At 38.8% G+C, this 110,933-nt stretch carries 133 protein-coding genes, 5 pseudogenes and 1 riboswitch (1 of these 139 only partly in view); of the genes and pseudogenes, 50 read left to right on the top strand and 88 right to left on the bottom strand.

The features are described from left to right. Positions 1-32 precede the first annotated feature (32 nt). A complete protein-coding gene (locus POF52_RS05690) occupies positions 33-191 on the top strand; it encodes a hypothetical protein (RefSeq protein WP_013084443.1) in 159 nt (52 codons plus the stop codon). 218 nt (positions 192-409) lie between these two features. Here POF52_RS05690 and POF52_RS05685 read toward each other — a convergent pair whose 3' ends face one another. Next, entirely contained in the window at positions 410-1,042 is a 633-nt protein-coding gene (locus POF52_RS05685) for an esterase/lipase family protein (protein WP_016765089.1), read from the bottom strand. A 181-nt stretch (positions 1,043-1,223) separates the two neighbouring features. Between POF52_RS05685 and POF52_RS05680 the strand changes: the two genes are divergently transcribed. Together POF52_RS05680 and POF52_RS05675 are read left to right on the top strand one after the other, a co-directional pair. Further along, the gene (locus tag POF52_RS05680) at positions 1,224-1,586 is read left to right on the top strand and encodes a DMT family transporter (RefSeq protein WP_016765090.1); all 363 of its coding nucleotides are present in this window, start codon (positions 1,224-1,226) and stop codon (positions 1,584-1,586) included. Between the two features lie 9 nt (positions 1,587-1,595). Further along, positions 1,596-1,766 carry a DUF5360 family protein gene (locus tag POF52_RS05675; RefSeq protein WP_416433811.1) on the top strand — a complete coding sequence of 57 codons (171 nt, stop codon included), beginning with the start codon at positions 1,596-1,598 and terminating at the stop codon, positions 1,764-1,766. 140 nt (positions 1,767-1,906) lie between these two features. Here POF52_RS05675 and POF52_RS05670 read toward each other — a convergent pair whose 3' ends face one another. The 3 genes from POF52_RS05670 to POF52_RS05660 form a co-directional block, all read right to left on the bottom strand. Then, positions 1,907-3,415 carry a glycoside hydrolase family 32 protein gene (locus POF52_RS05670; RefSeq protein ID WP_271990586.1) on the bottom strand — a complete coding sequence of 503 codons (1,509 nt, stop codon included), beginning with the start codon at positions 3,413-3,415 and terminating at the stop codon, positions 1,907-1,909. Between the two features lie 54 nt (positions 3,416-3,469). Beyond that, positions 3,470-5,179 carry an alpha-glucosidase gene (locus tag POF52_RS05665; protein ID WP_271990584.1) on the bottom strand — a complete coding sequence of 570 codons (1,710 nt, stop codon included), beginning with the start codon at positions 5,177-5,179 and terminating at the stop codon, positions 3,470-3,472. Between the two features lie 239 nt (positions 5,180-5,418). Beyond that, the gene (locus POF52_RS05660; protein ID WP_271990582.1) at positions 5,419-6,411 is read right to left on the bottom strand and encodes a LacI family DNA-binding transcriptional regulator; all 993 of its coding nucleotides are present in this window, start codon (positions 6,409-6,411) and stop codon (positions 5,419-5,421) included. Positions 6,412-6,803: 392 nt separating this feature from the next. Here POF52_RS05660 and POF52_RS05655 point away from each other — a divergent pair, with 392 nt between their 5' ends. Continuing rightward, positions 6,804-8,033 carry an MFS transporter gene (locus POF52_RS05655; protein ID WP_271990580.1) on the top strand — a complete coding sequence of 410 codons (1,230 nt, stop codon included), beginning with the start codon at positions 6,804-6,806 and terminating at the stop codon, positions 8,031-8,033. A 292-nt stretch (positions 8,034-8,325) separates the two neighbouring features. On the opposite strand, the pseudogene POF52_RS05650 reads toward POF52_RS05655, so the two are convergent. The 3 genes and pseudogenes from POF52_RS05650 to POF52_RS05640 all read right to left on the bottom strand — a co-directional run. Then, a pseudogene (locus POF52_RS05650) lies at positions 8,326-8,742 on the bottom strand (DUF3231 family protein); the annotation flags it as partial. 18 nt (positions 8,743-8,760) lie between these two features. Then, positions 8,761-9,321, bottom strand: a complete 561-nt coding sequence (locus tag POF52_RS05645) for a DUF3231 family protein (protein WP_271990578.1) — start codon at positions 9,319-9,321, stop codon at positions 8,761-8,763. A 218-nt stretch (positions 9,322-9,539) separates the two neighbouring features. Beyond that, the gene (locus POF52_RS05640; RefSeq protein WP_271990576.1) at positions 9,540-10,031 is read right to left on the bottom strand and encodes a general stress protein; all 492 of its coding nucleotides are present in this window, start codon (positions 10,029-10,031) and stop codon (positions 9,540-9,542) included. A 211-nt stretch (positions 10,032-10,242) separates the two neighbouring features. Between POF52_RS05640 and POF52_RS05635 the strand changes: the two genes are divergently transcribed. Continuing rightward, positions 10,243-10,470 carry a hypothetical protein gene (locus POF52_RS05635; protein WP_271990574.1) on the top strand — a complete coding sequence of 76 codons (228 nt, stop codon included), beginning with the start codon at positions 10,243-10,245 and terminating at the stop codon, positions 10,468-10,470. Between the two features lie 12 nt (positions 10,471-10,482). Here the strand turns inward: POF52_RS05635 and POF52_RS05630 are convergent, their stop codons facing one another. Next, positions 10,483-10,869 carry a hypothetical protein gene (locus POF52_RS05630; RefSeq protein WP_271990572.1) on the bottom strand — a complete coding sequence of 129 codons (387 nt, stop codon included), beginning with the start codon at positions 10,867-10,869 and terminating at the stop codon, positions 10,483-10,485. Between the two features lie 18 nt (positions 10,870-10,887). Beyond that, on the bottom strand, positions 10,888-11,151 hold the full coding sequence (locus POF52_RS05625) for a DUF1292 domain-containing protein (protein ID WP_013084453.1): 264 nt from the start codon (positions 11,149-11,151) through the stop codon (positions 10,888-10,890). 585 nt (positions 11,152-11,736) lie between these two features. On the opposite strand from POF52_RS05625, the gene POF52_RS05620 reads away from it, so the two are divergent. The 6 genes and pseudogenes from POF52_RS05620 to POF52_RS05600 all read left to right on the top strand — a co-directional run bounded on the left by POF52_RS05620 (position 11,737) and on the right by POF52_RS05600 (position 15,168). Continuing rightward, positions 11,737-11,946: an alpha/beta-type small acid-soluble spore protein gene (locus POF52_RS05620; protein WP_013058446.1), complete on the top strand. Its 210-nt coding sequence runs from the start codon at positions 11,737-11,739 to the stop codon at positions 11,944-11,946. A gap of 332 nt (positions 11,947-12,278) precedes the next feature. Then, positions 12,279-12,791, top strand: a complete 513-nt coding sequence (locus POF52_RS05615) for a DUF3231 family protein (RefSeq protein ID WP_013058453.1) — start codon at positions 12,279-12,281, stop codon at positions 12,789-12,791. A 516-nt stretch (positions 12,792-13,307) separates the two neighbouring features. After that, positions 13,308-13,661, top strand: a complete 354-nt coding sequence (locus POF52_RS31105; protein ID WP_334314397.1) for a CBO0543 family protein — start codon at positions 13,308-13,310, stop codon at positions 13,659-13,661. A gap of 244 nt (positions 13,662-13,905) precedes the next feature. Beyond that, positions 13,906-14,085, top strand: coding sequence for a hypothetical protein (locus POF52_RS05610; RefSeq protein WP_271990563.1), 180 nt, complete (start codon positions 13,906-13,908; stop codon positions 14,083-14,085). 9 nt (positions 14,086-14,094) lie between these two features. Beyond that, a pseudogene (locus POF52_RS05605) lies at positions 14,095-14,693 on the top strand (hypothetical protein). 4 nt (positions 14,694-14,697) lie between these two features. Beyond that, on the top strand, positions 14,698-15,168 hold the full coding sequence (locus POF52_RS05600; protein ID WP_271990560.1) for a hypothetical protein: 471 nt from the start codon (positions 14,698-14,700) through the stop codon (positions 15,166-15,168). A gap of 208 nt (positions 15,169-15,376) precedes the next feature. Here the strand turns inward: POF52_RS05600 and POF52_RS05595 are convergent, their stop codons facing one another. From POF52_RS05595 to POF52_RS05560, 8 genes and pseudogenes are all read right to left on the bottom strand, one after another. Beyond that, positions 15,377-15,895 carry a YfiT family bacillithiol transferase gene (locus POF52_RS05595; RefSeq protein WP_271990556.1) on the bottom strand — a complete coding sequence of 173 codons (519 nt, stop codon included), beginning with the start codon at positions 15,893-15,895 and terminating at the stop codon, positions 15,377-15,379. A 535-nt stretch (positions 15,896-16,430) separates the two neighbouring features. After that, positions 16,431-16,598, bottom strand: a complete 168-nt coding sequence (locus tag POF52_RS05590; protein WP_178390240.1) for a hypothetical protein — start codon at positions 16,596-16,598, stop codon at positions 16,431-16,433. A gap of 80 nt (positions 16,599-16,678) precedes the next feature. Beyond that, on the bottom strand, positions 16,679-16,960 hold the full coding sequence (locus tag POF52_RS05585) for a DNA-binding protein (protein WP_271990549.1): 282 nt from the start codon (positions 16,958-16,960) through the stop codon (positions 16,679-16,681). Positions 16,961-17,019: 59 nt separating this feature from the next. Further along, on the bottom strand, positions 17,020-17,205 hold the full coding sequence (locus tag POF52_RS05580) for a hypothetical protein (RefSeq protein WP_098621041.1): 186 nt from the start codon (positions 17,203-17,205) through the stop codon (positions 17,020-17,022). A 647-nt stretch (positions 17,206-17,852) separates the two neighbouring features. Beyond that, a pseudogene (locus POF52_RS05575) lies at positions 17,853-17,984 on the bottom strand (DUF3267 domain-containing protein); the annotation flags it as partial. Between the two features lie 59 nt (positions 17,985-18,043). Continuing rightward, entirely contained in the window at positions 18,044-18,541 is a 498-nt protein-coding gene (locus POF52_RS05570; RefSeq protein WP_271990543.1) for an ankyrin repeat domain-containing protein, read from the bottom strand. 266 nt (positions 18,542-18,807) lie between these two features. Then, the gene (locus POF52_RS05565; protein ID WP_271990542.1) at positions 18,808-19,377 is read right to left on the bottom strand and encodes an MEDS domain-containing protein; all 570 of its coding nucleotides are present in this window, start codon (positions 19,375-19,377) and stop codon (positions 18,808-18,810) included. 431 nt (positions 19,378-19,808) lie between these two features. Then, positions 19,809-20,390, bottom strand: a complete 582-nt coding sequence (locus tag POF52_RS05560; RefSeq protein WP_176583189.1) for a manganese efflux pump — start codon at positions 20,388-20,390, stop codon at positions 19,809-19,811. 119 nt (positions 20,391-20,509) lie between these two features. Here POF52_RS05560 and POF52_RS05555 point away from each other — a divergent pair, with 119 nt between their 5' ends. After that, positions 20,510-21,151 carry a DUF1232 domain-containing protein gene (locus tag POF52_RS05555; protein WP_271990539.1) on the top strand — a complete coding sequence of 214 codons (642 nt, stop codon included), beginning with the start codon at positions 20,510-20,512 and terminating at the stop codon, positions 21,149-21,151. A 47-nt stretch (positions 21,152-21,198) separates the two neighbouring features. Here POF52_RS05555 and POF52_RS05550 read toward each other — a convergent pair whose 3' ends face one another. Both POF52_RS05550 and POF52_RS05545 read right to left on the bottom strand, forming a co-directional pair. Beyond that, on the bottom strand, positions 21,199-21,471 hold the full coding sequence (locus POF52_RS05550; protein ID WP_176583191.1) for a DUF3973 domain-containing protein: 273 nt from the start codon (positions 21,469-21,471) through the stop codon (positions 21,199-21,201). 486 nt (positions 21,472-21,957) lie between these two features. Further along, positions 21,958-22,530, bottom strand: coding sequence for an NAD(P)H-dependent oxidoreductase (locus POF52_RS05545; RefSeq protein WP_271990534.1), 573 nt, complete (start codon positions 22,528-22,530; stop codon positions 21,958-21,960). 119 nt (positions 22,531-22,649) lie between these two features. On the opposite strand from POF52_RS05545, the gene POF52_RS05540 reads away from it, so the two are divergent. Beyond that, positions 22,650-23,027 carry a winged helix-turn-helix transcriptional regulator gene (locus POF52_RS05540; RefSeq protein ID WP_176583193.1) on the top strand — a complete coding sequence of 126 codons (378 nt, stop codon included), beginning with the start codon at positions 22,650-22,652 and terminating at the stop codon, positions 23,025-23,027. A gap of 451 nt (positions 23,028-23,478) precedes the next feature. Beyond that, entirely contained in the window at positions 23,479-23,619 is a 141-nt protein-coding gene (locus POF52_RS05535; protein WP_334314400.1) for a YvrJ family protein, read from the top strand. A 15-nt stretch (positions 23,620-23,634) separates the two neighbouring features. On the opposite strand, the gene POF52_RS05530 is transcribed toward POF52_RS05535, so the two are convergent. Beyond that, the gene (locus tag POF52_RS05530) at positions 23,635-24,900 is read right to left on the bottom strand and encodes a molybdopterin molybdotransferase MoeA (RefSeq protein WP_271990530.1); all 1,266 of its coding nucleotides are present in this window, start codon (positions 24,898-24,900) and stop codon (positions 23,635-23,637) included. Between the two features lie 114 nt (positions 24,901-25,014). Between POF52_RS05530 and moaC the strand changes: the two genes are divergently transcribed. Further along, a complete protein-coding gene (gene moaC, locus POF52_RS05525; RefSeq protein ID WP_045293624.1) occupies positions 25,015-25,503 on the top strand; it encodes a cyclic pyranopterin monophosphate synthase MoaC in 489 nt (162 codons plus the stop codon). A gap of 12 nt (positions 25,504-25,515) precedes the next feature. Beyond that, entirely contained in the window at positions 25,516-26,028 is a 513-nt protein-coding gene (locus POF52_RS05520) for a MogA/MoaB family molybdenum cofactor biosynthesis protein (RefSeq protein WP_271990524.1), read from the top strand. A 33-nt stretch (positions 26,029-26,061) separates the two neighbouring features. Here the strand turns inward: POF52_RS05520 and POF52_RS05515 are convergent. After that, a pseudogene (locus tag POF52_RS05515) lies at positions 26,062-26,724 on the bottom strand (sulfite oxidase-like oxidoreductase). A 75-nt stretch (positions 26,725-26,799) separates the two neighbouring features. Further along, positions 26,800-26,906, bottom strand: a riboswitch (SAM riboswitch). A gap of 144 nt (positions 26,907-27,050) precedes the next feature. Further along, complete coding sequence (locus tag POF52_RS05510) at positions 27,051-27,419, bottom strand: hypothetical protein (RefSeq protein WP_271990521.1); 369 nt, start codon at positions 27,417-27,419, stop codon at positions 27,051-27,053. Positions 27,420-27,901: 482 nt separating this feature from the next. On the opposite strand from POF52_RS05510, the gene POF52_RS05505 reads away from it, so the two are divergent. After that, complete coding sequence (locus POF52_RS05505; RefSeq protein WP_271990897.1) at positions 27,902-28,480, top strand: YjgB family protein; 579 nt, start codon at positions 27,902-27,904, stop codon at positions 28,478-28,480. Between the two features lie 27 nt (positions 28,481-28,507). Here POF52_RS05505 and POF52_RS05500 read toward each other — a convergent pair whose 3' ends face one another. The 3 genes from POF52_RS05500 to POF52_RS05490 all read right to left on the bottom strand — a co-directional run bounded on the left by POF52_RS05500 (position 28,508) and on the right by POF52_RS05490 (position 31,233). Continuing rightward, positions 28,508-29,350, bottom strand: a complete 843-nt coding sequence (locus POF52_RS05500) for a GNAT family N-acetyltransferase (RefSeq protein ID WP_271990519.1) — start codon at positions 29,348-29,350, stop codon at positions 28,508-28,510. Next, positions 29,347-30,012, bottom strand: coding sequence for a cyclase family protein (locus POF52_RS05495; protein ID WP_271990517.1), 666 nt, complete (start codon positions 30,010-30,012; stop codon positions 29,347-29,349). Before POF52_RS05495 ends, POF52_RS05500 begins: the two co-directional genes overlap by 4 nt. A 93-nt stretch (positions 30,013-30,105) precedes the next feature. Then, on the bottom strand, positions 30,106-31,233 hold the full coding sequence (locus POF52_RS05490) for a 2-methylaconitate cis-trans isomerase PrpF family protein (protein ID WP_271990894.1): 1,128 nt from the start codon (positions 31,231-31,233) through the stop codon (positions 30,106-30,108). A gap of 184 nt (positions 31,234-31,417) precedes the next feature. Here POF52_RS05490 and POF52_RS05485 point away from each other — a divergent pair, with 184 nt between their 5' ends. The 3 genes from POF52_RS05485 (at position 31,418) to POF52_RS05475 (ending at position 34,120) form a co-directional block, all read left to right on the top strand. After that, positions 31,418-32,278 carry a LysR family transcriptional regulator gene (locus tag POF52_RS05485; RefSeq protein WP_014458763.1) on the top strand — a complete coding sequence of 287 codons (861 nt, stop codon included), beginning with the start codon at positions 31,418-31,420 and terminating at the stop codon, positions 32,276-32,278. A 296-nt stretch (positions 32,279-32,574) separates the two neighbouring features. Further along, positions 32,575-33,891 (top strand): CitMHS family transporter, encoded by a 1,317-nt coding sequence (locus POF52_RS05480; RefSeq protein ID WP_013084478.1) that lies wholly within the window; start codon positions 32,575-32,577, stop codon positions 33,889-33,891. A gap of 67 nt (positions 33,892-33,958) precedes the next feature. Continuing rightward, positions 33,959-34,120, top strand: coding sequence for a hypothetical protein (locus POF52_RS05475; protein ID WP_016765121.1), 162 nt, complete (start codon positions 33,959-33,961; stop codon positions 34,118-34,120). Positions 34,121-34,224: 104 nt separating this feature from the next. Here the strand turns inward: POF52_RS05475 and POF52_RS05470 are convergent, their stop codons facing one another. After that, positions 34,225-34,902, bottom strand: coding sequence for a hypothetical protein (locus POF52_RS05470; RefSeq protein WP_271990511.1), 678 nt, complete (start codon positions 34,900-34,902; stop codon positions 34,225-34,227). Between the two features lie 157 nt (positions 34,903-35,059). On the opposite strand from POF52_RS05470, the gene POF52_RS05465 reads away from it, so the two are divergent. Next, positions 35,060-35,302 carry a hypothetical protein gene (locus POF52_RS05465; RefSeq protein WP_176583200.1) on the top strand — a complete coding sequence of 81 codons (243 nt, stop codon included), beginning with the start codon at positions 35,060-35,062 and terminating at the stop codon, positions 35,300-35,302. A 40-nt stretch (positions 35,303-35,342) separates the two neighbouring features. Here the strand turns inward: POF52_RS05465 and POF52_RS05460 are convergent, their stop codons facing one another. From POF52_RS05460 to POF52_RS05435, 6 genes are all read right to left on the bottom strand, one after another. Beyond that, positions 35,343-35,987, bottom strand: a complete 645-nt coding sequence (locus POF52_RS05460) for a Bax inhibitor-1/YccA family protein (protein ID WP_016765124.1) — start codon at positions 35,985-35,987, stop codon at positions 35,343-35,345. 144 nt (positions 35,988-36,131) lie between these two features. Further along, complete coding sequence (gene clpP / locus POF52_RS05455; protein WP_013084484.1) at positions 36,132-36,713, bottom strand: ATP-dependent Clp endopeptidase proteolytic subunit ClpP; 582 nt, start codon at positions 36,711-36,713, stop codon at positions 36,132-36,134. Between the two features lie 29 nt (positions 36,714-36,742). Continuing rightward, positions 36,743-37,408 (bottom strand): sigma-70 family RNA polymerase sigma factor, encoded by a 666-nt coding sequence (locus tag POF52_RS05450; protein ID WP_271990503.1) that lies wholly within the window; start codon positions 37,406-37,408, stop codon positions 36,743-36,745. Between the two features lie 413 nt (positions 37,409-37,821). Further along, positions 37,822-39,072, bottom strand: coding sequence for a C40 family peptidase (locus POF52_RS05445; protein WP_271990500.1), 1,251 nt, complete (start codon positions 39,070-39,072; stop codon positions 37,822-37,824). 179 nt (positions 39,073-39,251) lie between these two features. Further along, entirely contained in the window at positions 39,252-40,451 is a 1,200-nt protein-coding gene (locus POF52_RS05440; RefSeq protein ID WP_271990497.1) for an MFS transporter, read from the bottom strand. Continuing rightward, positions 40,420-40,872 carry a MarR family winged helix-turn-helix transcriptional regulator gene (locus POF52_RS05435; RefSeq protein ID WP_271990494.1) on the bottom strand — a complete coding sequence of 151 codons (453 nt, stop codon included), beginning with the start codon at positions 40,870-40,872 and terminating at the stop codon, positions 40,420-40,422. Before POF52_RS05435 ends, POF52_RS05440 begins: the two co-directional genes overlap by 32 nt. A gap of 253 nt (positions 40,873-41,125) precedes the next feature. Here POF52_RS05435 and POF52_RS05430 point away from each other — a divergent pair, with 253 nt between their 5' ends. Continuing rightward, entirely contained in the window at positions 41,126-41,554 is a 429-nt protein-coding gene (locus POF52_RS05430; protein WP_034649688.1) for a hypothetical protein, read from the top strand. 21 nt (positions 41,555-41,575) lie between these two features. Here POF52_RS05430 and sigH read toward each other — a convergent pair whose 3' ends face one another. The 4 genes from sigH to POF52_RS05410 all read right to left on the bottom strand — a co-directional run bounded on the left by sigH (position 41,576) and on the right by POF52_RS05410 (position 43,931). Then, positions 41,576-42,226: an RNA polymerase sporulation sigma factor SigH gene (sigH, locus tag POF52_RS05425; protein WP_013058500.1), complete on the bottom strand. Its 651-nt coding sequence runs from the start codon at positions 42,224-42,226 to the stop codon at positions 41,576-41,578. Positions 42,227-42,610: 384 nt separating this feature from the next. Beyond that, positions 42,611-42,766: a DUF3934 family protein gene (locus tag POF52_RS05420; RefSeq protein ID WP_162837669.1), complete on the bottom strand. Its 156-nt coding sequence runs from the start codon at positions 42,764-42,766 to the stop codon at positions 42,611-42,613. A gap of 77 nt (positions 42,767-42,843) precedes the next feature. Then, positions 42,844-43,044 carry a cold-shock protein gene (locus tag POF52_RS05415; protein WP_013058502.1) on the bottom strand — a complete coding sequence of 67 codons (201 nt, stop codon included), beginning with the start codon at positions 43,042-43,044 and terminating at the stop codon, positions 42,844-42,846. Positions 43,045-43,370: 326 nt separating this feature from the next. Continuing rightward, positions 43,371-43,931, bottom strand: coding sequence for a histidine phosphatase family protein (locus POF52_RS05410; protein ID WP_016765131.1), 561 nt, complete (start codon positions 43,929-43,931; stop codon positions 43,371-43,373). 97 nt (positions 43,932-44,028) lie between these two features. Here POF52_RS05410 and POF52_RS05405 point away from each other — a divergent pair, with 97 nt between their 5' ends. Beyond that, positions 44,029-44,703 (top strand): hypothetical protein, encoded by a 675-nt coding sequence (locus POF52_RS05405; protein ID WP_271990484.1) that lies wholly within the window; start codon positions 44,029-44,031, stop codon positions 44,701-44,703. A 40-nt stretch (positions 44,704-44,743) separates the two neighbouring features. On the opposite strand, the gene POF52_RS05400 is transcribed toward POF52_RS05405, so the two are convergent. The 3 genes from POF52_RS05400 to POF52_RS05390 form a co-directional block, all read right to left on the bottom strand. Beyond that, on the bottom strand, positions 44,744-44,857 hold the full coding sequence (locus POF52_RS05400; protein WP_013058504.1) for a YjcZ family sporulation protein: 114 nt from the start codon (positions 44,855-44,857) through the stop codon (positions 44,744-44,746). A 357-nt stretch (positions 44,858-45,214) separates the two neighbouring features. After that, positions 45,215-46,603: an amino acid permease gene (locus POF52_RS05395; protein ID WP_042991972.1), complete on the bottom strand. Its 1,389-nt coding sequence runs from the start codon at positions 46,601-46,603 to the stop codon at positions 45,215-45,217. A 40-nt stretch (positions 46,604-46,643) separates the two neighbouring features. Further along, positions 46,644-48,038 carry an amino acid permease gene (locus POF52_RS05390; RefSeq protein ID WP_013084495.1) on the bottom strand — a complete coding sequence of 465 codons (1,395 nt, stop codon included), beginning with the start codon at positions 48,036-48,038 and terminating at the stop codon, positions 46,644-46,646. 533 nt (positions 48,039-48,571) lie between these two features. Here POF52_RS05390 and pruA point away from each other — a divergent pair. The 3 genes from pruA (at position 48,572) to POF52_RS05375 (ending at position 52,103) form a co-directional block, all read left to right on the top strand. Beyond that, positions 48,572-50,140 (top strand): L-glutamate gamma-semialdehyde dehydrogenase, encoded by a 1,569-nt coding sequence (gene pruA, locus POF52_RS05385; RefSeq protein ID WP_013084496.1) that lies wholly within the window; start codon positions 48,572-48,574, stop codon positions 50,138-50,140. A 72-nt stretch (positions 50,141-50,212) separates the two neighbouring features. Continuing rightward, entirely contained in the window at positions 50,213-51,127 is a 915-nt protein-coding gene (locus POF52_RS05380; protein ID WP_016765136.1) for a proline dehydrogenase family protein, read from the top strand. Between the two features lie 172 nt (positions 51,128-51,299). After that, positions 51,300-52,103: a YwqG family protein gene (locus tag POF52_RS05375; protein WP_271990467.1), complete on the top strand. Its 804-nt coding sequence runs from the start codon at positions 51,300-51,302 to the stop codon at positions 52,101-52,103. A 62-nt stretch (positions 52,104-52,165) separates the two neighbouring features. On the opposite strand, the gene POF52_RS05370 is transcribed toward POF52_RS05375, so the two are convergent. Then, on the bottom strand, positions 52,166-52,693 hold the full coding sequence (locus POF52_RS05370; protein WP_176583208.1) for a YcxB family protein: 528 nt from the start codon (positions 52,691-52,693) through the stop codon (positions 52,166-52,168). Positions 52,694-52,865: 172 nt separating this feature from the next. On the opposite strand from POF52_RS05370, the gene POF52_RS05365 reads away from it, so the two are divergent. Continuing rightward, entirely contained in the window at positions 52,866-53,252 is a 387-nt protein-coding gene (locus POF52_RS05365; protein ID WP_271990463.1) for a glyoxalase, read from the top strand. Positions 53,253-53,278: 26 nt separating this feature from the next. Here POF52_RS05365 and POF52_RS05360 read toward each other — a convergent pair whose 3' ends face one another. Further along, positions 53,279-53,431, bottom strand: coding sequence for a hypothetical protein (locus POF52_RS05360; RefSeq protein WP_271990461.1), 153 nt, complete (start codon positions 53,429-53,431; stop codon positions 53,279-53,281). A gap of 190 nt (positions 53,432-53,621) precedes the next feature. Between POF52_RS05360 and spoIIP the strand changes: the two genes are divergently transcribed. Then, a complete protein-coding gene (gene spoIIP / locus POF52_RS05355) occupies positions 53,622-54,806 on the top strand; it encodes a stage II sporulation protein P (protein ID WP_176583211.1) in 1,185 nt (394 codons plus the stop codon). Positions 54,807-54,830: 24 nt separating this feature from the next. Here spoIIP and POF52_RS05350 read toward each other — a convergent pair whose 3' ends face one another. From POF52_RS05350 to pgaC, 5 genes are all read right to left on the bottom strand, one after another. Continuing rightward, the gene (locus tag POF52_RS05350) at positions 54,831-54,980 is read right to left on the bottom strand and encodes a hypothetical protein (protein ID WP_016765142.1); all 150 of its coding nucleotides are present in this window, start codon (positions 54,978-54,980) and stop codon (positions 54,831-54,833) included. A gap of 82 nt (positions 54,981-55,062) precedes the next feature. After that, positions 55,063-56,778 (bottom strand): sensor domain-containing protein, encoded by a 1,716-nt coding sequence (locus tag POF52_RS05345; RefSeq protein ID WP_271990457.1) that lies wholly within the window; start codon positions 56,776-56,778, stop codon positions 55,063-55,065. A 379-nt stretch (positions 56,779-57,157) separates the two neighbouring features. Continuing rightward, entirely contained in the window at positions 57,158-58,024 is an 867-nt protein-coding gene (locus tag POF52_RS05340) for a polysaccharide deacetylase family protein (protein WP_271990454.1), read from the bottom strand. Next, a complete protein-coding gene (gene pgaD, locus POF52_RS05335) occupies positions 58,021-58,482 on the bottom strand; it encodes a poly-beta-1,6-N-acetyl-D-glucosamine biosynthesis protein PgaD (protein WP_034649662.1) in 462 nt (153 codons plus the stop codon). The genes POF52_RS05340 and pgaD overlap by 4 nt, the downstream gene beginning before the upstream one ends. Then, on the bottom strand, positions 58,440-59,696 hold the full coding sequence (gene pgaC / locus POF52_RS05330; protein WP_271990449.1) for a poly-beta-1,6-N-acetyl-D-glucosamine synthase: 1,257 nt from the start codon (positions 59,694-59,696) through the stop codon (positions 58,440-58,442). Before pgaC ends, pgaD begins: the two co-directional genes overlap by 43 nt. A 281-nt stretch (positions 59,697-59,977) precedes the next feature. On the opposite strand from pgaC, the gene POF52_RS05325 reads away from it, so the two are divergent. From POF52_RS05325 to POF52_RS05305, 5 genes are all read left to right on the top strand, one after another. Next, on the top strand, positions 59,978-60,496 hold the full coding sequence (locus POF52_RS05325) for a ferritin (protein ID WP_271990446.1): 519 nt from the start codon (positions 59,978-59,980) through the stop codon (positions 60,494-60,496). A 22-nt stretch (positions 60,497-60,518) separates the two neighbouring features. Then, positions 60,519-60,719, top strand: coding sequence for a hypothetical protein (locus POF52_RS05320; RefSeq protein WP_271990443.1), 201 nt, complete (start codon positions 60,519-60,521; stop codon positions 60,717-60,719). 145 nt (positions 60,720-60,864) lie between these two features. Further along, positions 60,865-61,020 carry a hypothetical protein gene (locus POF52_RS05315; RefSeq protein ID WP_014458731.1) on the top strand — a complete coding sequence of 52 codons (156 nt, stop codon included), beginning with the start codon at positions 60,865-60,867 and terminating at the stop codon, positions 61,018-61,020. A 468-nt stretch (positions 61,021-61,488) separates the two neighbouring features. After that, complete coding sequence (locus POF52_RS05310) at positions 61,489-62,214, top strand: AbrB/MazE/SpoVT family DNA-binding domain-containing protein (RefSeq protein WP_271990439.1); 726 nt, start codon at positions 61,489-61,491, stop codon at positions 62,212-62,214. A gap of 250 nt (positions 62,215-62,464) precedes the next feature. Continuing rightward, positions 62,465-63,199, top strand: coding sequence for a class I SAM-dependent DNA methyltransferase (locus POF52_RS05305; protein ID WP_271990436.1), 735 nt, complete (start codon positions 62,465-62,467; stop codon positions 63,197-63,199). Between the two features lie 149 nt (positions 63,200-63,348). Here POF52_RS05305 and POF52_RS05300 read toward each other — a convergent pair whose 3' ends face one another. From POF52_RS05300 to POF52_RS05290, 3 genes are all read right to left on the bottom strand, one after another. After that, positions 63,349-63,702, bottom strand: a complete 354-nt coding sequence (locus POF52_RS05300) for a DUF2294 domain-containing protein (RefSeq protein WP_047930640.1) — start codon at positions 63,700-63,702, stop codon at positions 63,349-63,351. 2 nt (positions 63,703-63,704) lie between these two features. After that, positions 63,705-64,127 carry a phosphate-starvation-inducible protein PsiE gene (locus POF52_RS05295; protein ID WP_013084516.1) on the bottom strand — a complete coding sequence of 141 codons (423 nt, stop codon included), beginning with the start codon at positions 64,125-64,127 and terminating at the stop codon, positions 63,705-63,707. 386 nt (positions 64,128-64,513) lie between these two features. Beyond that, complete coding sequence (locus POF52_RS05290; protein ID WP_271990430.1) at positions 64,514-65,524, bottom strand: aldo/keto reductase; 1,011 nt, start codon at positions 65,522-65,524, stop codon at positions 64,514-64,516. Between the two features lie 306 nt (positions 65,525-65,830). Here POF52_RS05290 and POF52_RS05285 point away from each other — a divergent pair, with 306 nt between their 5' ends. Both POF52_RS05285 and POF52_RS05280 read left to right on the top strand, forming a co-directional pair. Continuing rightward, complete coding sequence (locus POF52_RS05285; RefSeq protein ID WP_013084518.1) at positions 65,831-66,076, top strand: hypothetical protein; 246 nt, start codon at positions 65,831-65,833, stop codon at positions 66,074-66,076. Between the two features lie 125 nt (positions 66,077-66,201). Beyond that, positions 66,202-66,843, top strand: a complete 642-nt coding sequence (locus POF52_RS05280) for a pyridoxamine 5'-phosphate oxidase family protein (protein WP_271990426.1) — start codon at positions 66,202-66,204, stop codon at positions 66,841-66,843. A gap of 11 nt (positions 66,844-66,854) precedes the next feature. Here the strand turns inward: POF52_RS05280 and POF52_RS05275 are convergent, their stop codons facing one another. The 7 genes from POF52_RS05275 to POF52_RS05245 all read right to left on the bottom strand — a co-directional run bounded on the left by POF52_RS05275 (position 66,855) and on the right by POF52_RS05245 (position 69,427). Further along, positions 66,855-67,022 (bottom strand): hypothetical protein, encoded by a 168-nt coding sequence (locus POF52_RS05275; protein ID WP_176583221.1) that lies wholly within the window; start codon positions 67,020-67,022, stop codon positions 66,855-66,857. Beyond that, positions 67,006-67,494 carry a DinB family protein gene (locus POF52_RS05270; RefSeq protein WP_271990422.1) on the bottom strand — a complete coding sequence of 163 codons (489 nt, stop codon included), beginning with the start codon at positions 67,492-67,494 and terminating at the stop codon, positions 67,006-67,008. The genes POF52_RS05275 and POF52_RS05270 overlap by 17 nt, the downstream gene beginning before the upstream one ends. A gap of 20 nt (positions 67,495-67,514) precedes the next feature. Beyond that, positions 67,515-68,009 (bottom strand): GNAT family N-acetyltransferase, encoded by a 495-nt coding sequence (locus tag POF52_RS05265; RefSeq protein WP_013084522.1) that lies wholly within the window; start codon positions 68,007-68,009, stop codon positions 67,515-67,517. Between the two features lie 63 nt (positions 68,010-68,072). Beyond that, a complete protein-coding gene (locus POF52_RS05260; protein ID WP_271990419.1) occupies positions 68,073-68,594 on the bottom strand; it encodes a hypothetical protein in 522 nt (173 codons plus the stop codon). Positions 68,595-68,751: 157 nt separating this feature from the next. Beyond that, positions 68,752-68,886, bottom strand: a complete 135-nt coding sequence (locus POF52_RS05255; protein WP_016765157.1) for a hypothetical protein — start codon at positions 68,884-68,886, stop codon at positions 68,752-68,754. A gap of 149 nt (positions 68,887-69,035) precedes the next feature. After that, positions 69,036-69,194 (bottom strand): hypothetical protein, encoded by a 159-nt coding sequence (locus POF52_RS05250; RefSeq protein WP_162013567.1) that lies wholly within the window; start codon positions 69,192-69,194, stop codon positions 69,036-69,038. Between the two features lie 62 nt (positions 69,195-69,256). Continuing rightward, a complete protein-coding gene (locus tag POF52_RS05245) occupies positions 69,257-69,427 on the bottom strand; it encodes a hypothetical protein (RefSeq protein ID WP_162871439.1) in 171 nt (56 codons plus the stop codon). Positions 69,428-69,612: 185 nt separating this feature from the next. On the opposite strand from POF52_RS05245, the gene POF52_RS05240 reads away from it, so the two are divergent. Beyond that, the gene (locus tag POF52_RS05240; RefSeq protein ID WP_013084526.1) at positions 69,613-69,999 is read left to right on the top strand and encodes a MerR family transcriptional regulator; all 387 of its coding nucleotides are present in this window, start codon (positions 69,613-69,615) and stop codon (positions 69,997-69,999) included. Between the two features lie 35 nt (positions 70,000-70,034). On the opposite strand, the gene POF52_RS05235 is transcribed toward POF52_RS05240, so the two are convergent. Both POF52_RS05235 and POF52_RS05230 read right to left on the bottom strand, forming a co-directional pair. Further along, complete coding sequence (locus POF52_RS05235; RefSeq protein WP_271990408.1) at positions 70,035-70,997, bottom strand: aldo/keto reductase; 963 nt, start codon at positions 70,995-70,997, stop codon at positions 70,035-70,037. A 227-nt stretch (positions 70,998-71,224) separates the two neighbouring features. Then, positions 71,225-71,905 carry a CPBP family intramembrane glutamic endopeptidase gene (locus POF52_RS05230; protein ID WP_271990405.1) on the bottom strand — a complete coding sequence of 227 codons (681 nt, stop codon included), beginning with the start codon at positions 71,903-71,905 and terminating at the stop codon, positions 71,225-71,227. Positions 71,906-71,974: 69 nt separating this feature from the next. On the opposite strand from POF52_RS05230, the gene POF52_RS05225 reads away from it, so the two are divergent. Continuing rightward, positions 71,975-72,733: a MerR family transcriptional regulator gene (locus tag POF52_RS05225; RefSeq protein ID WP_271990401.1), complete on the top strand. Its 759-nt coding sequence runs from the start codon at positions 71,975-71,977 to the stop codon at positions 72,731-72,733. After that, entirely contained in the window at positions 72,730-73,974 is a 1,245-nt protein-coding gene (locus tag POF52_RS05220; RefSeq protein WP_271990398.1) for an MFS transporter, read from the top strand. Before POF52_RS05225 ends, POF52_RS05220 begins: the two co-directional genes overlap by 4 nt. A gap of 49 nt (positions 73,975-74,023) precedes the next feature. On the opposite strand, the gene POF52_RS05215 is transcribed toward POF52_RS05220, so the two are convergent. Continuing rightward, on the bottom strand, positions 74,024-74,314 hold the full coding sequence (locus POF52_RS05215) for a hypothetical protein (RefSeq protein WP_271990395.1): 291 nt from the start codon (positions 74,312-74,314) through the stop codon (positions 74,024-74,026). A gap of 122 nt (positions 74,315-74,436) precedes the next feature. Between POF52_RS05215 and POF52_RS05210 the strand changes: the two genes are divergently transcribed. Continuing rightward, the gene (locus POF52_RS05210; protein ID WP_013058545.1) at positions 74,437-74,625 is read left to right on the top strand and encodes a hypothetical protein; all 189 of its coding nucleotides are present in this window, start codon (positions 74,437-74,439) and stop codon (positions 74,623-74,625) included. Between the two features lie 86 nt (positions 74,626-74,711). Next, positions 74,712-74,993, top strand: a complete 282-nt coding sequence (locus POF52_RS05205) for a hypothetical protein (protein WP_013058546.1) — start codon at positions 74,712-74,714, stop codon at positions 74,991-74,993. 45 nt (positions 74,994-75,038) lie between these two features. On the opposite strand, the gene POF52_RS05200 is transcribed toward POF52_RS05205, so the two are convergent. Next, entirely contained in the window at positions 75,039-76,517 is a 1,479-nt protein-coding gene (locus POF52_RS05200; RefSeq protein ID WP_271990390.1) for a glycoside hydrolase family 32 protein, read from the bottom strand. A gap of 327 nt (positions 76,518-76,844) precedes the next feature. Here POF52_RS05200 and POF52_RS05195 point away from each other — a divergent pair, with 327 nt between their 5' ends. Beyond that, entirely contained in the window at positions 76,845-77,318 is a 474-nt protein-coding gene (locus tag POF52_RS05195; protein WP_013058548.1) for a YtxH domain-containing protein, read from the top strand. A 43-nt stretch (positions 77,319-77,361) separates the two neighbouring features. Here the strand turns inward: POF52_RS05195 and POF52_RS05190 are convergent, their stop codons facing one another. The 3 genes from POF52_RS05190 to POF52_RS05180 form a co-directional block, all read right to left on the bottom strand. Next, the gene (locus POF52_RS05190) at positions 77,362-77,700 is read right to left on the bottom strand and encodes a hypothetical protein (RefSeq protein WP_013058549.1); all 339 of its coding nucleotides are present in this window, start codon (positions 77,698-77,700) and stop codon (positions 77,362-77,364) included. A 294-nt stretch (positions 77,701-77,994) separates the two neighbouring features. Beyond that, on the bottom strand, positions 77,995-78,255 hold the full coding sequence (locus POF52_RS05185; protein WP_016765166.1) for a hypothetical protein: 261 nt from the start codon (positions 78,253-78,255) through the stop codon (positions 77,995-77,997). A 136-nt stretch (positions 78,256-78,391) separates the two neighbouring features. Continuing rightward, a complete protein-coding gene (locus POF52_RS05180; RefSeq protein ID WP_271990382.1) occupies positions 78,392-79,000 on the bottom strand; it encodes a hypothetical protein in 609 nt (202 codons plus the stop codon). 174 nt (positions 79,001-79,174) lie between these two features. On the opposite strand from POF52_RS05180, the gene POF52_RS05175 reads away from it, so the two are divergent. Beyond that, on the top strand, positions 79,175-79,540 hold the full coding sequence (locus tag POF52_RS05175; protein ID WP_034649615.1) for a DUF3221 domain-containing protein: 366 nt from the start codon (positions 79,175-79,177) through the stop codon (positions 79,538-79,540). Between the two features lie 11 nt (positions 79,541-79,551). Here POF52_RS05175 and POF52_RS05170 read toward each other — a convergent pair whose 3' ends face one another. The 6 genes from POF52_RS05170 to POF52_RS05145 all read right to left on the bottom strand — a co-directional run bounded on the left by POF52_RS05170 (position 79,552) and on the right by POF52_RS05145 (position 85,424). Then, positions 79,552-80,484, bottom strand: coding sequence for a patatin-like phospholipase family protein (locus tag POF52_RS05170; RefSeq protein ID WP_128819944.1), 933 nt, complete (start codon positions 80,482-80,484; stop codon positions 79,552-79,554). Positions 80,485-80,611: 127 nt separating this feature from the next. Next, positions 80,612-82,522 (bottom strand): ABC transporter permease, encoded by a 1,911-nt coding sequence (locus tag POF52_RS05165; RefSeq protein WP_271990377.1) that lies wholly within the window; start codon positions 82,520-82,522, stop codon positions 80,612-80,614. Beyond that, entirely contained in the window at positions 82,509-83,276 is a 768-nt protein-coding gene (locus POF52_RS05160; RefSeq protein WP_271990374.1) for an ABC transporter ATP-binding protein, read from the bottom strand. Before POF52_RS05160 ends, POF52_RS05165 begins: the two co-directional genes overlap by 14 nt. Further along, positions 83,273-83,629, bottom strand: coding sequence for a DUF1093 domain-containing protein (locus tag POF52_RS05155; protein ID WP_271990372.1), 357 nt, complete (start codon positions 83,627-83,629; stop codon positions 83,273-83,275). The genes POF52_RS05160 and POF52_RS05155 overlap by 4 nt, the downstream gene beginning before the upstream one ends. An 87-nt stretch (positions 83,630-83,716) precedes the next feature. Next, positions 83,717-84,751, bottom strand: coding sequence for a sensor histidine kinase (locus POF52_RS05150; protein ID WP_271990369.1), 1,035 nt, complete (start codon positions 84,749-84,751; stop codon positions 83,717-83,719). Position 84,752: 1 nt separating this feature from the next. Beyond that, on the bottom strand, positions 84,753-85,424 hold the full coding sequence (locus POF52_RS05145) for a response regulator transcription factor (protein WP_271990366.1): 672 nt from the start codon (positions 85,422-85,424) through the stop codon (positions 84,753-84,755). A gap of 325 nt (positions 85,425-85,749) precedes the next feature. On the opposite strand from POF52_RS05145, the gene POF52_RS05140 reads away from it, so the two are divergent. Next, positions 85,750-86,568, top strand: coding sequence for a squalene/phytoene synthase family protein (locus POF52_RS05140; RefSeq protein ID WP_013058559.1), 819 nt, complete (start codon positions 85,750-85,752; stop codon positions 86,566-86,568). Positions 86,569-86,603: 35 nt separating this feature from the next. Here the strand turns inward: POF52_RS05140 and POF52_RS05135 are convergent, their stop codons facing one another. Both POF52_RS05135 and POF52_RS05130 read right to left on the bottom strand, forming a co-directional pair. Next, positions 86,604-88,553: an FUSC family protein gene (locus POF52_RS05135; RefSeq protein ID WP_271990360.1), complete on the bottom strand. Its 1,950-nt coding sequence runs from the start codon at positions 88,551-88,553 to the stop codon at positions 86,604-86,606. Between the two features lie 155 nt (positions 88,554-88,708). Next, entirely contained in the window at positions 88,709-88,969 is a 261-nt protein-coding gene (locus tag POF52_RS05130) for a metal-sensitive transcriptional regulator (RefSeq protein ID WP_013058561.1), read from the bottom strand. Positions 88,970-89,258: 289 nt separating this feature from the next. On the opposite strand from POF52_RS05130, the gene POF52_RS05125 reads away from it, so the two are divergent. After that, complete coding sequence (locus tag POF52_RS05125; protein WP_234943548.1) at positions 89,259-89,633, top strand: NucA/NucB deoxyribonuclease domain-containing protein; 375 nt, start codon at positions 89,259-89,261, stop codon at positions 89,631-89,633. Positions 89,634-89,668: 35 nt separating this feature from the next. After that, on the top strand, positions 89,669-90,076 hold the full coding sequence (gene comJ, locus POF52_RS05120; RefSeq protein ID WP_271990355.1) for a competence protein ComJ: 408 nt from the start codon (positions 89,669-89,671) through the stop codon (positions 90,074-90,076). A 28-nt stretch (positions 90,077-90,104) separates the two neighbouring features. On the opposite strand, the gene helD is transcribed toward comJ, so the two are convergent. From helD to POF52_RS05105, 3 genes are all read right to left on the bottom strand, one after another. Beyond that, complete coding sequence (gene helD, locus POF52_RS05115) at positions 90,105-92,423, bottom strand: RNA polymerase recycling motor HelD (RefSeq protein WP_271990353.1); 2,319 nt, start codon at positions 92,421-92,423, stop codon at positions 90,105-90,107. A gap of 244 nt (positions 92,424-92,667) precedes the next feature. Continuing rightward, positions 92,668-92,793, bottom strand: coding sequence for a hypothetical protein (locus POF52_RS05110; protein ID WP_016765178.1), 126 nt, complete (start codon positions 92,791-92,793; stop codon positions 92,668-92,670). A gap of 139 nt (positions 92,794-92,932) precedes the next feature. Beyond that, positions 92,933-93,448 carry an enoyl-CoA hydratase/isomerase family protein gene (locus POF52_RS05105; protein WP_176583236.1) on the bottom strand — a complete coding sequence of 172 codons (516 nt, stop codon included), beginning with the start codon at positions 93,446-93,448 and terminating at the stop codon, positions 92,933-92,935. 242 nt (positions 93,449-93,690) lie between these two features. Here POF52_RS05105 and POF52_RS05100 point away from each other — a divergent pair, with 242 nt between their 5' ends. Beyond that, positions 93,691-94,059: a winged helix-turn-helix transcriptional regulator gene (locus tag POF52_RS05100; RefSeq protein WP_013084552.1), complete on the top strand. Its 369-nt coding sequence runs from the start codon at positions 93,691-93,693 to the stop codon at positions 94,057-94,059. Between the two features lie 23 nt (positions 94,060-94,082). Here POF52_RS05100 and POF52_RS05095 read toward each other — a convergent pair whose 3' ends face one another. The 8 genes from POF52_RS05095 to POF52_RS05060 form a co-directional block, all read right to left on the bottom strand. Beyond that, on the bottom strand, positions 94,083-95,297 hold the full coding sequence (locus tag POF52_RS05095; protein WP_043978453.1) for a cytochrome P450: 1,215 nt from the start codon (positions 95,295-95,297) through the stop codon (positions 94,083-94,085). A 169-nt stretch (positions 95,298-95,466) separates the two neighbouring features. Beyond that, complete coding sequence (locus POF52_RS05090; RefSeq protein ID WP_098526152.1) at positions 95,467-95,862, bottom strand: DoxX family protein; 396 nt, start codon at positions 95,860-95,862, stop codon at positions 95,467-95,469. A gap of 160 nt (positions 95,863-96,022) precedes the next feature. Further along, on the bottom strand, positions 96,023-97,444 hold the full coding sequence (locus tag POF52_RS05085) for a glycosyltransferase family 2 protein (RefSeq protein WP_271990340.1): 1,422 nt from the start codon (positions 97,442-97,444) through the stop codon (positions 96,023-96,025). Positions 97,445-97,488: 44 nt separating this feature from the next. Further along, positions 97,489-98,712 (bottom strand): nucleotide sugar dehydrogenase, encoded by a 1,224-nt coding sequence (locus POF52_RS05080; protein ID WP_271990337.1) that lies wholly within the window; start codon positions 98,710-98,712, stop codon positions 97,489-97,491. Further along, positions 98,705-100,231: a glycosyltransferase family 2 protein gene (locus tag POF52_RS05075; protein WP_442956636.1), complete on the bottom strand. Its 1,527-nt coding sequence runs from the start codon at positions 100,229-100,231 to the stop codon at positions 98,705-98,707. Before POF52_RS05075 ends, POF52_RS05080 begins: the two co-directional genes overlap by 8 nt. A 2-nt stretch (positions 100,232-100,233) precedes the next feature. After that, a complete protein-coding gene (locus tag POF52_RS05070; protein WP_029323776.1) occupies positions 100,234-100,434 on the bottom strand; it encodes a hypothetical protein in 201 nt (66 codons plus the stop codon). A 19-nt stretch (positions 100,435-100,453) separates the two neighbouring features. Continuing rightward, positions 100,454-100,801: a DUF2642 domain-containing protein gene (locus tag POF52_RS05065; RefSeq protein ID WP_043978439.1), complete on the bottom strand. Its 348-nt coding sequence runs from the start codon at positions 100,799-100,801 to the stop codon at positions 100,454-100,456. Positions 100,802-101,059: 258 nt separating this feature from the next. Next, entirely contained in the window at positions 101,060-101,734 is a 675-nt protein-coding gene (locus POF52_RS05060) for a C40 family peptidase (RefSeq protein ID WP_043978437.1), read from the bottom strand. 185 nt (positions 101,735-101,919) lie between these two features. Here POF52_RS05060 and POF52_RS05055 point away from each other — a divergent pair, with 185 nt between their 5' ends. Next, a complete protein-coding gene (locus tag POF52_RS05055; protein WP_016765189.1) occupies positions 101,920-103,209 on the top strand; it encodes a globin-coupled sensor protein in 1,290 nt (429 codons plus the stop codon). Between the two features lie 40 nt (positions 103,210-103,249). Here POF52_RS05055 and POF52_RS05050 read toward each other — a convergent pair whose 3' ends face one another. The 3 genes from POF52_RS05050 to POF52_RS05040 form a co-directional block, all read right to left on the bottom strand. Then, entirely contained in the window at positions 103,250-103,783 is a 534-nt protein-coding gene (locus POF52_RS05050; protein ID WP_013084563.1) for an HTH-type transcriptional regulator Hpr, read from the bottom strand. Positions 103,784-103,979: 196 nt separating this feature from the next. Further along, positions 103,980-104,843, bottom strand: a complete 864-nt coding sequence (locus tag POF52_RS05045) for a DUF3298 domain-containing protein (protein ID WP_271990317.1) — start codon at positions 104,841-104,843, stop codon at positions 103,980-103,982. Then, the gene (locus POF52_RS05040; RefSeq protein WP_271990314.1) at positions 104,840-105,340 is read right to left on the bottom strand and encodes an RNA polymerase sigma factor; all 501 of its coding nucleotides are present in this window, start codon (positions 105,338-105,340) and stop codon (positions 104,840-104,842) included. The genes POF52_RS05045 and POF52_RS05040 overlap by 4 nt, the downstream gene beginning before the upstream one ends. Before the next feature lie 157 nt (positions 105,341-105,497). Here POF52_RS05040 and POF52_RS05035 point away from each other — a divergent pair, with 157 nt between their 5' ends. Continuing rightward, positions 105,498-106,907, top strand: a complete 1,410-nt coding sequence (locus tag POF52_RS05035; RefSeq protein ID WP_271990312.1) for a polysaccharide deacetylase family protein — start codon at positions 105,498-105,500, stop codon at positions 106,905-106,907. A 28-nt stretch (positions 106,908-106,935) separates the two neighbouring features. On the opposite strand, the pseudogene POF52_RS05030 reads toward POF52_RS05035, so the two are convergent. Next, positions 106,936-107,262, bottom strand: a pseudogene (locus POF52_RS05030) (GerAB/ArcD/ProY family transporter); the annotation flags it as partial. A gap of 301 nt (positions 107,263-107,563) precedes the next feature. On the opposite strand from POF52_RS05030, the gene POF52_RS05025 reads away from it, so the two are divergent. Both POF52_RS05025 and POF52_RS05020 read left to right on the top strand, forming a co-directional pair. Then, positions 107,564-107,797, top strand: a complete 234-nt coding sequence (locus POF52_RS05025) for a hypothetical protein (protein ID WP_074893117.1) — start codon at positions 107,564-107,566, stop codon at positions 107,795-107,797. Between the two features lie 167 nt (positions 107,798-107,964). Then, complete coding sequence (locus POF52_RS05020) at positions 107,965-109,137, top strand: hypothetical protein (RefSeq protein WP_271990308.1); 1,173 nt, start codon at positions 107,965-107,967, stop codon at positions 109,135-109,137. 50 nt (positions 109,138-109,187) lie between these two features. Here POF52_RS05020 and POF52_RS05015 read toward each other — a convergent pair whose 3' ends face one another. Together POF52_RS05015 and rocF are read right to left on the bottom strand one after the other, a co-directional pair. Continuing rightward, positions 109,188-110,621, bottom strand: a complete 1,434-nt coding sequence (locus POF52_RS05015; protein WP_192996509.1) for an amino acid permease — start codon at positions 110,619-110,621, stop codon at positions 109,188-109,190. Between the two features lie 231 nt (positions 110,622-110,852). Next, a protein-coding gene (gene rocF, locus POF52_RS05010; protein WP_098476256.1) for an arginase crosses the window boundary here: on the bottom strand, positions 110,853-110,933 show its final stretch. The gene runs 819 nt beyond the window's last position; only the last 81 of its 900 coding nucleotides appear in the window; its start codon lies beyond the right edge, outside the window — the gene reads right to left on this strand; the stop codon is at positions 110,853-110,855.

The raw sequence follows: 110,933 nt of genomic DNA, 5'->3' as shown, positions 1-110,933 counted from the left end.
TTTGTACGAATAAAAAAGTAAGGAGAGAGTATATGCAGCAACATCAATCAGCTAAAGAAAATGCGGGTTTTACTGAGAAACCAGCAGCTTCTGCAACAAATGCACAAAAAGTAAAACAAGAAATCCAAAGAGATGTAAATGAAGGACAAGGCGCAATGACTTCTCGAGAAGCAGGCGCAATGCGCGATTAAAAATCAATTTGAGAGCTTTTTAATCATCGATTCTTTGTACAAAAACCTAAAAAAGTACCTCGATTAACTGAGGTACTTTTAGCACTCTATTCTATTTCGGCGCGGGAGCTGCTTTGACTTCGATTGTTTCATCGGGTACATGCTCGTGAAACACAAAGGCAAACATTCTAATTCTAAATATATAAAAGCCGATCCTGCCTTGTTCACCTGAAAAATAATTAGTTTGTATTTTGTCCCCCGCCATTCAGCCCTTCTTTTATGTACGCGTTAACCTGACTATTTGAAAGCAATCCAATATGTCCAATGCCATAAAGTTGAATGTTTCTTGCTCCTTGCAGCCTAGAGAGACTATTAGCAACAATTTGATCATTTATGCTGTAGATCGACGTATAAAGAATTTTTTGATTGAGATCTGTACCTGGGAGTGCTGTCGAAGAAACTAAACCATTCGCTCCTCCTAACGTCACGACATTTTCAATCTTATTCCCTCCCCCTAGATATTTAATATAATACAGCGTGTTTGCTCCGCCCATACTATGAGCAACAATATCTACCTTCTTAGCTCCCGTCTCTTTCAACACTTGATCAATGTATCGAGCAAGCTGAGGTCCATTATTCAAATTGTTGCCTGTCTTATCTACAAAATCAATAGCATAAAGATCATTGCGATCCCAACCTTGAGCAATTAAATAGTTTTTGATAGCAATAAAGTTATAGGACGCACCGCTGATTCCATGAACAAGAACAACCGGATTGTGATTTGATTCAGCTTTAGCATTCGAAGGCTGAATTCCTAATGCAGATACAACCAGGGATAAAGCAAGAATTAATGCGACAAACGTTTTCTTCATTTCTTTTCTCCTCCTCAAAATATATAAGTAACAACATCTATAGATTATATATAAAAATCCTAATATGGTAAACTTATACTTATAAGGTATTTAAAGTTATATTTATTTGTTATCTATGAGTATTTTTATGACAAAAATCATCACCTAAGCTTTTCTGTAAAAAATAAGGAGGCGAAGAAAGTTGTATTGGATTTATCTATGTTTAGCTATTCTTTTTGAAGTTGCTGGAACTACGACCATGAAATTATCAGAAGGTTTTACCAAAGTTATACCAAGTGTATTGCTTATACTTTTTTACATTTGTAGTTTATACTTTTTGACATTAACGTTAAAAAGTATAGAAGTTTCAATTGCTTACGCTATTTGGTCAGGTATGGGGATTATAATTATTACGCTAATTGGATTTATGTACTTCAATGAAAGTGTAAGTCTGCTAAAGATCGTTGCTATAGCTCTCATCATTATCGGTGTAGTGACATTAAATATGACTGGGGAAAAAGAAGCTAATGCTAGTAAATCCACTTTAGAAGAACACATTAGATAAAAAGATGAAATATTTAAAACCTTTTTATCAGGGCTACAAGCCATTGCGTATTGGGCATTTATTAAGGATTTCGATTTAACATGGTGGGCTTTTAGTTTATACTTGATGATTTACCCTCTATTCTTTATAAAACTATTTATAAAAGATAGCAGTAATCAAAAAAAGCACTTTTCCATGTAATAAAGATATTAATGTACATATAAAAAGAACAGATCCCCTTAAGGGGATCTGTTCTTCAAGTTAATCTAGTTGCATAAATTGTTGTAATTTCTTTCTTATACGTTGCTTGGCTACTATCTTTATCCAATTCCTATTAGCCTTTAAAAAATCAGTGGAGAAACGCCCTTGCTCAAGTTCCATTTATTTAAGGTAATCAATTCAATTTCTTGATCTGCAAAGAAACAAATACCTTTTGCATTGTCTGCAGGATAGATTCTGCTCGTCATCACTTTCTCGCCTTCATTAATAAAAACTTCGATGGAAGATTTATCAACAAACAGATGAAGATGCAAGTGATTATCATTTAATCCAACAGGTGCTTTTCTTATTCCCCCATCACCTTCACCTGATTTATCACGATTAAAGATAAACAAACTTTCTAGCCTATCATAAGTTAAGAGCGTTTCCTGGTGAGTGTCATTATCTGTTCTCACTTTTATTCCGAACTGTGAAGCAGCTTTTGCGTTAATTTTCACTTCAAGTTCGTAACAATCACCTGAAATACCTGCAAGTTCTTGTTCTCCGTTAACCGTGATATTTTTATACTGCACGTGATGTTGACGAAGCTGCTTAAGCTCTGGAATTGGTTTACTAATTATATTCCCTTGTTTAGTAGAAAGCTCACGCGGAATAGTCATTGCGCCTGCCCAATTGTGTTTTTGTTCAGGCATGCTGCTTTTCCACATAGCCATCCACGCTATCATAATGCGTCTGCCATGTTCATCTTCTGCCGTCTGAGGAGCATAAAAGTCAAACCCGTAGTCCAAAAGCTGAAAGTCTTCGTGTTGAAGCAGCCCTGTTTTATAGTCCAATTTCCCTTTTACATATCCAGCTTGATGTAAGTTATGGTAGAGATCCCCTTCTGATTTCATTCCTTGAGGTGACATGACAAGCACGTCTTGTCCATCAAGACTAAAAAGATCTGGACACTCCCACATAAAACCAAGATTTCCTTGGCTTTTGGCCATTACATTCATAAACTCCCAATTCAACAGATCTCTCGAACAATACAAAAGAACTTGCCCTTCATGATCCTTTGTACGTGATCCAAGAACACAATAATAATAGTCGTCTTTCTTCCATGCTTTTGGATCTCTAAAATGATAAAGGTGAATATCTCCTTCAGGCGCTGAATCAATAACTGGATTTTGAGGTACTTTATTAAAATGAACGCCGTCTTCGCTTACAGCAAGACACTGAACCTGTCGTAAGTCCGTATCATAGTTATCCCCTGTCCACACATTCCCTGTGTACATTGCATAAAGCTTCCCGTCTTTTTCAATTGCACCTCCTGAAAAACATCCATCCCTATCGTATTCTTCACTCGGAGCAAGAGCGATAGGAAGATGTTCCCAGTAAGTAAGATCCTTACTTTTTATATGCCCCCAATACATTGGCCCCCACTCGGGAGAGTAAGGATGATGTTGATAAAACAAATGATACTCACCTTTATAAAAGCTGAATCCGTTTGGGTCATTCATCCAGAATGCTGGTGTAGACACATGGTATTGTAGTCGCCAATGATTCTGATCAACAGACTCCTGCTCGTTTAACACAGATTCTATTGCCTTTGAGATTTTTTCTTGATGTTGATTTCTTAATGTTTTCAAAAGATTTCACCCTGCCTTTCTATACGTGAATCAGTCAATTGTGATAAAAACAGATTAAAATGATAAATCGACTTCACAAACAATGGACTCGTAAGGTCGTAATTTTATCTGATTTAGGTGTAATTCTAAATAATCATAGTTGGATAAAATAACATTTTTTATATTAAAATCTAAGTTTAGAGTCAACTCTTTATTATCAAAGTTAGCAATCACCGCTATTTTTTTATCGTTCAACTCTCTCGTGTAGGCCATGATTTGCAGGCTATCTTTAAACATGTCTTCGTATTTACCAAAAGCAATAACATCTGAGTATGGACTGCTTTTTCTTAGACTAATTAACTTTTTATAGAAATAAAATAAAGAATTACGATCTTTTAAAGCATTCTCGACGTTAATAGAAGAATAATTAGAATTTATCTCTAGCCACGGTGTACCTTGGCTAAATCCTGCATATTCAGAATGATTCCACTGCATAGGTGTTCGAGAATTATCACGACTGCGTCTCCAAATCGCTGCTAATGCTTCCTCTTTTGAGAAGCCTTCTTTCAGCGCAGAGTAATATTGATCGATTGAAGCCAAGTCATTATAATGCTCAATTGATGGATACTGTACATTTGTCATTCCAATTTCTTGCCCTTGATAGATAAATGGCGTTCCTTTTAAGAAGAAATAGACGGTAGCTAACATTTTAGCTGGAATAGGTCCTATATCTTCTGGTTTAATAAATTTGTTTAAAGAACGAGGCTGGTCATGGTTTTCTAAATAAAGCGCTCCCCACCCTGTGTTGTTATAGAACGTTTGACTGTCAGAAATGGCTTTTTTGAAATCAAGTAGATTCCAATTATACGTTTCATACCATTTTCCTTCTTTTCCTACATCTAAATCGACATGATCGAACTCAAAAAGCATACTAAAATGCCCGTCTTCCCCCGCATAAATAGGCAATTCTTTGTATGATACCCCAGGTGCTTCTGCCACGGTTAAGATATCATGTGAAGTAAAAGCTTCTTTACTTAGTTCACTTAAAAATTCATGAATGCCTTGTTGGTTGGTTTCAATTACATTAATTCCATCATGCGAATCAGCAAAGTCCTGTCGTTTTTTTATAAATGTAATGGCGTCTACTCTAAAGCCGCTAATTCCTTTATCTAACCACCATCTGACCATTTTATAAACGGCATTTCGAAGATCAGGGTTTTCCCAATTAAGATCAGGCTGTTTTTTAGAAAATGCATGAAGATAATACTGTCCGGTTTGCTCATCATACTCCCAGCACGAACCGCCAAAAATAGATTTCCAATTGTTAGGCGGAACCCCGTCTTTTCTTCCGTTTCTCCAAATATACCAATCTCTTTTAGGATGATTTACATCACTTTTTGATTCTATGAACCATTCATGTTCATCCGAAGTATGATTAACTACTAAGTCCATAATAATCTTTATATTTCTTTTTTTAGCTTCATCGATTAATAGATCCATATCTTCCATAGAGCCAAATTCCTCTGCAATTGCTTGATAATCAGAGATGTCATATCCGTTATCGTCCATTGGTGATTGATAAACTGGGCTTAACCAAATAACGTCGATACCTAACCCTTTTAAGTAATCTAATTTTTGAATAACTCCTTTTAAGTCACCAATTCCGTCACCATTAGAGTCATAAAAACTTTTCGGATAAATTTGATATACAACTGCTTCCTTCCACCATTGTCTATTCTTTATTGTAGCGCTTTCTTCATTCATTCTTTCACTTAGTTGAACCATTTCTATCAGCTCCCGTATTTTTATATTAAAATTATGTACTTATTCTTCGTTTATATGGTATCGGTACCATATATGGTTAAAAAAAATTATGCTATTAAAAAGTCTGATATACCCCTTCTCATTTAAGATAAATTCATTGTATTACACCATGGGAACGGTTTCAATAACTTTTCTGAAAATTTTTCAAAAAAAGGTGAGAACGAATAAATCCGGCTCTCACCTTCATCTGATATCTCCTATTACGTTGAACTTCGAACAACCAGCTCGATTGGAAGTTCAAAAGTTTCCACTTTCACTCCAGAATCATTCAACATATCAATAAGAGTTTCCATTGCTTTAATCCCCATCTGATCAATAGGTTGTCGTATAGTTGTTAGCTTTGGATCTAACATTTGCGCAAGAGGTTGATCATCAAAGCCAATAATAGCCAAATCATTAGGTATTTTTAGACCGCACTCTTTGGCTTCAATCATCATTCCCCCGGCAATTTCATCACTTCCTGTAAATATAGCCGTTGGACGATCCTTCATTGACAGGATTTTTTTAACTACTTGTTTTCCATCTTCAATACTGTGTTGATTAACAAAGATCCATTTTGGATCCGGCTCGATTCCTGCCTCTTGAAGTGCTTTTTGATAACCTTGATTACGGTCCTTGTCCTTGCCTTCCTCTACAAACAATCCACCTGTACAGTACCCAATTTTCCGGTGGCCTTTTTCAAGTAAATGCTTTACGCCTATATACGCACCCTTGTATTGATCTAATCGAACAATTGGAACATTTGCGTTGTTTACATATTCATTGCATAACAAAATAGGACCAGATTCAGTAAACGGTTCTATGATACTCCAGTCATTTTCAAGAGAGGTCATAATAATTCCGTCAACTTGCTTTGTTTTTAGTAAATTTAAAAAGGCCAATTCTTTCTCTTTATCTTCATTACTTTGAAAGATTAATACGTGATAGCCGTTTTTATAAGCAACTTGTTCAATTGAATCGACTAAATAAGAGAAAAATGGATTTACGATTCTTGGTACAATGACACCAATTGTAGTTGTTACCTGTCCTCTTAACTTTCTTGCCGAAGGATTCGGGGTATAGTTAAGCTCTTTCATTGCTTTTAGCACCAGATTTTTTTTCTCTTCTGAAACATATGAATGATTGTTTATAACACGGGAAACGGTTGTTTTTGATAACCCCGATAATTTTGCTACGTCATATATGGTAGGCATTTATTTATCACTCCATCACTAACTGAAATCAGTTTCATACTTATTTTACGTTAAGAAAGAGCCAAAATGCAATGAATGAATTCGTTTGCATCTCTATATCGTGTGTTCAATAAGAATATCAGTAAAATCGCTGTGACTGTTTAAAACGGAACCTTTTTATATAAAATGTTTCATGATTAATAAACCAGCATACTTAAAAAGATTTATTTTATAAGTAAGAAACCAGTACCACACTCGAAAAACACATTATACTTAAAAAAACCTTTTTTAAAGGGCGTTTTGTTAATTAATTTCTTATTGACATATGAAATCGGTACCATATATAATACAATCAAATCGAAAACGCTTTCTAAATAAAATTTAGCTACATAAACAGCAAAGGGGATTTAAATATGCAAAACAATAAACTTTACTGGAAGCTAAGCAGTTTCTTTTTCTTGTTCTTCTTATCTATTGCCTCTATTTTCACTTTTTTTTCTATCTGGTTGGGACAAAGCCTTAACCTTTCCGGAGCACAAACGGGTATTGTTTTTTCTGTAAACGCTGTCTTCACTATGCTTTTCCAACCGCTTTATGGATATATCTCTGACAAATTGGGGTTACGAAAGAATTTATTATACTTCATTTCAATTTTAGTTATTTTATCTGGACCATTTCTCATTTTCATCTATCAACCTCTTTTAAACTGGAATTTTTGGATAGGAGCCCTGACAGGCGGGTCTTATCTTGCCATCACTTTTTTAGCTGGTATCTCAGCTATCGAGTCATATATCGAAAAAATTGGCAGAAAGTATGAGTTTGAATTCGGTCGTGCAAGACTTTGGGGATCAATAGGGGCCGCCGTGGCAGCTGCTATTGGGGGACGAATGCTTAGCATTAACCCTGATATCAACTTTTGGATTGCATCGGGATCAGGCATTCTCTTATTACTTGTTATTTTCCTTACAAAAGTAGAAGTATCCACTATTGAAGAAAAGAAGGCAAAGTCCCTTTCTGTGCAAGATTTGGGCAGTTTATTTAAACGAAAAGATTTCTGGATTTTTATGATTTTTATGCTCGGGACGGGCTGTATTTATAATGTCTTTGACCAGCAATTTCCTGTATATTATGCCTCTCTGTTTCCAACAGAACAATTAGGAAACCAAATATTTGGTTACTTAAATGCATGTCAGGTCTTTTTAGAGTCGGGTATGTTATTAGTTGCTCCATTTATTGTCCGTAAAGTAGGTCCTAAAGGAGGTTTAATTTTAGCGGGAATTATTATGATTTTGCGCGTAATAGGTTCAGGTCTAGTATCAGATCCATACAGCATTTCATTTATTAAGCTTCTTAACGCACCAGAGTTTGCCATTATCATCGTTTCTGTGTTTAAATATCTGGCTACACATTTTGATACAAAATTCTCTTCAATTTTATATTTGGTTGGCTACCAATTCGCGATGCAGCTAGGAGCTGTTATACTCTCTCCTATTGTAGGAAATCTATACGATTCAATTGGTTTTCGTCAAACATACTTAATCATGGGGGTTATTGTCACTATCTTTACTCTATTTGGTGCATTTCTTTTAAGAAACCAGAATCAAGCATCTAAAGATAGGAACGATTCAAAACTTACTGCTTAGAATCAGGAAAATATAATAAATAGGCTTAAAACTTCAAAAATGTCTTTTAAGGTGTTCCTATTAATTGTGATTCTCATAATTTTGAAAGCCTTTGCTAATTATAGCAAAGGCTTCTTTTTGGTGAGTTTCTTCTGGTTAACGTTATATATGCTAACTAGAAGTGTATAGTAGATACATCCAAAAAAACTACCGCTCCTGAACAGCAGCTCTTTCTCTTTATACGTAAATATTTTTACAATATCTGTAGTAGCATGCTCGGAGGATTAAACATTAATTTATTAAGAACGTTTTTCTAATCATCTAACCTTTTACGGTCGTCTGCTTGGGGAGGCTGTTCCATCCACTGATTATCAATCATATCTTTCCCAATACGGCTATAAATCCACAAGCTATCTAAGGCCGCCTTTTCACAGTGTGCTGAAATATCAGCTCTCATACTTGCAATAAGAGCTGCGTTATAATAAGTAACTGCTACAGCAAAAAAGAAACCCGTTTGAAGAAGCATAAGCCGGTCTGAAAAAGGAGAAATATTGGAATTTGTAACCTCTGTTTCGCATGATTGAGGTAGATGAAGATTGTCTTTGGTTAATAGGGATGAAAATATGTCAATGTGCTTGTTTTTTACTTGCAGGCTTTTTTCTAATAATGCTCGTACGTTTTGATTTTTTGAAACTTGTGAAAAGCCGAGGATCATCGCTTTCGCAATAAATGTTTTGTTTAAATTAAATTAAGCATGCCCACTTTCAATTGTATTTATCGGTCTCTGTTTACCGAATACATCCGTTACATAGTTGTAGTGTTCAATCATTTCCACCTTATTAGGTGTTATGTAAGTAGGTGGTTGCTGATAAAGTTGTTTTGAAACAAGAAGGTCCTTAGCTTTTTTATAAATCTCCATCGCATCAAGGTTGCATTGATAATAAAAATCTACAATGTCTGGGCGTAAGGAAGTCGTAAATGATAAACTCATTTCATTATGTCCGTGTGTGCTCATCATATAAAGGGATTTAAGACATAAAACGTCCGTAAATAGAGGAGGAGCTTCTAAGTTTACGTCTTCTTCTGTAAATCCTTCAGGAATAGGAAACTTCTCTTTCTTAAATAATGCTTTTAAAGCATCTATGTGTTTAAGTGAATAGTGAAGAGCCGTTTGAAAAAGGCTATGTATCTCAGGATCTTGAATCGTGTGAAGCATATATTTATTTACACATACAGATAAAGTTTCACGGATATAGTGTATCCATAAATTTACAATTTCAGGAGATGTTAATCGATTCTTTTTTTGCAATTTTCCGTTCCTCCGTATCAACGCTCATTTTTTCTTAGCTTCCCCTCCTTTTAAGCTTTCATACAAGTTAGCTTTTCTTTTAATATTTCCGATAAAAAAAAAGAAAAAGCTGCTCAAATGAGCAGCTTTTAAAAAACACATACTTAATGAAAGATGAGGAATTGGGGTTCCTATGTTCTTAGTTTGCCCACAAACTCGAATTTTATTCTTCTTCCTACCTATTCATGCTTACGATGTTCTCCGTATAATGATTTATCATAAACGGAGTCACCCTTTGCAAAAGGAGAATCTTCTCTACTTCCTAAGAACTGATTTGTTTTTTTCTCTCTATTAGCTTTTACTAGCAATAATACTTTTCCTTTTTGCAGATCATCTGCATAAGGTCCTGCTTCTGTAAGAGGGACACCTAAGTTAATTAAACGCTTTTCTACTCTTGCTTTATCACTACGAATCTCTTTAGGGTGATCTGGTGAAAACATATGTTTAATTTTATCCATAATCGACTCATCCTGGTGATTTTGTGCTGTGGTTTCAACCTTCTTGACGTCAATTCCCTCTCTGCTTTCTACTCTCGAATAGTCCTCTTTATCGATATCTTTGCTGGTTACAAGAGAAAGGGCCTTCTCTTGAAAACCTTGTGTCTTTAAGTTTTGAATAGCGGTTACAATATCTTCTTCATTATCATACGTACCTATCACATTTTTTGTCATGAGCAGTTCCTCCTTCTAGTAAAAAAATGGTTTATATCAATTAATTCGTTTATGGTACTTGTAATACCCTGACCTCTTTTTCTAAAACATTCAAAAAATTAGACAATCATTGTTTAGATAGCCCTTACGGAAACGGCAGCACCAAAAGTCCGCAAAGTATTAAAAGCAATTCAACGAAGCTATGGAGCTTCATGAAAGGATCGCTCATTATATGATTGATAATGAAATGTATCCTGCCTATGCTATTAAAGGGCAAGTGTGGATTGACACCCCTATTGATTTCCATGCAAGACTTCGCTTTCCACGGGCGGGTGCTAGAAGCAACAAAACATATGAAACCTACGTTTACCATCATAATAAAAAGATCCGAACGATGAACCGTTCGGATCTTTTTAAAATACGTTCGTCCCAGCCTCTTTTTAAGGGAAGATTTAATTGAAAAAAATCAAGATTAATGATTGTTTTGTTTATATTCTGCATCAAACGAGTTTTCACCGGCATGGACAGACAGCAAGGTATCAGCATAGCCAACCAGCCTGTTGACAAGCTCATCTGCAATTGCATATACAAGAGGATGGGTTTCTCCTTTAAATAGCGCTGGATCATCTAAGATGACTGTAGTATTAATAAACACATCTCTATTACCATAAAGGTTATAATGAATCATCGCTTTTCCTGCAGCTCCACCTGTTCTTGGATCTTCATAACCTGGAAGAAATACGTACCATTCTTCTGCTGTAGCAGACCGGAAATTTTTCGTAAAGGTCATTCCGTTGATCACTTTTTCAATCTGCATTTTTTGCTCCAAATGAGCTGCATCTACAAGTCTCTCCTTCATAACGTACTCCTCATCATATTAGTGAAATTCTTCGTCAGCAGGCGTAGCCTCTACAGCAATTTGATAAGCATCTAAAATGGAGTCACGTTCCTCAGAATCAGTCAATCCAACAAGATATTGTTCACCCTTTTCATCTTCAACGCGCATCAACAGTACTTCTCCGTTCGATTGCAGCAAAGCGTAAGTCTGATTTCTCATATCAAATAAAGCCTCAACTGCATATTGTTTTTCAATACCTTTTTCATTTTCAATGGTTATAAAATCTCTTTCCCTACTCCTCACTTCTCGTTCACCTCCACTAAAAATCTTCCCGGTTACTTTACCCGTTCTTCTCTGCTTCTATAATTGTATAAAATGAAATTCAATAGCCACGGTTCATATGAAGTTTGGTTATGGATATAAGTTATTTATTCGTCTATTGGAGAGTGAAAATTTGAGAAATGATTAAAAAAATGTTTTTACGATATCGTGTTGTGAATGACATTCATGGCAATAACAATTAATTTCTAAAGCATCTTCTGTGAGAGTATGTATAGTTTCTTTTCTGCACTTTTTACAGTATTCTTTTCTCTGACGTGTCTTTGACAATATAACCTCTTCCTCTCTTGCATTTTTAATTTTATGTTTAGTATAAAAATAACCATTGATACGGTATTTAAAGAGGATTGCAACAGCAATTGCAATCCTCTTCTCACATGGCAACTTTTAGATAACAAGGAAATGAAACATCTAATCCCACTTTTTACAGTGTCGGTTGTTTCTAAAAACTAGTATGTCATCTGGATAAGAAAATAATCACCCATAAATTACCATGTATATACCTCTTGTCCCCTACGAAACTTAAGAAAAACAAGGAGGTGACACAACATGGCAAACAACAACAGCAGCAACAACAATGAGTTATTAGTATACGGTGCTGAACAAGCAATCGATCAAATGAAATATGAAATCGCTAGCGAATTTGGTGTAAACCTTGGTGCTGATACAACTGCACGTGCAAACGGATCAGTAGGTGGCGAAATTACAAAGCGTCTTGTGCAATTAGCTGAGCAACAACTTGGCGGCGGACGTTTCTAAGACAACTTTATAATATGATGGCTGAAGGAAGAGTGGGTCTCCACTCTTCCTTTTATTATGGACATTTTCTATTTATCGTCATAAGCAGAAAGCCACATAAAGCATGACAAAACAAAAAACTGCCAAAGAAGGCAGCTCTCTGTATAACAAGGGTATTGTGACTGATGCCCTTATAGGCATCTTGAATAGTATACGTAAAATAATGGACTGTATTCACCGATAAAATTCCTTTTTTATATCCAGAAGAATAATAAAACATGATATGGAGACGTTAAGCGTGTGCATAGTAAGAAAGGTGGCACATTATTATGAATATGTTAAGGAGGATAACAATGGGTATTTTAAGTGGAAATCCTACAGATGAACCGATGCATTACGGTGAAGTGTTTGGAACATGGTCGTTTCTTTCTGCTTCAAAAGGATTAGTAGCTGGTTATCAAACATTTCTAAATCATGTAGGTGACAAGGATCTACATAAGTTGGTACAAGAAACGATTGAACAATGTCAGCAGGAAATGAAAGGTGTAGAAAAGCTATTAAAAGAAAATGGAGTGGCTTTACCTCCAACTCCGCCTGAACGTCCAGAAGCTTGTTTAGATGATATTCCAGTAGGTGCACGTGTTCAAGACCCTGAAGTTGCTGCGGCTATTTCACTGGATATAGCTGCTGGTCTAGTTGCTTGCAGTCAACTGATTGGCCAATCTATTCGCGAAGATATTGCAGCAATGTTTGGTCAAATTCACATGCAAAAAGTAGCTCTTGGTGGAAAGTTTTTGCGACTTAACAAAGAAAAAGGCTGGTTAGTTCCACCACCTCTTCACAAGTCAAAAAACACGGATTGTTAATCGTAAAATTCGTATAAAACGTGAAGATTTCACATTAAGTCAACCCCACAGCACGCTATAAGAAGGAACTGCTGATTCATTCCACATTAGCAGTTCTTTCTCGAATAAAGAGCACTAATGAGAGCAAACTACTCAAGATGCAGTAGAGCATTATCAATATAATAACATCTATATTTCAACGACTAGGAAAACTACTGCATAGGAGCAGTAGTTTTTTCCGTTTTTATTATGTTGTATAGAATATAAAAAGGCAGTGGAAATAATGTACGTTTGTACGCAGTACCAAATTAATTCTGGAATACATGATAGTCTTTTAAGAGAAACTACTAACAATATACAAAAAGATACTTCCAGTATAGTTAAGGAGATAAAACCAATTGAATAATAAATTTGAAAAACGTCTTTTAAGGGTTCTCTTTATTTTAACTCTATCGGGTTTGCCTTTTTTATTAAGAAAGCCTCCTGTGAAAGACTCAATATTGACTTTTCTTCTTAACGGGTACACCAACGGGATAGTTGACAGATTTGTTATTACTCATAAGCTCATTAAATATCCCAGTATGCTATTTTCGAAAAGAGTTTAAGATACATGTTCTATTCGACTTTTTGCTATATCCAACTGTCTCCGTTATCATCAACAAACTAACAAAAAGCGATAAACCCTTAGTTATCCTATATAAAATTATTTTATTCATCTCTCCAATGTTTTTAATCGAACTCTGGGCAGAAAAAAAGACAAATTTAATTAGATGGAGAAGACCTTGGAAATGGTATCATACTTTACTTAGTCTTACAGTCAAATCAGTATTAAACAGGTTAATGATCGGAGCTATAAGAGCATTAGATGAAAAAGTAGAAAAGAGTTCTTGATTCATGAAATAAAAACTAAATTGAAGATATTTCTATATCTTGAACAAATGAGTTAAGACGCCGTGAAGCATCTAACCACCTCTTTATGGAAAAATAAAGAGCTTTTTCTCGTCAAAGAACCCTTCATTTTGATAAAGATTAGGTGTATCTCAATGAACTGCATAAAATAAATAAACAAGACCATATTAAATATGGATGATAGGTATAAAAAGTATATTTTCTTCCAATCCATAGGAGAATACAAATGAATAATTACAAAAATGATAATACTGCAAGACGCTATATTGCTCATGTCAGTATATTTGGAACCACTCAAATCCATTTAAGAAACCCCTATATTATCGCTTGGTGGTCAGCAGCTTTCCCTGGTTTTGGACATTTACTACTGTCTAAATACCTTCGCGGCTTTGTGTTATTTATATGAGAAGTCGTCATAAATATTAAATCCATGTAAATTTAGCCATGATTTATTCTTTCCAAGGAAACATTGATATGGCCAAAGACGTGCTTAATACAAGATGGCTTCTTATTTATATTCCTGTTTATATTTTTGCGATATGGGATAGTTACCGGACAACCGTTGATGTAAATAAAATATATGTGTTAGCTGAACGAGAAAACCATCAGTTCAACACCTTTAGTATAGGAGCCATGGAAATAAACTATTTAGATAAACGGAATCCCATCCTGTCCGTTTTCTGGTCCTTGGTAATGCCAGGTCTAGGACAACCCTATATTCACCGCATCATCGGTGCTTTCTTTGTTATCATTTGGGCAGTTGTTTTCTTTTATTATTCTCACTTGCTTGAAGGAATTTCTCTTCTATTTTTAGGAGAAATAAAACAGGCTACTTCCGTTTTAAATAAAGAATGGCTGTTATTTTTCCCTTCCCTATATGGTTTTGCTACCTTCGACTCTTATATAAATACGGTTGAGAATAATAAACTTGCTGAAAGAGTGCAAAAAAATTTCTTCGAGAAAACATATCAACATCCAAGCTTTTGTATTTCGAAAGGAAAAAAGGTGGAGTGAAAACATGCAGGTCTTTTCTACATTTGAATACTCCAGTTACATAGAATTAGCTGTTTCAGAGCTAGAAAAAAAAGGGATAAAGAAAGAAGATATATTTATTGTCCCCCTTAATAATCGAACGGAAGATCGCCGGCTTTTTGATAGCCTTCATCGAGCAGATGGAGTTTCTCTTATTGATCTAGGAATGGCTCTAGCCACAGCCTTTTCAGTCATTGGTGCAAGCATTGGGTTTAAACTAAGCTGGGGCCCCATCTACTGGGGAATAATTAGTGCTTTTATCGGATTTATCTTAGGACTAGGAATTAAACTATTTATGTTTAAAGTAATCAGGAAAAACCAACGGCTTTTACGCGGCAAACATTCGGAAGTCATACTCATTGTTGATTGTGGTGCGGTGGACGCCGGAGTGGTTGAACAAACTTTGTGGAAAAACCTTGCCTTAGGTGTTTCAAAAGTCAGATCTGATGGCTTATAAAAATAAGTCATCACCGTACAAGATAATGGCTATATACAGGGTGAATGAATTACTATTCAGAATTAGAGATAACTTCCTTAACACATTGAGGGAGTTTTTCTGTTTTTAAGCTTTATACTCTTTAGTTAGTATAAGGTCATTTATTAGAACCAAAAAAGCTTTTAAAAAGAGCTTTTTTGGTTCTAACATATGTTAATTAAATGCCATTCTACCAACCTCTTTGATTTCTTAATGTCGTAATATGAGCAACGTGATGCTTTCCATGCCAAGCGTAAGTAGCTATTAATTGTTCAATCATGACTTCCCCGTTTTCAGGATGGTGGATCATTTTCTTCAAATCTTTTTCATCAAGTGAGTTTAACAATTTATGAAGCCGCTTATGTAAAGCTGAAAAAAGTTGGAGAGAAACTTCTATAGGTAAATCATTATCAGGAAGATTCGACCAAGCCACTTCATCATATGCTTTAATAGTAGGCGCTTGCTCTGTTAAGCCTAATTTAAAACGAGTATAAGCATTTATATGTGAATCAGCTAAATGATGAACAACTTGACTTAATTTCCAACCGCCTTCTCGGTAAGGCGTGGCTAATTGCTCGTTTGTCAGACCTTCTACAGCATCAGCTAATTGCTTTGGTGCATCTCCAATGTCATGAATCCACCCTTGAATATCTTCTTTTTGAATATTTTCTTTCACGGTAAATTTCCCAATAGGATATTGATTAAACATATTTCTTCCTCTCTTTCTATTTTTATTAATATCTATTATATCAATTTTAACTATAAATAAATTTAAATATTCAGAATTAAATATAGGTGAAAAATTATAATTTATAAATATGGTATGTACTTTCAGTTACCATCATGTACCTTCTCCGCAGTACAAAGACCTGCCTTTGCTATAATTCATGATAATCCCCCCTAAATTAGGCCGCTTTTAATTAAAACAATAAACATATAGATAAACTTGCCGTAAAATTAAGTTGAGGTGAGTAAATTGAGCAGTGATTATAAAAGCTATTTCTACAAAAAGTTCTTTTTAATATATTTTATTACCGTTTTCTTATTTATTAGTGTTGATATTATAGAATCAGGAAGAATTACACTTTTTTCTTTTGAAGACAGCTGGAATTTCATTTTGTATCAAACTGGTTTTTGTTTAATTTCTATTGGCTTTTTTAGCGCATTCATTACAAACTTATTATGGAAAATAAAAAGAGTTAAATAAATACGTCATAGACCCCTACAGAAATAAAAAACGACTTTCAGCGATGAGAAGATCCTTTTTGGATATTTGCTTTAAGCGCTTGTAATCTTGATTGAGAATCATTGGTTTGTCTAATTACTTTTTCCACGATGTATTGATATCCATGTAAAACAACGGCTAAAACCGTAGTCATCCCCCAGTACATGCTTGGCGACATCTTTTTCATTTTAAATGTGACGTTGGCATTAGAATCCAATCTTCAAAAAAGAAGCATCTAGCCTTTAAAGACTAAATGCTTCCTCTCCTTTACACCTTATAAATTTCATTAGACGACAGCCAGTCAATGAATTGATGATACGGATAATAGGTAGTCCCTTTCAGCTCTATCTTTGGAGCTCCGGGATATTTAGTTAACAGTTCTTCAATTTCACCTTTGCTTAAGTGAAAGTGATAGTGTAGATCTTTTTCTTTAATCAAATAAGGGTATTTTGATTTTCTTTGAGGTTTGCTGAAATTCTTTAAACCATCGCCTATAAAATAACCAAGGGCAGCCAATCCTAACGCTAACCAAAAAAAGTTCATTTCCAAAGCAGGATACCCCCAAACATACTCATAAAATAAATTTGAGACCTTACTCTATAAGATCTCTACAGATGAGCCAGCTTTTCATCAGCTATAAACTTCATAAGTATACCTGCCCCTGAAATATTTAATACGATGCTGCTACCTAAAATAACACCATATAATAACCCAGCTATATGTAATGTTAAAGCTAAAACCAAAAAGACTGTTCCTGTACCGACTAAAAGTAATCCCAAGCTTCGATTGTTCATCTATTTCACCACCAAAAAAGTAGATATAGTTATATTTTAACATAATTATATTTATTTTACTGATTAAAGAGCCTTTCTATTTATATGCTGTATACAACATATAAAGCTAGTCACTCTAATACTAAAAAAGAAGGAGAAGCTAAGCCGCGTTAGTTCCCCCCTCTTTTTGTATCTCCAGTTTTCATTAAGAACCCTGCGGATATAATACAGGCAGCAGATAAAAGTAACCCTGTTAATCCCTGTTTTAAAACAAACCCAAAGATTGTGATAGAAAATGATCCTAAAAAGAACATCAATTTGACTAAAACATTTCTATTGCTCATTTATATAATCGTCTCAATTCTATATACAAATAATATATAAAGTTACTGGCGCTGTTCTCTTTGCCCAGCAATCCAAGCTAACGCTAAAATAGAAACAGTTACAGCTACTGCAGTCAACATAACTATATTCACCTCTTCTTCCTTATAATTACATTATAACATAGCCATAGAGTAGTATTTTAACAGAGATATGTTATAGGAAGCTAACTAGTATAAAACCGATTATCAACACAAAAAGAGCACCTAATTACTACAGGTGCTTTTCTTATAGGTAGTAATACAAATAAACCAATCTACTACTATTTTACGTGATAATAACCTCTGCAAAATAATCTGAAGTAAATATACAAACTTCATATAGTGTTTTCGATACCACGTATTCTGGATAAAAGGCGTCCATTCAGAAAAGTTCATGCTTATTTGTGGCAAGTGGCGAAACCAAATGATGATAGGCATTCCCTCTCCTTCATGTAAACTTCCGCTAATTTCATTAATATAAAATCTCCTACTCTATATTAAGCTTTATTATTTAAACACTGAGTAAGTAAATGAACTGCACTGTCTTGTTTTTTCTCTATTGCAATCTCTAACGGCGTTTTACCATCATCTTTTTGCATCTTGATATCTGCACCTTTTTCTATAAGAAGTTTAATCATATTTTTATCTCCTAGCAGCGAGGCCTCATGAAGACTAGTCCATCCACCGCTTTGTTTTGCATTTACATCTGCGCCTTTTGTAAGCAACAAGTCTACAGCTTGAATTTGCTTATTTGCTACTGCTGCATGAAGAGGCATGTTTTCATTCGGGTTTTTAGCTTTAGCATCAATATCCGCCCCCAATGACAACAATAACTTGGCGCTATCCACTTGCCCAAAATAACAAGCTAAATGTAAAGGCGTCCACCCATCTGAATTAAAAGCGTTAAGTAAAGATGGCTCTTTATTTAATAACGCTTTTATCTCTTCACTCTCTCCATTCACCGCCGCATTTGTTATTTGATCAATATATTCCATTTTACATCCTCCTAATATATAGAAATACCTTGATTATATTTCCATTTTATCATAGGTTAGTGAATAAACACGACATACAAACTTAGGTATATAAGTAAGAAGGACGATAAGGAATAGAGATTTTAATTGAAAGTTCACACTAGATATAAAGATAAAAGATATATATCCTCTCTAAAAACAATAAATAAGGAGCCTTAAATAAGGCTCCTTGTTTGTTCACCATTTACCTTTTGCTTTTTAAAAGTAACGCTCAATCACACTATTACTTACACTGCATCTGTCATTACATATAAATTGGATGGAATAATTTTGTTTTCTAAAATTAAGTATGGATGACACTTCATTAAAGCAAGTTTAAGAACTTCTGGTACTCTCTCTTCATCATACGCGCATACTAAATGTAATCCGCCTTTATTTACTAATTTGTCGGCTTCATTTTCAAACTCTTCTAAAATAGGTATAATTCCTTCTTGCTGTCCCCATTCGACATGAGCCCATATTTGAAAAGCCGTATTGTTTTTATAAAAAGGATCTAAGTGTTTAGAGAGATGTTCAAAAATGATGGCAGGCTGAAAGCTTCCACTTGAACAGTAATAATCAAAATTATTAATAGTATGTATATATGTTAATTGGTCTTCAGTTAGAATTCCCTCTAACTTTTCAAAAATTAATGGAATTAATCTTTCACTTTCTATAACTAACGTATGCCTCTCCTGTTCAATTCCCGACACAATATAAGACACAAGATTATCTAAGTAACTTCTCATGTCGTCAATATTATAGTAAATATGAACGCTTTCATTATTCTGTATTAATTGAGCAAACTGATTTTTCAAGTGTGTACGCTCCCTTATATAAAATCAACCTAAATTTCAAGAATCTTAAACTAGTAAATTGTCTATTCGTGAGAACAATTTTACGCTTTGTATTCTTGTCTTTCAAAACTGGATGTTCCCAGCTTTATTTTAGGGTGTACAGCTGGTTTTTAGAATAGTGTATCTATATTGATTGCAAACGAGATAACAGTTGCGACAGTTATTCTGGCGCTTTGACTAAATAATACTATACCCTTCTCAAATACGATTAAAACTTAATAAGAAAGAATGAAAGAATGAAGTTTTCTTACCCCTTCATTAAATAAATTCTTATGTAGCATTGATAAGAGTATTAATCATCTATTTTTTAGTTTGTATAACCTATGGAAAACTAGTTACTACAAAACACACAAAAAAAACACCACTTGCTTTAGTAAGTGGCGCCTTTTCTTTTAAAATATTTGAGTAAAGGCTACAATTAAAATCGTAATTCCGCTTATTAACGTTCCGCATTGACTCAATGTAAATTTCCCAATTTGAACATTTGCGGCTTTTTGCCCCACCATTACCCCTAGCCATACTGTGATAAAACTGCCAAATGCTGATGTAAGCGAAATAGCTAAAGGTGATAACCCAAGCAAACCAGCTCCTAGACCGTTTGTAAGTGCGTTCGCTGAAAGTGCTACACCTAAAACACTGCTTTCTATCCATCCAATAGAGTGTACTTTTACTTGACCCGTACTATCTAATTGATCAATTCCGTTATTTCTCTGGGAGCCGACTAATAAAATAATTCGAATCCCAATTAGCGTTAATAATACGACGGCTACAATAACATGGAAAACTCCTGGTAAGATGGTTGAAATCCACCTACCAAACGTAATTCCCACCATGCTAAAGAGGAAACAAATAGCCGCTATCAGTAAATTAGAAAGCCATTTTATCCTTACCTTTCGAACTCCGTATGATATTCCTACACCGAAGTTATCTATACTCGATGATAATGCAAAACCTAATATGAATAACCATTCCATTTTGTATTCTCCTTTTGTTGATAATGTTGAGGAGATTTGCTTATTTGTTGCATATATTGTTGATAAACCTTCAATAAAATAATCACTGCGCGTTGAAAAATATGAAGAGGTGAATCGCTATGTCTAAGATCCAACATGACCAAAGCCTTGGTTTGTTATTAAGGTCTTTATTAAAGGAAAATGCTTTATCTATGCGGAAACTTAGCTCACTTACGGGGATTGATGCGGCAACTATCTCACGGATTATAAATGGAAAACAGCAAGCAAATCTACACCATTTAAAACAATTTGCACACTATTTAAATACTCCTCTTGAAGCATTAATTGACCCTGCTGGAGCTGCTTCAAACAATACAAAAAATGAATTAGAAACAGGAATCCATTACTCCATTGATAAAATTCAAGAAATACTTAAATCTTTTAATATAGTAGATACAAACTTTACGATTGAACGTGTCGAACAAGAACTAACAAAATATAAACAATATGCACAGACAGACGAAGGACACAGCATGATTCTAAATAACTTTCAAACCAAAATAGAGCAAGTCGGCAGCGTTGGAACCTTTATTGATCAATTAAAGCAAATGTATCTTGAATATTGTGATGAAAAAACATCAGCTGCCAAGCGCTCAATATTGGGAAGTGGGCTATTGTATTTTATTTTGCCTACCGATATTATTCCAGACTATGTCTTTCCAATCGGCTATTTAGACGATGCAATAGCTGTACAACTGGTAATGAATCAACTTGCGGAATAACAATGGATTTCTATTAAATGAAATGAACGCGGCATACCGCTCTCTATTTATTGTGAAAATGGAACTTTTTCTTGATCATGACGATGAGCAGGTACATATTCTATTGCTTTCTTTAATTTAGATACTTCCTTTGGCACAATCTTTTTGATGATTTTTTCTTTTTTACATGGTTTGCACGGCTCATGGTTACACTTATGTGCACACATACCTAAAGGGATTTTCTCTCCTAAAAATGGATCTATATAAAATCCATTTTCAAACAGCTTACTCTTAATAACATTTTCATTTTGCAATCTGCAGCAAGTAACGCAATAGTACATTCGTTTTCCACTCTCTTTCTTATATTTGATTTTGAAACATCTTATGAGAACTGATCAACAGAAGTGCTTGTTCTTATATTAAAAGTTGAAAAAATCTCAACAGGCGTTGAAGAATACTCAACACACCTCAATCTAGCATCATACTTGGGTTAATGACCGTACTATTTAGCTTATGGAGCTTGAACTCTAAATCAAAACTAAAAGCTGTTAGTTAAAGAACGAATAATATTCCACTTTTTGCTTAAACTACTCAAGATACCGCAACGTATCTACTATGTGAGAATAATTCTCCTAGCAGAAAAGCTCCCTACGGAAATAGGGAGTTTTTTATGCGTTAAAAAAAGTGATGATTAATTTTATCTTCAACTTTTTTTACATATCTTTATACGTGTCATCCTCAAGATATTCAATACTTCTAAATAGTAAATGATCTAACGTCTCATTTCCCATAAAATCAAATATTCTATAAAGTTAGTTCCTCACACATTATTCAGCTAGCTGTTTTAAATAGTTACGAAGGCGAATTTTCGGATTTAATTCTGTATTTGTAATATGTTTTACATAGCGAATTGAACTTTGAATAATATCATAGTCACTGATTTTATTTGCACGATACTCGACAAAAGGAGGAAGATAGCTCATCCCAACTAAACTAGCAGATGCTTGGAACGGCTTTGTTAATTCGCTTACTGAAAATAAATTATACCCGCCCGCTTGATAAGAATGTTCAGGTGAACCGATAGAAATAGCCAATACCCACTCCTTTCCTGTCAGCTTCGTTCCGCCAGGGCCATGAGCCCACCCAAAGGTAAACACTTCATCAAACCACTGTTTTAAAAGTGGCGGGCTGCTGTACCAGTATAATGGAAACTGAAAAACAATACGATCATGGGCAAGAAGCAGCTGCTGTTCAACTTTCACATCAATGGGTTGATCACAATATGTTTCATAAAGGTCATGAACTGTTAGATCCGTTTCATTCAAAACTGATTCCTTCCACTTTTTATTTACTCGGGAAGATTCAATATTTGGATGTGCAATGAGTACTAATGTTTTCATATATAGACCTCCTTGTTATTTTTGGTATGATTATATTGTATATTTTGTAATATATTAGAGAAAGTACGCACATTAATTAAACATAGTATAAAACTGTATACTACAGGGAGTGAAAATGAATGAGAAACCAAAAAATAGGATTTGATTACCCCCCCACTAAAGTCGGATGCCCGGTCGAAACCACATTAGACGTAATAGGAGGAAAATGGAAAGGGATTATACTTTATCACCTTATCGATGGAAAGAAACGTTTTAATGAGTTCCGAAAACTGTATCCTGCCATTACACAGCGGATGCTGACCTTGCAATTAAGAGAATTAGAAAAGGACGGGATTGTCCACCGTGAGATCTATAAAGAAATTCCTCCAAAAGTAGAGTACTCCCTAACCGAATTTGGAAGATCTCTCGAACCAATCATTTTACTTATGAAAGACTGGGGAGAAACGCATAAGAATAGAATTATTAGTGCGAGAACAGTAGAAAAAGAAGAAATTTAAACATGGAATATATTAATTAATAGATTAGTGTATTTGAGGTATGGCCTATACCCGAGTAGAGTAGGTAACGCAATATAAGCTCTCGATAGAAATAGAAAGCAGACCTTTATTTAAAGATCTGCTTCTTTTCTTTAACAAAAACTAAATATGTCCCCGCTATGAATATGATGCCCAAACCTATAAAAACTAACCAGTACGTTAAAGGGAAGCTAGATGAAACTGTCATAACGCAAGTAGTATTTACATTTAAAAACATGTTAAAGTCTAGTAGTCATTTATAGTGAGATACATACAAATGAACCCTTACAAAAAAGCAGCCTCGCTTGCCAATGCCGAGGCTGCTTTTTCTTATTTTTTAAGGACTTTTATCTTGAAAATGGACATATGCCCTGCGAACAAATACTTAGAAATTACATATTATAATATATCTTCTAAGTGAAAGAGGTATGCTATTATAGAAAACTTAGTTAGCTATATTAAAGATTTAGGCTTTCCAATTGCCCTATCTTTTTACTTACTTGTTCGCATTGAAAGCAAATTAGATAGAATTACAGAGCTGCTTCAAGTTCTTATTGAAAAAAAGGACAAGTAATAAGCAGACTGCTATTTATACCCAAAGCGATCTCGTACCTTCGTTATCAAGATGCAGCACGTTCACTTCTGTTCCTTTATCATACCCATGCTCTCCTCCTGGAAGAACAACCAGCGCGTTTGCTGCAGCTAATGACGAAATAGCGCCTGACTTATCCATGCCAACAGGCGTCACGACAAGCTTTCCACCTTCATCTGAAATTTCTCCTCGCACCATTCGCGTAAATGCATTAGGTTCTTTGAAGCGGCCGTTTAATACCGCTTTTGTTTTATGTAAATGAGGCGCCGGTGAATGTAAAAAGCTGCGAACAATCGGACGGACAAACAGTTCAAACCCGACATAGCAAGCAGAAGGATTTCCCGATAATCCAAACAGCAGCTGTCCGTTTCGTTCTGCGACTGTTGTGACGCTTCCGGGTCGCATCGCAATTTTGTTAAACAGCACGTTCGCACCAAGTTTTTCATAAATAGCCGGCAAATAATCATAGTCGCCTACGGATACCCCGCCGGTTGTCAGTAAAATATCCACTTCTTCAAGCGCTTTTTCTACCGCTTCATAGCAGCGGTCAAAATCGTCTTCAAGCTTCCCTAAATATTTCGGAATTCCCCCGCTTCTTACGATTTGCGCAATTGCCATATAAGAATTGCTGTTGCGGATTTTTCCTGGTTCTAACGGCTCGTTCACATCAAGCAGTTCACTTCCCGTTGTTAATACGCCAACCACAGGCTGCTTCACCACGGCTACATCCGCATAGCCAAACGTAGCTAAAAAAGCCGTGACGCCCGGATTGATTCGCGTCCCTTTTGAAACAAGCACGTCTCCTTTTTTTGTTTCTTCTCCCTTTAACGCAATGTGCTCCCACTTTGAAGCTGACCTGCTTAACGCCATATACGTTTTGCCTTCTTTTTCATACGACTTCGTTACTTCAAGCATCACAACCGCATCACATGAATGAGGCACTTGCGCTCCTGTCATAATGCGCACCGCTTGAAACGGCTTTACTTCTTCTTCAAAAACAGAGCCAGCGCCGATTTCACCTACAACTTCGAACTCTACAGAATGTTCACTTGAGACTTCTACGCAGTCTTGCGCTCGAACCGCAAAGCCATCATAAAGCGATTTATTAAAATGAGGAACGTTTTGGTCGGCGATAATATCTTCTCCTAAATAGCGTCCATAGCTTTCGGTGATCGATACGCGTTCGATGCTGCCTTTTCTTTTATATGTCATGACTTTTTCAATTGCTTCAGGAATTGAAATAGGTGTTCTGCTTTCTAACATACATTCTTCACTTCCTTTATGTCTGTTCACTTTTTGCACTATGGTGTAAAATCATAGAATATCTCACTATTTCTATCATACAACAAAATTTACTGAAAAAGGATGAAAACACCGATGTCTTCTTTTACACATTTTAATGATCAAGGCCGTGCCAACATGGTCGATATTAGCGAAAAATCTATCACTCGCCGCGTTGCAACCGCTCGTTCAAGCATACTTGTTAACAAAGAAATTCACGAAGCGATTGTAGAACATAAAATTGGAAAAGGCGACGTCCTTGCTGTTGCACAAGTAGCGGGAATCATGGCAGCAAAACGCACGTCTGACATTATTCCGATGTGTCACCCCCTTCTATTAAAAGGCGTAAACCTTTCATTTGACTGGGATACAAGCAATAATCAGTACCGTTTATTAATAGAAGCAACGGTTAAAACGGAAGGCTCAACAGGCGTTGAAATGGAAGCTTTGACCGCTGCTTCTGCCTGCGCTCTAACCGTTTATGATATGTGCAAAGCCATTGATAAAGGAATGATTATTGGCGAAACGTATTTACTTGAAAAATCAGGCGGTAAAAACGGTGATTACAAGCGCACCGAAGCGTAAAGGAGGTACATAATGAGCGTACATGAACATAAATCTAAAGCAACTCAGCCCGTTCGCTGCAAAGTCATTACGGTATCAGACACACGTACGAAAGAAACCGATAAAAGCGGCGCGCTAATGATCCAGCTTCTGAAAGAACACGACATGCAGATCGTTTCCTATGAAATTGTAAAAGACGACCAAACGTCGATTCAACAAGCCATACTTGCTGGCTGCAGTGATGAGAACATTGACCTTGTTCTCACAAACGGCGGCACCGGCATTACAAAACGAGACGTCACAATTGAAGCCGTTCAAGCGCTGATTCATAAAGAAATCGTTGGATTTGGCGAGCTGTTTCGCATGCTGAGCTACACCGAAGATATTGGCAGCGCAGCAATTATGAGCCGGGCAATTGCCGGGACGATTAACGAAAAAGCCGTTTTTTCTATACCAGGATCAAGCGGTGCGGTTCGTCTAGCCATGACCAAGCTGATTTTACCTGAACTTCGCCACGTTGTGTGGGAATTAAACCGCCAGCGCTGACAAAATGCCTATGCACACACATAGGCATTTTTATTAATCATAGTCTTTATGTACCCACTCATCTTCTGGAATGCCCAAATCTTCTCCGGAAAAACGCTCTTCTTTAAACGGATCTCCTCTAAGATGAAAGCCGTTTTGCTCCCAAAAGCCAGGATGATTTTCATCAATAGCTTCAAAGCCTCGAAGCCATTTAACACTTTTCCAAAAGTACAAATGCGGAACAACCAATCGCAGCGGATATCCGTGCTTAGCTGTAAGCGGCTCTCCGTTAAAGGAATGAGCGAGAAGAATATCGTCTCTCAGTAAATCTTTTACCTCAATGTTTGACGTATAGTCATTATCTCCATGCAGCATGATGTATTTACTTTTTAACTCCACGCCAACTGCTTTTAAAAAGTCTGTAAACAGCACGCCCGTAAATTCATTATCAAGCCTTGTCCATCTCGTTACGCAGTGAATATCACATTTCACCGTTATTTGCGGCATGTCCAATATATCTTGATACGAAAGCGTCACTTCTTTGTTTACTAATCCAAACACTCGAAGCGTCCACTCCTCTAAGTTATACTCCGGCACGTCCCCTTCATGTAAAATTGGAAATCGCTCCGTTACTACCTAACCCGGAGGCACTCGTCCTTCATACTTTGCATCAATTTCCGGTGTTTTCATTCGTTTAATACGGTCTGCTTTGTTCAAATTATCACCTCGTTATTTTTTGTACATAAAAAGCCCTTCCTTAAATAAATAAGGAAGAGCTTTGTTTCAGCTTCTTCCTTATCTCTAAGAGCGATACACTCTTAAGGATTTGGCACCATTCTGTCATAGACAGCGGTTGCCGGGTTTCACAGGGCCAGTCCCTCCACCTCTCTTGATAAGGAAACAAATTGTATTTGTTTTATGTAATAAAGTCAGTATTAAGCTTTTTGTCATAATTGTCAATATTATTTTTCTTTTCCGCCAAAAAACTTTAAAGACAGATAGGGTTATAAGGTTTTAGTCTACTAAAATACCATGTAAAGCCTTTACCCTTCTCCATCAATCATCGTATACTTCCTGGCAAAGCGCTTGTAGTAAATTTGCTCATCCTCTTGTCCATCGTTAAAAACAAGTCGGTTATGATTAATATCTTTTTCTTTTAATACATAGCCTTTTTCATTCATCATATGAATATATTCATCTAAATGTCCTTTTTTCACCATATAATGAAGAGCATCGTCCGAATCTGCAGTCCTTGCTACACCTTGGCTTCCCACTTCTAACTTGAATACAGCTGTTGCTGTTTGAACGGGACGATAATCTCCAAACACTCTTTCCCAATTTAAGAGCAGCAGCGCGCCGGAAATTATTATACATCCTCCGGCCGCCACAGTTAGTACAAATCGTTTTGACACTACTTTCTCTCCTTTACATTCTTTTTCTTCTATTTAATACAACGGATTGCCCTAAACTTGTTTTTACGCCAAGTCCTAGATACACGGCAGCAATATATATATTTAACAAATACTTGATTTACTGTATCATACTTACAATTATTATCTAGTTTTTTATAAAACATTAGAACCCTCTCTATATTACGTTTTTTTTACCTAATAAAGGAACAGAAACCAATCTTTTCACCTATGATAAATGAATCGTTTTTTGCTTTTTACTTTAACTGACGTTTATATTCTGAAAGGCGTGTTACATTATATATATCAGTTACCAACTCAAACAAGACTCCTTGACTATTCCCACAAAGGTTTACCTATGCGGATGCTGCCTACCCCGCAAAGGGGGCGGCAGATGCTTAGGTCTAGCAACTCGGAGCTACCTGCTCTTTAGGTAGGTCCGAGTTGCTAAATCGATATAAATAAAGGAGGAAACGATTGTGAAAATGAAACAACGTTTTTCAAAAGTAGCTGCTGCTGCGACGATTACAGGAATTGCTGCGTTTGGATTTGCTCCCGTCGCTCAGCTTGATACAACAGCCCACGCAGCTACATCTCAAGAAACAAGCAGCCAAAGTCAAACAGCTGTAAAAAACATTAACGAAATTTATAACGCCGCAGTAAAAGGTGAAGTGCCACGCTTAACGGCAGACTTCAAAATTAGCAAAACACTGCGTCAAGACGTTCGCGATCAGTTCGGTCCCCCGCCTGAAGGTTCATCAAACAACTTTGACTACTATCATGCGGAAATGGGTCACCCTGGATACGCATTTGGCTATGATCAAAATAACGTCATTAACGAAATCCGCTATTTTGGTACAAATGTAGAGCGTCAAACAAATCTAGGCTCCATCACGCAAGCTAACTTAAAGAAAGAATTAGGTCAGCCGAACTTTACAGGCAAAGTAAAAGGTGATGGTACTACTCAAACGAAGTACACCTATCACGCCGGCGCCTATGATCTTGAATTCATTTTTGATGATAGCAAAACGTTAAATCACGTTAATTTAGTTAAAAAACCTTAAGTAATAGAAAAAGTAGCAGACAGCCTGCTACTTTTTTTCATGAAGTAAAACTAATGCGGAATCGGCTACGTGTTCATAGCCAATTTCCATGTAAATCTTGTTAGACGTAGGATTTGTCATATCTGTGTATAGACTTGTTGTTTGAAATCCCTTGTCTAGCATAAGCTGAGAAAGCGTGGACACACAGCTTGAGGCATAGCCTTTTTTACGTTCTTTTTGAGGCGTGTATACAAAGTTAATCGTAATGTTATGGGCCGTTGGACGCGTAGCATTGGCAATCGACACATACTCACCGTTCACTTCCCATAAAAATAGCCGTTCTGCTTTAATAAAAGCTTCTCCTGTTTTGACAGCTTGTTCTTTTGATACAGGGTCTCCAATGACGCCCATAAACTCCCAAATCCATTCTGTCACGAGCGGAAGGTGTTCCAATCTTGCTTTTACCAGCACTCCGTCAGCGTCCGAAGCTTTTTTTACTTTGTCTAGCCGATAAATGCGCTGATCCATTTTTAAAGAAGCTTCTTGATTTTTTAAATCTGCTAGTTTTTGAGAAAGATATAAAACCATTTGTCTTTCTCCAACTAAGCCCGGTATGTCGATTTCTTGTAACAGCTCTGCCGCTTCGCTTAGTTCACCCTCCGTTAGCTGCTGTATTTGAGACAGTATGATTTGCTTAGGATGGGTTTGCAGCAACACAAGCGCAGCACGGCTGTCTTTTAAAATAACACCCATAAAATTTGGTTTGCTGTTTTCCTGCACGCTGTGTAAAATGCCGAGCGCTAAGTTATGAAGAACTTCATTCTTTGATAAAAGCGGCTCTACTTGGTTTTTAAATTCCTGCACTTCTCTATATCTATGTAACTGGATCATTTTCTTTCTACCTCCGCAAATGCTCTTACCGGAAACGTTCCAACTCCTTTTATTTTAGGAGGCACGGCGTAAAATAAAAAGGACTCGGTTAGTTGATCTAAGTGACATAAGTGTTCAGCAATTACAATGTCCGCTCCTAACAGCAGCGTATGAGCTGGTCTTGCTTTTCCTTTTGTATCATCAATATTCATCGAATCAATTCCAACAAGAGCGGGCTGTTGAGACACTAAATAAGCTGCCGCGCTTTCTGTTAAGTATGGATGATTTTCTAAATAATCGGCTGTATTCCAGTAGCGATCCCATCCTGTATGAATTAATATCGCTTTGCCTTTTACATCTACATGTTGAAAATGAGATTCATCAATCGCTTTTAAAGTCGTGTCAACTGAAACGACTATTCCTTCTAACCCGGCTGTTTTATCAATAGCCGTTTGAGCTAAATCCGCTCCGTCTTTGTATCTGTGAAACGGCACGTCAATATATGTACCTGTATTCGTGACCATTTCAATTTTACCGATTTGAAATTCAGTGCCTGGTTCATAAAGCTTTCTAGACTCTTCCCGGCTTAAATAGTCGCAAATGATCGGTGCCGGCAAGCCTTTATGTGTGATAACTCCGTCTTCAATGATGTGGCTTAGATCAATATACGTTCTTTTTTTCATACATCCACCCACTTTTTCAATATTCAGTAAAAATATTCTAACATAAAAAAGCTCTTCCTAGTTTCCTAGAAAGAGCTTTTTTAGAGAACGTTATTAACTTGATAAACATACATCATACGTATGCTTTGTATAAACAAATCCTTCAAAAATAAGACGGGCTGTACGCACTACTTTGATTCCGTTAACCTGTCCATCTTTTAGATCCACACTGGTTTCCATAATTCCCATTGGATGAGCAAGTCGAACGGTATCACCTTTTAATTGAACCATTTCTGACGGAAGCGTGCCTTTTGTATAGATAGCCGCCGTTGTACAAATTGCTCCTGTAATCGCAAGCGTTTGATGCGGTTTTTGCATCGACATCATGCGGATTAATACGTCCATTTGAGAAGCAGTTTTTTCTCTGCCAGTCCCGTCGCGATGGTCCATAGGAGGAGAAATAATCGTCATTTTTGGAACCGCTGGTGATAGTTTAGTTGCTTTGTCTTGAGGTGCGAGCCCCGCTTTTTCCGCTGCAATGGAGCGAATTTCTTCAAATAGCTTCAGCTGTTTGTCCGTGTATTCATGGGGAAGTTCTGCTCCCTTTAGGCCAATATCCGCTGCTTTAACAAATACAAGCGGATTTCCTACATCAACAATTGATGCTTTTATCGTCCCGATGGATGTTTGCAGAAGATCGATAGCATTCCCGGTCGGAAGCAGTTTTCCAGTAACGGCTCCTTCTCCGTTTTCAAACGAAAGATAAATGGGTGAACCCGTACCTGGTACTCCAGGAATCATACACGATCCTTCTGTTTTCACTTTTCCGTTTTCTACTTCTACTTCCGCTACGATTACTTTTTTCGTATTCGTATTATAAATCCGCACTTTGGTCACCGGTTCCACAGGTTGTACAAGTCCTTGTTCGATAGCATAAGGTCCGACCGCTGAAGAGATATTGCCGCAGTTTCCTTTAAAATCAACGAGAGATTCGCTGATGCTAACCTGCGCAAACGTGTAATCTACGTCAGCTTTCTCTAAATCTGATTTTTTTATAATCGCGATTTTACTTGTCAGCGAATTAGCTCCGCCGAGTCCGTCAATTTGACGTTGATCCGGACTTCCCATTATATCTAGCAAAAACGGTTCCCAATCGGATTTGTTCACAGGCATTTCTTCATGATTGATAAAAACCCCTTTACTTGTTCCACCTCTCATAACCGTTACAGGAATGCGCGTCATATTAATCACCTTTCTCCCCTACTAACAAACGCCGAGGCGTTCATCAAACCATTTTATTTTTTTACTATTTAGAACCGGTTCATTTGCCATTTATCGTATAATAGAGGTGGTCATAAGTAAAATACATAAAATTTATTGTCTTTTTAAAAATTTTTTTATAATCTAAATACAAGGGGGAATCGGGATGGACCAAAAAGATTGGATATTAATTAAAACGCTTCACGAAGAAAAGAACATTACGCGAACGGCTGAAAGGCTCTACGTATCGCAGCCTTCTTTAAGCTACCGCCTTAAAAATCTTGAAGAAGAATTTGGCGTGACGCTTTTTTTCAAAACGAAAAAAGGAATTGAGTTTACATCTGAAGGTGAGCATCTTGTTCGCTATGCGGAAAATATGTGGAAGCAGCTGCAGGAAACAAAAGACAGCATGCGTAATATGAGCGAAACCGTTACGGGAACACTTCGCTTAGGGGTATCGAGTAACTTTGCACAGCATAAACTTCCTAAAATTTTAAAGCAGTTCTCTCTTCACTACCCAAATGTACAGTTCAGCGTCAATACGGGCTGGAGTACGCAAGTTATGAATCTATTAGACTCTTCGCGTGTGCACGTTGGTATTTTAAGAGGCAATTACCCGTGGAACGGAGAAAAATCACTGCTGACGAAAGAACGGCTCTGCTTAATTTCGAAAAAAGAGATTGCGATCGATGATTTGCCGAACCTGCCTTATATTAACTATAAAACCGATACGTCACTAAAAGATCTCATTCAAGACTGGTGGCATGACAAGTTTTCAGAGCCTCCGTTTGTGGCAATGGAAGTTGACCGGCAAGAAACGGCCAAAGAAATGGTCAAAAATGATTTAGGCTTTGCCATTTTACCTGAAATTTGCCTTCACTCCAGCGACAACTTATATACATACGGACTTTCGTACCGAGATGAATCACCTTTGCTTCGAAACACGTGGCTCATGTATGATCCTTCTTACTTGAATCTATCGGTCGTGAAAGCGTTTATTGACTTTTTAAAGCTAAGTGAAAAATAAAGCCAAAGTTAAAAAGTTTGCGTCTTGGAAAAATCTCTCTTTTAGACCAAGCTTTTTTCTAGACTACCATTATAAAAATTTTTTATGAACTTTCTAAAAAAACCTATATTTCCTTTATTTTTAAAAATGTACTAACATGAAAACAAGAAACATCAGCGGGAGTAAAGAGCGGCTTTAAAAATTCTTAATAATCAAACTACGACTCATACATGGGGATGAGAAATGTTAGTCACGTTTTTTTACTCTAAAAGAAAACGCTTTCAGAGAAAAGAGGGAAAATAAAGGAGGTTGTTTGAATGCTAGCACTACTAGGTTTTACAATGATTATTGTCTTTACGTATCTCATTATGTCAAAAAGGATGTCTCCTATCGTAGCTTTAATGGTCATTCCACTTCTTTTTGCGGTGATTGGAGGTTTTGGCAAAGGCGTCGGAGACATGATGCTAGAAGGGTTAAAACAAGTAGCTCCGTCAGCTGCGATGCTGCTGTTCGCCATCTTATATTTCGGGGTTATGATTGATGCCGGACTGTTTGATCCATTAATTAAGCAGCTGTTAAAAATCGTAAAAGGCGATCCGCTTAAAATCGTCATCGGAACGGCTCTTCTATCGCTTTTAGTTGCACTAGACGGAGACGGTACAACCACTTATATGATTACGGTTTCTGCTCTTCTTCCACTTTATAAACGCCTGAATATGAGTCCGTTAGTGTTAACGACAGTTGCGATGCTTTCTCTTAGTATTATGAGCAGCATGACGCCTTGGGGAGGCCCGGCTACTCGTGCGATTGTCGCCCTTCACCTCGATGCATCTGAGTTCTTTATCCCACTTCTTCCAACGTTAATTGGCGGAGCTTTGTGGGTTGTCTTTACAGGCTATATTCTTGGAAAAAAAGAGCGCAGACGACTTGGTGCTATTGACATCGAGCAGTTTGAATTAAAAAGCTCGCTTGCGTTTGCTGAAGACGCATCTTTAACTTCTCAAGAAGATATTACACAGCCTAAAAAAATCTGGATTAACTTAGCTTTAACCATTGCACTCATGGTCGTATTGGTTTCTGGCATTTGGTCTGTTTCTGTTTTATTTATGATTGGTTTTGCGCTTGCTCTTATGATTAACTATCCAAAACTTGAGGATCAAAAAGAACGTTTAATGGCTCATGCGGGCAACGCACTAACTGTTGCAGCCCTTGTTTTTGCAGCCGGTATTTTTACAGGAATACTATCCGGCACTAAAATGGTTGACGAAATGGCAAGCCTGTTAATTCATTTAGTTCCTGATTCACTCGGTTCGTTTTTACCGACAATCGTTGCTTTAACAAGCATGCCGTTTACATTCGTGATGAGTAACGACGCTTATTACTTCGGTGTTTTACCAATATTCGCTGAAACAGCTGCTTCTTACGGAATTGATCCGATGGAAATTGCGCGAGCTTCAGTGCTCGGACAACCTGTTCATCTGTTAAGTCCACTCGTTGCGTCTACTTTCTTACTTGTAGGTATGGTAGGTGTTGATCTTGGTGAACATCAGCGCTTTGCATTTAAATGGGCCATTTTAACATCTCTTGTTCTAATTGTCCTTGCTATTGTCACAGGGGCACTTACGCTATTTTAATAGGAATAAAAGCCGTTATGGCTCTTTATTAATAAATTGATAAATGATAGGTGGAGGTACTTCTAAAATGTATGTAATTACGTGTTATGTAAGAAAAGGTGAAATGAGAATGTACGAGTTTGATAGCAAAGAAGAAGCCCTTTCTCAGCTCAAAAACCTGAAAGGCTGCACCATTCTTTCAGAAGTTGTTTATTTTAATGATTCATCGGTTATTCCGGTAGCTATTTAATTATGCACCACTCAACCCTATAGGTACAAACTTGATAAGCTTCCTTTCGCTCAAAAGGAAGCTCTTTTTTATGTTCTTCTGAGATTTCGGTCCCTTTTCTCTCCTCAACGTTTTGTTACGTCTGGTTCGTTTTGTTTCCTTGCTTCAATCATATCAATAATTTGATTTGTATGTGGAGTTAGCACAGCGCATTTTTGATAGAAAGCTCCGTCTACAACGAGCAGCTCTTCATCCATCCCGCAAAACTTGCAGCGGAGCTCTTGTGGTCCTGCGTAAGAGGTGTGATAAACACTATCGTTAAAGATGGTGTAAAAAGTATCTCTTTGCTGGGCATCGTAAAAGCTATATTGCTGGTTAGCGTCATCACGGTAGTTAACTCCATAGTTCCGGTCGAATTCTTCTTGAGTAAATCTATCCTGTAAAAGTTCATTTTGTACTAGTTCCCTTAAGCAATCCTCTATTTCCTCACCGTTAAATGAACAATCATGTACGTAAACTTCTGGTTCTTCGCTATTGTTCTCTTTTACCATCACTTCACTGCCGCAAACCTTACAGGGATGTTTGGGACTCTGTTGATCAAAGTAAGAGAGCGTTTGGACCTTTTCCACTGCTATTTCATCGCTCACCTTTTTAAACTTAATTATCACATTTTCTGTTTGACTGACGTTTTCGTTATACAACATCACTTCATATTCATCTATATTCTTTCCGTTTTCTTTTCGACTCATATGCTCCATTACTTCATACGAAGAAATAGTAAAAAACTCTTTAAAATTCACCACTAACATGCATCCTTCCAAAAAATTTACGTTCTCTATGTACCTGCTCTATACTACCATTTTTTCAAAGGCTCGCACCACTAAACGAACTTCTTTTAGGTTCGCATATCCTTTTCTTATCTGGCATACATAACACTAACCCTTTTATAAGGAGGATTTCATGAATATGTATATAATCATCAGCATTGGCGTTGTTGCCAGCGCATTTTTATTTCGGAAATATCGAAAGCAAGTTGTTGAAATATATACAATCAGGGAATTTATTCACGCTAAAAACGGCGCGGGCGCTACAAGTTCCACCTGGCTTGAAAAGTTTTTTAAAGAACCTTACGCTACCGGACCAAACTATGAAAAAACAGAGGATGACGTTAGCGAGGATGGAGATGGGGATGGCGGAGAATAAATAAAAGAAAAAAACCTGTTGTGAGAACAGGTTTTTCTTATTAATCATCGCTTCCTAAAATACCGAAAAAGCGAAGCAAGTTGATGAATAGATTAATAAAGTCTAAATAAAGGGATAGTGCCAGCAGTGGAACAAGCTCTTCCGTGATTTCACCGTGCTTCATTTTATTAAAATCATACAGCACGTAAAGTGAAAAAACGATGGTACCAATCACTGAGAATGCCATGAGTCCAGGCGTTGTTAAGGGACTAAACAGCGAGAAAATGCTGATACAGACTAGTGCTAACAGCGCTACTAATAAAAAGCTGCCTAAAAACCCTAAATCTTTTTTCGTTTTTGCCCCAATCACACCCATCACCGTAAAAATAACGAACGTGCTTCCAAACGCATAAAGCACAACTTGCGCCCCCGCTACTGATGCATAGTAGCTAACAATCGGAAACAGCGTGATGCCTGATATAAATGAAAACGCATATGTAAAACCGTATCCTACGCTTTTTTTCTTTCGTAACATAAATGCCGCAACCAGCATCACAAGTTCAGCAATCGCTAACGGAATAAAATAAGCCGGCGGCACATATTGACCTACGTATAAGCCAACTGTTGAAATAAATAACGAAAAAATAAATGTTACTAATACTTTTTGAAACAGAGACCGCTGCTCTACTCCAATCACTTCTTGCATGTGTAAAACCTTCTTTCTAAAATCTGTTATATTTTATATAATACCTACCTTTTTAAGAAAAATAAAGATAATACTAAGGTCTTTTTTCTTATTTCTATAGAAAGAAAGCATAGACGCTGCCGTCTATGCTTCCTTGGTGTCTCTTTATTTTGGCAACAGAATACCGTCAATAATTCCATAAGTCTTTGCTTCTTCAGCACTCATAAAATAATCTCGTTCCGTATCGTTTGCCACTTTTTCAACCGGCTGTCCCGTTCGTGTTGATATGATTTCATTAATATGCTGCTTCAATTTTAAAATTCGCCGAGCGCTAATTTCAATTTCAGTCGCCTGCCCTCTAGCCCCTCCTAGCGGCTGATGAATCATAACTTCACTATTTGGAAGTGCATAGCGCTTTCCTTTTGCTCCTGCTAGGAGAAGCAATGCGCCAAAAGAAGCGGCCATGCCCGTGCAAATCGTTTGAACATCCGGCTCGATGTACTGCATCGTATCATAAATCGCAAACCCTGCTGAAGTGGAACCTCCGGGGCTGTTAATATAAAGTGAAATATCTTTTTTAGGATCATCTGCCGCAAGAAACAGCAGCTGCGCGACCACGCTGTTGGCAATATGATCATTGATTTCATCACCAATCAAAATAATTCGGTCTTTTAACAGCCTCGAATAAATATCATACGAACGTTCACCGCGGTTGCTTTGTTCAATTACATATGGAATCGTACTCATATATATCCTCCTTATCACACGTAATATGGCTATGCAGCCATGCAGAGAGTGCACTTCGGAGTATACGTTGGTTTTTGAATGACGCTTTTTAAGGAAGGCAAAGCATGAATCAAAAGTGCTGGGTCCTGCGCTTCTAACGTTTTATAAAACAGTTCTGACAGCTCATTACGCTCTTTTTCATCCCAAAAAGAATCTGTAGAAAACGGCTCACCGTCTTTTTCTAACCGCTGCTTAGCACGATGTAAATTGCTTTTTACCGCCGTTTCTGACGTTTGTAAAATCAACGCTATTTCTTTTAGCTGATAGCGAAAGCCTTCTTTTAAGAAAAAGATAACTGCTTGCTTTGGCGTAAACTGACTAAGGAGCAGCTCAACCGAGTGTCCTTTCATATCAAACGCCCGCTTGCCGTCTTGGTGGTCCAAACCTTCTTCTGCGGCTATTACTTCACGCTTTCGTTTTCTCAGCAGATCAATCCAGTGGTGATACGCAATTTTATTTAACAGCGCGGAAGACAGCTTGTGCTCTTCACCTTTATATCGCTGAGCTTTTAAAAACGTTTCTTGGGCAATATCGTCTCCGTCCCACGCATTTTGCGCTAAAAAGCGGCAGTACTGCTGCAATTTTGGGTAATGCTCGTTCCAGCATGCATCGTCAAAGCTTTTTGTTTGTGTTTCGATTTTTTTTGAATGTGACATGATTTTCACTCCTTTTGCACTCTCTATTTACTAAACGATTAAAGGAAGTTCAAAAGATACGGGGAATCAAACTTTTTTACACATTATACGCTTAAGCAGCTATTTTTTTGTATTATAATGAAGATACTTTTATCTGAGGAGTGTAAAATAATATGCGAAGAAGAAAACTATACGGAAAGAAGAAAACGAACAAACTTCACTATAAAGACTTAACCTGTGAACACCCTCATCCTGCTTTGCCTATGAGCTATACAAGTGAAGCTCCTTTTTACTATTATGACGCGTCAGACGATGAAAGACAAAACGACTTTGAACGATATTCAGAGATTTGTATCATGAATCAAAGACATACAAAAACAATTGACTACCTATTAAAAAACCAAGACAGCCCCAGACTGTCTTGGTTTTTACCTTTATGGCATGCGCTTTGCTCCGTAGTATTTAGGCGCCCAGTAGCTGTCTACTTTATAGTTTGTAATTTTCACGCCCTCAGATGTGGACACGTGAACGACATAGGCATTTCCAATATAGATAGATGGAATAAGTGAACTTCCTTCAAAAAAGACGAGATCTCCCGGCTTCAAGTCAGATTGTGAAATGCTTTCTCCTGCTTCCCACTGCTGATTCGCATAGCGCGGAATGTCTTTTCCAGCTGCTTCTTTATAAATGTATTGAACAAAACCAGCCGTATCAAAGCCTGTAGAAGGACTTGTCCCACCTTGTGCATAAGGTACTTCTCCTACATATTTAAGAGATTCGGTCACAAATGGGTTGTCTTTTGACAGCGATAAGTCATCGTAGCGCCTTGCTCCTGCGTACTTAGACGTCCAGTAGCTGCTTGTCAAGTAATCCATCGTCACATTTTCGCTGCGCTTGGCATGAATAAACTGATTGCCGCCTGCGTAGATACCGACGTGTGAAATCCCTTCACGATACGTGTCTTTAAAAAAGATAACGTCTCCTGCCTTTAAATCTGCGCGAGCAACTTCTTCTCCAACTTGCCACTGCTGATCGGTTGATCTCGGAAGGTAGACGTCCGATGCGTGTTGAAATACATATGCAACAAATGCGGAACAATCAAAACCGTCCGTTGGCGACTCGCCTCCAAATACATATGGTGTGCCGAGATGTTTTAGCGCTTCTGCAATAACTTCATTATCTTTTGCAATTTCCGGTCCTCCTGTAATGCGCTTTGCTTTGGCAAAATGTGATGACCAATAGGCGCTGCTTGAAATGTTTTTCACCACGACTTTTCCGTCTGAAGAAGATGCATAAATCATCTCATCGTCTCCGATATAAATAGCGGCTACGTTCACTTCACTGTTTTCATTGGTGTCAAAAAATAATACATCGCCCGCTTGCAGCTCGTTTTTATCGACTTCTGTTCCAAGCTCTGACTGTTCTTTCACGGAACGAGGCAGCTTTGTATCGAGCGCTTGTTTAAACACATATTGAACGAAGCCAGAGCTGTCAAACCCTTCGCTTAGCGTCTCTCCTCCAGACGTATAATCCGCTCCTTCATACGTTTTTGCTTTGTCAGCAATCACGTTTTCGTCTGTAGCAGCCTGTACTTGCACAGCTTTTTCTGCAGGAAAAGCGCCTTCATAAAAAGTGGCAAGACTAAGCCCTAACGCTGTGACCATAAGAGGTTTCATTACTTTCATGTTTGTTCTCCTTTGTTTTTTATTTCATCCAAGAAGTTTTATATGTAAATGGTTCCTCTGTTAAAGTATGGTGCAGATGGATAGGAATTGGCTAGTACCTTTTGACTTAAATATGCTTCCCTTCCAAAGTCCTGTAAAAAATCCAGAAAAAAACTCGGCGCACATTACGCCGAGCTTTTTTATTTCATGCCCACCTGGATATTTGCTGCTTTTTGTTTTTGACGTAAATTTGCAATCCACTTGTAGTAAAGTGTAATCAAAAGAACAAAAATACCAAGTGCAAAGTACAGTTTTGAATATCCTAAAGCACCTGCTGCAATTCCTAATACAAATGAACCAACCGCAATACCGCTATCATAAAACGTAAAGAATGTAGCAGTTGCATATGCGCTTCGGTGAGCAGGCGCCGCTTGAATCGCAAGCGTTTGGAAGCTAGGAAGCAGCGTTCCATAGCCTAGACCTACTAACGCACCTGAAAACAGCAGCATCCAAGAAGAATGTGTAAGGCTTAAACTAAATAGACCAATGGCAAAGACAATACACGATGGAATAATCACAATGTTTGGGCCAGATTTATCAAATAATCTTCCTGTAAACGGTCGTGAAATCAGCATCGCAGCTGCGAATACGACAAAGAAAAAGCTTGCTGTTTTAATCAATCCAAGCGACTGTGCGTACACAGAAATAAAAGAAATAATGCTTGCATACGAAAAAGAAACGAGAATACCTACAGATGAAATCGGCATGGATTTCTTTTCAAACAAATCGCTCAGTGAAAATGATTTCTTCACTGACGGAGCAGCGTTTTCTTGAAGATTTTTGACCATCATTCCGCACAGCCAGCCAACGAGCATAATCACGCCAAATACAAGGAAAATAATGTTGTATGCCATGTATTGATGAAGCGTTAGTGCTAAAAACGGCCCTGCAACAACGGCTAAGTTCATTGACATTCCGAAGTAGCCAAGCCCTTCTCCTCGTCGTTTAGCGGGAACTAAATCCGCTGCAATCGCTCCGGTGACGGTTGTTGCTAAGCTGAATGAAATTCCTTGAAAGAAGCGCAGTAATAAAAGCACGTTAAAATCGTGGATGAACATATATAAGAAGGAAGAAAGCGCAAAAATGAGGGTACTAAATACAAGCGTTTTTTTCTTTCCAACGTTTTCAATGACTTTCCCTGAAAATGGTCTAACAATAATCGCAGATAATAAAAAGATGGTAACAACAAGCCCTGCCTGCGTACTCGTGCCTTCTAAGGCGTCTAATACATAAATCGGCAGCAGCGTTAGCAATGCATAAAAAACGACAAAAATAAAAAAGTTGGTAATCGCAATGCTGATAAAGCTTTTAGTCCAGATTGGCTCCTGCTGGTTCGTCATTCATTTCACCCCTTTCTGTAGATTTACAAATTTTCTTTAATAACGAGATAAGCTGATCTTGTTCGCTGTCGGATAAAGCAATCAGCAAATTTTCTTCTAAACGTTCAATTTCTTGCTGAATTTCCGGAAGCTTTTTCTTCGCTTGAGGAGATAAATAAACGATGCGCTCTCGTTTATCACTGCCTGCTTTTCGAACGATCCATCCGCTTTTTTCAAGCCTTGTTAACGTGCGGGTAACCGTTGGCGCTTCGACATTTAAATACTGCCAAATCTCCGTTTGCGTCATCGAGCCGAATCGCTTTAAACAAAATAATATTGAATACTGTGAGCTGTATAGCCCGTACGCTTTTAACACTTCATTTACTTCTTTAATAGACAATCTCGACTTTTGATGAAGCTCATGAAACACCAAGTTATTCACTTTTCCCCACCTCACCTTTCATTTTATTTACCTAGGTAACTAATTATTCTTTTATTAGTATATGTGCTGCTACTTGATGTGTAAAGGCGGCTAAAAAGGGCGAAAATCAGCTGTTTTCTCTTACTTTCTACTAATGATTTACGCTTTCACTTCTGTTTTCTTATTCTTTTGTATCACGAAACTTTTTGTATATATTTACATGCACCTGCAAACTCTGTTAAAGAAGACGAAACAATATGCGGGAGGCTGGTATATGTTTTCACTGCGCGGCGATGCTCATAAAGTCTACCTTAAACTGAAAAAAGCAGCTCATCAAAACCAAAACGCAGAAGAAATTGATGAATTAGCGGAAATGGAAGAAATCCGGCAGCTTTACCTTACGCTCGAAAGCGCTACTTTGCGAAAAGTGTATTACCGAATGACCAAAGAAAAAAACGGCTCCGGCGTCATTCCCATCCTTGTTTCTGCTTTGCCTTGGCTCTTTTTTTTATTTTCGCAGCGGCTGCAGCAATTTTTATTTAAAGACGGCAGCTGGCTTTGGATTATTTTTGTGGTGCTGTACGTTTTTATGCTCATTCCAAGCGTGTTTCTTCATTTCCGTGAACAATCGTGGGCTTCTGTTCATATTGAAATTATTCAAGACATTTTAAAAGACCGTGAAAAAGAGCCGAAACCCCTTTGAGGCCCGGCTGTTTTTTACCTATTATGAAATAGCTTGTCTGCTTTCTACGTCTCGACCTAACTTTCTTTTGATACGCTGCAGCGCGTTGTCAATTGACTTGACGTGCGTATTTAATTCCTTCGAAATTTCAGCGTATGAATGGCCGTCCATATACAGCGTCAATGCTTTTCTTTCCAATTCACTAAGTGTTTCCGCAATTTTCAACTCGCGGTCTTCCACTTTTTCTTGATGAATCAGCACCGCTTCCGGATTAGCAATTTGATCGCCAGGAATCATATCCATCAGCGTATAATTTGATTCTTCATCATACAGAGGCTTGTCCAATGAAATGTACGAATTTAACGGACCGTGCTTTTGACGAGTAGCCGTTTTAATCGCCGTAATGATTTGTCTTGTGATACATAACTCCGCAAACCCTTTAAAAGATGTTAGCTTGTCTTCGTTAAAGTCGCGAATTGCTTTGTACAGTCCAATCATTCCTTCTTGGACAATATCTTCTTTTTCAGCACCAATCAAAAAATATTTTCTTGCTTTACCCCTCACAAGATTTTGATACTTGTTGATTAAATACTCCAATGATTTTTCATCTCCGCTGTGAACCATTTCAACCAAAACATGATCTTCTAACATAGCATAATTTTGAACTTTTTCAATTACGATGCCTACGCTCACTCATATCCCCCCGTTACACTTAGTTGAGTTTTGATGTGTTCTAAACTGATGCATGATCTACTTGTTACGACGCTACTGCAATACGGTCCAGAAACGTAAAAAGCGTACAGGTAAACTGTCGCTTTCCTCTCTCACTTTATGCTCCCCTGCATCTTTCTATAATCTATTATAAAGAAGTATAACCGATAAAAATCAAAAAGGTTGTCGAAATATGAAAGTGTTTGCAAAAAAAATCAATTTTTATAGAAAATTCACACAAATCACTTTATTATTTCATATAGTGACAGCAATCTGTCAAAAAAGCAATAAAAAAATAATTCTATATTAAATAAACTTACTCAAGCAGAGTAAGTCGAAATTGCAGATTATACTGCGCATATAGGATTAGTTGCCTTCCGGCTTATCAGCATTTTTTGTTCCCTTGCTTTTATAAGGCTTTGCATTTTTCTTCTTTTTTGCACTCGCCTGCCAGCGGTTCCACCCTTTTTTGCCGGTGCCTCGCCCTGTGCCGCCTTTACCTTTTGCTTTACTCATACGTATTCCTCCGTTACCTGCGTGTTTGTTACAATAAAAAAAGACCCCGTCCAAAGTCGGAGTCTTTTTTGGATTGCATAAAATTATGCTTTTACAACGTTAGCAGCTTGTGCACCGCGTTGACCTTGCTCGATGTCGAAAGTCACTTTTTGACCTTCGTCTAAAGATTTGAATCCGTCGCCTTGAATTGCGCTGAAATGTACGAATACATCTTCTCCGCCTTCAATTTCGATGAAACCGAAACCTTTTTCTGCATTAAACCATTTTACTGTACCTTCAGTCATACTATTTCCTCCAGTGGTGGAATTTCTCCACGCATATATTACTACCCTTGCTCAATCGTACTATTTCCAGATAAAAATTTCTCTTGAAGAATATTTCTCTTCTTTCAATTTCATACCGAACAAAAATAATTAACCTTAGTGTAACATATCAATTTAGAAATAGCAAGCTTCTGTTCTAAGACAGGCTTCATCCTATTATGTATCTGTTAAAAGCCTACGGGGCAGCTTTGAGGCTACCAACATTTCTGGATTGTGATGCGGCAGAAGGTTTTTATATTGAGCTAAACTTATCGTCTGCACAAATGCACAAAAAATCTTTTATTTCATCAATTTGTTTTCTGCTCATTCCAAAGCCTTGTAATGGAAACGTTCTTCTTTTCGAGATCGATTTGATATATATCTGGATTTGTTAAACGCGACCATTCATTAAACCCAAACTTCGGATCAAAATATCTGAGGATTAACGTCATCATATTGCCGTGCGTAACAAACAGAGTCGTTTTCTGTTTTTCATTCATTACTTCTTTAAACAGCTCTAAAGCACGTACCGTGGCTTCTTTCGTCGATTCTCCTCCGTCTACCTTAAAGTCTATGTCATCAAAAGTTCTTTTCAATACTTCTATCCAGTTGAAAAGAGGCTGTCCGCTTAAACGCCTTTCTTCTAGCCTTGTATCTATATGAAGAGGCAGACCGGTATCTTTTGCATAAGGTTCAATTGTTTGAACGGCTCGTTTGTACGGGCTTGAAATAATTTTATCAATGGGATAACTCAGCTTGTTCAAATAACCTATTAACTGCTGGGCCTGCTGTATGCCTTGTTCCGTCAATGATGCTTTTGCTTCTTGCCCTTCTGCTTCACAATGCCTAACTAATAACAAAGTTTTCATTCATCTTCCCTCCACGCACAGAAAAATAACCATTAATTACAAAAAAAGATAATAATAGTATATAATGATACGTGATTTATAGCTAAGGAGGAACCACATGATTCGTGAACGATCACTTTTAATAAAAGGACTCACCTTTTTACTAGCTGTTTTTATTTTAAACATCCCTTTTCCTAACTCAACGCCGCTCAGTCATTCTGTCTTTTCTTTTTTAGGTCTTCCCCTCTATGGAGATGAAGAAACAATGACGGGAATTCAATATGCTAGCAATGCGTGGGGAATCATTCTTTTACTTGGTCTTTTTGCCCTTTACAAAAGTTTAAATCGTCATCGTTTAAAACTAACGATGTTAGCTGCATTTATTGTCATATCGGGTCCTGGTCATATGGTTGAAGCGATGCAAAAAACCGTATTACCAGGTATGTACGCCGTTTCTTACGATGTGGAAAACAGCAATTGTACATTTGAGAGAAATAAAAAAGAAACCGTATTAACGGGCACCTGTGACCTTTCATTTGAAAATTACAGCTCAAAACCTATTACGTTTGAAGTAGCACTGGATGAACGCTCTTATTTTAAAGAAGATTCCCCTTTTTTACTTATGATGAATAAGCCTAGGCTTCATACTGTTACGTTGGAACCAAAGACGTATCAAACTGTCGAAATCACTTCATCTGTCAAAGCAGCAGACTTTCCTTCTAAAGTCTTTATGAGTGAAGTAAACGGTTTTCATGTAAACATTTATCAAAACGGGAAAAAGCGTTATTTATAAGCAGAGAAAAAGCCCTTATAGGGCTTTTTAAATGAGGGAATTACCAGCCAAAGCCTCCGCCGTAGCAGCTGCAGCCGATGATCACTAATAAAATAAATAATACAACTAATAAAGCAAAACCAGATCCATGACCATATCCAGCGTTTCCAGACATATGAACACTTCCTTTTCTTTAGTTACTCTTTCCTCAAGAAAAATGCCGCTTGCATTTCGCTTGAGTTGGATTATCTTATGCCTGAACACGCCCTTTTGACTCTGGTTTTTTCTTTTTTCTTTTTCCTTCTTGCCATGCACCTCATTAATAAAAGAAGAAAACAGCCTAAGAAAAGCGCTGACTTCGGTTCTTCTTTTCTGTCCAAAAGAGATTAAGACATACAAAACTAATTCAATCTAAAGACGAAAAAATGAGATCCATAAGTTGAAACTTACGTTCACCACCGAACGCGTTACATTCATCGTTCGGATCTTCTTCTTAAACTAAAATGCTTTTCAGCCTCTCTTACAAAATCATTTATTTCACTAGCTTACGTCTTTCAGAAGACCGTACTTCCGTGCGCTTACCGATACCTAGTACATAGTAGCTCAGCACGACAATAGCTAAAAAGATAATGCCGACAATCAGCGATATGCGCGTTTCATCATTAAACCACATGCCTACAAGCACCATAAATAAAAACGCGATGGTTACGTAGTTCGTCACAGGAGCAAAAGGCATTTTAAACGGATGTTGGTCCATCGCCGCTCCTTTTGCTTTTCGAAAACGAATTTGACTGATAAGAATTACAAACCACGGAATCATCCCTGGAAGCACGCTCGCACTGTACACGTAAACAAAAACGTTTGGCGGTGCAATATAATTTAAGACAACGCCCGCCGCTAAGCCAATCATCACGGCAACGGTACTATAAATAGGCACACCGTTTCGAGAAACCTTTGTAAAAAAGGCCGGAGCCTGACCGTTTACACCTAGCGTGTAAAGCATACGTCCCGCACTGAAAATTCCGCTGTTGCACCCAGACATTGCCGCTGTGATGACAACAAAGTTAATAATGCCCGCCGCTGCTGTAATTCCTACTTTAGCAAACGTAGAAACAAACGGACTGCCGAGTGAATCCAGCTCGTTCCACGGATACACCGTTACAATCACAAAGATGGCGCCGATATAAAAAATTAAAATACGCCAAATTAAGCTTTGAATTGCACTTGTTAACGTTTTTTTAGGATCTTTTGCTTCTCCTGCTGTAATTCCAATAAGCTCTACTCCTTGATAGGCAGCAATAACAAGCGACAGGGCAAAGAAAAAGCCTGACCATCCGCCTGTAAAGAAACCGCCGTTTGCCCACAAATTCGACAGGCCAAGCGCTTCGCCGCCGTTTCCAAGACCGAAGAAAATAAGGCCAAGACCGGCAATAATCATGAGAACAATCGTGACAATTTTAATCATTGCAAACCAAAATTCAAACTCTCCAAACGATTTCACCGAAATTAAATTGGCCCCACCGAGAATGACCATGGCGACAATTCCCGGAACCCACGCCGGTAAATGCGGGAACCAGTACTGCATATAAGCTCCGACTGCAATAATCTCTGCCATGCCCACAATCACCCATTGAAACCAGTTGCTCCAAGCTGTGATATAACCCGCTAACGGATGAATATATTTATGACCGAATGTCGCAAACGAACCCGTACTTGGCTCTAAATAAAGCATCTCACCCATTGCACGCATAATAAAGAAAATAAAAACGCCGCAAATAGCATACGCAAGCAGGACGGATGGCCCCGTCCATTTAATAGTGCTTGCTGAACCCATGAATAACCCTACCCCAATCGTTCCTCCAAGAGCAATCATTTGGATATGCCGAGATTCAAGCCCTCTTTTTAACTCTTTGTTTGCCAATTTACTTCCTCCTAGCCCCTCGTGATGATTTTCTCTTCTATTAAGAAATTCTTTTATTCCCCTGCCCTGATAGGGAACTATCATCTTTTTTCTTTTTCGTAAAGAAGTACGAACATACCACAAATACAGCAATCAGCAGCGTGAGATAAAACTGAGTGCGAAGTGAATCAATAAATGCCATCGCAATAAAGATACTTGTGATCGCCGCAATCGTTCCATACGTTAAATAAGGAAACAGCCACATTCTGATTTTTAATGCTTCCGGCTTTTCTTTTTCGTATTTCTTTCTCATGCGAAGCTGTGAAAAAGCAATAACAAGGTACACAAGAAGCGCTACGCCTCCCGATGCGTTTACTAAAAATAAAAAGATTTTATCAGGTGAAAGATAGTTAAAACCAACGCTGATGTAAGAAATCACGGTACATCCTACAATGGCATTAAACGGAATGCCTTTTTTATTTACCTTCAAAAACATGCGCGGCGCGTCTCCTTTTTGCGCCATTGAGTACAGCATACGAGAACTCGTGTATAGACCTGAATTTAAGCAAGACAAAACAGCAGTCAGTACGATAAAGTTCATAATTTGAGCCGCTGCCGGAACGTTTACCAGCTCTAATATCGAAACAAACGGACTTTTCATCAAGCTTGAAGAATCCCACGGAAGAATAGTCACTAAGATTAAAATAGACCCAAGATAAAAAATTAAAATACGATAAATAACGGTATTTGTTGCGATGGTGATCGCTCGCTCAGGCTGAGCCGATTCTCCAGCGGCTGTTGCGACAATTTCTGTCCCCATAAAAGAAAACATGACAATCGCCACTCCTAAAAAGACGGAGCTGATTCCATTTGGAAGAAATCCTCCTCTATGAAGAAGATTCGATGCTCCCGGAGACTCTACTCCCGGTATTAAACCGAGGATGATCGCTCCTCCTAAAAGTAAAAACAGCACTAAACTAACTACTTTAATAAGTGAAAACCAGTATTCAAATTCACCAAATGATTTAACAGAGTATAAGTTCGTTAACGTTAGTAAAAACGTCAGGATCAGACTCACGCCCCAAGACGGTAAAGACGGAAACCAATATTGAATAATCGTTGAACCCGCAATCGCTTCAACTGCAATAACAATTACCCAGAAAAACCAGTACAGCCAGCCGATTGTGTAGCCGGCCCACGGCCCAAGCGCTTCTCTGGCATACGTGGCGAACGAGCCGCTTGAAGGATTAGCCGTAGACATTTCCCCCAGCATTCGCATAACTAAAATCACCAGCAAACCGGCAAACGCGTACGAAAAAATGGAACCAGGACCCGCTGCGTTAATGAGCGATCCACTTCCAATGAACAAACCGGCACCAATAATTCCCCCTAAAGAAATCATGGTTATGTGTCGAATTTTTAATTCTTTTTTTAACTCAGGCGGTTGATGACTCATGTTAAAATCCTCCTTATAGGAACCGTCATTTAAAGAATTACACGTTCTTCGCATCGCGCGTTAAATATGTAAGCCCTTACAACAATGTGGACAAATAACTGCTGTTTTTCTACCCTCCTTCTATCTGTACATTCAAATGAAGCCTTCACTTGACGAAAAAGATAGCTTCATTCGACAAAAATTACTTTTCGAATTATATGATAATTTATATTGAACAACTTTGTCTATTGTTTTTTTGAAAGGAAGATCATTTTAATTTACTACCGATAAACTCTTTCCCTTATCGTAATTCTTTACTTCAAAACATCTTTTCTTATACTTTACCGACACTCCTTTCTTTTCGTTTTGTTCAAAATCACTATAAAAACCATAGATTCATTGGCATTTTAAACAAAAGTGTTTATTTTTAAATTTTTTTGAACATTTTTGTTAAAAAACTATGTACAAAACGATAATAAGGTGATTATAATACAGGTATAGGGTGTTGGAATATTAATTATGTTTAAAATTTTCTAAAAAAAGGGGTAATGAAAATGAACACAATGAATATCAACGAAATCAAACAATACAAACACGAGCCTTTCACAGACTTTACGATTGCACAAAACAAAGATGCATTTGAATCTGCATTAGAACTTGTACAATCAGAGCTTGGTAAGGACTATCCTCTTGTAATTGGCGGAGAATTAATTACAACAGAAGATCAAATTCAGTCCATTAACCCAGCAAATAAAACAGAAGTTATCGGCCGCGTGTCAAAAGCAGATCAAGACTTGGCTGAAAAAGCAATGCAAGCAGCACTTTCTACTTTTAATACGTGGAAAAAAGAAGCGCCGGAAGCACGAGCAGATATTCTTTTCCGCGCAGCGGACATTATTCGCCGCCGCAAGCATGAATTTTCAGCTTACCTTGTGAAAGAAGCCGGAAAACCGTGGAAAGAAGCAGATGCTGATACAGCAGAAGCAATTGACTTCCTTGAATACTACGCTCGCCAAATGGTGCAGCTAAAAGACGGTGCGCCTGTGGAGAGCCGCGACGGTGAAGAAAATAAATTTAACTACATTCCGCTTGGTGTCGGCGTTATTATTTCACCGTTTAACTTCCCGTTAGCAATCATGGCTGGAACAGCAGCAGCAGCAATCGTAGCAGGAAATACGGTTCTATTAAAACCGGCTAACAACACACCGGTTATCGCAGCAAAATTTGTAGAAGTAATGAAAGAAGCGGGCCTTCCAGACGGCGTACTGAACTACGTGCCGGGAAGCGGAAGCGAAATTGGCGACTATTTAGTAGATCACCCAAAAACACGCTTCGTTTCATTTACGGGTTCGCGTGAAGTAGGCTGCCGCATCTATGAACGCGCGGCAAAAGTACAGCCTGGTCAAATCTGGCTAAAACGCGTTATTGCTGAAATGGGCGGTAAAGATACGGTCGTTGTAGATAAAGATGCTGATTTAGATTTAGCTGCTTCTTCTATTGTGTATTCAGCATTTGGCTTCTCTGGACAAAAGTGTTCAGCAGGCTCTCGTGCAGTTGTTCACCAAGACGTATACGATATCGTTCTTGAAAAAGCAGTTGCGCTGACAAAAACATTAACAATGGGAAGTCCTGAAGATGTGAACACGTATATGGGACCTGTTATTGACCAGGCTTCTTTCAACAAAATTACAAAGTACATTGAAATCGGTAAAGAAGAAGGCCGTTTAATGACGGGCGGAGAAGCAGATGATTCAAAAGGCTACTTCATTCAGCCTACGATTATTGCAGATGTAGATGAAAAAGCACGTTTAATGCAAGAAGAAATCTTCGGCCCAGTCGTAGCATTCTGCAAAGCGCGCGACTTCGATCATATGATGGAAATTGCTAATAATACAGACTACGGCTTAACAGGTGCCCTACTTTCAAATACGCCTGAGCACATCGAACGGGCAAAAGAAGAGTTCCACGTCGGAAACCTTTACTTCAACCGCGGTTGTACAGGTGCCATCGTTGGGTACCAGCCGTTTGGCGGATTTAACATGTCAGGAACAGATTCAAAAGCTGGCGGTCCTGATTACTTGATTCTGCACCTGCAAGCAAAAACAACAAGCACAACGCTTTAATACTCAGTAGAGCAGCCCTAGGCTGCTCTATCTTAAAACAACAAGGGATTTTTTCTATAGGGGGAGATATTTATGTTAGCAGAGGTATCTAAAAATGTGTTTCTTCACGCTTCCCAAAATAAAGCGCTAAACAAAGCGGCGAAAAAATGGGGTCTTCGCTTTGGTGCAGCTCAAGTGGTAGCTGGCGACACGATTGAACATGCGATCAAAAAAGTACGGGAACTGAATGAAAAAGGACTTGTTTGTACGCTTGATCATTTAGGGGAATTTGTTTCAAGCAAAGAAGAAGCTATCGAAGCGACTCAATATAATGTCAGAACGCTGGAAGCTATGGGGCAAGCCGGTGTAACGTGCAACTTATCTGTCAAAATGACGCAGCTTGGTTTGGATATTGACCGCAGTTTTTGCGTTGAGAACATGCGCCGCATTCTTGAAACAGCGAAAAAATACGATAACTTCGTCCGAATCGACATGGAAGACTACGCCCACTGTCAAATGACGCTAGATATTTTACGAGAGCTTCGCGAGACGTTTGATAATGTTGGAACGGTTATTCAAGCTTACCTGTTCCGCGCTGAACAAGACGTAAAAGAGCTAAAAGGCGTTCCTCTTCGATTGGTAAAAGGGGCGTATCAAGAATCACCAACCGTGGCGTTTCAAGATAAAGCCCAAATTGACGAGAACTATATGCGAATTATTGAAGAACATTTGCTCAGCGGAACATACACGGCTATTGCATCTCACGACCACAATATTATTGCAAAAGTAAAAGAGTTCGCTCACAAAAACAACATCCCGCGCACGCAGTTTGAATTTCAAATGCTGTACGGATTCCGCACAGACATGCAGCTTAGCCTTGCAAAAGAAGGCTATACAATGCGTGTATACGTTCCATTTGGCAACGACTGGTTTGGCTACTTTATGCGCCGCTTAGCGGAAAGACCGCAAAACGTCGCATTTGCTTTAAAAGGATTCTTTTCTAAATAAGCAGTTATTTAGTAAGTTTCTTAATGAAAACGCTATCATTTCTTTGTACCCTTTGTAGATGCTTCTGCAAAGGGATTTTTTATACGATTTCTCTTCCCTTTCAGTATGTATTAAGGTAAAATAAAAATACGAACAAACGTTCTTTTTATTTCAAACAAAAAGGAGAGTACATATGAATCCTCTATCAAAATTAGAACTGCCTCCTAAGCTAGAACCTTACCGAAAAGAAATCGAAAAAACATGTAAGCCTTACATCCACATCAATACGGTTATGAACAGTCCAAAATTATATGAAAGCAAGTTTGGCGGCAACCCTTACCTTCCTCTAGAAGCAAATCATCCTCTTGATTCTCAAGGTAAGCCGATGCTCCTGATGGCACAAATCAATTTTTCTGAAGTACCTTCCTATGAAAATATGCCCATTCAAGGCATGCTTCAATTTTTCATTTGCGGAGCTAATAACGAAAGCACGGGCGATATGTATGGTCTTGATTTTGACCATCCTACGGCTCAAAAAGACTTTCGCGTCGTTTTTTATGAAGACGTAACCACAGATGAAAAAAAGCTAACAACCGATTTTACGTATCTTGAAGACATTGACCGGGATATGTTCCCTATTCCTCAAGAAGTAGGCTTACAGTTTGAAATAAAAATCGAACCCGTTTCCCCCACTGACTATCGATATAATGATATAGAATCAGATTTATTTGAAGATGAAGAAACTGAAGAAATCTACTGGGATGAGCTTACGGGCGAGTATCATAAAATGGGCGGATACGCTTTTTTCACTCAAAGCGATCCTCGAGACTACGATGAAGCGCTGCGAGCATACGATGTTCTGCTTCTTCAATTCGCCATGGACGACGAAGCGGATATTATGTTTGGTGATGCGGGTGTGGCCAATTTCTTTATTAAAGAAAAAGACCTTCGCAACCGTAACTTTAGAGATGTTTTATACAACTGGGACTGCTGTTAACAAAACGCCCTCTTAGAAAAGTATCTAGGAGGGCGTTTTTCCACATTATTATTATTTACTACTCAGCCTGTTTTTTCGTCTCTTGCAGCATTCAGCGTTTCTTTAAACTGCTGTAGCGCTTTTACATCTGCAAATGTGTTTATAGGAATAACATATCCGCTCATTGCGCTAACAAGAATAAAGATATGTTCATCGGTTTCTCTAATTTGAGTGATGCTTGACCAAGGAGTCTTCACTTCTCCTTTTGAGCTTTTCTCTACCAAGCCATCTTCCGTAACCATTATAGTATGCTCACCCGTCAGACTGCTGTTACCTTCTTCATTCATCACCTTGATAATGTTCTTTTTAATACTGCCGTAAAAATACTTCGGATAAAATAAAAACCAAAGCACCGCAAGCAGCGCAAACGCTGCGAACATGCCAAGTAAAAATTCTCCTTCAACCCACGAAACAAGCAAAGGAATAAGAAGAAAAATAAGCGACATCCATCGCTGAACTCTCAGCACTTTTTGTACTCTTTCCGAATGTTGAGCGTGATGCATGTTAAAAGCTACGTAATCATCTTTGGTTAACGTATAGTGATATTCCATATTAATCTCCAATTCTCTTAAATAACAACAAAATAAAATATACCTCATTTGGTGTTATATGTATATAGAATAATAAGTTTTTCTTATGAAACACATCAACTTTTTATCATTTATTTACACATATACATCACGTAAACTTAACTAGTACTCTACTATTTAGGGAGGAATGTTTATGACTTTTACACTGACGCATATTGATCATATTCAGCTAGCTGCACCCCCGAATTCAGAAAGCGAAGCACGACACTTTTTCGGAACCATTCTTGGCTTAACAGAAGTTGAAAAACCGGAAAGTCTAAAAAAGCGCGGCGGCGTGTGGTTTGAATTTGGTTCTTATCAGCTGCATATTGGTGTTGAACCTGCCTTTTCACCCGCAAAAAAAGCACATCCAGGCTTTCACGTTAAAAATCTCCCTGCGTTCAAAGATCATCTGACTAGCTTCGGTATTTCTTTTATAGAAGACAAAAACATTCCCGGTGTCGAAAGAATTTACGTGGATGATCCTTTTGGCAACCGAATGGAGTTCTTAGAGAAAGTGAATCTCCCTTTTTCTAACTGAATGTTCGACAAAACAAGAGCTCTTATTTAAGAGCTCTTGTTTTCTTTTGGTCCTTCTTTTTGCTTTTCTTTCCACAGCATGTATAGCAACATCCCCAGCACACAAAATGCCACGCCAAACATTGTTAAAGGAAATAAAAATGTATTAATAAAATAATGATAAACCCATGAGTCGTTCATCTAACCAGCTCCAATACGCACCGTTTTTTTACAGTATGCCCTAATATAAGCTTTTTTATGTTGTGTTAAATATCATGGTTTCTATCATATTTCTATTTCTTTTTAATAGAGTAAATAGTAGATACATAACATTCTCCTCTTAGAGTTCTCATCCGCTGATTTCAAAATTTTATTAGAGGAGGTTTACTCTATGAAAAATAAGTTTACTGAAAAGCCTAAAAAGCTTTTTTGGATCCTTTCTTATAAATCATTAATTATCGCTATACTATTTGTTCTTTTAACATCAGCCGCTATTTTTACCGTCACGTATTCAACTCTTCAGCATACGCTGCGCTCAAACGTTGTCTATCAAGCACTATCAAATTATAAAGCCCAAAGCTTGTTCTACTTCATGCATACGGAAAACCATCATTTCTCTCATGCCTTTGAAGAGGACTTCTCCCCGCCTCCTCTCTCTTCTGTCGCCCTGCAGCTGGCGACGAATATTCGCGTGGCAGATACAAGAAGTCTATTTGGATCAGAACTGCCCGGCTTTTCTATTTTTGATTCTCATATTCTATTAGCCGGTGAAGGAACGGATTATACCACGATTCCCCATGAATCGGCTCCTCCTCTCGAAAGCATTTCCGGGGAGCGTGATTTGGATCCTGCTGAAAGCAAAACGTACGAAGAAAGCAAAAAACAGTCTCAAACACAGGCCAAGCAAAGTACGGGAGACAGAAAAGTTGTGTACATCTACCACACGCACAGCTGGGAATCTTATTTCCCTTTACTTGGTATGCAAGGTGAAGCGAATGAAAATAAAGCCGTTGATAACAAAACCAACATCACGCTCGTTGGTCAAATGCTAGGAATGGAATTAAAAGCAGACGGAATCGGTTCGGAAGTAGATACAACTAATATGACGCAAAAGCTGAATGAAAAAGGCTGGGGTACGGGACGAGCCTACATGATGTCTCGCAACGTGGTGGAAACGGCTCTTCAGCAAAACAAAGACGTCGATTATTTAATTGATATTCATCGTGATTCACTGCGCCAAGAAAAAACAACGGCCGCTATCAACGGCAAAGCGTACGCTAAAATGATGATTGTATTAGGTGAAGCGAACCCGAAATTTGATGAAAACGTGAAAATGGCCAAAGCGATTCATGAAAAGCTAGAGGAAAAATATCCAGGCCTTAGCCGCGGAGTATTAAGCAAAAAGAAAACAAGCGGCAATAACGGGCTATATAATCAAGACTTATCCGACCGCTCCATTTTAATTGAAGTAGGGGGCGTCGATAACAATATGGAAGAACTCACAAATACCGTCAAAGCTTTTTCTGATGTGTTCAGCGAGTATTACTGGCACGCTGAAAAAGTGAATGCGCAGTAAACAAAAACTAGCTACCCCAGGTAGCTAGTTTTTGTTTTTATGAGAGTCACGCTTCTCCTCTTTTTCACACGCAAAGCACACCAGCTTCCCTTCAACAACCACACCGTTTAAAAATCCCTCTAAACAGTACACGTTCTTTTGACATACTGTGCAGATTCCAACGTACTCTTTCACGAATTTCTCACTCCTTCCATACGATTAAAAAACCATAAAAAAGCTCTATTAAAGAGCTTCTTTCCGTACATAGGATTTTCCTTCATTTCAACAAACGGCTCATTTCCTCGGGAGAAAGCGGCTTATCGAATAGATAGCCTTGACCAATATGACAGCCTTGCTCCGTCACAAACTGCAGCTGTTCTTCGTTTTCGATTCCTTCTGCAGTTAGATCAAAGTTAAGTTTCTTTCCCATTTGAATAATCGTTTCCACGAGCACTTTTCCAACTTCGTCTAAGTCGTCAATAAATGATTTATCAATTTTTAACGTATTAATCGGCAAGTGTTTGAGATAGCTAAGGGATGAATAGCACGTTCCGAAATCATCCATCGCCACTTTTACGCCTAGACTCCGCAGACGGTTTAACACTTTTTTTGATTCTTGACTGTTTTGAATAACGCTTTCAGTGATTTCAAGTTCCAGAAAGCGCGGCTCAAGGCCCGTTCTTTTCAAAATTTGTTCCATCTCCGCTACGAATCGTGAGGACTTCAGCTGAATAGGTGATACGTTCACTCCTATTTTACTCGCTAGTGAATTCAGCTCTGTCCATGCTTTCATCTGCTTACACGCTTCTTCTAACACCCACTTGCCAACCGGCACAATTAGACCCACTTCTTCTAAAACAGGCAAAAATTCATTTGGATAGACGGTACCAAATTTTGCGCTATTCCAGCGAATAAGCGCTTCTGCCCCTATGACATCAGACGTTTTCAAATCGATTAACGGCTGATAAACGAGCTGAAACTCATCTCTTTCTAGCGCATACTTTAACTCATTCTCCATGCTGATTGTTTTAATTATTCGTTCATTAGATGAAGACGAACTCATTTCGTATGTGTTTCGTCCATTCCGTTTTGCTACATACATCGCAATATCTGCTTGCTTGATCAGCCGGTCGATTAGTTCATCTGCGTCTTTTGGAATAATATGCTGCTGACATTCCTTTGAAAATAGGCTGATGCCAACGCTTGTAGAGGTTAACACTTTATCACCGTCTATATAAAAAGGAAGCGACATTTCTTTTACAATCTGTTCGGTCATTTCTTCAATTTCCTCAACAGTTTTTAGTGAATGCAGGACTAAAATGAACTCATCGCCCCCGTGCCTCGAGATAAAATTAGAGGAAGGAATACATTTTCTTAACCTTTCTGCTACGCGCCCCAGCAGCACATCGCCGTGATGATGGCCAAGCGTATCATTTATTGATTTAAAGCGGTCTAAATCCAAAAATAAAATGGCCAGCAGTTCAGGAGATTCTCGATTTAGAAGCAGTTTTTTCAGCTGCTTGTTTAACCAGTAGCGATTAGGCAAATTGGTTAACGGATCATAATAAGCCATTTGCTTAATTTTCTCTTCATATGTTTTTCGTTTTGTAATATCATTGCGAATCGATACGTACTGATACGGCTTACCCGGCTCATCTAAAAAAGGAACAATGGTTGTATCCACCCAGTAGGACGAACCGTCTTTTGCCTTATTTTTTATTTCTCCGTGCCATACCTTACCGGATCTGATCGTGCTCCATAACTCTTTAAAAAACAAGCTTGAATGATGTTTCGAATTAATAATACGATGATCCTGACCGAGAAGCTCATGTCTTTCGCACTTAGAAATTTCACAGAATTTATCGTTCACGTGATTGATGAATCCGCGACTATCCGTAATTGCTACAATCGATGATTCATTTAACGCAAGTTCAATATCATTTAGTTTTTTCAGCGCTTCTTTAAATTTATATTCAAAATGCCTGTTTTCCATAGCCTATACACCTTTATCAAAATTTTAACGATAAAACAAAACCCATGACGAAATGATAGAGAGGAATCGAGAATAATGAATACAAATTAACCAGTAACGGACAACGGATTGGTTTGTCTGATTACCTTACATTATTAAAATAGCAAACGTAGGATCGCTGTTTTCCTCTTTTCACCTTCACAAACTTCTTACAAGAAGTTCGTAAAAAAATTGATAGATTGTTTCGTTTATCCATGTCTTTTATTACAACTTTTCTATGGTACCATTAAAATGATCTTTATAGAAATGAAAGTGTACTTTCTTCACTTAATCGACATACCTTTTGATGGTGAACAAAAAAAAGCCTCTGCTTTAGACAGAGGCTTTTTACATTTTCTTCTTACGTGCTCGTACGTGTCACCCAAGGAAGAATAAGGTTTTGAAAGGTTTTGTTGTATACAACAATTCGATTCAGATAATAAGGATCGTTATCTTTTGTAATAAGGTGGGGCGCTAGGATAGCTGCTTGGTGAAAACCAGCATCTTTTACAATCTTAGCTACGTCATCATTTGTATTGCCGTATGGATATGCAAAGTAAACCGGGTCTATTCCTAAATGGTTCTTAATCGTTTCTTTGCTTTTTCGTAAATCTTCAGCAAACACGCTGTATTTAGCAGGCGTCAGAAATAAAGGCTTGTCTTCTTCTAAACGGTGCATATCATATGTATGCGAACCGATTGTCGCAAGGCCGCTGTCTTTCATTTCTTTTAGCTGACTCCACGAAGCCATGTTTAAGTTTTGAAAATCCGTTGCCCCCACTTGTCCTGCGATTACATATAGCGTAAACGGAATGTTTTCCTTTTTTAACATGGGAAACGCGTTTTGATAAACAGTACGGTCGATATCATCAAATGAAATCCATACGCAGCGTTTTGGAAACGTGCCTTTTTGCTGATACGCTTCAATATCTTTTGGCGTAACAAACGTAGCGTCAAGTTCCTTCAGCTTTTTTAACTGATGTTCAAAATCATTGCTGTAGACGCTGTACTCTGTCAGTTCGTCAGACTTTGTAACTGAGCTGACAACTCGATTAAACCAATTATGCTTGCGCACGCGATGATAATTTAAGCCTAAGCATCCGTTCGTCTCAAGCGCTGGCTCCACGGTCGTTGTTGCTTTCGCCTTGTCTTCCCAGTTCACTACTTTAAAGAAAATAAAGCCAACTACCGCTGCCGCAATCAAAAGAAAGAATACATATTTCTTCATGCGTGCTTCCTCTCTTCAGTATGTTTTAACGGATTAACATCAAACTCGATGTACTGTGCACGCTGAAGCTCTTGAATTTGATCCTTGGATAAAAGCTCAAGACGCTCTAAATCTTTAATACTCGTATACGCCGGCTCTTTTCTTCGGTTTAAGCTTCCAAATCTCTTTTTGTTGTAGGATCTCCATAAAAACAGAGCCAGGAAAAAGAAGCAAAAAATAGCAAGTCCAATTACTAAAAACGTTCGAATTTCGCCGTTCGTCGTTTTGAACGCAATTTTTAATACCCCGCTGTAACGGTCATTTACGCCGATAACAGCTGAAAGAAAAAACCAAAGAACAATGGCACAATAGAGCCAAAAAACAGATGAAACAATGATGCTTACCACTAATCGAGCAAGAGGCTGTTTGGCTTGAATCATGATTTGCTCTTCGTTAAGCCGCGGTCTGGACTGCTCCATGTAGCATAGCCTCCTTTCACTCTAGATCTGATAGCACGAGGAAATGCGCCCACTACCACAATCGTATTCACAATCCAATAAAGCGCTGGGTACCATGCAGCCCATACGTAATACCGCTTCACGTTATCGTATTTTGAATCAATTTTCAGCGCAATAAACAGTTGAATTAAGCTCATAAACACCAGGGAAAATGACGTAAACGTAAACCAAAACAGCATGTCTTGGGGGCTGCTCGCCGTAACAAGCAGCATGATAGTCACAAACAGCCATGCGAATGACCAAAGGGTACTGATCCACTGCTCTAGGTATACAATCCAAATTCTGCGCTGCTTCCATTTTAATAACACTTTCCAGTGGCGAAGCATTACCTCTTGTCCGCCTTGAGCCCAGCGTACTCGCTGGTTCCAAATTCCTTTTAAGGTTTCGGGCACAAGCATCCAGCACAATGCCCGCGGTTCATAGCGGATATCCCAAAAGCGCTGCTGCAGCTTCCAGCTCACGGCGATATCTTCCGTAATCATGTCACGATCCCACAGCCCGATGTCTACAAGTGCTTTCTTTCGAAAAGCTACTACTACGCCTGAGACCGTCATTACTTTTCCTAAAATTCGCTGTGTTCGTTTAATAGAACCGATAATAGAAGAATACTCAACTAGCTGAATGCGACTCAGCAGCGTATTACGGTTTCGAATGCGCGGATTTCCGGTAACGGCTCCCAGCCGTTCCCCTTTATGAAGAAAATGGTGGATTAGATAATATGGAGCGTCTTGATCTAAAATAGCGTCGGAATCTAAGCAGATTAAAAACTCAGCTTTAGATGCGTGCGCACCTAAATGTAACGCGTTGGCTTTTCCTTTATTTTCATAAAGCTGAATCACACGAACTTCAGGGTGATTTCTGCTGATTTTTTTAAAAATATCAGCTGTTCCATCCGTACTGCCATCGTTAATAAGGATGATTTCTTTAGACGGATAATCTAACGCCAAAAGGTGCTTAAGCGTTTCTTCAATCGTCTCTTCCTCGTTATAGCAAGGCACTAAAAAGCTCACTAACGGCCAGTCAATTGTTGAAAAATCAACTTTAGGATCTCGGTCGCGATAGCGTATGTAAATAAGCGTGCCTGCAATCCAAAATAAAGACATAATAAATGGGTACCAGAAAACAAAGCTCGCAAGCTTTTCAAATCCAGGTATTAATACGTGTTGCATATTCATTTTTCTGACTCCTTCACACCAATTAAAATTGCACAGAGTGACAATTTTATCACTAAATTGGTTAAATAGAACATAGTAATTTTAACCATCTGAAAAAAGATACTTTTAAACTATTTTTATTCCTATATTATACAACTCTTATATGTAAGTAAGAAGCACCAATAAAGGATGGGCAAGTTACCTACTTAAAGACGTGACATATAGTATCTTTGTAGATTAAAAGCGTGATGATTGCAGGTAGTATACGAAAAAAAACTTTTCCCTAAGGAGGAATAACAACTATGAACGAACAAATTCAAAAGCTGCTCAATAACTTAATTCAACTTGAACACGTCTCTTCGACTTTATACCTAGCTATGTCTAACTATATGAATCGATTAAACTATAAAGGAATGGGCAGCTGGCTGCGTCTGCAGTCTGAAGAAGAACGCACTCATATGCTAAAACTCATTGACTACTTAGTTGACCGCGGCGGAATGGTAGAATTAAGCTCTTTGCCTGCTCAGCCAAGTGAGTTTGGGACACCGTTAGAAACGTTTCAAAAAGTATTGGAGCATGAGAAGTTCGTCACGAATTCTTATCGTCAAGCGTTTCAATTTATCAACCAAGCGAATGACCCTCAAACGTTAGTCATCGTGCAGGACTTTTTACGAGAACAAGTCGACGAAGAAGCTCAAGCTCAAACGATTGTAGACCGTTTAAAAATCGCCCAAAATAACCCTGCAGCTATCTTTATACTCGACCAAGAACTAGGACAGCGAAAAGCTGCACCAGCGGGTGGAGCAGCTGCGCAAGGTTAAAAGCGCAGAAGAGTATAGAACAATGTGCAGAACCAATAACACGGCGCCCCTTTCCTTGTTTCGAGTTGGGATTCATCACGGCTATTATGGATATCCGCCCAATGTGTATGACGCCATTCAAAGGCTTATGAATCAATATATGCATCAGTTTCACTATCATCGGCCTCAATACGTTCACGTCTACTCCGTGCATCCTTCTCTTATTCACTACTACCTTCACTAAGTTAAGGAAAATAGAGAATTTTGCTTCATGAAAAAATTCACCGTTTCTCCACCCTAATTCAGGAATTCCAATCAAAAATTTGGATATTTATGCTAATATAGATTTTGTTACTCATATAAAGAAACAATTATTAGCGGGGTGTCATATGGATAATCAATACGTTGTAGGATGGGGAACGTTGGCTTTAATTAATGCCGGATTAGCGCAAGGTAAAAATCGAACGGGTCTGAACTGGTTCTTATTATCTCTTGCTTTAGGACCGCTTGCTACCTTCATCTTACTGCTGGTTGAAAAACGATAAAAATTGGTTCAAAGCTCATTGCTTTGAGCTTTTTTCTTTATTTTCCAACTATGACTGCTCTCCAAAACAAGTGAAAAAAGCACCGCTTGAAATTTTTTTCTAGACTTAATATGCATAAATCTATTCATCATTGAGCGTAAATCCGGCTGCATTTTGTTAATAAAAAACCTACTCTTTAGAAAAGGAAGGAAGCTCCTTTTTAAACCTTTGTTTCTGACAATAAAATCAAAAGAAAGAAAAACGCTTTTATTCTATGCTTTTCTAATTAACAGATTAACTGTTTTCTTCAGATAATTACCTTTTACATGAGACAGCTATGCATCTACTGAATGAGGTCAAACTTCCTGTATTTCTCAATCTGTAGGATGAATAAATACTCATTTGCTTCATTTGACAAAGAAATAAATGCTGTGTAATTTAAGTAACATACCCCATCTAAACTGTTTTTAGAAAGGATTAAGTAGCAAGATGCGTACAAAAAAAGAAGAGTGTATAATTGACGAAATGGGAAGAGTATCCCTTCCTTCTTTGTTTATGCAACTAACAAAACTCGAGACGAACGATAAAGTTTTTTTACGGAGCTGTGATGATTGGATTATTATTGATCATCATGATGAAAATGTCCCGGTTCCTTCTCATATCTTCATTCGAACAATTGACCATATGAGTAGAATAGTCATTCCGAAATCCCTGCGAGATGACTATGAACTTAAGCCCTTTGATTATGTAGAACTATACGTGGTAGAACAGCAAATTGTGATGAAAAAAAGAGACGAAAAATCGATAGCGCTTTCACAAAAACCTGCGGCGCCTCCCCCTTATTATGCAACATTAACCGGACGGCAGATTCAGCTCACTTCTGAACTTTTAACGTCAGTGGAATTGGGTGCAAACATGGAGGTTCAATTTTTTATTAACCAGGAAAATAACATTGTGATTCAAAAATATGAAATGAGTTTTGGTAAGAAAACGACTTTAACATTTACGGCTCAATCTCGAAAAATTGATGACCGTTTTCGACTTACTATTCCTAAAAAGCTGCGAGATGATTTCTCTATTCACTCAGGTACGATGTTAAAAATAAAGAAGAGTAATAAGCAGCTCATTTTAGAAAAAGTGGAGAATGAAAAAGAGATTAGCAGCGTATTATCTCAGCAAATAGACGCAGCAATTGTTGAAAAATTATCGAAATAAGAACGACGCAAAAAACAAATGGTTCCCTACGACTTCATAGCAAAAGCTAAGAGTTACGCATAGATTGACCCTTTCTATACTCGACTCTTAGCTTTTAGACTTATCTTCCGTAAACGTGTACAAGCCGGTTACTCCACATAATAGCACTACTTCCAAAATAAAAAATCATTTCCATATCTATCAAAATATTTGTAAATAATTTCAATATATGTGTATAATGAGGTAATTTGCATAGAGGAGGCTGATTTAGTTGAAGATCTCAACAGGAACTGAATTTTACGATAATGACGAGACGTTTTTGGCCTATACAAAACGCCGGCAGCAAAAAGAAAATGCCAACGATACGATTGAAAAACCGGCCATTCTGCAGCTTCTAGGTGATGTTGCAAATGCAAACGTTTTAGACTTAGGGTGCGGAAACGCTGGATTTGGCGCGGAGCTTCTTGAACAGGGATGTTTCTCTTATACCGGAGTAGACGGCTCTATCAATATGATAAAAGCAGCTCAGCAACAGCTTTCAACCTATCCAAATGCAGGAGTAATCCATGAATCGATGGAGCACTATACTCCAGCCCGTGACAAATACGATTTAGTTACCGCAAGACTGTCTCTTCACTATATCGAAGACTTAGCTTCCATTTTCATTAAAGTGAATCAAGCACTCAAACCTGAAGGAAGATTTGTTTTTTCCGTTGAACACCCAGTCATTACTTCCACTTTGCAGCCTTCTGCTCTGCGCACAAACTGGACCGTGGATAACTACTTCTCAATGGGATTCCGTCAGCAGCACTGGATGGGCGGATACGTTCAAAAGTATCATCGCACGCTTGAAGAGTACTTTTCTTTGATGCAGCAAAGCGGATTCACCGTTACAAATTTAAAAGAAGCATGTCCTCAAAAAGAACATTTCGACAGCGCTGAAACTTACGAGCGTCGAATGCGTATTCCTTTGTTTTTACTAATGAGCGGTGTGAAGAATAGATAAGCGCCTAGATGAAAAGAGCATCAAAGCCTTTGTTAAGGAAACAAAGGCTTTGATGCTCTTTTACACTTACTCTTCACAACAGCAACATACGCTATGTCTCTGTTGTTTGGCGTCACTAAATCCCTCTTTCTTTCAAAAAACTATTTTAGTTAATCGTCCAACTTTCTATCAAAAACAAAAGTAGTCATCGCAACATCTTCTTCAATATTAATGTCTGAAAAAACTCTTACAATTTTTGCATGAACAAGTTTTTCAAACTTATCTCGTATCTCGGAACAATCATAAATTTTTTTCACTAGCTCTGTACGTGCCTCATGAACCATTCTTTTGCCTTCAGGAGAAGTTATCATAAATTTTTCTACATTCGTAAGATTGCCTTTCATTTCACTAACAGCCCACGCATCTACAAAGCGAGTAGTAATTTCTCTCGGTCCATTTCCAACCTGCTCCTTACGGATTTCGCGCACTAAATTACTAAATTCATGCTCCTTATTTCTACTCATATTCAAATTCTCCTTTCATTATCTTCTAATCTTTTTTTCGTTAACATTAAGTAACTAATCGTTAAAGCAATAATTCCTAGCGATAAAAATAAACTTCCAATTTGATAATTGTTATTCACAATAATAAATCGTATTGTAGCAGTAATTCCAATGTATAAAAGATAACTCAACGGAAAATGGCAGCTTTCCTTAAAGTACGTCATAATCATCGAAACAAAAGCAAAATATAAAAAGAAAACCAATACTTTTCCAAGGATTTTATGAACGTTATTATTTCCTGTTAAGGCATCATTCATAATATAAAAAAGCTCTCTCAATAAAAAATAAACGAGTATAAACCCTAGGACAATCAGCGAGACGTTTAAAATAAATTGATATGTTGTAATTAGATACTGCCTTTTTTTACGTAAAAATAGTTCCAACACCTTTGTATCCCTTCCTTTTATCTAACTTCCTTACATTGATTCTATTCATGTTAGCAAAACGCTCAAAAACTATTAGCCTGTTTTAGAGCTTGCTGCTTTATTAGTTATCTCCAACATATCCACTCCTCCACAAAAAAACCCATCATAAAGAGATTTGTGCATAGCTGTACAAATTTCTTTATGATGGGTTAACGACTCAGCATTTTTCAATACTTGTTATCCAGCCCTTCATATATCTACATATAGTCAAGTCACCAAAGATAAAAAAACATATATAATGAATTTCTATCAATAAGCTTCTTTACAATTAATTATAGCGCAATACGTCAAAACTTCAAATAAAGATTTACTTAGCGTTTACACTGATATAGTTTTTAACTACTTCTTCATTTAACATTGATTGGCAGCGGAGCATAAGAAGCTACAAGCTGCTGTTCACGCATTTCTTCCCAGAAGGCTGCCGGAATTACTGTATTTAATGCCGCTTTGTCTTCAGCAATACGCTCTGGACGACTGGCGCCAGGAATAACAGCAGCAACCGCTGGATTAGCCAGTGAGAACTGTACAGCAGCAGCCTTAATGCTGATCTGATGACGATCTGCAATAGCTTTGATTTTTTCTACTTTTTCCATAATGTCTGAAGATGCTTTTTGATATTCAAAGTGCGTACCTCCAGCAAGAACGCCTGAGCTGTATGGTCCGCCGACAACAATGTCCATATTATGCTTTACGGCTTCGGGCATTACTCGCTGCAGCGCACGCTCATGATCTAATAACGTGTAACGGCCCGCTAGCAACGAGACATCCGGCTTTGCTTCTTCAAGCTCCAGCATGATTTCAATTGGTTCTACTCGGTTTACTCCAAGTCCCCATCCTTTAATAACTCCTTCTTCACGTAAACGTGTAAGCACACGAAATGCGCCCGTTCGAGCAGACTCAAATTGTCCTACCCACTCATCTCCATAAAAATCTTGCGCAACATCATGAATATACACAAAGTCTAAGCGATCTGTTTTTAAACGATTTAAGCTTTGCTCGATCGAACGAAGAGTGGCATCTGCGCTGTAGTCATTGATAATTTTATTTTTACGGCCAAATTCAAAAAGCCCGCCTTTTTCTCCCATATCACGTGAAGATGTATCTTCTAGTTCATCTGAAATAACGCGACCTACTTTCGTACTTAGCACATACTCATCGCGATTTCTTTTTGACAGGGCTTCACCAAGGCGCATCTCAGCTAAGCCAGCTCCGTAAAGAGGAGCTGCATCAAAGTAACGGATGCCGCTTTCCCAAGCTGCATCGACCGTCGCTATAGCCTCTTCTTCTGGAATATTACGATACATATTGCCCAGAGGTGCCGTTCCAAAACCTAGTTTTCCTTGCAGTAGCTCTCTCATATTCATAAAACCTCCTGAAATTTTTATAATTCTATTTTAGAAATTGATCAGTATGAAGGTAAACTCAACGACTGATCTATTCATTAAATGTCATATTATCTCCTGACAAAATTTATTATGAAGCATATACACAATAAAAAAAAGTACGCACTTCAAAGTAATATGGGAACTAAAAAGTAACCTACTAAGGAGTAAATGAGCTTTTCAGGCTCTCCTTTTATTTATGTACTTTCTACTTCTTACTCATGCAAACAAACATTTTGCATACAATAAGCAGAAAGCTACTTTATAAATGAGGTGAGATTCTTGAGAGATGAATACTTCAAAAAAATTGAAGATAAGCTCGATAAGCTTGATGAAATGGACGATTCCACAATGAAAGAAGAACAAAAAGATGAATATTTTCAAAGTCTGCTAGATGATATGGATGATTTGTTGAAAGACATGCGCCAGCGAGAAAAAGACTCGAATCATCTCGTCAGCGAACATATGAAGACGGTTAATGACATATTTGATAACGCAATCAAAAATTTTAAAAAAGACCGAAGCTAGCGTTATAGCACTTCTACTCCATTTTAATATACTGATTTTTCTGTTTTTTAAATATAAAAATATAGTATTTCACATATGAAAATGGTATTTTCAGTATACGCAAAAAGTAGGAGTGAAAAAAAGCAATGGAAAACAGTCATTTTAAAGAACAAGTAAAAACGAAGGAAGAGCTTCGCGATATAGTCGGCGCGCCTAACAAATTGGCGCATCAAAAAATAATTTCTTATTTAGATCGACACTGCCGGGAATTTATTAAACATTCCCCTTTTGTTATCATCGCTACAGCTGATTATAAAGGAATTTGCGACAGTTCTCCGCGAGGCGATCACCCTGGTTTTGTACAAGTTGTCGATGAGAAAAGGCTATTGATTCCAGAGAGGCGCGGCAATCAAAAAGTAGATTCATTGGAAAATATTTTATCTAATCCTCAAATAGGGCTGCTTTTTTTGATTCCAGGCATAGAAGAAACACTGCGAATTAACGGCAAAGCTTGCATTGTAAAAGAAAAAGCGCTGCTTGAAACAATGGCGGTTCAAAACGAAACTCCGCTGCTCGCTATCGGCGTCGAAGTACAAGAATGCTTTCTCCACTGCAGCAAAGCATTCAAGCGATCAAAGCTGTGGAATCCAGAATCTTGGGAAAGAGTCGAAACGCTTCCTTCCGCTGCTCAAATAGTCGCAGAACACGCAGGCTTTTCCACTTTAGAAAGCCGTACCAATCCCGAAGAAAGCAAAACTCAGCACCTCTATGAAAAAAAGCCGCTGTAATGCGGCTTTTGTCATTTTACCATCAGAAACAGTATACCTCCGGCAATGATCAGAACTGGTAACAAAGCAAGAAGCACGCCTTTTTTCGAACTTCCTATGTATTCATGATCACCATAGGCGCGGCCTGCTCTAAAATCTATTTTCACCTGAGATTCTTCTTTTTTATGTTCTTTTTTCATCCCCTTTGCCTCCTAGCGGCATTTGAGCGTCAATTTGCTTAATATGATGCTTTAAATGAGCAATATAATCTTTAGTCAACCCCTGGAGCGAAACGAACTTTCCATCTTTTAATTCGAATTGATACATATGCTTTTCTGTTGGTATATGCAAAAGAACGGAAGCAATTTGCTTATTTAAACTGCGCCATAGGGCAACTATTTCTTCCATGGGCATATCTTGATAGTGCTGCAGTTCTACCCATTCATCTTGTTTGTAAGGCGTCAGGACCAAAGGTGTTTTTTCATGCTGCACGTTGACAAACCGCTGCAAATTGTGAAGGGCTGAGTCACATAAGTGCCCCACAATTTCTTTCGGTGACCACTTCTTAGGAGCAAGACGGTTTGACGCCGCTGCTTCAGAGAATACTTCAAGCTTTTTAGGAAGCTTTATCATCCATTCATTTAACTCAACAACCGTCGACTTCACGTTCATTTCCCCTTTAAGCACGTTTTTTAAAAAACCTTCCCCATATAATATTCATCGACTAATTTTCCATCTACAACGAGCGAACATATTTTTTTCCCTTCTATTTTAAAACCCATCTTTTTATACAGCGAAATGGCCGTTTCATTGTGGGTCATAACGGTTAGCTCTACTCGTTTGATGCCGATACGCGCCGCCCAGTTCTCCATTTCTTCAAACAATGAAGTACCAATCCCCTGGTTTCCATAGGAACGCAGTACGCCAACAGCTAAGTATGCGCTGTGTTTTTTTCGATTAACGCTTCCGCCAATCACAGATAAATGTCCGACAAGCTGTCCGTCTTGTTCCGCCACTAAAATGGTTGAGTTCGGCATCTTTAAAAAAGTTGTAATCATTTTTTTCTGCTGTTCGAGCGTAATCGCACGCTCATTTTCCTCGTACAGCATATATGCTGTTTCTCGATCAAGCTCTTTATTTAATGCTAAAAAAGCGGCTGCATCAGAAGCTAAAATTTCTCGAATCACGTTTACCCCTGCTTTCGTGAATAGTAGTTAACTAGAAAAAACGCTAAAAAACGGATGATATCCTTACACACGTGCTGAACGTTTTCCAAGAAACGCCGTGAAGATAAAACATACACTAAAAGCGACAGCTGAAACGAAAAAGCCAAGCATCCACCCTAAAGCTCGCATAAACGTATCTTCATTGGGATACAGGGGCTTAACGCTTACCCACTGGATCACCATAATTAATGCCAATATTAAATAAAAGCTGCTTCCCGTTAAAGCCATCTTAAGACGGTTTTTAAATGATCCTGTCCACGCTGTACTAAAGGCGCTCCACGTGAAAATACTTACAATTGTCGCTAAAAACATAAGAACAAGATGCAAATAAGGGATATTAGTAAAGATAGGAAGGAAGAGTAAACATATCGTAGTCCCAAAATATAAAGCATTAATGCCAAACAAATAGCCTCCGCTTAGCCAATGGTTTTGAAACCACTTTTTCTTGCTAAGACGTTCTATCATTCCGCTGGGCGCCCACAGCGTACGCGAAAAAATAATCATAACCAGCACAAGTACAGTGCCGGCTAAAAAGAATATTAACACCTTTTTATCAGCCTTTCTATTCAAAATAAATATGGTTAATTATACTATTAATAACATAATTAAACTATTGTTTTCTTTACTAATAAAGAGGCTTAGACATAACAAAATTACTCCAACCTAAAGACGAACAAATGGGATAAATAAGCTGGACTGCTTGTTACACCGCTGTTGATTTTCGTGCAAGGCTTCGCTTTCCGCGGGCAGCCGGTGAGCCTCCTCGTCGCTTGCGCTCCCGCGGGGTCTCACCTGTTCCGCTTTTCCCGCAGGAGTCTTCGCCTTGTCCTCCAATCACCAGCTAGAAACTACTATATACATGACACCTACGTTCACCATACTAATAAAAAAACCGAACGAAGTTGATTCTGCATTAAGAATCTCGATTCATTATTCAGATCTTCTTTCAACGAAAATACTTTTGTCACAGCTTTTTTTTACGCCTATTTACATTCTTCCTCCGGTAAACGGATTGATTTCCCCTGTTAAATCACGTCCTGCTTTCTTTTCTTCGTGTGCGATGCGCTTGCCAATCGCAATTTTATTCCAAATTAGTGGCACCCAAATACACGCTCCGAACAAAATTATCCAAAAAAGTTCTCCCATTTCTTCCACCCTTTCATTTTCTGCTCTTATTTTGAAGACAATAAGAAACGCGTATACGCTTTTTACTCTTTGTTTGAATCACTCATATCATATGAAAAGAAATAAACTAGGATTGATAAAGCCATTCCGTACACGGTCCAAGCCGCTAGTAAAATGGCGTACTGATGATTGATAAAAAAGACTCCGCTTGAAATCAGCAGCAGGATAAAACTAATCCATTTTACTTTTTTCATTACTCTATCCCCTTTACTTAACTTTTTACAGTAAGTTTCTTATTGTCTACATGTTATTACGGACAAACTGTATAAAAGTTCCATATTTTTAAAATAAACGGAAAATAATTTGATAAAACGTTCAACTATCGATTATCATATACCTTAAAGTAAGCTTTACGATTCATAAGTGGGAGTGAACAATCTTGTCTTATAGCATGAAAGAAATGAATGAAAAAACCGGGCTTTCCGCACCGACTTTACGCTACTATGAAAAAGAAGGAATCCTTCCTTTTGTAGAGCGTGATGAAAATGGAAAGCGCCTCTATAATGATACGAATATTGAATGGATCCGTTTTATCTTAGCTCTGCGCTCAACGGGCATGCCGCTTGCAGAAATCAAGCGCTATGTAGAGCTCTATAAACAAGGCGAAAGCACGATTAAAGAACGAAAAAACATGATGCTTCAGCACAAAGAAGCGGTGGAAGAAGAAATGGCCAAAACTTTTAAATACCTTGAACAAATCAACTATAAGCTCGCTTTGTACGACTCACTAGAAGCAAAATTAACGCAAAAGGAAATTAAAATTTAAACACAAAAATCCGCAGGTGCACCTGCGGATTTTTATTAATACAGTGAATTCACGGTATTTAACAACTCTTCTGACCATGTCCAATCGCTGATTTCAACCGCATCTGTTACGTGGTGCAATTTACTAGCTCCGATAATGCTTGATGTTACAGCGGGCTGATTCAATACCCATGAAAGAGCAAACTGAGACAAGCTTACTTCATTTGTTTCTGCTAACTTGCGATACTGCTCCACCAGCTGAAAGTTTTGGTCTGTAAAGTAGTTTCGCAGCAGCTTTTCACCATGCGCAGCGCGACTTTCTGGCGGCACGTCATTTGGTGTTTTATATTTGCCTGAAAGCATGCCGCGCGCTAACGGACTGTATACCATGACGCCTACACCTTCAGATTGACTAAACGGCAGCAGCTCTTGTTCAATTTCACGAGAGAGAAGATTATACTGAGGCTGAACGGAAATGAATTTTTCAAGATTCATTTTGTCACTAATATGATGAGACTTTGCGATTTGCCACGCGGCATAATTGGAGCAGCCAATATAACGAACTTTGCCTTGGCGAACTAAATCATCTAGCGTGCGAAGCGTTTCCTCCATAGGTGTATGGTGATCAAAAAGATGAACTTGATAAAGATCAATGTAGTCTGTCTGCAGTCGTCGCAGCTGATTATCCACTTCTCTCATAATATGTGTGCGTGAAAGGCCTTTATCATTTTTGCCTTTTCCTACGGCAATGCCGACTTTTGTTGCAAGCACAACATCATCTCGTTTTCCTTTTAACGCGCGCCCAATAATTTCTTCAGATTCCCCTGTGCCATATCTAAACTCTTCATCCTGCCCTTTTCCGTAATAGTTGGCTGTGTCAATGAAGTTAATTCCGTTTTCAATGGCGCTATGTAAAATAGCTGCCGACGCTTTTTCGTCAATCCATCGTCCAAACGCCATAGTACCTAGACATAAATTTGATACTTCCAGACCTGTTGTTCCAAGCTTTCGATATTGCATCGATACCCTCTCCTTTTTATAGCTGTCTCTACTCTCTCTTATCATACACCTTAACGTCCACTTTAAGACAAGCCTTAAGCGTGCATGCATATACAAAAAACGGCTAGGAACAGGCAGTGCTTCTAGCAGTTTCCGGGTTCATTTCCCACTTATTTTTTTGCAATTCGCTTCTTCAGTAGACATAATATGGTAAGATAAATCATAGCTTACTCCTTATCGAAACTCCATTAGGCTGCCGCTGTTAAAATAACGGCGATTCCATTAAAACAAGCATGAATGATCATACTTGAAAGCAGCGACTTTGTTTTTTCGTACACCCAAGCGACCACGAGACCTGAAAAAAAGTTAACGGGCAAGGTATTGTATGTTGGAATATGCACCAGCATAAAGATAAACGAACTTCCCACTAATCCAACGACAATCCCTCCTTTACGTTTCAGCCACGTATAAAAAAATCCTCGGTAGATAATCTCTTCATAAAAAGGCGAGATTACAGCAGCTGAAACAAAAGCAAGTATAAATGAAAACAGCGACAGGTCTTGCTGTAAACTGGCTGTTTTTTTATTTTCATACGGCATACCAAACCATTCCATTAGCACAACAATTGCCACACTTCCTAAAATCAGCACAAAAAGCCAAAAAAGAATGCGCGGCCAGTGCCGTTTTGAAAACGATTGAAAACCAATTTTTCTATCACCAGCCTGAACCATCAGCCCATACAGAGCTGATAAAAACACAGCTGCCATAACAAACCCAGTAGCTGTTCCAGCATAAAGATCATTTTTAAACAGGGAATGTAAAGCACCCTGCAATATGCCTTCAATTAAGATAGGCACCCCAACAAACGTAACGACCAGCATAATTACGAATGATTTTATTGTCCATAATCCTTGATTTCTTTGTTTCAATTTACTTCGCCTCCCTTTTACATATATTCAGTGTAAAAGGTGACGTGACGTTACCTGCAAGCATTTTTTTTGGAGGGGTTAAAAATTATTTATTTTTCTACTGGGCAAGCCGCTAAAAAATTAGGCCTCACGGTGCGTACACTCCGTTACTACGATCAAATTGGCTTGCTTCATCCATCGACAAAATCAGAAAATGGAAAACGCTCCTACTCAGAAACGGATTTAGTCACACTAGAGAAAATTACTTTGTTAAAAAACTTAGCCGTTCCTTTGCGAGATATTGAACTTATTCTTCACAAAGTGAGTATCGATGAACTTCTAGCCATTCATCAGCAAAAACTTCAGCAAAAAGCGATGGAAATTCAACAAGCTTTAGAACATACTCACACGCTTCGCAACAGTATAAAAATAGAAGGTGAATTAAACTGGAAGCAGCTCCTTCCTTTAGTTGACAATGAAACTAATGCCAAGAGCAGCTGGAATGATCTGCTTTCGGTTTCAATAGAAGAAAGTGAGATTCTGCAGCATGATTTGCCTAAAATGGAGAATGCGAGTGCGGATAAATGGATTAACATCATAAAACGAGTTCAGCTTTGCTTAAAGCATCAGCGTGCACCTCAATCTGAAGATGGACAGCTAGTTGCAGCTGATATACTGCTTTTATCGAGTGAGCTATTTGGCCCTCACATTGCTTTAGAAAAAGCCTTTTGGGATGTTCGCAAATCTCCCGAGGCATCAAGTTCACTTAATCTCTACCCTATTGACAGCGAAGTCCTTCAATTTATTGAAGATGCGATTATTTTTTACGAACAACACATAAAGGAATGAAGGTATTGAAAAAAGAAAAGCTGTTTGCTAATTCTTCTTATAAAAAATTATTTATTTCAAGCACTGGGGCAAGCTTCGGAGATTTATTTGATATGTTTGCGGTGATGACGCTTTTTACATACGTGTGGCACGCAAATTCCCTCTGGATTACGCTTATTCCTGTCGCGTACGCTTTGCCTAGCATCCTGCTAAGTCAAGCAGCAGGAAATTTAGCTGACCGCTATGATAAAGTACAGCTGATGTTACTGTCTGAACTAGTCCGTCTTCTGTTCACATGTCTGTTATTTTTCACAAATGAACCGCTTTTGGCACTTGGGGTGCTGACGCTGCGCTCTATGGGTTCTGTTATGAAAGTCCCCGCACAGCTGGCTTACGTTCGAGAAGTGGTCAAAGAAGATCAGCTGCTGCAGGCCTCTACTTTACAAAACATTATGTTTCAAATTACCAAAGTTGTGGGGCCGTTTCTCGGAGCCGCCGCGCTGACGATTACAACGCCAAAAGCATGCATTTTAGTTAATGCCGCAGCTTGTATGATTTCTATTGGCGTGCTGTTTTCACTTAAAAAAGCAGGTAAAAACATTCAAGGGCAAGCTGCTCGTTCTTCCCATCAAGCGAAAGAAACGTACTCAAACGGCTGGAAAATCGTTTTTCAGCACTCACTCCTTTTACGCGCCGTTATTTTGTTTCACCTTTCGTATTTTGTAGTGATGCTTGTTGACGCTCAAATTAGCATCTTTCTACGAGATGTGCTGCCTAACCATCCGGAAATGCTCGGCTGGCTGCTTTCTGGAATCGGACTGGGGGCGCTAGCAACAGGAGTGTATCTTAATAGAAAAAAACAGGTTCACCATCCATTTAGACTTTTATCACTTGGACTGCTCCTATTTGGAGGGGCTTTATTTTTCATTAGCTGCTTTAATCCAGCCGTTATGTCACGCTATTTCATTTTGATTGCTGCACCTATTGGAGGAGCCGGAGTTGGGCTTAATTTACTGCTGTTTAACTATATCGTTCAAACATACAGCGACAAGGAACACCTCGGAAAAGTGTACGGCTTCATCAACACCTTAACGAGTGCCGTTTTACTTACTGCTCCTCTTCTTGGAGGCATGCTCGTAAAGCTTGCAGGTGCTCAGACGACTTTTTTAACGGCGGCAATCATCATCGTAAGCGTTGGATTTGTGAATATGCTGATGCCTCTGCGTGATAAACGGGAAAGAAACGTTCAGATTGACGCATAAAAAAAAGCTTGAGGTTATACCTCAAGCTTTTTTTATATACTCCTATTTATCAACCAGCGGCTACATAAATCAAAGCAGCTAATATGTTCGGTACTGCAATAGCTCCAAATCGTTTTGCATCTTCAACTCGGCTCACCTTGCGCGTCTTTTTGGCTGAAAAGAATGTGCCTGTACTTCCTAGCACGATACTGTCAATAAGGTATGCCAAAGCTAAAACCAGTGGTACTGCTCCCATTGTGCCTGACACAAAATAGAGATAGCTCCACTTTTCTGTAAAAGCAGCAAGAGCAAGAACAATCCCGACCGTCACGATACCTGCTATAAATCCTTTTTTAATCATTGCATCCCTCTTCCCTTCCTGCCCCTTAAATTTTACCATATACTTCTTTTTTGTAAGATATCTTACATTTTATTCTACTATACTCATACCTTATGGTAAAATTAGTAAGAGAGGTGGTACATATGAAAAAACGTCAAGGAATCACGCTGCTTTTATTTATACTCGGAGCAGCCTCTATTTCTTTTGGGATGGCTTTAAAAAATATCTTTCCTTATTCCCCTGCAGCCGGGTGGATTTTAGGAACACTGCTTTTGTTAGGAAACTCGTTTTATACGAGAAGATACTTACATAGAAGGTCAATTAAGAAGTAAATATCCGCCCCGAGCCGTATATACAAACCTTCATTCGGTTATGGTAAAATAGATAAGCAAAAACTGGATGTAAGGAGATTTTGAGTTTGAAAACAGGATTAATATCTGGCATTATATCTTTAATTATTGTGATTATCATTTCTATTACAGCAGGCAACTGGCAGTATATTTACTATATTTCAGGCCCTCTTGGCATATTACTTACGGCAATTGCACTCGTAACCTTACTGGACGCATTTCGATTTGAAACGAGAGGACCTTACTTTACCCCGGTCCGGCAGCGAGAGGATACCGAATGGATGAAACGTTTTATTATTGCAGCTGTTCCTCATTTAGTTGCTTCATGTATTTGTATTTTATTTTTATAGAAACCAAAAAGCCAATGAATGATATTCATTGGCTTTTCTCATTTACTACGAAATGCCGCGGGACATGCCGTAATAATCAATACGGTAGTCCACAGATCCTTCTGCAAATACATTTACAGCTGATTTGGAATCTTTTTTCGGGAATACCCGGGAAGTGAAGACAATTGTGCCGCCGTTTATATAAATTTCGACGATGCTTTTGTCGACAAATACGCGAACATCGACTTCATTTGACGCTGTCCATTTTTCAGAGCGAACCACACCGTATTCCGTTGCATATTGATGGTGGAATGAAGAGCGGTCAAGTCGCACTTCTTGCTTTTCTGTATCAAACACGAGGCGAAGCTCTTCTTCTTTACTATTAAACAGCTCTAAACCAAACTGTTTGGCCCCTATCTCGCGGAACGTCATATTGATTTCATATGCATTGTTTGTTGCTTCATCAATAATCACTTCTTCATTTTTTAGCGTTCCTCTAAAATGAACCGCTTGATCTCGAAGCTTATGTAACTCTTCTACAGGCTTTTGAACAAGTTCATTTCCTTCAAGCGAAAGCTCACGAGGAAGCGTTAAGGCATGAGCCCATCCATATTCGTCTGACGGATAGTCCACGTCCGGGTTTCCAATCCATGCAAACAGCAAGCGACGTCCGCTTTCATCTTGGAACGTTTGCGGTGCATAAAAGTCAAACCCTTTATCAATTTCACGGTAATACTCCATTTCAAACGTTAAACTTTCCACATCAAATGTTCCCACCGCGTAAATCACATTATAAATATTATGAAAATCGTGGCCATCCGCTTTGATTCCTTGCGGCGAAAAGACAAACACATCTTTTCCGTCCAGTTTAAAGTAATCCGGGCACTCCCACATATAGCCAAAGTCAGGAAGCGATGTTTTAACTTCTCCTTTAAATGACCACTGAAGCGCATCGCTTGATTCATACACAATTAACGCGCCCGTTTCGTTTTCACGCTGAGCGCCTAGCAGCATATAATATGTATCATTTTCTTTCCATACTTTCGGATCACGCACATGTCCTGTATACCCATCAGGAACGCCTTGTACCGCTGGATTATGCGTGTATTTTTCCACACTTCCATCCCTGTTTAGCATGGCGATACATTGATTAGCTGAACGTGAGCCGTCTTCGTATTTTACATTCCCCGTATAAAACAGCAGCCCTTGACCATCTTTTTCAATCGCGCCGCCTGAGTATGCGCCGTGCGATTCATATTCTTCCGTTGGCGTTAACGCAACCGGAAGGCGTTCCCACGTTACTAAATCCGTAGATTTCACATGAGCCCAGTGCTTCATTCCATGCATCGCACCGTACGGATACCACTGATAAAACACGTGATATTCACCGTTTAATTGAATCAATCCGTTTGGATCATTCATCAGCCCGTACTGTGGATGAATATGATAAATCGGCTGCCAGCTGTCTTTGATTGCTTTGTCTTTTAATGTTTCTAACTCACCAGATTTTGCTTCTAAAATCGTTCTGTACTTCGATTCAGCCATTTCTTCAATCCCTCCAGCATCTAAAAAAAGAGAACGTATTCTCCTTGCCCTCTATGATATAAAATTTTAAGTGAAAATGCTACCAAAGAACGAATGTTGTCGTTTTCTTGTGTCGGATTTTATAGATAAGTTTTTTTCTGTTTTTATAGCAGAAAAGAAGGTTTTTCTGTCAGATGGTTGAATACTATATACAATCAAATTTCACCAGCCTGTACGAGCGTCCGACGGCACTTGCACATTTTTTTAGCGAATCATTTGCGTTTTGCAGGAAGTATTCAACAAAATGGTAAACCCTTCATATTACATATTATAAAAGGAGGAAATGTCATGACAAAAGAAAACGTAAAAGAAACAGTGGGCAAAGAAACAAAAGGTGGAAGCAAAGAGTTATTAGTCGGCACGTTAGTAGGCAGCGTAGTGGGTGTGACAACAGCTTTACTAGTAGCGCCAAAGTCAGGAAAAGAGCTGCGTGCTTCTATTCAAGACGGAGCGAATCAAGCACTTGCTAAAACAGGTCAAGTGAAAGAAACGGTATATGCAAAAGGCCAAGACCTCAAACAGCGCACGGCCCGCCTTTCACAAAAAGTCTCCGAACAGTCTTCGCAAGTTGTCAACAAAGTGAAATCTCTGCGCACTGCTAAAGAACAGCCGCTTGCAGAAACGGCTGCAGCAGAAGAGCTTGAAACGACAGAAATCGTTCAAGATCCTGTTCTTGAAGCTGAAGCGGTGCAAGAAGAATTAAATACAATTACGCAAGAAGTAAGCGATTTAGAACAATCTGTCGATGAAACAAGACGTTAATAACGAGCTGTAGAGATATCTCTACAGCTTTTATGTATATTCGCTATCCTTCCTTCCACCCTTCAAAAAAATAGCCTCCGTACGGACACGGCTCTGATTCCGGCAGTTCTTCATAACGCTGTCCGCTGTAATACTTCGCCAGCACAATCTTAGGCTTAAAAGCCGCTACCCCTTCACTGTCTTCTTTCTCCGCTCCGCTTTCTCTCATCAAACAAAAAATATCCATTCCCGCAAACTCTCCGTACCCTTGATAGCACGACTCATAATAAACTTTACCAGGTGTCACCAAATAACACTCCCGCTGCCACGACGGCTGCTTACTGTAGACACTCGCAATACTTATTCCACTCACTGCACACTTCCAGCTGCAAATTCCAACCATACAACGCCTCCAACGACTTGATAGTCTATTCATCTACAACTTTTGATAAAATCAAACATTCTTTAAAATGTACAGAATTCTCTCTTCAGCCTAAAAGCCACACTACCGGATTCTCAGTCAGTCCCCTTGGATTTCCCCAAAAAGGTCCACCTATGCGGAAGTTGGCAGCCCGCAAGGGAGGGCAACTTCCGCATACGTCTAGCACTTTATACTTGGCTGCCCTTTAGCCAAGTATAAAGTGCTACATCGATAGAAATAAAAAAGGTCTGATAAATCGACCATTTCTGGTGATTATCAGACCTCAAGTTTTTCTGCATTTGAGCGGCTTATTTGCTGTTCAAGCGATTTAGCCAGCAGTACGATTTCATGATCTACATATTTTGTTTTGATTTCTTCGATTTCCATTAATGTTTTAGAAAAGCTTTCTGCATTATTTCCCTGTCTGTGCTGCACATCTTTAAAGAAATCCAGCAGTGCCTCGTTAGACTGCGTTGGACGGCTAAAATCAATCGTGTACATTTTGTACCCCAGTGTTAAATTTGTTGTAGTTGTCATAATTATTTCCCCCATTCTTCCTATAGTGATATATCTTCTATTCTTTACCCTTTAATTCCTTCTTTTTAACCTAAATTAATTATCTTTTTCAAAAAAACTTCCCATTATAAGAAAAAACATCCTTATAACAAGGATGTTAGAGTATTCTTCCCTTCGGTACAATTCCAGATGCAAAGTCATCTTTGAACTTAAAGCTAGCAGAATTGTTTTCCGTTAGAAAATGTATTTCCCATTTAAAGACCGGATATTCGGGCTTGTACATTTCGACTTTCTGATCGGGATTTCCTTCTAATCTTGCAATTACTCGTTTGAATCCTTCATATGCAATCCACCAATCGCTTCCGGTTTCATCGGTAATAAAACAAATAGAACCGTCAATTAAATGAAGGTTTTGCTTGATATCATCAGCATTTGTAAAATACGCATTTCCAAACGTTTGAAGACAATGATCGCAATAACCTGCTTTGCCTCCATCTTTATAAATCCAGTGCGCGATTGGCTCACTGCAGTCTTTACACGTATTCGTCACTTCTTGGAGAAATGTTTTTCCGCTCCACTGTTCCTTTTCATCTTCAAAAACGGTCCATACTAAATAACTTTCCGTTTGCTCTGAAATAAAAAGGCGAAACGGCTCGTCTCGATGCCAAAAGTGAATATTTTGTTCATCTGATTCTTCAAAGTCAATGACAAAATTATCTCGTTCTAATATATGTCGAATAACATTGGTTAAAAAGGTAACATCCATATAAGGACCTCCCGTACTAAGCGTGACTTCTAGTAAAAATAGCGTTTATGAGTTAAAACATATCATGCGTGCTGAAATAACGTCAACGATTACCTCTTGCTTTCTCCGAAAACTGGAAAAGAAATGGTCAAACGCGTTATAATGGTAGTCATGTTGAAACGGAAAGGAGAATTTATGAAGTTTACCGTTCAATCAACTGCACTTTTTCTTCTCTTTTTTATTTGTTTAAGCGGCTGTTCTGATAACGCCGAGCAGTCAAAAAAGCCGGCCGGCTATTTAGTTCAAGGGCGCATTTTAGAAGTGAAACGGGATGAAATTCTTATTGCAAACGTCATTCCGCGAGATACTGCGCTTGACTATACAACAAAAGAAATACTTGGTTCTAGCGATGTACAGCCTATTTATGTAAAAGTTTCGGATGATCAAACATACAAAAAAGGACAGCTCGTTAAAGCATGGCTCAAAAAAGACAAAAGCGTTCAGTATTCCGTTCCGGCAAAAGGCGAAGCTGTTGAAGTCAACATTTTAAAACAGCCGTAGAAAAGCTCCTGTTACGGGAGCTTTCTTCTTGTCAGCTGCCGTCCGGTCCGATTCATTTTATGCTGTTCAAAATCCCACTTTTCTAAAAAGCGCTTTGCTGATATATAACCAGATTCATATAAAAATTCAATTTCTTCTTCCTTTAAGGCAAAATCCGTTGCCGTAATCACCCCCGTTGGAATTTGCACCGTTCGTTCTTTTGTCTCCTCGTTCAAATACCGCAAATCATGAGCTTGCAGCATCGTGGTAAACATACTTTTAAATAGATGAACTGGCGTCGGAATAATAGCGGCTGTATCAATTTCTTCTTTTACAAATCGAAAACCAAACGTCGGGAAACGCGGATGCTCCGTATCAAACAGCCAAATTGGAAAATTGCTTAAAAGCGCTCCATCGACAATGTATGACCTCTTGAACCCTTTGGATTTCCAGATGACGGGACGAAAGAAAAAAGGAATGGACGCACTCATCATCACGGCTTGTGAAATCTTCATATCGCTTGGCTGCATTCCATATCGCGGCAAGTCGTCAGGCAGCACAAGCATCTGTCCGTTCGAAATGTCTGAGGCAATAATTTTCAGCTTATCTGCCGGCAAATCCGCAAACGTTTCGATTCCTTTTTCACGCAGCAGACCATACACCCATTTTTCCAAATAATCATTTTTATAAAAGCCTAAATGAACCATCAGTTCAATCAAGTTTCCAATCAGAGGAATTCGGTTAATGATCGTTTTCCCGCGAAACTTAGCATAGTCCATGTTTTGAAGCTCTCTGCGAATTTCACCGCTTTTATAGCCGCTCGCTAAAAGTGCCGCAATTAACGCTCCCGCTGACGTACCTGCTAGACGCTGCCATTCTACATTGCTTTCTTCCATCGCTTCAATCGCACCCGTGAATGCAATTCCTCGAACGCCTCCCCCTTCAAATACAGCATCTGCTTTCACATTTTCCCCTCCAATACAACTCTCTACTTTTTATATACCCTTTTTTTATATTCAGGGTTTCATTACTCCATACCTTTTATTTTCCCAACAAAAAAAGACTGTTTCTTTGATCGAAACAGTCTTTTCTTTACAGTCGCTTTATTACCATTCGGTAGTAATTCATTGTCAGCCAGTAGAAAAAGAAATAAATAATCCCGTATACTGCATCCGCTATTAAAACAGGGACTATCAGACTTTCACCGGTTAGATTCGTAATGACCTTCAGCGCAAATAGACTGTGCAAGATGCCAATTACTAAAGGCAAACCAAACGTAAACAGCTGCTGCTTTCGAACGGCGCTCATCATTTGAGACACTGAAAACCCAAGCTTACGCAGAACTTCAAATCTTTTGCGCTCTTGTTCGGCTTCGGAGATTTGCTTAAAATAAATAATACTGCCCGTTGCCATCAAAAAGACGAGCCCTAAAAACCCTCCAATAAAAATAAACAATCCTTTACTCATTAAGCCTGCCTGAAACACATCATAGTATGAAGTACGGCTTTCGCCAGCTTCTTTTGCGATTTGATGATAGTTCTTAGTAAGTTCATTTTGTTTGTTTCCATCATCGGTATTAAATACGTACACCGCTTGCTTTTGTCCAGCTTTTAAAAGCTTGTTGAATGTATCGTGGTTGACTACAAACTGATAGCCGGCACTGTCAGAATCAAGAATGAGCAAAGGCTCGGATTTAACGACTTTTAAAGCAAGCTGTTCTGATTTGTTCAGCTCCACAGCTGCGGTTTTACCTGTACTAGGTTTAAACACTTTTCCTTTTGCCATTGAATCAAAAATAACGGTTTCGTTTGCGCTTAGCGCAGGGACCGAAACGCCATTCTTTCGTACTTCTTCTTCATCTAAAAAGCTGATTTGTTCCCTATCTTTATAGTAGCCCGATGTAATAAATCGAAAATCCGATAAATCAGCAGAGTGCTTCACGATATGATACACATACTGATTTGATTGGATATCTAAATCACGCAGTACTTTCATAAAATCTTCCGCTGCTTTTTTGCTGTGCAGCGTATAGTCATAAGGCTGCATGCTTCTGGCGTCGGCTTTTGTATTATAGTACGAGGAATACGTCACACCAACTGCTACAAGTGTAGTAGCCGACAAAATCGTAATTAGGGTTAACACTCGTGCATTTGCTTTAATTCGATACATCATAGTAGAAACGCTTAGCATATTTGCAAACGAATAATATCGGCTTGCATGCTCTCGGTAAAGCCCCATCAGCCACTCAATTGTGGCTTTAAAAAGTAAAAATGTACCGAAAATGACCGAGAACAGTACAACGGCTACAATTAGAAAAAACTTAGGTGTCACAATGTTTCCCGATGAAAGGTAGTATCCGTAGCCAACGAGTAAGATACCCAGTCCTCCCACTGCAATTGATCGCTTTGAATTCATTTTATTTACGCGTTCACTTTTGCTTTCTGCTTGAAACAGATCTAATAGCGTATAGCGGTACATAATAAAATAGCCTTGAAACGATATAAAAATGGTAACAATCAAAAACACTACGGCTGTTTTTAAAACCGCTTGAAAAGAAAATGTGAGCGTAATCGAAAGCGACAGTCCCATAAGCTTTAGTAAAAACAGCACAAACAGCCTTGAAAACACGGTACCTAGTAAAATACCGACCACCAGAGAAAAAATCCCCAGCAGCATATTCTCATAAAAAATCATTTTTCCAATCGTACGTTTTTCAATGCCGACTAAATGATACAGCCCGAGCTCTCTCTTACGCTGCCCGATAAAAAATGAGTTTGTGTACCAAATAAAGACAACAATAAAGGTAAGCAGAACGTAGTTTGAAGCATTAAAAATGCCCTGCAGCCTCAGCTCTTCTCCAATAACCTTTGAAATCGATTGGTCGTACTGAAGCGTAGCAAACACATAGTACACAATAATACTAAAAATCATTGAAAAGAAATAAAGGCTGTACCGGCTAATATTTTTGCACATATTCTTTTTAACAAGATCAAATACGGTCATAGCCTTCACCGCCTAATGCGCCTTGAATGTTCATAATCCGTTTAAAAAATGCTTGTCTCTTTTGTTCGCCTTTAAACAGCTCCGTGTAAATTTGTCCGTCTTTAATAAACAGCACGCGGCTGCAGTAGCTTGAAGCCAGCGGATCATGCGTCACCATAATAATCGTGGCACGGTCTTCTTGATTTAATTGCGACAGCTTTTCAAGCAGGCTTGAAGCAGCTTTGGAATCAAGAGCTCCGGTAGGTTCATCGGCGAAAATAACGGCTGGATTCGTAATCATTGCTCTCGCTGCTGCAACGCGCTGTTTTTGTCCGCCAGAAATCTCATACGGATACTTATCGGCCAGCTCATAGATGCCTAGTCGCGTTGCGGTGTCTTTAAGCTTCGCTTCCATCTCTTTCTTAGACATTTTTATAACCGTAAGCGGAAGAAGAATATTTTCTTTTACCGTTAACGTATCCAATAAATTATAATCTTGAAAAATAAACCCTAAATGATTGCGTCTGAAAGCAGACAGCTTCTTATCTTTCATGAGCGCCACGTTTTCTCCTTGAATCCATATTTCGCCATCGGTGGGACGGTCAATCGTTGAAAGAATGTTCATCAGCGTCGTTTTTCCCGCTCCAGATGGTCCCATAATACCGACAAACTCTCCTTCTTCGATTGTAAAATCAATTCCTTTTAGCGCTTCGTATACATTTCCTCTTGATCCAAACGTTTTGGTTACATTTTTTCCTTCAAGAACAATGCTCACTTTTCCTCCTCCTTTCGTTCTTTTGTAGGCCACATGCTTTTCACTCGCTGCGGCAGCTCATTCTTTGTTATAATGTCATATTTCCGAACTTCATTGCCTCGAACGAAAAGGTCAATAACCGTTCCTTCATTTAACTGTTTAATCGTTGTAAATGTTTGAAACGTTGTTTGTCCTTTTTCGTTTATCACTGAAATTGTATATTGAACTCGTCCATACTCATCCACTTTTTTTGCTTCTTTTGGGATAATCCCGTATTGATGCTCCGTTGCGGCGTTTTGATAAATCTTTATTCCTCCTATACCTGCTCCTACAACCAAAAGCAGAGCTAAGAGGCTAATCCACTTTCGCTTCATGTACGTTCCCTCCTTGTGTATAGCTCTATCTTACTTTGAAACAAGGAAAGATTCGTTTGAAGCAGATGACAATCTCAGCGTGCAATCTTACATTTTTGAAAGGTTATCAAAAGAATTCGGTTTGTAGAAGGTCAGAATCACCGTGGTTCCTTCGTGTAAAAGTGAATTCACCTCTATTCGATGGCCAAGAGCATCTGTAATTTTTTTTGAAAAATACAGCCCTAGCCCCGTAGCTCCTTTCGTTTTTCTTCCCGCATTTCCTGTGAATCCTTTTTCAAAAACTCGGGGAAGATCTTGAGTTGGAATCCCTTTTCCTTGATCAGCGATAAATAACTTTACGTACTTTGGCGTTTCTTCACTAAAAAAAGAAAGCTTTCCTTCTAGAGGGCTATATTTAATGGCGTTAGACAGCACTTGCCTCACAACAAACTGCATCCACTTTGAATCAGTGTACACCAGTATGTCTAGATTTTTTTCATCAATATGCAGTTTCTTTTCAATACACCATTTTGAGAAGTACGCAACGTTTGGAAAAACAAGTTCGCTTAGCGACACTGCCTGCACCTGATAATCTTTTTCTAAGTACTGCAGGCGTGCAGAATATAAATTCTGATCTACTAATCCGTCAATTTTCATCCACTCATCTTCAATATCCTTTAGCCAAGGCCATTTATAAAGCTCTGTACGATGAGCATTAATAAGCAGCTTCATCGCAGTAAGCGGCGTCTTGATCTCATGAACCCAAGTCGTTACATATTCCTGCTGCTCTCGCTGCTGTACGTGAAGAGCATGAGTTTGTCTGCGATACACACGATCTATATGCTGCAGCAAACTCAGCATGTCTTCTTCTGCTTTTGTTCGAACATATTGCTGCATTTCTTGCAAATCGTACGCATCATTCCGCAGCATTAAGCTCAACTTTTTTAGAAATCTTCTTTCTTTTACTCCTCTCCATAAAAGAAACAGAATCAGCAGACACAGCGTTAAAAGATTCAAATACCAAAACGAAGTGGATGATACCTTAATATCATACTCAAGCAGCAGCAGAGCATCGATTACACTCAGCCATATAAGAACAAATAAAATCCAGCTTAGTCTTTCTCTTAAAAAACTTTTCCACATCTTAATTCACCAAATATCCTTGGCCTTTTTTGGTCACAATTTTATCATTCAGCCCGATTTCTTCCAGCTTGGTGCGAATGCGTGTGATGTTGACAGAAAGCGTATTGTCACTTACAAATTTCTCATCTTCCCATAACCTTCGCATAAGCTCTTCTCGCGATACAATCTTGCCCCGTTCTTCCAAAAGAAGCCGTAAAATAAAAAATTCATTTTTCGTTAAATGAATTTCTTGATCGTTGTAATGCAAACTTCCTTTTTTTAGGTCTAGCACCGCGCCGTTCCACTCGATAACGTCTGAAACCGTGTCTCCATATGAATACGTTCTGCGCAGAAGCGCCTGCACTTTAGCAACAAGAACATCCAAGTTAAACGGCTTTTGAATATAGTCATCCGCCCCAACATTCATTGCCATAACAATATCCATTGGATGTTCACGAGAGGAAAGAAAGACGATAGGAGTTTTTGAAACCGTACGTATTTGCTGACACCAGTAAAACCCGTCATATACAGGCAAATTCACATCTAAAATAACAAGCTCTGGGCTTTCTCCAATAAATACTTCCATTACCTTTTGAAAGTCTTCTACTCCAGCCACTTCAAATGACCACTGTTCAAATTTCTCTTTCACTAATTCATATATTTTATCATCGTCTTCTACAATTAAAATTTTCATACATTCACCTCTGTATTGTCCTATATATTATGTATAACCCACTGTTGAATACTCTCTTAAAAGCTCATTTAATTCATTAGCATGACAGCAATTTTCTTAAAAATAAACCATTTATTTCTGTAAAACGAAGAATGAACGAGTATTATCGTAGTGTAAATTTGTATATGTTACAAGTTTCTCTGTTCAAATACTACAAAATAATGACAATATCGTTAATAAGTAATCTTTAAACTCCATTAAATGCTCATTTTTTGTTACTATAGTATATAAGATGAAAACTTAAACTAATTTGACATGTGGATATGTAAAAAGGAGCTAGTTATCAATGAGTGTACCCAACAAATTACGCGACAACGCAATGGTGATGTTAAAAGAAACAAGCCGAACATTTTTTATTCCAATTAGCCACTTGCCGGCAGAATTGCAGGATGCAGTAGGATCTGCTTACTTATGTATGAGGGCAATTGATGAAATTGAAGATCACCCTGAGCTAGAAGCCGGTGTAAAAAGCCGCTTGCTTTACGCCATTAGTGACCTGTTAAAAAAGTCTTTTAACGAAGACGAGTACATGGCATTAGTAGGTCCTTATCAAGCTGATTTACCTGACGTAACGCTTCAGCTCGGCAACTGGATTGCGCTTTGTCCGACTGGAGTTGCAGATCAAGTATTAGATGCAACTTCTATTATGGCCAAAGGAATGGCCGATTGGGTAGAAAAAGACTGGCATATTCAAAATGAAGCGGATTTAGATGACTATACGTTCTACGTAGCTGGTCTAGTAGGTGTGATGCTTAATGACATTTGGAAATGGTATGACGGCACGGAAACAGACAAAGAATTAGCCATTGCGTTTGGACGCGGCTTGCAGTCTGTTAATATCCTGCGTAATACCTCGGAAGATTCAGAGCGCGGAGTCAGCTTCTTTCCTAACAATTGGAGCAGAGAAGATATGTTTGCCTACGCTCGCCGCAATCTTTCACTAGGAAAGAAATATTTAGAAGATGTCAAATCGCTTCCGATCCTTCATTTCTGTAAAATTCCGTTAGCGCTTGCTGATGGAACATTAAACGCCTTGATGAAAGGAAAAGAAAAAATGACGCGTGACGATGTAAATAAAACGGTAAATGAAGTTGTGGATATGTAAAAACAAAAGCACGGAGCCCCTGGGTTCCGTGCTTTTTATATTTCTACCTGAAGACTTTCATATAAAGCGACGATTTCTCCTTGAATAATAGGGTAGTGTTTCAGGGTCGGAACACTTGAAAGCTTTGGCGCTCGTTTTTGCTCAGCTGCTGCAGCTAGCTGAGCAAATGTTTCCTGAAGCTCTCGTTTCTCCGTTTCTGACAGCTCATATCCTTCAAACGAAGCAAGAAGCATATAGCCTAACTGCTGTGTAGCGACAACTGCAGGCCACAACCCTTCTAGTTTGACGGCCGTTTTAGAATATTCTCCAATCACATTATCGTACAGCGCCCGAAGATTAACGAGTTCTCCTTGAAGCTTATTTCTTTCTCGTTTAATTCTTTCTTCATCTTGTTCGGTGCTTAGCATTTCTAAAAACTGTCCTTCTTTTCGTATCACATCTCCAAGTAAATATGGCAAACGAAGCGAAGAAGCTCGTTTGAAAATTAATACCGTGCCGACCACTCCAATAACAGAACCAATGACAATATCAATCACTCGAGCAGACGTAAAGTAGCTAATCGCTTTATCCGGATGACCGCTTTCAGCAATTAAAAGAGCATTCGGTGTGATAAAGAGCGTGCCGAGCGCGTAGTTTTTGACGATTACAATTTCAATCGTCGACTGAAGCACAAAGACAATGAGCGCAATGACGATTCCCGTTGGTTCAAGCATCAGAATCCCGGTTCCAATTAAAATACCTAAAATGGTTCCGACAGAGCGCTGAATACCTCGCTGAACCGTTGCACGAACGGTTGCTCCAAGCATCACTCCCGCGCACGTAAGCGGAATCCAGTAAGACCTTGGAATATTTGTCGTGTAGGCAACGGCTGCGGCGATGATCATAATAATTCCGTAGCGCAAAGCATTTTTAAGCACATACGAACGTTTGTGAAAAGCAGCTTTTAACCGTGTTTTTACGCTGCCTTGTGAAAATTGAATATACTCCGTTTCTTTTAATTCTTTCATTTGAAGAACGTCATTTACATCCAATAGCAATGTACGCAGCTCTTCTTTGATGGACAGCTCTTCAATTTCTTCTCGAACGTCTCGAATTTTTTTATGCTTTTTTAACGTGGCCATTTCCGCTGCGAACGTTTCAATCACCGCCTGTGCTTTTTTAGAAACAGCTGGATTAAAATCGTTCGCAGCGGCCATCACAAAGATAAACAGCCCTTCGGCTTTTTGATTTAATAAAAACAGACGATGCGCAAACGATGATTTTTTTCGATTAATTTTCGCTTGTTTCATCGCTGTTTCCGCTGCTCTAAGCTCGACAACCGTTTTATGCTGCTCGGCGTGAAACGATTCCGTACCAAGAGACCCGACAAATGAAGCTAGCTGCCTATACGCTTTCGCCACAGCGGCAGTTTCAGGTCCGCGCGGGTTAATAAGCCAGCCGCTCATGCTAATACACCAAGATAGTGTCCCTCCTAAAAAAACGAGTCCTGCGTGCAAAAAAACAGCCTGCAAATTCGGCGCTGGAATGCTCGTGCTCACAGCAAATGAAAGGACAAAAAACATGGCAGAAGGTCCTGGAATTTTTAACGCTCCGAAAACATAAACCGATACAGCTCCAATAACACCAAATAAAATAGTTTTCATCCAAGCTACGTCAGCAAATAACGAGCCGAGTGTAAAGCACAGTGTAACGCCAAGCAAAGCTAAAAATAACTTAACGCCACGCTGCGCATAAGGCTCATCTTTTGTATACAAATATGTAAAGCCGCCAATGCTTGCAATGAGTCCGTACTGCAAATGATCAAACAAAATCCCTATCAAAATCGGCAGGCTTGAAGACAAGCCTGAGCTGATTCCTCTTACCCACGGAGAAGAAGCGTGGTTAAAGCGAAAAGCGGCTTTGATTCCCGGCGCTTTTGGAGAAGCCTCAATTTTATGATGAATTTCCGTATGATTATATGCTGGTGACTTTTTGTCATCACTCACCTTGACCTCCTCCTTTCTCTCCATATATCTTTCCTGTTCTTAAAACGAGATAAACCTAAAAACCGCTGTTCCTATCCGTATTGTGTTTAGGAACAGCGGTTTTTATCCTTATGAGCAGCGTACAATAAAAGCAAAAAGCAGATGAAACGAATGTCTCATCTGCTTTTTACTAACAGCTCTACTGCTTCTTTTACTAAGTTTTCGGTATTCTCGCCTTTTTCAATACTTTCTCTTACACATTGTTCAAGATTGGTGCTGACAATAACACCCATCGTGCGATCAATTGCGCTTCTGGCTGCTGAGAGCTGTGTCACAATGTCACGGCAGTCTTTTCCTTGTTCCATCATATTTAAGACACCTTTTAACTGACCTTCAATACGTTTTAAACGATTTTTAACTTGCTTATCATATTCCATCATACTACTACCTCCGCTCATGCATGATTGCGCTTCTTGCTTTTAAGCTGTACGCAAGAAGTAAATGTATACACAACTTTATACCTATCAGGGTATGATGTCAAGTAAAGGAAGTTTAACATAAATGTTAATACTTGTTTACACCGTATTTATTGTCTTGTAATCTAAACTTAGCAATCTGAGAGTATAGTTAAGCTGTAAAAACGACTTACACTGGAGGTTTGAGATGGCTACATACGGGAAAAAATTAATAGCAAGTCTATTCATCATGGCATGTATTTTAGGGTTTATGGGACATGGAGCTTTTTTAGCTCCTGAAAAAACGGAAGCTGAAGTAAATTATGATGCGACACTTTATTTTCCGTTAGACCGATATCCTGAAACGGGTGATCATATTCGTGACGCGATTGCCGCTGGGCACTCTTCCGTTTGCACAATTGATCGCGACGGTGCTGAAGCGAACCGAGAAGAATCCCTGAAAGGATATCCGACAAAAACAGGTTATGACCGTGATGAATGGCCAATGGCTATGTGCGAAGAAGGCGGAGCAGGAGCTGACATTCGCTATATTTCACCTTCTGATAACCGTGGAGCCGGCTCATGGGTTGGAAATCAGTTAGAACAGTATCCAGATGGTACACGCGTACAATTTATCGTTCAATAATAGCAGAACAAGCTTTACTTTGAAGAGGTGAAATCATGAAAACAAAATGGAAAGAACAAGAGCTAACCATGTCTTATCATCAGTTTACGCTGTTTCAAAAAGGACAGCCAAAGCCCCATCACGACTGGAGCGATGAAGATATTCAAAAAGGATATGTCGCAGACGATAAAGCTATTTCATTTGAAGCCGTATCAAACACAAGAGCCATTATTGAAGTATGGGTAAACGAAACTCTAGACGCATCAAAGGCTGAAAAGACCACTCGCCTTCCTTTTCACGTCGAAAGCGATGGGATCGAAATCAAAAGCGTCCTATCTGAAACCTTAAGCTATGACATTCCAAACGGGTATTATTACGTCACATGCCTGACTATTCCTCTTCAAGAAAAAACAAACTCAGGCCTTTATTTAGTGAAGTATTTGCTGCATTTTGAAGGTCAATAAAAGAAGGCAGCCAGTAGGCTGCCTTCTTTTATTGACCTTGATAGTCATAAGTTTCTTTATTCGATATAAACGGGCTGATTTCACCAAGCGAGAACAGGTGCAGCTCATGCATTGCTCTTGTGCATGCCGTATAAAATAAGTTTCGCTCGTATTCATCCTGGTAACATTCACTCGATGCATTGTAAATGATGACGGCATCAAATTCAATTCCTTTTGCTAAGTAAGCTGGCAGAACAAGCATGCCTTTTTCAAATGAACTTGTTTCTTTTGTCAGCAGCCTTGCAGACATCGCTTCAGGCAGTGCTTGGAATGCCTGAAGACTTTCCTCAGCTGTTTTGGCAATAACGGCAATCGTTTTATAGTTTTGCTGCTTCAATTCATTAATTTTGTGTATGATTGCCTCATGAAGATCTTGGACGTTATGTGCAGCCGTAACGATTGGCTTCGCACCGTCTCGATTAAACGGCTCGATTAAATGACCATTTGCCACCATATCTCTTGAAAACTCGACAATTTGACGTGTTGATCGGTAGCTTCTCGTAAGAGTCAGCGTTTCTGCTTCTTTCTCTTCGTACAGTTCGCTTGAAAGAATGGTCGGTGCGTTCAAGGCGTGCGCATAGATCGCTTGATTCAAGTCTCCAAGCAGCGTCATTCTGGCATGCGGAAACAGCTCTTTTAAAAACGCCAGCTGAAACGGTGAATAGTCTTGTGCTTCATCAATAAACAAATAGCGAATGACAGGATTGGCTTTGCGCCCTTCAATTTGATCTTTTATATATAAGTAAGGCGTTACGTCTTCATAAGACAGCTTCATGTTCATGACTCTTTGCACCGTGTTTTTAGCAGTGTCTTCCCATCCCTCTACATGTAGAAAAAGGTGACTCCTTTCAAACAGCTGCATATAGATACGTCGAATGTCGATAAATTTAAGCTGCTTGATCGCCTGCTTAATAAATTTTATTTTCTTAGCTACAACGGCTTTGGCTAAATACGCTTGTTCCCGGTCGAAATCATCAAATGAGCTTTCCGTATAGCCTTCCTTTTTCTGCAGATGCTGATAGGCCTCTACATAATCTTCTTTTTCTAAGAGCTGAATTTCTTCTTGAACCCAATCTTTTTTGCGCTCAAGTTTTTCAAGCTGATTAATGAGCTTAAGCGCCCACTCAGCTACGAGCTGCATCCTGTTGGGTATGGAAATTACCGTATCAAGCGAATAGAAATAAGACAGCAAACGCCGAGCGGATAAAACAATTTCGCCGCGGAACTTAATGTTTTTAAAAATGATGTCTTTAGTAGACAGTTCTTCGATATACGCATCTACCTGCTTTTTAAATTCACGGCTTGCCTTGTAGCGAATTTCCTGCATTTTTTGTTTTTTTGCTGCGGCATCTTTTTCCGTTAGCAAATATTCGATTTGAACGAATAAGTCCTCCACTTCAAACTCGTTTCCTAACCGGCCATCGGCATATTGCTGAAACGTTGTTTGTTTCATATTGTCTTCTCCAAGCTCCGGAAGAACGGTTGAGACGTAGCTGTTAAAAAGCGGATTTGGTGAAAACAGCATCATGTTTTCTGCAGTCAGCTGCTTTCGGTGATGATAGAGAAGATAAGCCACGCGCTGAAGAGCCGCAGACGTTTTACCGCTCCCTGCTACTCCTTGAACGATCAGCACTTTATTTTTTTCATTTCGAATAATTTGGTTTTGTTCTTTTTGAATGGTCGCTACAATACTTTTCATTTGACTGCTTGCATTATGTCCGAGCACTTCTTGAAGCAGCTCGTCTCGAATAGTAATTCCTGTATCAAACATGCTTTTAATTACGCTATTTTCGATAATAAACTGACGCTTTAGCTTCATCTCGCCTTTAATCGCTTCACCTGGCGTTTCGTACTGCGCTTTTCCCGGTGAATAATCATAATAAAGACTCGAAATAGGCGCACGCCAATCATAAATTAAAAACTCTTCATCTTTTTGATCCATTAAAGAGCCCACGCCCACATAAATAGCTTCTGCTTCTTTTTCACCATTTTCTATAAAATCAAAACGCCCAAAATAAGGAGATTGCGTTAGTTTTTTTAATGTTTTTAATTGATCATACGCTTGTCTATGGGTAATTTCACGTTCAGCTAAAAGTTCTGCCTGCTGCTTAATGCTCGTAAATGTCTCAATCACGTCATCTGGCTCATCCATATTAACCGTAACATCGTCCCAAAACGTGCTTCGCAAATCGACAATTTCGCCTTTTACGTTTCCTACGCTTTTACCTATTTTTTCAGCTTTTTGGCTGATTTCTTCTACTACCCAATCAACTCGCTGCTGTTCTTCTGTTAAATTTTTGTCTTTCACTTATCCACACCCCTTACACACGTTACCCGATAACAAAACTTGTTACCGGGTAAAAGCGATCGTTGTTTATTTTTTTCAGAGTCTACATACTTCCCTACTGAGTTCGTAAATCCCTGCTATGTAACCATATTATGTCTTAATTTCCACCGTTAGTATACTGAAAAATAATGAACTCCACAACAAAAAGGGCTGAGAAAATCTCAAGCCCCTTATCTTTATAGGTCGTTCCTCTACTTATTAGCTATTACTGTTTCCAAAAAGTTAGCAGATGAATGATGGCTGACACCACTTCTACCCCTTGAAACGCCAGTAAACCTGCTGCTGCCGCTGTAAACAATCCGACTACCGCTTCTTTAAAAATGAATGGCATTGATACCAGCTCCTTTGCTTATTTAAAATAAGTAGATTTGTTATCATTCTACTCCTTTTTTCAGAATTTTCAATACCTTTTTATCAACAAAATAAAATAAAAACGCTTTCACTTTATAAAAATAAAGTGAAAGCGTTTTTTAAGCTTCCTTTTCTAATGCGTTCAGCGTAAGTGAATATTCTAATCCTTTTCCTTTTTGCACAATGTGCTGCACTTTGCCCATGTTGCACGCTTCTTGCGCACTAACGGTCATGCCGTTTGTTAACTTGAGCTGCACAGGTTCTTCCGCAATTCGTACGTCGCATGCTAAAGCTAACTCATATCCTCCGCCAAACGTAAAGTTTGTAAGAAGCGCAATCGTTTGTTTGGAGCTGCATGAAATACGCTGAAAAATCGCTCGAGCTGCTACTGCATGAATTGGCTGATAAAGCCTTCCTGTTTCTTCACGTAGGAAAGAGGCTGTTCTATGATCTCCGTTCATTTTATAGTACTCTCCCATAAATACAATACATCCAACCGACCCATCGTGCTGCAGCTCATTCATCGTTTCTTGCAGCTCATACATGACTTCACTGTTCAAACGATTAAGCATTGACTGATTCATTCGTACAACCGCCACATGATTTCTTTTTTCTACTTTGATAAACCTTTTCATCGTTCCTCCGCCCTTTCCCCTGTTGTTCTTTATAAATAAAGCGCTTTCAAAATACTTCGCTTTTTAATAGAAAAGTTATTTTCATAGTTTCATCATACAACAAACTCATAATTATTTCCATTACTTTTTTAATTTTCCGTCAATAATCCCCTGAATCATTTCCATTTTTTTATCAAATAAGACGTGCTATAGTATAAACAGCACAAATGCAGCTGAACTCACTGATAAAAGGAGTAATCACTATGAAATACGACTTAACGAAATGGGAGCCTCACGGCTATTCTTGCCCTGTGGAAGCAGCCGTTGATGTAGTCGGAGGTAAATGGAAAAGCGTCATTTTGTATCAATTATCGAAGGAACGCCGGCGCTTTAATGAACTGCGCAGACTCATTCCTGGCGTGACGCAGCGAATGCTCACGCTGCAGCTTCGCGAACTCGAGCGCGACGGAATTATCCACCGCGAAGTCTATAAACAAGTTCCGCCTAAAGTAGAATATTATTTAACACCCTTTGGAGAAACGCTCATCCCTATTATCGAGCTGATGTTTAAATGGGGATATGATCATACCGATAAAATTGCTGAAGCGAGAATTCAAGCAGAGAAAGAGTAAAAAACACGCAAAGCGTGCTTTTTTTATACATGTTTACGAATCAATAATTCTTTTAATCCGTACACAAACGTGCTTTCAATCGGCTTTAACTCAAATGACGGGCTCCAGTCCATCTGCGGATAGCGGTCAATCAGCTCGGCCAGCATAATTTTTGCTTCTATTCGAGCAAGGGGTGCTCCTAAGCAAAAATGAATGCCTCTTCCAAATGCCATGTGCACATTTGGCTTTCGATCGATTTTAAATACATCCGGGTCTTCAAAATACTCCGCGTCTCGATGCGCAGATCCCATCCATGGAACCACGTGTTCGCCCGCTTTTAGTTTCTTGCCTGCAAGAGTCACATCTTCTTTTACGATTCGGTGAAGAGCCTGAACGGGTGAACGATAGCGAAGAACTTCTTCAATCGCAGAAGGCAAAAGTTCTTTCTCTCGTTTGAGTCGTTCAAAAGAAGCTTTATCTTCCATTAAACAATAAATCGTATTTGAAATTAAATTTGTGGTTGTTTCGTTTCCAGCAATCAGCAGCAAAATAGAAAAACCGACGATCTCTTCATCCGTTAGCTGTTTCCCTTCTTCTTTTGCCTGAAGAAGCACGGAGATAATATCATCTCCTGGACGCGTGCGTTTTTCTTCAATGATTCGATAAAAATAAGTTTCTAGCTCATCATTTGCTTTCATTTTCTCTTGCTGCAATTTTTCGAGCGTTTCACGTTCGTTATTAGAAGGACCGGCTACGATAATATCCGACCAATCTTTAAACTGACGCTGATCTTCTATCGGCACGCCTAAAATATCGGCAATTACCATAACCGGAAGCGGATAGGACAGATGCTCGACTATATCAATATCTTCAAGATGCTCAACTTCTTGTAATAATTCAGCTGTAATACGCGCAATTTTAGGCTCCCATGCTTTCATTGCTTTAGGCGTAAAAGCTTTATTAACAAGCGCTCTCATTTCAGCATGCTTAGGCGGATCAATATTAATTAGACTCGTTCCTAGAGCAGTTTGTCTTTGGTTTTGTGGAGGTCTTCGATCAGAAGAAAAAATATTCTTTTGTTCCAGCACTTCTTTGACCCCGTCATAGTGAAAAACATCCCATACCTGCCTTTCTTCATCCCATTGCACAGGCGCGGTGTTTCTCATCTCTTCATACCATGAAAAAGGATTAAAGCGCTCTTCTTTTGTTTGAATTGTATTCACCTGACGGACAATTCCGTTTTCTCTTTCGGTTTTCATGTTAAAACCTCCCCGTATCGTTCAAATAGAATGACTGTGCAGTCATCTACGACCAAATAGTACCATATATACGAATTTTCTTAAAAATGATAGCTGTATATTTTAGTAAAAATGAATCGATAGAAGGATATTTTTTACAAAAAAGGGTAGGCGCATAGCGCCTACCTTTTTAAGAATAATGTTCTTCTGGTTTGTGTAATCGGTTGTCTAACGCGTACGCGCCGCTTCCTGCTAGAATCATATGAAGCGAAACGACAAAAAGGGCAACCTCAAGCTCATAGCCGCCTGTAAAACCAGCACCGCTTTTCGCTGTAAAAATAGCGCCAATCATCACAATCGCAAACAAGACACCGATTAAACGCGTTTGAAATCCAAGAATCATAGCGGCTCCCCCTACGAATTCAATAACCGCAACCGCATAAGCGAAAAACGCAGGAATGCCCATGCTGTGGAAAAAACCGACCGTATTATCAATACCGCTTTGGAATTTGCCAAGGCCATGAATAAAAAATGTTAGCCCTAACATAAGACGAAGTAAAAACGTTCCAAGCTGATAGCTTTTCATTTCTTTTCCTCCTTTTTTACTTTTGTCTGCACATGTAACAATTTTAGTTACAACTGTGAACAAATTCAAGGGGTTAGAACAGAAAAACAAGATATCAGCAAATTTCTTTCCTTATCTTAAACGTTTCTTTTGTAAATGAGCCCCCACCCACACTCCCTGCTCAGTCGCGCTGAAGATACGAGAGAAATGCAAAAATATGATCCTGAATAATAAGTTCTGCCGTAGCAGAATGGCTCTTTAATAATAGGTGTTCAGAATATCGAAATCGGTTAAATTTATTTACATCAACATGGTGAACGGCCTGCACATGACAACCTTCTATGATGGCTTTTATTTGGGCAAAAGGCGGTACAGCAAGAGATTCGGGCCTAATTTTCTCCAGGCACTCTCTACTTATGGCATGAGGAACAGCAGTCATGGAGCTCATTAATAAATCTTTTCTTCCTATTGTCTCGTTCAATACGTACTTCCACCCCTGCACAACATGCGTGAGCTTCGCTTCATCTTCACATACGTTTAAAGCTACATCAACGCCGCTCGCTACCGCTGAAGCAAACGGATACAACTCTTGAGCTGAAAGAACAAAATCCCCGTCTATAAAGAGAAGAATATCTCCCGTTGCTGCAAGTGCCCCCGCAGCTCTTCCGCAGTCATGCCCTAACCGCTCATCGTAGACGATAGTTTTGACGCCCTGTTCTTTGGCGTACTTCTCTGACTGATCCGTAGAGCCGTTAATCACAACAATAATTTCCAACGGTTCAAGTTTTCTTGCTTCTTCAATTACTTGTTTGATTGTTTGTTCTTCGTTGCAAACCGGAATAATAACAGAGAGCTGTTTTCCTCCATAAAAAGAAGATAGTTTCCCCCAGCCGTGCTCCACAACTGGAATGGGCTGCGCAAGCATATCCACTCGCCTTTTACGATTCGACGACAGCGTATAGTATGTTTGAAGAAGCTGCTGATAAGATTGAATTCGCTCTTTTCTGCGCAGCGGGCGATCAAACGGGCGAAAGCTTCCCTTTCCCTCTGTCTCAATCGTAATATGCGTGCTTACACGATACTGTGTTAAAAACGTCACAAATAAAGAAAGAGGCGGCATCTCCCAGTAGTTCTTTAATACGCTCAGCAGCACGCCGTAAGGTGCTTTTAAATAAGCGTTGGCACGATGAGGCTTTCCAAGCGCATGATGCAGGACCGTACTCCACGTCAGTTCACTGCGATTAAAAGTATTCATCTTTGTTTTTTCCCACTTGTTTAGTACAACATCACTATGTCCGAATAACAGCGCCTGCACAAAACGTTCAATCTCAGAAGCCGAAAGAATAATGTCTCCGTCTACAAATAAAACGGCATCTCCTTTGGCGGCTTTGGCTCCTTCCATTCTTGCTTCATGGGGAGAAAGGCGTTTTTCCACTACTTTTACTATGCACCCTTCTTCTTTTGCTATTTTTACTGAAGCATCGGTACAGCCATTTGCGATTACAATAATCTCAAGCACATTCACTTTCTTAATTTGTTTAAGCACGGTCTTTAGCGTGTCTTCTTCATTGTAAACAGGCAGCACGACAGAAAGAGTTTTCATTAATATCACCCCTAAAAAAAGAACCACTGAATAACTCAGCGGCTTCATTCATTTAAAATACCTCTTGTATCTACAACTTTTTTTGCATTTTTTACGATTGACCAATCCACCTGACTATGGTCAGTTAATACCAGTACAACATCGCTTTTTTCGATTTCCTCTTTTGTGAGCGGGACAGAAAAGTACGTTTGCTTATTAAAGACGGCAGAGTCAATATACGGGTCATGATACGTTAATTCATACCCTTTTTCTAAAAGACCTTCACACACGGTTAGCGCTGGCGATTCACGTATGTCATTTACGTCTTTTTTATACGCAACGCCCACCACGAGCACGCGCTTTTCATTTGCGTTAAGCTGCTTTTCAACCCGTTTAATCACTTTATTTGGCATTTCTTCATTAATATGATGAGCCGCTTCAATAAGTTCGCTCGTTAATCCATTTTGCTTTAGTTTCCATAAGAAATAAAGCGGATCAACAGGTATGCAGTGCCCCCCTATTCCGGGACCTGGATAATAAGGAGTAAACCCAAACGGCTTGGTAGATGCCGCTTGTAAGACCTCATAAAAATCTATTCCTAATTCCTCGCACAGTTCATTTGTTTCATTCACCAATGAAATATTGACCAGACGCTGAATATTTTCAAACAGCTTGCACATTTCCGCTACTTTTGGAGAAGAAACAGGTACGACTTGCTGAAAAATACTTTCATAAAACGCCTGCACATGATAAAGGCACTCTTTGCTGTAGCCGCTGATCACTTTTGGAATATGCTCAATGTCATACGACTTGTTTGCCGGATCAACTCGCTCTGGAGAATAAGCTAAATAAAAATCTATTCCTGCTTGCAAGTTAGAATCTTTCAAAATAGGCAAAACAATTTCTTCAAGCGTACCTGGGTAGGTAGAGCTTTCATAAATAATCGTTTGCCCTTTTACCATGTATTCTTTTAAGAAAGTAGATGCGCTAATAACTGGTCCTAAATCTGGATTGTGCGTTTCTGTAATTGGGGTTGGTACGGTCACCACTACATACTCGCAGGCTTGAAATGCCGAAATACCTTTTTTTAATTCATATGCTTGAAAATTTTTCTCCTTTTGAATCACATCATTACTTACGTCTGGAATATAGCTTTTCCCTTGTCTTAGCGCTTCAATTTTCCGCTTGTCAATATCAAGTCCAATCACGGTATAGTTTTTCTTAGCAAACAAAAGAGCAAGAGGCAGCCCCACATACCCAAGACCAATAACGGCAACTTTTTTATTCATTCTTCAACACCTCAAACAAAATATCATGTCTTCGTATGTCCGGGAGAAATTCGCCTCTTTCGCTGGTTTGGCTGATATAGTACGCCATGGCTTCTACATAATCACCTAGGATTCGCTGCGTTGATGCTGCCAAACCCTTGACTTTCATATGCTCTTTTCGAATCCGGTTTGTTCGCGCGACATCCACAAAATGAACAGGCTGGACATTAAAGCCGTACATAATACTTTGTAATTGAAATAAAGGCGGAATAATAAGAGATTCGTAGCCTACTTTCTCCATTACATCCCGTTTAATTGCATGCGGAATCGCCGTCGTCGTATTAATGGTTAAATCCGGACGTTTGCAAACAATATTAAGAAAATATTTCGCCGCGCTTACAGAGTGGATGGGATGCACTTCGTCAAGCAGACACTCTAAATTATTAAGCGCTACATCAACTCCTTGGTCAGCCGCTTCTAAATATGGACGCAAATGTTCCGCGGAAATCATAATATCTCCATCTACGAACAAGCAAACTTCACCGCTGCTGTACATCGCACCAATTGCTCGAGGTACATTGTGTCCAAGGCGCTGCTTGTAATGAAGAACAGTAGCACCCTCTTCAATTGCTCGCTTAACCGTCGCTTCGTCTGCCCCGTTGGCAACCACGATGATTTCTTCCACTCCGGCTTTTCTTACTTCTTTAATCACGTTTGCAATCGTCTCTTTTTCTTCACCTGCTGGAATAACAGCACTGTACTTAACTCCTGTTTTCCGTTTTACATTCGGTGTATAAGCGGAAACAACTTCTCGGTTTCGATTACCATCTGTGAGCCCGCCTCTTATTCCTTTTTCTTCGATAAGATGAGCTAACGCTTTAATATGATCTCCAATAATATAGTTAGTGGAAATAGGGAAAGGAGAATTGGTAGGAATGGTTTTGTGGGTAGTTCTAATCTTATTGGTATAAATAACGTCTGAAGAACACGGTGCAACGATTGACATTCCTTTTAAAAGAGCAATCGTATGAGCAAGAGGCGGGTGAGCTAAGTTCTCGTATCCAATTTTAGCTGCCGATGTTTTCTTGATAGCATGGGGAATAGCTGTTAATGCTTGAATGGATAAATCTTCACGCTGCAAGCATAAGTTCAGCATGTATTTCGCAACGGAAACCGGATGCGGACGCACTTTCCGCTTCATAGTCCATGAAAGGTTGTTCAACGCTATATCATGACCGGTTTCTATAGCCTTCGTATATTTCATCAGCTCCTCATGAGGAACCGCTATATCTCCGTCCAAAAAAAGCAAAATATCTCCTTTTGCTTTTTTAGCCCCAATGGCCCTTCCAATATTAATGCCAAGAGCTTCCTCATAATAAATGACGCGGCAGCCTGCACCCTCGGCGATTTCCTGTGTTGTATCACTGGATCCATTTACGACGACCATAATCTCAAACGGCTTCATTTTTTGAACTTCTTTAATGACAGGTAACAAAGAATCAGCTTCGTTACAGGCTGGAATAATCACTGATACTTTCAAACTCACTCAACTCCGCTGAAAATTCGAACATACGTAATGGATACTAATGGAATGGTTACATCTGCAGGCTCGCCATATGAGCTTGATGTACGTACAACAGCCGCTGCGTCCGTAACAGCAAGCAGTGTTCCATTAATAACGTCAATAGCTGTGATGATTTGCACAAATGAACCTACATTTTCTCGTAATGCATCTTGAAACATATTTTTTTCCTCCTTTCGTTTAAGCGCTTTGAATAGTCACAATGCTTGTAAATGGCAGTAATACCGTTGACGTTGGAGACTCTACTAATTCCAAATAATCATCTCCCACAAACGTGACCACACCTTCAAGTGGACCAGCTGTCGTTTCGATCACAACTTCCTGTCCGATATACTGCTCAGCAATTTCTTTAAAAGGTGATTCTTGAGATTCTTTAATAATACTTATTACGTACTCTTTGAACGTGTCAGAATAAACGACTTCTTCTACTGCTTTCTTTGTGTTTTCCTGAATAAATTCAGCAAATCGATTTGAAAACAAAAGGTGTTTTATCTTTTCTACATAGCGACGGTAACAACAAAAAAACATAAATTTTGTTCCTCCTTTTTATACTGTTATCCCTTCAAATTACCTATAACAATTGACGTAACCTGAGAGATTACTTTATCAATATATACAAGCTGTATCATAAAGGTGACAGAACTTTTGTCGTATTTCCATACAAATACGCACTTGACTAGTCCATTTTGTATAGGGGAATCCCCTACCTACCTCCTACCTACTGAAACCAATACAAAAAAGACAAAGCCCTTAGACTTTGCCTTTTTGTATCTATTAAATGATAAATCAGTTAGCTGCAATACGCTTTGCTCCTATATAGCGCTCTTTCCAATAGCTTGAATTTTTATCGCTAATTGTCACGCCTTTAGAAGACGATGCGTTAATAAATTTTCCGTCTCCAAGATAAATGCCTGCATGAGAAGGACCTTCTTTGTACGTTTCAAAGAACACAAGATCTCCTACCTGCGGTTCACTTACATTTTCACCTGCTTTATAGATATCTTCAACCGTTCTGGGAATATCAACACCTACGCTTTCTTTATATACATACTGAAGATATCCGCTGCAGTCAAATCCTGAAGGTGTAGTGCCGCCCCATTTGTACGGCGTGCCCATTAAGGATTTTGCTTTGCTGATTACTTTATCCGTATTCACTTCTGATTCGCCTTCTACAACGCCGCCTTTACCTAATGCATTGTATGTATTCTCTCCAACAACTCCATCTGCTTCTAGGTTATGTTTCTCTTGAAAAGCCATAACCGCTTTTTTTGTTTCATAATTAAAATAACGCGATACTTCGCCTTTTAAAAATCCTTTGTCTTTTAACACCGTTTTAACTTGTTCAACATCATCATTTGTCATCCCTTGTTTTAAAACCGTGTCGCCAAACGCAGCATGTCCCATTGCCGGACTTGCAAATAAAGCTCCTCCTACAAGAAGCGCCGATAGCATTTTTTTCATTTCGTTTCCTCCCCGAATCATGTTTTAAGCACCGTACAACCATACCATCTGCGGATAACAATTCAATTAATAGAAGATAACAATTTGATAACAATCTTCTTAAACAGCCTCAACTCTTGGATGTAAAACGCCGAAATATAAGAAGAAGAGAAAAACAACTATTCTAGCAAATAAAGGTGATAAATATGAATTGGTTTAAACGAAACAAAGCGCACGCCGAAGCAGCCGCTGTCGAATCCATCACTGTAAAGCTTCATGTATCGGACCCGATGATAAAAAAGCAGATTAACATGATTTCCTTAACAGCAGAGGATCTCGAACGGATTGCCAGATTTCAAGTTCATGCGCTAAATGCCATCGAAGAGATCGTGAACGATTTTTACAAAGCTATTGGCGAACAGGCCCATTTGGTTGCGATTATCGAAAAGCACAGCAGCGTCCATGCATTAAAACAAACGTTAAAACGGCATATTTTAGAAATGTTTGATGGACAAATAGACGATGCTTTTGTGGTAAAACGTCAAAAAATTTCCAAGATGCACGTTAAAATTGGACTTGAGCCAAACTGGTATTTGTGCGCATTTCAAAATTTATTTACGTCGCTTCTTTCAGTATGTGAACGTAGGATGGAATCAAAAGAAGAATGTCTGGCTTTTATTGCAAGTATGACAAAGCTTATTAGTCTAGAACAGCAAATTGTGTTAAAAGCCTATGAGCTTGAATATGACGAGCAGCGGGCTGGACTTCAGACTCAAAAAGAGAAAATTCAGCTAGAAATCTCTCGTACATCATCTATCCTTTCTTCGCTATCTGAAGAAACGAAGACATTTATGAATCAAATGCACAACCAGTCCTCTGACGTCGTTTCTTATGCAAACAAAAGCTCTGAACTAGCAGAAGTCATTGAGAAGGAATCCGTTACGAGTCAAGCAAAATTAAAAGAAGAACAAAACATGCTGGGAAGCATACAAAAAAATACGTCGCTCATTCAAAACAAAATGAAAACGCTCGAACATACATCACAGCAAATTCATCAAATCGTTTCGATTGTTACTTCTATTGCGGAGCAAACGAATTTATTAGCATTAAACGCTTCGATTGAGTCTGCTCGAGCGGGCGAGCATGGAAAAGGATTTGCAGTGGTGGCACAGGAAGTACGGAAGCTTGCAGAAGAAACGAAGAAATCTATTGCTAATATTTCCACTTTTATCGGAGACATTCAAAAACAAATCGAAAGCGTCTCGGCGCTAGGCGGAGAAGTCGCTACATTAACAAAAGATACGGCTGACAATATGAACAACATTACTTCTTTTTTCACGAACGTTCTTAGCATAACAACCGAGAACAAACAGCAAACCGTGCTAACCAAAAAAGAGCTTGAAAAAATAGCCGATGTAATGAAGCAGCTGTCTCTGCGTATTGAGAAGATGGCCCATTCCTCAGAAGAACTTGAACGGTTAACTGAAAAAAGTTGATATGCAAAAAAGCCTTCTCAGCTTGCACAAGAAGGCTTTTTTATTTTTTCAAGCTAGCAGCGGGCTCTTGAGAAGAACGCTCGATAAACTGGACAAAATCCTCTCCGTATATGCTTCGAATCAGAGCCGTCAGCTCAACAAAGTCAGGCAGCTCTCCGTAAACATCTCGCAGCGGCATCGCTCCTTGAAACAAAGGATTTTCAAGAGGATTATAATCCTCGAGCGTTTTTAAAAACATCTTTTTTCCTTCTTCTGTGAGCTGTACGTATGTATTCCGCTTATCTTTCTCATTTTTAGAAAGGGTAAGATAGCCCCGCAAGTGCAATTTTTTTGCAAAGTTAAAAGCTGTGGATAAATGCATGACGCCTAGCTTTGAAATGTCAGTCATCGATGCAATTTCCAGCTGATAAGCAATCCCCAAAATGTGATGCTCATTAATGCTCAGATCGTACGGCTTAACCCACTGCTCCCAATCCTTTTCAGTAGACTTCCAAAGAGCTTTGCTTACTTGCATCACAAGCTGGTTAAACAGCATGGCATCTTTAATCGTATCTTGATTTAACGTGCGTTTCACCTCTTCACTTCCTCTCTAGAAATGCAACCGTTCACATCATTTTCCCCTAAGACTTTATAAACAAAAAGAATGAAAATATATACAAAATATTATACATGATTGCTTATATATTTCAACTTATTTTGCATAAAAATAAATTTAAACGTTTCTTTATGTAAAAAAACAGGCGTGAACGTTCAGCGTTCACACCTGTTTTTTAATGAATATACCGTTTACCAACCAGAAGGTTTGAAATAACGTCCGTTGGAATTTCAAACTCAATGTTTCCCATATATCCTGGGGCGACTTTGTATTTATCAAATACAATTCTAAGCTTGTGATCTTTTGTAATGTAGAAACTTTGATTTTCAGCAATCTCTTTAAAAGGATCCATATCTTCTTCAGTCAGCCAGTAGATTTTGCCTTCTTCATGTTTCATTTGATCTTTCATTTGCTGTTTAATATTTTCACTAATGACCTTTATATAGCTTTTATCTTTGAACAAACTTGGAAGCGTAACGAGCACTTCGTGTTTTTTATCAATCGTGTCGTACTGATTGATGCTCGACGTTGAAGCTCTCGATTCTTCCACATATCGATGAACCACAAGCAAATCATCGGTATCCGTCATAATATCATAGCCGCTGCTGACAGCCACGTTTCCTTTCTCTCCTTTTTGTAAGTTTTTCATCTCTTTTTTAAACTGCTCATACAGCTGCTCATTTTCTTTTATATATTTTTCATTCAAGCTTGTTTGAAGACCTTTGTTTTCCAAGCCTGAAATCGACGGTGTTTTCACGTCAATACGAGAATGCTTTTCTTCTTGCTTCAGTTCATCAAATGTGATCACTTCTACTACTTTTCCAAGCACAGGAATTTTTGCCATTGCATTTGCCGCATCTGGACTCACATTCACCGTTGTGATAAAAATCACCGCTGCTGCCGCAATCGTGCTCGGCCAAATATAGGATTTCTTTTTACGAGGATGTGAAGAAAGTGCCTGTGCAACAACATCATCTAATTCGTCTGGAATAGGAATGTCATGATACTGCTTCTTTAACTTTTCTATTTTTTCATTCATTGTTCTAAGTCCTCCTCCGTCATCGTAATCCGCAACAGGTTCAACCCTCTGTATAGCCTTGTCTTTACCGTGTTTACATTTTCCTCAATGATTTCCGCAATTTCGTCCATTTTTAAATCTTCGAAAAACCTCAGAATAATAATGGTTTTATATTTAACCGGCAGCTGATCCATTGCTTGCTTTAAATCGATATCTTCATACTGATCTTCACGTCCGCTGCTCAAGTGTTCAAGCGCTTCATCATCCATAAGCGTTAGACGTTTATGCTTGCGCAGGAAATCGATTGCTGTTCGTACAACAATTTTATAAAGCCAGCTTTTAATCGATTGAATATCCTTGATACTGTCCATTGAAATGAGTGCTTTTTTAATCGATTCTTGCACAATATCAAGCGCATCTTCTTGATTTTTTACATAGCTAAAAGCAAGCCGGTAAAAATCCGCTTTATGCTCGGTTACGCACGCTACGAGCACCTGATGTGCATCATGTTTTTTCATCGTCTTTCATACCCTTCTATTTTCTCTTGCTGAAGTACATCTATAAGGTAGACGGAATGAGTAGAAAAATAGTTTGGTTTTTTTAAAAAAAGTAAAACTAAATGATGGTCTCATGCGTCTATTAGGTAGATATATACAAAAAGGGGAATATTACTACATGAAAACCATGGGCTACAAACGTATTTTGACACTGCTTGGATGCTGTATTTTGTTTCTTGGTACAGCAGGGTATATCGTCAAAGCAAACAGTACAGAGAAAAAAACGGCAAGTATTCAAACAGATCAAACCTATCCAAACGTTGAAATTCAAACGCTAGTTAAGGACCTTACCGACGGAGGCTATGCCATTAGCTACCCTTCCTTTGGTAAAAAAGAAATCGATCAATCCATTCAAGCTTACGTAACAGATCAAGTGGCACACTATGAAAAAAAGCTGAAGAAGCAGTCAAAAAAGAAAAAATCTGAATTAACGATTACATATAAAATCGTCCATTACAGCAAGCAAACGCTAAGCGTTGTCTTTGATGAATATGAATCGGTAAATGGAGAGGAAGGAACGTCTTCTCTCAAAACCTTTACCTTCGACCTGCCTGCTCAAAAACAAATGACGTTAAAGGATTTATTTAAAGAAGATGCAAACTATTTAGATCGCCTGTCGGCTATTTCATATGCTGAATTAAAAAAACAAATGAAAACAGCTGATTTTGACCCTGACCTTCAAAAAGGAACTCAGGCAGCTAATCAAAATTTCAGTCAGTTTGCGCTGCTTGAAAACAGTATTGTGATCTATTTTAAGCCTTATCAGCTAGGTGCTGAACAAGCGAAAACCAAAACAATCGCTATCCAAAAAGATTTATTTAAAGACATGCTGAGCGATGCTTACAAAGACGAAGCAGTAAATAAAAATAAAGTCAAAGAAACGCCTCCAAAACATATCGTTAACGAAATGCCGCAGCAAGGAGCTCCTATTGATCCAACTAAAAAAGTCGTTGCGATGACCTTTGATGACGGACCTAACCCTTCATCTACCAATGTGATTTTAGATGGATTAAAAGAAATGAACGGGCACGCTACCTTTTTTGTGTTAGGAAGTCGCGTTCAATATTATCCTGAAACAATCGAACGTATGGTCAAGGAAGGCAACGAAGTCGGAAATCACTCTTGGGATCATCCTCAGCTCACACGTTTGAACGAAGCGCAGGTCAAACACCAAATAGGCGATACCCAAGCGCTCATCAAACAAGTGAGCGGCTATGAACCACTGCATGTACGCCCTCCTTATGGAGCCGTGAACGCAAACGTAAGACGTTATATCGGAAATGTTGGTGTGACTCTATGGGATATCGATCCCGAAGACTGGAAATATAGAAACGTTCCTCACTCCGTTCAAGCGGTTATGAGCCAAGTCGGAGACGGAAAAGTTATTTTAATGCATGATATTTATCAAACAAGTGCCGAAGCAGCGGTTGAAATTATGAAGCAGCTTCACGCACAAGGGTATCAGCTTGTTACGATTTCACAGCTAGAACAAGTAAAAAAAGAGCGGGAGCAGCTGCATTTGCGGTAGCGGATAGCAGGCGAACGCGCTGCAGCCATTAGGATGGCTGCAGCGCGTTTGTTTTTTTTATGCGATGTTTAATAAATGCTATACAGAGCAGCATAAACGGAATCACTACATGAAAAGGGATAAAAAGCAACACTGGCATAATCGTTAGCCCTTCTTTTAAATGCTCTTGAAAATTACTTGCAATCGTCAAAGAAAAAAATAAAATCACCGTGCCCACAGGATATGTCAGCGCAGAAGGTCGTTTCACCTTAAACAGTGTGGAAAGTCCAACAATCACGGCGTAAAAAAAGACGCTGATTTTAACAAATCCTCCGATGACTAATGCACTCATAAAAAACACGTCCAGCCGTTCTAGCTATTACTTCAAATCCTTTGTGCACCGTATAAATAATTAACAGCATCAGCATCACATTCATTACAAATAAAGGCCTGTCGCTTGTTCCTCTGACGCCGAACCTTCTGTTTCCTTTTTATTGTCTTTGCTTTTTTATTTTTAAATAAAGAAGGCACGATTAAAAACACCTTTTTTTAGCTTTTTCCAAATAAATGCTTTGTATGCAATTTTTAATAGAGCAATCAAAGCGTAAGACAAAAAAATAACAAAAACTAGCGGTAGAATGTTTTTAAGAAAAAAACAAAAACGGAGAGTGAAACGTATGAAAATCGTTTGGATATCAGCTTTGCTGTTAGGATGCTTAATGGGATTTTCTATCGGAGTGGATATGGTGCAAGGATTTAGTTTTTCCATGGCCTTGCAAAATGCCTACAGTCCGTTTCGTGTTATGGAGTTCGCTGAACTATTTGTCCTTTTTTTCCTTTTGTTCTGTTTTGTAGCTGAAGTATTTTATCGTTCATTTAAAGTGAAAAAAGCAAAACAGCGACAAAAATAAAACTCCGTAAAAAACACATATTTCTCCTTTTTACCACCTATTCTCCTTCTCATTTAAATGTTATAATTTTCATAATTGGCAAATCCTTTACACGCCTTTCTACATAGAAAGCTGTACGCTTAAACTACAAAATAAACATTGACTTTGAACTAAAAGGTGAAGATATGATGAAAAAAAAATTAGCCGTTATTAGTACAGCTTGCTTACTTATTCTTGCAAGTGACCCCATCCCTTCTTATGCTACTCCTGATTCCCCGGATTCCTCTTCCGACGTTTTGGACCAGTCAACAGACGTGGATACAACTGAAGATGTAAAAGCTATTTTTGACTCTCTCTATCAAGAAGGCTATTCGCTTGGAGAAGAAGATGGATACGCAGAGAAAAAATTTGAACAGTTTGATCAAACAACAGGACTGGACAAATCTTCTGAAGAATTCACGTGGTTTATGATGGGGTATACGGTAGGGTATAGAAAAGGACAGCAGCAAAAAGAGGAAGAACTCGAGACTGAACAAGAAAATGAAATGGCTGCCGGCGAAGAGGAAGGCTATCAGCAAGGCGTCCTTGATTACAAACATGCTACGATTCAGTCAGAAATCGACCCTTTCCCTTCTAAGTCATCCGACTGGAATAAAGGGTATGTTCAAGGCTACAAAAAAGCTATTTCTTTAATGGACTTATCTGTTAAAGCAAAAAAAGAAGGCTATGACCAAGGTCTTGAAAATGATTCAATGAGTGTTCCGAGCATGTATGATGATGAGGATGTCACACGTCAGGCTTTTACAGAAGGCTTTGAAACCGCTCAAGCCGAAGTGCTGAAGCAGCAAAAAAAGCAGTTTGAAAAGCAGGGCTATGTACAAGGTTATCACGACCTTTCATTAGAAGTACCTGCAGAAGCAGAAGGCGAATTGCAAACAGCCTTTGAGCAAGGATATGAAAAAGGACAGAAACAAAAGCAAAAAGACGTAAAAGCAGACGGATACGACTCAGCCTTCACTTATCAGACCTATAGAGCGCCTAAAAATCTTCAGGACAAGCCCGAGCTAGAAAAATGGTACAAAGCAGGTTTTTATTCGAATAAAGACGTGAAATCTTTACAGCAAAAAGCTTATAAAGACGGCTGGAAACTCGGAAAAGAAATGAGCGTTCCGAAAAAATACAAGCAAAATAAAGCTGCGGTGGCAATGTACAAGAAATATTTTGAACAAGGCCAAAAAAAGCAGGATAAAACAGTGAGTCATATCCTGCTCGGCAGCGGTATTGTTCTTACACTGGCTGCCCTTATCACGCTATGGAGACTTCGCCGCCGTAAAAATGAAGAGACAGCACTAGATAGCTAAAGACGAGTACATAAAAAACCCGGAAAATCGTGATTTTCCGGGTTTTTATGTTAAATAATCATTCGTTTATTTTCCGCAAGCTGAACTTCTTGCTCTTGTTTTGACTGATTTTGTTTTCGAATTTTCAAATAATAATAACCATAGCAGCCTATAAAGAAAATACCTCCGCAGTATAACGCCATTCGCTGCTCGGGATCAAACGCAAGACTGATCATAACGATACAGTTCGTAATAAGCGCTACGATAGGAAGAACCGGATAAAGAGGAGTTCTAAATTTCAGATCTTCCACTTTTCCACCTTTAGCCACGTAAGCACGACGAAACGCAAGCAGTGAAGCTGTAATCGCAATCCAGCCAATTTGAGCGCCGAGTCCAGCGAGTGAAATCAGCCACACAAAAACGGTTTTAGCTGCCACTACGCTTGAAAGCAGCGAAAAACATGAAATCACAAGCGTAATTAATAGTGCATTAAATGGAACTCCTCTTTTGTTAACTTTTCCAAGTGCAGGACTTGCCATTCCTTCTCTTGAAAGAGAATAAAGCATACGTGTAGCCGCGTAAAATCCAGAGTTTGCGACTGAAAGAAGAGCTGTTAAAATGATAAAGTTCATAATATCCGCCGCGTAAGGTACACCTACACTGTCTAACACAACGACAAACGGACTTTCTACGACGCCTGCTTTTTCACGAGGAATCATGCTTGCTAGGACAAACACGGATAAGACGAAAAAGAAAAGCGTACGCCAAACCGTTTGCTTGATCGCTTTTGGAATTGTTTTTTCCGGATTTTCACTTTCTCCTGCCGCAATTCCAATCAATTCTGTTCCTTGAAACGAAAAGTTCACCGTAATCATTGTAATCAGCAAAGCCGTTACGCCATTTGGAAAAAGCCCTTCAGCAAAGAAGTTTGATAGAAGCGGTGCTTCCTGTCCGCTTTTCATATCAATGAGTCCAAACATTGCCGCTCCGCCTACAACAATAAACATAATGATGGCGAAAATTTTAACGCTTGAAAACCAAAATTCTGTTTCACCAAATGCTTTAGCTGAAAGTGCATTTAGTGAAAAAATTAACGCTCCAAAAATGGCGCACCATAACCAAACGGGCGAGTCTGGGAACCATCTTTGCATTAATTGTCCAGCAGCTAAGAACTCAAGTGCCACCGTTACTGCCCATCCTAGCCAGTACAGCCATCCAATCGCAAAACCGGTTGCAGGGCCGATAAATTTAGTGGAGTACGTTTGAAACGATCCTGCAACTGGCATAGCAACGGATAATTCTCCAAGACACAGCATCGTTAGATACATAATGATCCCTCCTACTAAGTAGGAAATCATTGCTCCCATCGGACCTGCTTCATTGATGGTATAACCTGAACCAAGGAAAAAACCGGTACCAATACATCCTCCTAGTGATATCATAAAAAGATGCCTTGTTTTCATCGTTCTTTTTAATTCTCCTGGCTGTCCCTGTGGAATATTCATCCCATTTCCTCCCTTTGCTGCATAAAAATGAAATCGCTTTCATTTTTTTAGGTTTATTTTGTTTTTATAGCCGCTTACTAGGTAGCTCTTCATGACTGAAGTCCATTGATGCCGGATGATTTTCAAATGGCGCCAGCCCCGTAGCGAGGATGGCAGCCGATTAGCCCTGCATGACCGTTTATTGGATCATAACAGATTTTCTTCTACACGATACCTGTAAGTAGCTCTTTCTTATAAAAGCTTATCGCCAAACAATGAACTCATTAACGCAACCGCTACTTCTGCAGTTTTGTTATGCTGATCTAAAATGGG

Origin of the sequence: Priestia sp. AB (assembly GCF_028369225.1) — a bacterium.
In the GTDB taxonomy this organism is placed as follows: Bacteria; Bacillota; Bacilli; order Bacillales; family Bacillaceae_H; genus Priestia; species Priestia megaterium.
Note: the sequence above shows the minus strand (reverse complement) of the source record. Positions and strands in the feature narration are given on the sequence as shown.

Bases quoted from the DNA above. Each gene is read 5' to 3' on its own strand.
- POF52_RS05690 (WP_013084443.1), top strand. From the start codon at position 33: ATGCAGCAACATCAATCAGCTAAAGAAAATGCGGGTTTTACTGAGAAA.
- POF52_RS05685 (WP_016765089.1), bottom strand. From the start codon at position 1,042: ATGAAGAAAACGTTTGTCGCATTAATTCTTGCTTTATCCCTGGTTGTA.
- POF52_RS05665 (WP_271990584.1), bottom strand. From the start codon at position 5,179: ATGGTTCAACTAAGTGAAAGAATGAATGAAGAAAGCGCTACAATAAAG.
- POF52_RS05660 (WP_271990582.1), bottom strand. From the start codon at position 6,411: ATGCCTACCATATATGACGTAGCAAAATTATCGGGGTTATCAAAAACA.
- POF52_RS05655 (WP_271990580.1), top strand. From the start codon at position 6,804: ATGCAAAACAATAAACTTTACTGGAAGCTAAGCAGTTTCTTTTTCTTG.
- POF52_RS05640 (WP_271990576.1), bottom strand. From the start codon at position 10,031: ATGACAAAAAATGTGATAGGTACGTATGATAATGAAGAAGATATTGTA.
- POF52_RS05635 (WP_271990574.1), top strand. From the start codon at position 10,243: ATGATTGATAATGAAATGTATCCTGCCTATGCTATTAAAGGGCAAGTG.
- POF52_RS05630 (WP_271990572.1), bottom strand. From the start codon at position 10,869: ATGAAGGAGAGACTTGTAGATGCAGCTCATTTGGAGCAAAAAATGCAG.
- POF52_RS05620 (WP_013058446.1), top strand. From the start codon at position 11,737: ATGGCAAACAACAACAGCAGCAACAACAATGAGTTATTAGTATACGGT.
- POF52_RS05615 (WP_013058453.1), top strand. From the start codon at position 12,279: ATGGGTATTTTAAGTGGAAATCCTACAGATGAACCGATGCATTACGGT.
- POF52_RS05610 (WP_271990563.1), top strand. From the start codon at position 13,906: ATGAATAATTACAAAAATGATAATACTGCAAGACGCTATATTGCTCAT.
- POF52_RS05600 (WP_271990560.1), top strand. From the start codon at position 14,698: ATGCAGGTCTTTTCTACATTTGAATACTCCAGTTACATAGAATTAGCT.
- POF52_RS05595 (WP_271990556.1), bottom strand. From the start codon at position 15,895: ATGTTTAATCAATATCCTATTGGGAAATTTACCGTGAAAGAAAATATT.
- POF52_RS05590 (WP_178390240.1), bottom strand. From the start codon at position 16,598: ATGAAAAAGATGTCGCCAAGCATGTACTGGGGGATGACTACGGTTTTA.
- POF52_RS05580 (WP_098621041.1), bottom strand. From the start codon at position 17,205: ATGAACAATCGAAGCTTGGGATTACTTTTAGTCGGTACAGGAACAGTC.
- POF52_RS05570 (WP_271990543.1), bottom strand. From the start codon at position 18,541: ATGGAATATATTGATCAAATAACAAATGCGGCGGTGAATGGAGAGAGT.
- POF52_RS05560 (WP_176583189.1), bottom strand. From the start codon at position 20,390: ATGGAATGGTTATTCATATTAGGTTTTGCATTATCATCGAGTATAGAT.
- POF52_RS05555 (WP_271990539.1), top strand. From the start codon at position 20,510: ATGTCTAAGATCCAACATGACCAAAGCCTTGGTTTGTTATTAAGGTCT.
- POF52_RS05550 (WP_176583191.1), bottom strand. From the start codon at position 21,471: ATGTACTATTGCGTTACTTGCTGCAGATTGCAAAATGAAAATGTTATT.
- POF52_RS05545 (WP_271990534.1), bottom strand. From the start codon at position 22,530: ATGAAAACATTAGTACTCATTGCACATCCAAATATTGAATCTTCCCGA.
- POF52_RS05540 (WP_176583193.1), top strand. From the start codon at position 22,650: ATGAGAAACCAAAAAATAGGATTTGATTACCCCCCCACTAAAGTCGGA.
- POF52_RS05530 (WP_271990530.1), bottom strand. From the start codon at position 24,900: ATGTTAGAAAGCAGAACACCTATTTCAATTCCTGAAGCAATTGAAAAA.
- moaC (WP_045293624.1), top strand. From the start codon at position 25,015: ATGTCTTCTTTTACACATTTTAATGATCAAGGCCGTGCCAACATGGTC.
- POF52_RS05520 (WP_271990524.1), top strand. From the start codon at position 25,516: ATGAGCGTACATGAACATAAATCTAAAGCAACTCAGCCCGTTCGCTGC.
- POF52_RS05505 (WP_271990897.1), top strand. From the start codon at position 27,902: ATGAAACAACGTTTTTCAAAAGTAGCTGCTGCTGCGACGATTACAGGA.
- POF52_RS05500 (WP_271990519.1), bottom strand. From the start codon at position 29,350: ATGATCCAGTTACATAGATATAGAGAAGTGCAGGAATTTAAAAACCAA.
- POF52_RS05495 (WP_271990517.1), bottom strand. From the start codon at position 30,012: ATGAAAAAAAGAACGTATATTGATCTAAGCCACATCATTGAAGACGGA.
- POF52_RS05490 (WP_271990894.1), bottom strand. From the start codon at position 31,233: ATGACGCGCATTCCTGTAACGGTTATGAGAGGTGGAACAAGTAAAGGG.
- POF52_RS05485 (WP_014458763.1), top strand. From the start codon at position 31,418: ATGGACCAAAAAGATTGGATATTAATTAAAACGCTTCACGAAGAAAAG.
- POF52_RS05480 (WP_013084478.1), top strand. From the start codon at position 32,575: ATGCTAGCACTACTAGGTTTTACAATGATTATTGTCTTTACGTATCTC.
- POF52_RS05475 (WP_016765121.1), top strand. From the start codon at position 33,959: ATGTATGTAATTACGTGTTATGTAAGAAAAGGTGAAATGAGAATGTAC.
- POF52_RS05465 (WP_176583200.1), top strand. From the start codon at position 35,060: ATGAATATGTATATAATCATCAGCATTGGCGTTGTTGCCAGCGCATTT.
- POF52_RS05460 (WP_016765124.1), bottom strand. From the start codon at position 35,987: ATGCAAGAAGTGATTGGAGTAGAGCAGCGGTCTCTGTTTCAAAAAGTA.
- clpP (WP_013084484.1), bottom strand. From the start codon at position 36,713: ATGAGTACGATTCCATATGTAATTGAACAAAGCAACCGCGGTGAACGT.
- POF52_RS05450 (WP_271990503.1), bottom strand. From the start codon at position 37,408: ATGTCACATTCAAAAAAAATCGAAACACAAACAAAAAGCTTTGACGAT.
- POF52_RS05445 (WP_271990500.1), bottom strand. From the start codon at position 39,072: ATGAAAGTAATGAAACCTCTTATGGTCACAGCGTTAGGGCTTAGTCTT.
- POF52_RS05440 (WP_271990497.1), bottom strand. From the start codon at position 40,451: ATGACGAACCAGCAGGAGCCAATCTGGACTAAAAGCTTTATCAGCATT.
- POF52_RS05430 (WP_034649688.1), top strand. From the start codon at position 41,126: ATGTTTTCACTGCGCGGCGATGCTCATAAAGTCTACCTTAAACTGAAA.
- POF52_RS05415 (WP_013058502.1), bottom strand. From the start codon at position 43,044: ATGACTGAAGGTACAGTAAAATGGTTTAATGCAGAAAAAGGTTTCGGT.
- POF52_RS05410 (WP_016765131.1), bottom strand. From the start codon at position 43,931: ATGAAAACTTTGTTATTAGTTAGGCATTGTGAAGCAGAAGGGCAAGAA.
- POF52_RS05405 (WP_271990484.1), top strand. From the start codon at position 44,029: ATGATTCGTGAACGATCACTTTTAATAAAAGGACTCACCTTTTTACTA.
- POF52_RS05400 (WP_013058504.1), bottom strand. From the start codon at position 44,857: ATGTCTGGAAACGCTGGATATGGTCATGGATCTGGTTTTGCTTTATTA.
- POF52_RS05390 (WP_013084495.1), bottom strand. From the start codon at position 48,038: ATGAGTCATCAACCGCCTGAGTTAAAAAAAGAATTAAAAATTCGACAC.
- pruA (WP_013084496.1), top strand. From the start codon at position 48,572: ATGAACACAATGAATATCAACGAAATCAAACAATACAAACACGAGCCT.
- POF52_RS05380 (WP_016765136.1), top strand. From the start codon at position 50,213: ATGTTAGCAGAGGTATCTAAAAATGTGTTTCTTCACGCTTCCCAAAAT.
- POF52_RS05375 (WP_271990467.1), top strand. From the start codon at position 51,300: ATGAATCCTCTATCAAAATTAGAACTGCCTCCTAAGCTAGAACCTTAC.
- POF52_RS05370 (WP_176583208.1), bottom strand. From the start codon at position 52,693: ATGGAATATCACTATACGTTAACCAAAGATGATTACGTAGCTTTTAAC.
- POF52_RS05365 (WP_271990463.1), top strand. From the start codon at position 52,866: ATGACTTTTACACTGACGCATATTGATCATATTCAGCTAGCTGCACCC.
- POF52_RS05360 (WP_271990461.1), bottom strand. From the start codon at position 53,431: ATGAACGACTCATGGGTTTATCATTATTTTATTAATACATTTTTATTT.
- spoIIP (WP_176583211.1), top strand. From the start codon at position 53,622: ATGAAAAATAAGTTTACTGAAAAGCCTAAAAAGCTTTTTTGGATCCTT.
- POF52_RS05345 (WP_271990457.1), bottom strand. From the start codon at position 56,778: ATGGAAAACAGGCATTTTGAATATAAATTTAAAGAAGCGCTGAAAAAA.
- POF52_RS05340 (WP_271990454.1), bottom strand. From the start codon at position 58,024: ATGAAGAAATATGTATTCTTTCTTTTGATTGCGGCAGCGGTAGTTGGC.
- pgaD (WP_034649662.1), bottom strand. From the start codon at position 58,482: ATGGAGCAGTCCAGACCGCGGCTTAACGAAGAGCAAATCATGATTCAA.
- pgaC (WP_271990449.1), bottom strand. From the start codon at position 59,696: ATGAATATGCAACACGTATTAATACCTGGATTTGAAAAGCTTGCGAGC.
- POF52_RS05325 (WP_271990446.1), top strand. From the start codon at position 59,978: ATGAACGAACAAATTCAAAAGCTGCTCAATAACTTAATTCAACTTGAA.
- POF52_RS05320 (WP_271990443.1), top strand. From the start codon at position 60,519: ATGTGCAGAACCAATAACACGGCGCCCCTTTCCTTGTTTCGAGTTGGG.
- POF52_RS05315 (WP_014458731.1), top strand. From the start codon at position 60,865: ATGGATAATCAATACGTTGTAGGATGGGGAACGTTGGCTTTAATTAAT.
- POF52_RS05310 (WP_271990439.1), top strand. From the start codon at position 61,489: ATGCGTACAAAAAAAGAAGAGTGTATAATTGACGAAATGGGAAGAGTA.
- POF52_RS05300 (WP_047930640.1), bottom strand. From the start codon at position 63,702: ATGAGTAGAAATAAGGAGCATGAATTTAGTAATTTAGTGCGCGAAATC.
- POF52_RS05290 (WP_271990430.1), bottom strand. From the start codon at position 65,524: ATGAGAGAGCTACTGCAAGGAAAACTAGGTTTTGGAACGGCACCTCTG.
- POF52_RS05280 (WP_271990426.1), top strand. From the start codon at position 66,202: ATGGAAAACAGTCATTTTAAAGAACAAGTAAAAACGAAGGAAGAGCTT.
- POF52_RS05275 (WP_176583221.1), bottom strand. From the start codon at position 67,022: ATGAAAAAAGAACATAAAAAAGAAGAATCTCAGGTGAAAATAGATTTT.
- POF52_RS05270 (WP_271990422.1), bottom strand. From the start codon at position 67,494: ATGAACGTGAAGTCGACGGTTGTTGAGTTAAATGAATGGATGATAAAG.
- POF52_RS05250 (WP_162013567.1), bottom strand. From the start codon at position 69,194: ATGGGAGAACTTTTTTGGATAATTTTGTTCGGAGCGTGTATTTGGGTG.
- POF52_RS05245 (WP_162871439.1), bottom strand. From the start codon at position 69,427: ATGAAAAAAGTAAAATGGATTAGTTTTATCCTGCTGCTGATTTCAAGC.
- POF52_RS05235 (WP_271990408.1), bottom strand. From the start codon at position 70,997: ATGCAATATCGAAAGCTTGGAACAACAGGTCTGGAAGTATCAAATTTA.
- POF52_RS05220 (WP_271990398.1), top strand. From the start codon at position 72,730: ATGAAGGTATTGAAAAAAGAAAAGCTGTTTGCTAATTCTTCTTATAAA.
- POF52_RS05215 (WP_271990395.1), bottom strand. From the start codon at position 74,314: ATGATTAAAAAAGGATTTATAGCAGGTATCGTGACGGTCGGGATTGTT.
- POF52_RS05210 (WP_013058545.1), top strand. From the start codon at position 74,437: ATGAAAAAACGTCAAGGAATCACGCTGCTTTTATTTATACTCGGAGCA.
- POF52_RS05200 (WP_271990390.1), bottom strand. From the start codon at position 76,517: ATGGCTGAATCGAAGTACAGAACGATTTTAGAAGCAAAATCTGGTGAG.
- POF52_RS05195 (WP_013058548.1), top strand. From the start codon at position 76,845: ATGACAAAAGAAAACGTAAAAGAAACAGTGGGCAAAGAAACAAAAGGT.
- POF52_RS05190 (WP_013058549.1), bottom strand. From the start codon at position 77,700: ATGGTTGGAATTTGCAGCTGGAAGTGTGCAGTGAGTGGAATAAGTATT.
- POF52_RS05185 (WP_016765166.1), bottom strand. From the start codon at position 78,255: ATGACAACTACAACAAATTTAACACTGGGGTACAAAATGTACACGATT.
- POF52_RS05180 (WP_271990382.1), bottom strand. From the start codon at position 79,000: ATGGATGTTACCTTTTTAACCAATGTTATTCGACATATATTAGAACGA.
- POF52_RS05175 (WP_034649615.1), top strand. From the start codon at position 79,175: ATGAAGTTTACCGTTCAATCAACTGCACTTTTTCTTCTCTTTTTTATT.
- POF52_RS05165 (WP_271990377.1), bottom strand. From the start codon at position 82,522: ATGACCGTATTTGATCTTGTTAAAAAGAATATGTGCAAAAATATTAGC.
- POF52_RS05155 (WP_271990372.1), bottom strand. From the start codon at position 83,629: ATGAAGCGAAAGTGGATTAGCCTCTTAGCTCTGCTTTTGGTTGTAGGA.
- POF52_RS05150 (WP_271990369.1), bottom strand. From the start codon at position 84,751: ATGTGGAAAAGTTTTTTAAGAGAAAGACTAAGCTGGATTTTATTTGTT.
- POF52_RS05145 (WP_271990366.1), bottom strand. From the start codon at position 85,424: ATGAAAATTTTAATTGTAGAAGACGATGATAAAATATATGAATTAGTG.
- POF52_RS05140 (WP_013058559.1), top strand. From the start codon at position 85,750: ATGAGTGTACCCAACAAATTACGCGACAACGCAATGGTGATGTTAAAA.
- POF52_RS05130 (WP_013058561.1), bottom strand. From the start codon at position 88,969: ATGGAATATGATAAGCAAGTTAAAAATCGTTTAAAACGTATTGAAGGT.
- POF52_RS05125 (WP_234943548.1), top strand. From the start codon at position 89,259: ATGGGACATGGAGCTTTTTTAGCTCCTGAAAAAACGGAAGCTGAAGTA.
- comJ (WP_271990355.1), top strand. From the start codon at position 89,669: ATGAAAACAAAATGGAAAGAACAAGAGCTAACCATGTCTTATCATCAG.
- POF52_RS05110 (WP_016765178.1), bottom strand. From the start codon at position 92,793: ATGCCATTCATTTTTAAAGAAGCGGTAGTCGGATTGTTTACAGCGGCA.
- POF52_RS05105 (WP_176583236.1), bottom strand. From the start codon at position 93,448: ATGAAAAGGTTTATCAAAGTAGAAAAAAGAAATCATGTGGCGGTTGTA.
- POF52_RS05100 (WP_013084552.1), top strand. From the start codon at position 93,691: ATGAAATACGACTTAACGAAATGGGAGCCTCACGGCTATTCTTGCCCT.
- POF52_RS05095 (WP_043978453.1), bottom strand. From the start codon at position 95,297: ATGAAAACCGAAAGAGAAAACGGAATTGTCCGTCAGGTGAATACAATT.
- POF52_RS05090 (WP_098526152.1), bottom strand. From the start codon at position 95,862: ATGAAAAGCTATCAGCTTGGAACGTTTTTACTTCGTCTTATGTTAGGG.
- POF52_RS05085 (WP_271990340.1), bottom strand. From the start codon at position 97,444: ATGAAAACTCTTTCTGTCGTGCTGCCTGTTTACAATGAAGAAGACACG.
- POF52_RS05080 (WP_271990337.1), bottom strand. From the start codon at position 98,712: ATGAATAAAAAAGTTGCCGTTATTGGTCTTGGGTATGTGGGGCTGCCT.
- POF52_RS05070 (WP_029323776.1), bottom strand. From the start codon at position 100,434: ATGTTTCAAGATGCATTACGAGAAAATGTAGGTTCATTTGTGCAAATC.
- POF52_RS05065 (WP_043978439.1), bottom strand. From the start codon at position 100,801: ATGTTTTTTTGTTGTTACCGTCGCTATGTAGAAAAGATAAAACACCTT.
- POF52_RS05060 (WP_043978437.1), bottom strand. From the start codon at position 101,734: ATGAAAAAAATGCTATCGGCGCTTCTTGTAGGAGGAGCTTTATTTGCA.
- POF52_RS05055 (WP_016765189.1), top strand. From the start codon at position 101,920: ATGAATTGGTTTAAACGAAACAAAGCGCACGCCGAAGCAGCCGCTGTC.
- POF52_RS05045 (WP_271990317.1), bottom strand. From the start codon at position 104,843: ATGAATGAAAAAATAGAAAAGTTAAAGAAGCAGTATCATGACATTCCT.
- POF52_RS05040 (WP_271990314.1), bottom strand. From the start codon at position 105,340: ATGAAAAAACATGATGCACATCAGGTGCTCGTAGCGTGCGTAACCGAG.
- POF52_RS05035 (WP_271990312.1), top strand. From the start codon at position 105,498: ATGAAAACCATGGGCTACAAACGTATTTTGACACTGCTTGGATGCTGT.
- POF52_RS05025 (WP_074893117.1), top strand. From the start codon at position 107,564: ATGAAAATCGTTTGGATATCAGCTTTGCTGTTAGGATGCTTAATGGGA.
- POF52_RS05020 (WP_271990308.1), top strand. From the start codon at position 107,965: ATGAAAAAAAAATTAGCCGTTATTAGTACAGCTTGCTTACTTATTCTT.
- POF52_RS05015 (WP_192996509.1), bottom strand. From the start codon at position 110,621: ATGAATATTCCACAGGGACAGCCAGGAGAATTAAAAAGAACGATGAAA.